The sequence below is a fragment of the Alcanivorax sp. MD8A genome, from assembly GCF_002888555.1.
In the GTDB taxonomy this organism is placed as follows: domain Bacteria; phylum Pseudomonadota; class Gammaproteobacteria; order Pseudomonadales; family Alcanivoracaceae; genus Alcanivorax.
In genome coordinates, this window is record NZ_AQOQ01000008.1 from 1 (window position 1) to 114,871 (window position 114,871).

A 114,871-nucleotide genomic window follows, 5' to 3' on the forward strand; every position below is an offset into this window, starting at 1 on the left:
TGTTAACTGTTAACTGTTAACTGTTAACTATTAACTGCCTTAATCCGTTTTCCAGCGCGTAAACATCTTCTTCACCAGGAAGGGGGTGAGTTTCAGCGAGGCGCTGAGCCACTGGGCAATGCCGCTGGGGAAGACAAACTGCATGGCGTTCTTGAGGCCGTTATAGGTGGCTTGATCGAAGGGATACCAGAAGATATTCCGTTTGGAGGGAAGGATATCCCAGTTGACCACTTTGGCCTGGGTCATCTCTTCCAGCCCTTCGGGGCCGTGGGTGCGGCCGATGCCGGACTGTTTGCCGCCGCCCCAGGGGGTTTCGGACAGGCCATGGGTATAGAGATGATCGTTGACGGTGGTGACCCCGGATTCCAGGCGGGCGGCAATGGCGCGGCCGCGCTTGTTGTCCCGGGTCCAGACGGAGGAGGTCAGTGCAAGGTGGGAATCATTGGCCTTGCGAATGGCTTCCTCTTCATTGGCCACGCGCTGAACTGCAATGACCGGGCCAAAGGTTTCATCGCAGACGGTCAGCATGTCATCAGTGACCTGGGTCAGCAGGGTGGCCGGGAAGAAGTAGCCGTTTTCCACATCGCCGACGGGGCGAGACTGGGCTTCGATTCGGGCCCCCTTGGCGAGAGCATCCTCCACGTGCTGTTGCACGGTACGCAGTTGACCTGCGGTGGTCAGACTACCGATATCCACGTCAAAGCCCTTGCAGCCAACGCCGTGACGCAGCTGTCGGGTCTTGCGGGCCATCAGCTCCACGAAGGCGTCGTAGACCGCGTCTACCACATAGATACGCTCAACGCCGCCACAGCTTTGCCCGGCATTCTGATACCCGCCCCAGGCGGCGCCGTTGGTGGCGCGCTCAAGATCGGCATCTTCCAGCACGATCATGGGATCGTTACCGCCCAGCTCCAGTGACACCGGGGTCAGGGTTTGTGCAGCCTGGGCCATCAGGGTCTTGCCGGCCGGGACACTGCCGGTAAAGAACAGTTTGTTGATCCCGTTCTCGAAGAATCCGGTGGCGACTTTTGAACCGGACCCCACCACGTGGGTGAACAGGCCTTCCGGCAGTTCACCGGCAGCGACGATCTGTTCGATAGCCCGGCCAACCGCCGGCGTGGCGGCTGCCACTTTGAGGATAATGGCGTTACCTGCCATCAGCCCCATGACGATTTCGCCAAAGGGAATGGACAGCGGATAGTTCCAGGGACTGATAATGCCAACCACACCCAGTGGCAGGCGCAACATTTCCGTTCGCTTGTTGAAGAACAGCAAGCTTCCCGGAGCCCGGCGGGAGGCTTTCAGGTGCTTTTCTGCGTTGCGTGCATACCAGTTACAGGCAAGGGCGCAGGGCAGGACTTCTGTGGCCAGGGCGTCGGTCAGGGTCTTGCCGTTGCTCTCACTGACAGTACGGGCCAGATCATCGGCCCGGTCGACAATGTAGCTGCGCATCATCTGGATATGCCGGGCTCGTTCCTTGAACGACTTGGCGGACCAGATCGCCTGGGCTTCGCGGGCACGGGCAATGATGTCTGGCAGGCGTGTCAGGTCGGTTTCGTTAAGCTCGGCCACGGCTTTACCGGTGGCGGGATTGGTATCAACCACAACACCGGGTTGCAGGGTTTCCTGAATGGTCATGGGGTGGGCTCTCTATCATGCGAAGTGCGGACTTCGCCGGGCTGAAAACGGAATCCAAGTACCTTTAGGGAAACACAGAGTAGACAGTGTGGCTAGGGCTGTATGGGCCGTTCTGTCAGGTCTCCGGGGACAATGTCCGGGTCGGTGACGCCTTCTTTCAGGCGTGTGGCCATGCGCTGGAAGGTAAGATCAATGCGCTCGAGAGCGCCGGTGATCTGCAGTTTCTGGGTGTGATTCACTCCGGCCCCTTGCAGGGCTCGCAACAGTTCAGCAGAGCGATTCAAAAACTGGCTGTCGGTCTTGCCCTGGGCGCAAAGTTGATAACCATGGGCCAGCGCATCCTGCCATTGCCCGGCGCACTCACGGACCCTGGGTGAGCTGTTTTCATGCAGGTGACTGTGGATCCAGAGTGATACCTGGCCCAGGTTCAGGCCGGTGAGCCCAAGGTCCGTGAAGTGTCGCCGGGTTTCCGGCAGGGCCTTGTCGCACACGGTCAGCCAGCGCAGGCGGTCGGCCATACGGGCGTTGAACCAGTCCTCCTGTTGCGCACGGGGGCCTTCGGTCACTCGCCTGAGATCATTGGCCGTATGACGAATCAAGCGCCTGCGCAGCCCGGCGCCGTTGGGGGGTGTGATCAGACGGAACATGAGAAACGCGATAAAAATGCCAGCGGTGATGGCCAGCCCGTTGCTGGCGACTCTGGCCACATCAAAATCCATGTCATTACCCGGCTGGACCAGAATGATGTAGGGCGTACAAAAGCCCAGACCGTAGGCGAGCGTTTCTTTCTTGCTGATTGCCAGCAGTGCGACAAACAGGGGGGCTGCCAGCACCATCAAAAGCAGTGGAAAGCTGCCGTTGGCCATGGCCAGTAGCGGCAGGGCGAAAAACAGGCTGATAGGGGTGGCCAGTACCGAGGTGAGGGTTGCCCGCTTGAGTACCAGGTCCGGCTCGGGTAACCGGGCAAACAGAATGGTGAACATCACCGGCATGACCATCAGCATGATCGCCATGGGGCTGGCGGTGCCCACCCAGAGCCCGGCAGCAATCAAAAACACCAGCGCGCTGCGCAGGCCAACGGCGGCGGCCACTTGCCAGTCGCGATAGGGTTTCAATGACGGTGGGCGCAGTTGCATCTCGCGGCTGTGGTACAGGGCACGGTTGGCTTCCAGTGCCAGGATCAGGTCGCTGGTCAGGTTCAGGGCGACCAGATAGAAACGCCGTTGCAGAGCGGGGACCGTGCTGCGTTGCGCTTTACGGGCTGTGCGAAGGGTATGGCGAAGCTGCTGGGCTTCTTCCATGGCTTGCTCGGCGGAGCGGGTTTCTCGCATGCGCAGGAACGACTGCCGCAGTTGTGTCAGGACATCACGGATTTCATCGGTGAGCAGGTCGTCATGATTGCGCATCAGGCGGCCGATCACGCGAATGCGGGCAATCAGGGACAGGGTCTTGTGACACACCATGGTTGCCGCCCTTGCTCGCCCCGGGCCCTGGCTGCCTTCATAGAAAACGGCGGAGCTGTCATCACTCAGGGCAAAGATTTCCTGCAGCAAGCTGTCCACTTGCTGGTGGCGGGTGGCGTGGGTGCCGGCAGGATTAAGCTCCAGCTCCAGATAGGCCAGCGTCTGGTTGAGGGCATTGCGGGCATGATTGCGTAGCAGGCCCGCCACATGGGCTGGCCAGAACAGATTACTGACCAGGGTGGCGCAGGTGGCGCCGAGGATGATCTCGCTGACACGGGCGGTGGCGACATGAAAGATACCAATACTGCTGGTGGCGTGGGGATTGGCTATGGAGATCACCACAATCAGTGTGGCGGTGATGCCGGCCATGGCGAAGCCGTAGATGAAATTGGCCTGACGTAGCCAGGCGGATGCGCCGGCGTTGAGACCGATCCACAGCATCAGACAGACAATGGCCAGCAGAGGGTAGGGCAGTAACCAGGCCAGAATCATCAGCCCGACGGCCCCGCCGACCAGTGTGCCGCCGATCTGGCACAGGCCTTTTTCAATCACCAGTCCGGTTTCCGGCCGAATTTGCAGAAAGACGGCAGAAATCAGAGCCCAGTAGGGGCGTTCCAGTTGCATCAGCATGGCCAGCCACAGGGCCAGTGCCATGGCGAGAATGCCCTTGAGAGCAAACAGCAGTGATTGCCGGTCTGGCGTCAGGATTGTCGCCAGTCGGGAATCAAGGGTCATCGTGTAGTCGCACGGTGGCCGTCATACCTGCAGCGATCAGCAGGTCATCGGGGACCGATTCAAGCTCGATATGGACGGGAATTCGCTGTGCCAGTCGTACCCAGTTAAAGGTTTGTTGTACCTGTGGCAGCAGTTGCTGATCGGTACGGGTGTTGGCATTGGCGATAGCCTGCCCGACGCTGGTGACCTTGCCGTTAAGGGCGTGGGCACCATTCATGAGCACTACGGTGGCAGATTGACCTACATGCACCAGCGGCAGCTTGGTTTCTTCGAAATAGCCGGTCACGTAGAAGCTGTTCTCGCGGACCATGGACAGCACGGGCTCGCCCTGTTTCACAAAGTTGCCTTCCTGAAGCGCCAGATTGGCCACCGTACCGTCGGCAGGAGCGCTGATGCGGGTGCGCTCCAGATTGAGTTTTGCACTCTCCAGTTCGGCTTCGGCCATGGCCATGTTGGCCGCCGCTTGCTGCAGGGCCAGTTGCGTTTGTTCCTGGTCGTTTTGTGTGGCTTGTTCATGTCGCTTCTGCGCGAGCTGGTAACTGGCTTGCTGATAGGCAAGGCGGGCCTCGGCCTGGGAGAGGGCAGCCAGGTAACGTCGGTCGTCGATGCGAAATAGCGGGTCGCCCTTGCGTACTTGCTGGTTGTCGCCCACGGATAGCTCAGCGACCCAGCCCGAAACGTCGGGAGACAGCGTAATGATTTCTGCCCGGACTTTACCGTCCCGGGTCCAGGGGGCATACAGGTAGTAATTCCACACCCAGTTGCCAGCAAGCAGGGCGATGATCACGGCGATGACAGTGATGAGTATGCGTAGACGTTGAGACATCAGCATCTGTGTCCTTAACTCAGCAGGCGCACTGACAGCGCCAGGTAACAGACAAACAGTGACAAATACAGCCAGGCGGCTTTCCAGATTTGTTGGTGCCAGCCGAGCAAGCGCAGTACCCACCAGGTCAGGGCCGTCAGCAATAAGCCAAGCAGTACGAATAACACCATGGGGCTGACCAGCAGGCCTCCCACGGGTATTTCATGCAGCCACATTGTTGTCCCCGGTGATCGATGTTTCACCCATGGTAGCGGATAAAGCGGGGCCGCTGTAGGCGCCCCCGCCGGTATGCGGATGTGTGCGGGTAGCTCGCTATCGGGATCGCGTGCAGGCAAGTTCTCACAGAGGCCAGGTTTCCACTGCCGATCACCTCAAACTGTCGGAGCCAGCCTGCGGGTGATGGGCTTCGAACGGGCGGTGTTGCGTCAGGCGCCGCCCATCAAATTCCCCAGCAACCGGGTATAGATTGCCGTGAGGGTATCCAGTTCGCTGATGCTGGTGTGCTCATCGACCTTGTGGATGGTGGCATTGATGGGGCCGAGTTCTACGACCTGGCTACCTGTGGGTGCGATAAAGCGCCCGTCGCTGGTACCGCCAGCGGTAGACAGTTCGGTTTCTTTGCCGGTGACGTCGCGGATGGCCGTGACGGTGGCATCCACCAGTGCGCCCCGATCGGTAAGGAACGGCTGGCCTGAAAGCGTCCAGGTCAGATCGTAGTCCAGACCATGCTTGTCCAGGATGGCCTCGGTGCGCTCACGAAGGATGGCGTCAGTCAGTTCGGTGGAAAAGCGGAAGTTGAAGATCACTTCGCAGGTACCGGGAATCACATTGGTGGCCCCGGTTCCGGCGTTGATGTTGGAGATCTGGAAACTGGTGGCTGGGAAAAAGTCATTACCCTTGTCCCATTCCGCGGCGGCCAGCTCCGCGAGAGCCGGCGCTGCATCGTGGACCGGGTTGCGTGCCAGATGTGGGTAAGCCACGTGCCCCTGGATTCCTTTGACGATCAGCCGGGCGCCCAGTGAACCCCGGCGGCCGTTCTTGATGACATCCCCCACGGTATTCGTTGAGGAAGGTTCGCCTACCAGGCAGTAGTCGATGTGTTCGTTACGTGCCTGCAGGGTTTCCACCACCTTGACCGTACCGTTGACGGAAGGGCCTTCTTCGTCAGCGGTGATCAGTAGGGCCAGGCTACCTGTGTGATTGGGGTTGGCCGCCACAAAGTCTTCAATGGCCACCATCATGGCGGCAATGGAGCCCTTCATGTCCGCTGTACCGCGCCCGTAGAGCAAGTCGCCTTCCTCGGTCGGGGTGAATGGATCGTATTTCCAGGCGGAGACATCTCCGGTCGGAACCACGTCGGTATGCCCGGCAAAGGCAAACACCGGCGCTTGTGTACCCCGGCGAGCCCACAAGTTGCGGACTTCCTCAAACCACAGGGTTTCGCATTCGAAGCCCAGCGCTTCGAGTTTCTCAATCATCCAGTCCTGACAGCCTTCATCTTCCGGGGTGACGGAGGCGCGACGGATGAGTTCCTTGGTGTAGTCGAGGGTGCGGGACATTAAATTCAGCTCCAGGCCCCAAGCCACAAGCTACAAGCCGGCAAACCCGGAAGGTCTGCTCGTGGCTTGTGACTCGTCGCTTGTCGCTGTTTTAGTTGTGCTTGTGCAGTTCGTCGTTCAGTGCGATGGCGCTTTTGTTGGTGAGGCACTGAACGGCACCGCTGATGGTGTCGCGGCGGAACAGCAGGTCGGACTTCCCGGCCAGATCACGGGCCTTGACGGTGTCGACCAGCTCGCCTTTGTCATCCATCAGTTGGACCTTTGAACCGGCAGTGATGTACAGGCCTGCCTCGACAGTGCAGCGGTCGCCGAGGGGGATGCCGGTGCCCGCATTGGCACCGAGCAGACAGCCTTCACCCAGGGAGATAATGATATTGCCGCCACCGGACAGGGTGCCCATGGTGGAGGCGCCGCCACCGATGTCGGAGCCCTTGCCTACAAATACACCGGCAGAGATTCGGCCTTCGATCATGCCGGGGCCTTCGGTGCCCGCGTTAAAGTTGATGAAACCTTCGTGCATGATGGTGGTGCCTTCGCCAACGTAGGCGCCCAGGCGAACCCGGGAGGTGTCGGCAATACGCACGCCAGCAGGGACCACGTAGTCCGTCATTTTCGGGAATTTGTCCACGCTGTTCACTTCCAGTACCTTGCCATTGAGGCGGGCCATCAGCTGGCGCTCCTGCAGCTCTTCCAGGTCTACCGCACCTTCGTTGGTCCAGGCCACGTTAGGCAGCAGTGGGAACATGCCGGCCAGGTTGACGCCGTGGGGCTTCACCAGACGGTGAGAGATCAAATGCAGCTTGAGGTAGGCTTCCGGGGTGGTGGCCGGCTCGGCATCCGTTTCCAGCACAGTCAGCACCACGGGGCGATCGCTTTCCTGGAACGCTACTGCATAGCTGGCTTCGTGCTCGAAGCCCGCCTCACGCCACTCGCGGGCAATGTGCTGGACCTGACGGTGGGTCAGTTCAATGGCGGCGTTGCCACCCTGGTAGTCCAGCTCTTCACGAATCACCTCTACCAGCTTGGCGTCCGGGTGCAGCGCCGGGTCTGGATAGTAGACTTCCAGCCAGTTGTCGTTACGGTTCTTGGTGCCGCAGCCCAGGGCGATAGCGAAATAGTTGCTCATGATGTCCTCTCATTTCTACGTCGGACGTCCGACGTTTATTTCAAAGTCTGTTGCCACTCGTCGGCATTGAAGCCGGCGGTGATGAAACTGTCGTTTTGCAGAAGCGGGCGTTTGATGACGGACGGGTTCTCCAAGGCCACGGTCACCGCTTTTTCCGTGTTCATTGTGGCCTTGATTCCATCATCGAGTTTGCGCCAGGTGGTGCCGCGCTTGTTGATCACGGTCTCCCAGCCCAGCGCTTCCAGCCATTCACGCAGGCGGTGCTCAGGAACGCCTTCTTTCTTGTAGTCGTGAAAATGGTAGGCAACCTCGTTGTCATCCAGCCATTTCATGGCTTTCTTCATGGTATCGCAGTTCTTGATGCCGAAGATGGTCAGTTCCATGTTCTTTCCTTGTTTGAGCTACAAGCCTCAAGCTGCAAGCCTCAACACGATATGTGCCGCAGTGAGCTTGAGTATTATCGCCGCGTTTCGCTGCAGTGAATGTGCGCGGAGAGGGCGTTAGGGGATCCCGCTGCCTTTAAGCGCGTTGCAGCTTGAAGCTTGAAACTCACAATGTATCCAGCAATGCCTTGATGCGTTTAGCACCCTCGATGCATTCTTCCAGCGGTGCCACCAGTGCCATTCTTATCCGCTTTTCCCCCGGGTTCTTGCCATTGACGGTGCGGGACAGGTAGCGGCCGGGAAGCACGGTGACGTTTTGTTCTGCCTGTAGCCGTTTGGCGAAATCCTCATCGCTGATAGGCGTTTTGGGCCACAGATAAAAGCCGGCCGCCGGGGCGCTAACCTTAAGGGGGCCACCGAGAATGTCCAGCACGGCATCGAATTTTTCCCGGTAGAGGGCGCGGTTTTGCTCAACATGGGCTTCGTCATTCCAGGCGGCAATACTGGCCAGCTGGTGATGAATCGGCATGGCGCAGCCGTGGTAGGTCCGATAGCGGAGAAAGCGCTTGAGCACTTCGCTGTCGCCGGCCGCAAAGCCCGAGCGCAGCCCCGGGAGGTTGGAGCGTTTGGACAGGGAATGAAAGACCACGCAGCGGCGGTAGTCGTGACGGCCCATTTCTGCACAGGCTTCCAGCAGCCCGGTGGGCGGCTTGTCACGGTAGATTTCCGAGTAACACTCATCCGAGGCGATCACAAAATCGTATTTGTCCGCCAGCTGTATCAGTGCTTTCAGTTGTGCCTTGCTGAGGGTCGCCCCGGTTGGGTTACCCGGCGTGCAGATAAACAGCAGCTGGGTTCGGGTCCAGGTGTCTTCGCTGACGGCATCAAAGTCAGGCTGCATACCCGTGCTGTCGGTGCACGGCAGGTACATGGGTTCGCCGCCAGCCAGCAGGGTGGCACCTTCGTAAATCTGATAGAACGGATTGGGCATCAGCACCAGCGGCTGCCGCTGGCGGTCGATCACTGCCTGAGTGAAGGCAAACAGTGCTTCCCGGGTGCCGTTCACCGGTAGCACCTGGCTGGCGGCATCCACTTGCTTCAGATGAAAGCGACGGGTTAGCCATTGGCCAATGGCTTCACTCAGCTCGGGAATGCCAGCGGTAGTGGGGTAGTTCGAGAGCCTGTGTGTGTTGTCCTTGAGGACTTGCTGCACAAAATCCGGCGAAGGGTGTTTCGGCTCTCCAATGGAAAGTGCAATCGGGCTCTTGTCAGAGGCAGGCAGGCCGCTGAACAGCGTTTTCAGTTTTTCAAACGGGTAGGGGTGCAACCGTTCAAGATCTGGATTCATGGTTTACTGTTTTCCGTTGTTCTTGTCGTCGAGCTCGCGGGTCAGGGCTTCCTGAAGTTCCAGGCAAAGCGCCGGGTCAGATACCGGTTCACCGTCGAGATCGGTAATAAAGAAGACGTCTTCCGCCCGTTCGCCGAGGGTGGCAATGCGGGCATTTTGCACCAACAGTTCGAAACGCATGAAAATGCGGCCGATGTGGGCGAGCAGACCGGGGCGGTCCAGGGTATGAATGTCCACGGCGGTGCGGTCGTTGACGATGTCGTTGCTGATGAGTACCTGGGTGGGGACATCAAAATGCTTGTTGCGGCGAGGCATCCGCCGGCTGACGGTACTGGCGAAGCGCTCCGGGTATTTCAGGGTTTCCGTCAGCGTCTTGCGAATCTGTTCGATACGGGCCCAGTCTTCGCCGATGGGCGTGCCGTGCTCATCCAGAACGATATAGGTATCCAGACTGAAACCGTCGGCACTGGTGATAATGCGGGCATCCATGATGGTCAGCCCAAGGGAATCGAGCGCATTCACCGTGGCACTAAACAGGTTGCGGGTGTCGGGGGTGTAAATAAAGATCTGTGAGCCACCTGCCAGCACGCTCTGGCTGGATTCGCGGATCAACACCAGCGGGTCGTTGGGGTCATCCCGGTCCAGCAGTGCTTCGGTGTGCCAGGCGATATCCCGTGGCGTTTCACGCAGAAAATATTCGTCACCGATGTTGGCCCACAGGGTTTCGATTTCCGCTGCATCATGATCCTGACCGGTCAGTAGTCGCATGGCCACATCGCGGGTTTCGTCAATCCAGTCCTGCTTCTCTACCGGGTTATTCAGGCCCCGCCGCAGTGCGCGCTTGGTTTCGGTGTACAGCTGACGGAGCAGCGAGGCGCGCCAGGAATTCCAGAGCGTCGGGTTGGTGGCATTGATATCTGCCACGGTAAGCACGTAGAGATAATCCAGATGCACCAGATCGCCCACCTTGCGGGCGAATTCGTAGACCACGTCCGGGTCGGAAATGTCCTTGCGTTGTGCCGTCACACTCATCATCAGGTGGCTTTTGACCAGCCAGGCCACCAGCTTGCCGTCCCAGGCACTCAGGCCATGGCGCTGGCAGAAGTCGATGGCATCCACCGCGCCGAGTTCAGAGTGGTCGCCACCGCGGCCCTTGGCAATGTCATGATACAGGCCTGCTGCGTAAAGCAGCTCCGGCTTGGGCAGTCGGTAGAACACTTCGCTGGCCAGCGGAAATTCGTCGCGCAGGTCCTCATAGCGCAACCGGCGCATATTTTTGATCACCAGCAGGGTGTGCGCATCGACCGTATAAATATGGAACAGGTCGTATTGCATCATGCCGATGATGCCGCCGAATTCCGGCAGGTATTTGCCGAGAATGCCGTAGCGTTTCATGCGCCGAAGTTGTGAAAACAGGGCATGAGGGCTTCGCAGAAGCTGCATGAACAAACCGGTATTGACCGGATTGTTGCGGAATGCCTCGTCAATCTGTCGCCGGTTGTAGATCAGGGCCCGAACAGTGGACGCCCGGATACCTTTCAGGTCCGGGTTTTGAGCCATCAGGACAAAGGTTTCGAGCAGGGCCGAGGGGCTCTTTTCGAAGACGTCGTCACTGGTGATTTCCAGGTAATCGTTACGGACCTGAAAACGACGGTTCAGGGGGCGGACCTTTTCGGGGTCGTCGCAGCGCAGGATCACCTCATCGAAAAGCTGCAGCAGCATTTCGTTGAGCACCGACATGGCCAGCGCCACGCGATAAAAGCCTTTCATGAAATGTTCGACGGCCAGATTGGCGCTGGAATCTTCATGGCCCAGGCGGTCGGCGAGCTGGCGTTGGTGATCGAACAGCAGGCGGTTTTCACTTCGCCCGGTCAGGACGTGTAGCTGCCAGCGAACTTCCCAGAGGTAGTCCAGGCATTTGCGCAGCACGGCGTATTCTTCCTTGGTCAGGAACCCGGCATCGACCAGGGCTTCAAGGCTGTCTGCATTGAAATGACGTTTGGCGACCCAGGCAATCATCTGTATGTCGCGCAGGCCTCCCGGGGCATTCTTGAGATCCGGCTCCAGATTGTATTCGGTGTCATTGAAGCGCTTGTGGCGGGCAACCTGCTCCTCCCACTTGGCGGCAAAGAAGGCGGCGGAGTCCCACATGTGCTCCGGGCCGGTTCGCACTTCCAGTTGCTCGCGCAGACGGTCTTCCCCGGCCAGGGTGCGGGCTTCCATGATATTGGTGGCTACAGTGATGTCGTCACGAGCCAGATCCACGCATTCGTCCAGGGTGCGCACCGCATGGCCAATTTCAAGGCCGATATCCCACAGGAAAGCGACAAAACGTTCCAGGCAGTCACACACAGACTGTTCGGGGGTGTCTGCGAGTAACACCAGCAGGTCTACATCGGAGCAGGGGTGTAACTCTCCACGGCCGTAGCCGCCAACGGCAACGAGGGCTACATCGTCGCGCTGCGCCAGCCCGAACAGGGCCCAGGCGCCCACCATGACCTGATCCACCAGTTGGGAGCGGGCATGCACCAGATCGGTAATGTCGGCGACCTCAAAGGCCTGATTGAGTCGCTCCTGACCTTGTTCCAGATACTGGCGGGCATATTGGCCGGGCTGGGCGCTTTCCTGCAGGGCGTCCAGTAGTTGTTGCTGGGTCAGTGCCGGTGAAAGCTGCATGGAGATCCTGTGTGGTTGGGCTGGCGGGCAGCGGTACTGTGTAAATGCAGGTACCGTGCCGCTCGCCAGCTGCAGGCGTCAGTAAAGGTCGTTTTCTTCGTTGCGGGCGGTCAGCACCTGGTAACCGTCGGCAGTGACGGCGATGGTGTGTTCCCACTGGGCGGAGAGCTTGCGGTCCTTGGTGACCACCGTCCAGCCATCGGGCAACAGTTTGTTGGCGGCCTTGCCGGCGTTGATCATGGGTTCAATGGTAAAGACCATGCCTTCTTGCAGTTCCAGCCCGGTATCGGGCTTGCCGTAATGCAATACCTGGGGTTCCTCATGGAAGCCTTCGCCAATGCCGTGGCCACAGTACTCGCGAACCACCGAGAAACGCTCGCCTTCAGCCATCTTCTGGATTCGGTGCCCGATATCGCCCAGCCGCACGCCCGGCTTGACCATGCGAATGCCCGCCATCATGCATTCACGGGTAGTGTCGACCAGTCGGCGCGCCAGCACGGAGGGCTCGCCGACAAAGAACATCTTGGACGTGTCGCCATGCCAGCCATCTTTGATGACGGTGACATCAATATTGATGATATCGCCGCTTTTCAGGGCCTTGCGGTCGTTGGGGATGCCGTGGCAGACCACGTGGTTGACCGAGGTACAAATGGACTTGGGAAAACCCCGGTAACCCAGGCAGGCAGGGATGGCATGCTGCTTGTTGACGATATGGTCATGGCAGATGCGGTCCAGTTCCTCGGTGGTGACCCCCGGTTTGACGTGCTCGCCGATCATTTCAAGGACTTCAGCGGCCAGCTTGCCCGCTTCGCGCATTTTGGCGATCTGTTCGGGGGTTTTGATGACGACATTCATGAGACTTGGAGAAACTCCTGCGTTTTCAGTGTGTTGGGCAGTTTGCGGTGGGGCGCCTTCAGGCCCCAATGGCGCCTTTGGCGTTGCCTGACCGGGGCGGCTGTGGTATAAAGCGCGCGCTTTCCTGCACCAGCGGTAACGGTCACGCATTGTAACCGCCGGAATCAGGGAAGGAAATCACACATGCCCCGACACATAGCCCTGGGTGCCTGAAATTTCCCTATGGAAGCAACAGGTTGGGTTTATGCGGGGGCGTGGAGGCCTAACCCAAAGTGGAGTATTAACAATGTCCAGCGTAACTATGCGCGATATGCTGAAGGCCGGTGTGCACTTCGGCCACCAGACCCGTTACTGGAACCCGAAGATGAACACCTACATCTTTGGCGCCCGTAACAAGATTCACATCATCAATCTGGAAAAGACCCTGCCTCTGTTCAACGACGCCATGTCGTTCCTGAACAAGCTGGCTGCCAGCAACAACAAGATTCTGTTCGTAGGCACCAAGCGTGCCGCGCAGAAGGCGGTTCGTGAAGAAGCCCTTCGTGCCGGTATGCCCTACGTCGATCACCGTTGGTTGGGCGGCATGCTCACCAACTGGAAAACCATTCGTCAGTCCATCAAGCGTTATCGTGACCTGGAAGCACAATCCCAGGACGGTACCTTTGACAAGCTGACCAAAAAAGAAGCGCTGATGCGCAAGCGTGAGATGGACAAGCTCGAGCGTTCCATCGGCGGTATCAAGGACATGGGCGGTCTGCCCGATGCCCTGTTCGTGATCGACGTTGATCACGAAGACATCGCGCTGCAGGAAGCCCGCAAACTGGGTATTCCGGTTGTTGCCGTTGTCGATACCAACTCCAACCCGGATGGCGTTGATTACGTGATCCCGGGTAACGATGACGCCATCCGCGCCATCCAGCTGTACGTGAAAGCGGCAGCTGACACCATTCTGGAAGGCAAGCAGTACGCCCAGACCCAGGGTGGCGGTGAAAGCGAATTCGTCGAGGTAGAAGACGAAGCTGAAGGCGAAAAAGCCGAAGGCTGATCTGTCCGGGCAGGCGCGAGCCTGCCCGTCTTACCGAAACTAACAGGTTTGAGAGGATAATCATGGCTGCTGTAACTGCTGCAATGGTTAAAGAGCTTCGCGAGCGTACCGGTCTTGGCATGATGGAGTGCAAGAAGGCGCTGGTAGAAGCCGATGGCGATATCGAGCTGGCCATCGAAGAGATGCGCAAATCCGGCCAGGCCAAAGCGGCCAAGAAAGCCGGTCGTACCGCTGCCGAAGGCGCGGTTGTTGTTGCTACCAGCGATGACAACAAGACTGCCGTAATGGTAGAGATCAACTCCGAAACCGATTTCGTTGCCCGTGACGACAACTTCCTTGGCTTTGCCAACAAGGTGGCTGCGGCTGCCCTGGCTGCCGGTGAAACCGATGCGGCCAAGATCGCTGAGCTGAAGCTGGAAGATGGCGCGACTGTCGAAGAGACTCGTCAGGCGCTGGTTCAGAAAATCGGTGAAAACATCCAGGTTCGTCGTGCTGCCAAGCTGCAGGCCGAAGGCGCTATTGGTGCCTACGTTCACGGCGGCAAAATCGGCGTTCTGGTTTCCCTGAACGGTGGTGACGCCGAGCTGGGTAAAGATGTTGCCATGCACGTGGCTGCGGTTAACCCGATGGTGGTTAGCGGCGATCAGGTACCGGCTGAGGTTCTCGAGAAAGAGAAAGAAATCATCCGTGCCCAGCCTGACATGGAAGGCAAGCCGGCTGAGATCGTCGAGAAAATGCTGGGCGGTCGTATCAACAAGTTCCTGAAGGAAGTGAGCCTGCTGGATCAGCCCTTCGTTAAGGATCCGAATACCTCTGTTGGTGCCCTGGTGAAGGGTGCTGGTGCCGAAATCGCCGCGTTTGAGCGTCTAGTGGTGGGTGAAGGTATCGAGAAAGAAGAAGTCGATTTCGCTGCTGAGGTTCAGGCTGCGGCCAAGGGCTGAGGTTAGCGTCATTCGATGCTGAAAACGCCTTGCTGGATTACCAGCAGGGCGTTTTTTTCGCCTGTCGGCCGGGTGCGGGCAGGGGAAATGAGGAAAGTGCTTGCAACCACCGTGCTTGGCGGTAGCCTGCTAGCAGGGTGGAAAACGAGGCCGGTAACGGCAGTCACATTTGGATGATGGCGGGTTTTCATGAGTGGCGGAGAGTTAGAAATGCCGACAAACAAGGAGCGCTCGCCGCGCTACAACCGTATTTTGCTGAAGCTTAGCGGTGAAGCGCTGGCGGGAGAAGAAGGATTCGGGATTGACCCGAAGGTGCTGGACGCGATTTCGCTGGAAATCGGCCAGCTGGTTGGCATTGGTGTGCAGGTTGGCCTGGTGGTCGGTGGTGGCAACCTGTTCCGCGGCGCGGCCTTGCAGAGTGCGGGCCTGGACCGGGTGGCCGGTGATCATATGGGGATGCTGGCCACCGTAATGAACGGCCTGGCCCTGCGTGATGCGCTTGAACGCTCGAACATCCGCACCCGCCTGATGTCCGCGATCCCCATGAGCGGGGTGGTGGAGCACTACGACCACCGCAACGCAAACCGCCACCTCAAAAATGGTGAAGTGGTGATTTTCTGTGCGGGTACGGGCAATCCGTTTTTCACAACTGACTCAGCGGCTTGCCTGCGCGGCATCGAAATCAATGCCGATGTAGTGCTTAAGGCGACCAAGGTAGATGGCGTCTATAATGATGATCCGGCCAAGAACCCGGATGCGGTCAAATATGACGTATTGACCTACGACGAAGTGCTGGATAAAAAACTGGGCGTCATGGATCTCACGGCCATTTGCCTGTGTCGTGACCACTCCATGCCGCTGCGTGTGTTTGACATGAACAAGAAGGGTGCCTTGCTCAATCTGATGCTGGGCGAGAACGAAGGCACCCTGGTAGAAGCTGCGGAATAAGCAGCACCTGTACAGAAGGTGAGGAACTACGGTGATTGACGATATTCGCAAAGATGCGGAATCCCGCATGAAGAAGAGCCTGGACGCCCTGGATACGGCCATGAAGCGTATCCGTACCGGCCGTGCGCACCCCAGTCTGCTGGATAACATTACGGTGGATTACTACGGTGCCGAAACCCCGCTGAAGCAGCTGGGCAACATTTCCGTGGAAGAAGGGCGTACCTTGACCGTGTCGCCGTTCGACAAGACGCTGATCCCGCAGATCGAGAAAGCCATCATGGTGTCGGATCTGGGGCTTAACCCGTCCACGTCCGGCGATCTGATCCGGCTGCCGCTGCCGCCGTTGACCGAGGAAACCCGCCGGGATCTCGTGAAAGTGGTTCGCGCAGAAGCGGAGCAGGCACGAGTCTCCATCCGTAACATCCGCCGTGATGCCAACAGCGACCTGAAAGAGCTGCTCAAAGAGAAGGAAATCTCTGAAGATGAGCAGCGTCGTGGCGAAGAGCAGATTCAACAGCTCACCGACAAGATGGTGGCGGAAGTCGAGAAAGTCCTGAAAGAGAAAGAAGAAGAATTGATGACCGTTTGAGTCATGGGTTCAGATAACCGTTGTACCTGCGGGCTGCGTGTCAGCCCGCTTTTATTTTTGGATGCAGTATGGCCAGTGACCAGCCCCAATCCGGCGCGCCAGATATCGATTCGCATCAGGGCGTGATTCCCCGTCATGTGGCCATCATCATGGATGGCAATAACCGCTGGGCTCGCAAACGCGGCCTGCCGGGTGAAGAGGGGCACCGGGCCGGTGAGCAGGCGGTACAAACCATTATCCGCCAGGCGGCAACCCGGGGTGTTGAGGCCCTGACACTGTTTGCGTTCAGCTCGGAGAACTGGCGTCGCCCCCAGGCCGAGGTGAATCATCTCATGGCCCTGTTCCTGAAGGCGTTGGGTGGCCGGGTGGACGAGCTGCACGGCAATGACGTGCGGATTCGTTTTATCGGCGATCGAAGTGCTTTTTCCGGGGACCTTCAGGCCGGGATGCGTGAGGCCGAAGAGAAAACCGCAACCAATCAGCGCATGACGGTATGCATTGCTGTCAATTACGGCGGGCAGTGGGACATTACCCAGGCGGCCCGGCAGCTGGCCTCACAGGTTGCGGCTGGTGAGCTACAGCCTGAGGCGATTACGGATGAGCTGTTGGGCTCCCATATTTCCATGGCGGACCTGCCGCTTCCTGATTTGCTGATCCGCACGGGTGGTGACCAGCGCATCAGCAACTTTCTGCTTTGGCAACTGGCCTATAGTGAGCTGTGTTTTTCACCGCTGTTGTGGCCTGATTTCGATGCGCAAGCCTTTGACGCCGCACTGCAGGATTATGCCGGCCGTCAGCGCCGTTTTGGCCGCTCCGGTGAGGAAGTGGCCAGCCTGAAAGGAGAACAATAATGCTCAAACAGCGGGTGATCACCGCGCTGGTGTTGCTGCCCATCGTACTGGGCGCGGTCTTCGGTCTCGACCGGCTTCCCTTTGCTATTGTCGCCGGGCTTTTCTTTGCGGTTGCGGGCTGGGAATGGTCTGCCCTGATGGGCAAGGTTGGACTGGTGTTTCGGTTACTGTGGACCGCTGTTCTGGTCCTTGCCATGGCGGCCGCTGAATTCTGGCAGCCAGCCTGGTTGCTGAATGCGATGCCGGTGTGGTGGGTATTGGCATTGGTGCTGGTGGTGGGGTACCCGGGCAATGCAGGGTTCTGGTATCGCCCCTGGCTGATGGCGCCTGTTGGCTTGCTGCTGCTGGTGCCCTCATGGGGCGCGGTTGTGCAACTTCAGGCCGCCGGCGCGCTAGGGTTGGCCGGGCCATATGCATTACTGTTTATTCTGCTATGGGTGTGGGCTGCGGATACTGGTGCCTACTTTGCTGGCCGGGCCATGGGCAAGCACAAGCTGGCGCCACTGGTGAGCCCGGGCAAGACCATTGAAGGCTTGATCGGTGGTGTGGCTCTGGCGTTGCTGGTTGTGGCCGGGGTGTTTGCGACAGGGCTGCTGGAGGCCAATCTGGTTCCCTTGATGGCGGTGGCGCTGATGACGGTGCTGGCGTCCGCTCTGGGTGACTTGTTTGAAAGCATGGTCAAGCGTCAGCGTGGTTTCAAGGATAGTGGCACCATTCTGCCTGGCCACGGAGGCATGCTCGACCGTATCGACAGTGTGACGGCGGCCATGCCCATCGCGCTTGCCGGATTTAACTGGTTCGGGCTGCCGGGAGGCAGTTTGTGACACAGCACATTACGGTGCTGGGTGCCACGGGCAGTATTGGCCAGCAGACGCTGGACGTGGTGGCCCGGCACCCTGACCGCTATCGTATTTTTGCCCTGACTGCGGCCACCCGCTGGCGGCGTTTGGCAGAACAATGTCTGGCCAGTGGCGCCCGTTATGCGGCCATGACAGACCCTGTAGCGGCAGAGCAGCTGCGGAACCATCTACAGGCAGTCGGGTCGGATACAGAGGTGCTGGCCGGCGAAGAAGCCCTGATGGCGCTTGCCGCTCATGAGCAGGCAGATACTGTTGTTGCTGCAATTGTTGGTGCAGCAGGGGTCAGGCCCACTCTTGCGGCGGTAGAGAAGGGCAAGCGGGTATTGCTGGCCAACAAGGAAGCCCTGGTGGTTACCGGTTCTCTCTTCATGGATGCGGTAAAGCGCCACGGCGCGACCCTGTTACCGCTGGACTCCGAGCACAACGCCATTTTTCAGTGCTTGCCGGAGGGCGGCGTGGATGGCGGGGTGGAGCGGTTGTTGCTGACCGCCTCTGGCGGGCCCTTTCGTACCTTTACGTCGCAGCAGCTGGCGCAAGTCACCCCGGCGATGGCGGTCAAGCATCCTAACTGGGATATGGGGCCGAAGATTTCGGTGGATTCCGCTACCCTGATGAACAAGGGGCTGGAGTTTATCGAGGCTTGCTGGCTGTTTGATGTCACGCCTGAACAGATTGAGGTGGTAGTGCACCCGCAAAGTGTGGTGCATTCCATGGTCGCTTACCGGGATGGGTCCGTGCTGGCGCAGATGGGGACACCCGATATGCGTACTCCCATTGCCTGTGGGTTGTCCTGGCCTGAGCGGGTGGAATCCGGGGCACAACGACTGGACTTTACCCGGCTCGCCGGGCTGGATTTTGAAGCGCCAGATACAGCGCGTTTCCCTTGCCTTTCACTGGCCCGGGCGGCCATGGAGAGCGGTGGCACGGCAACTGCCGTGTTGAATGCGGCCAACGAAGAAGCGGTGGCGGCCTTCCTGGCCGGCAAACTGGATTTTATGGGTATTCCCGCGGTGGTGGAGCAGGCGCTGGAGCGCCAGGCAGCACCCGTTTGCGGGGATGTGGATGCGGTGATGGAGATTGATCGTCAGGCCCGCGGGTTGGCGGGGCGATTGATTGAGGAGCGCGGATGCTGACGGTTCTGGCTTTTGTCGTCACCATCGTCATTATTGTGGCCTTCCATGAGTGGGGCCACTTTCTTGCCATGCGCGCCTTTGGTGTGCGCGTGCTGACCTTTTCTGTGGGTTTTGGCCCCAAGATCTTGCGTTTTACCGACAAGAAGGGCACCGAGTGGGTGATCAGTGCCATCCCGCTTGGGGGTTACGTAAAACCGTTGGATGCCCGGGAAGATGAAACCGCCGAGGGCGATGCCGGTGAGTTTTCTTCCAAGCCTGCCTGGCAACGCGTGATTACCTATGCGGCCGGGCCGGTGTTCAACTTTATTCTCGCGGTTTTGATCTATTGGGTGCTGTTGGCCAGTTACGGCCAGAGTGGCATGCGCGCGGTTGTCGGCCCGGTTGAGCCCGGCTCTGTCGCCGAGCAGGCCGGTTTTCAGCCGGGGGACACCATCGAGTCTGTGGGTGAGGTGTCGTTGCGCGGCTGGCAACCGTTCTACTACGAAATGATTCAGCATCTGGGCGAACCTGAGCCGCTGGCCGTGACGGTGACGACGGCGAAGGGGCAGAAACAGGTGCGTGAACTGGATATCTCACCCTGGACAGCGGACCTGGAAACGCCGCCGCTGGAAGCGCTGGGTATCCGCCAGGCGGTGTTGATAGGGGAGATCCTTGAAGACGGTGCAGCGGATCAGGCAGGCTTGCGCAGCGACGATCTTGTCCTTGCACTGCAAGGTGAGCCCGTCACGGGCTGGAAGCCCTGGCAGGAAACCATCATGGCCGCGCCTGGTGAGGCTCTGACCCTGCAAGTGCTGCGTGAGGGCCGGGCCGTCGCGCTGACGGTGGTGCCTCAGGCTGTGACCGAGCAGGGGCGGACCTTTGGCCGAATCGGTGTGGGTCCAGGCGGCATTTATCAGGAAGAGTTCAGCCTGTTAACGGCGATTCCCGGTTCCCTGGCCCGTTTTGGGGAGCAGGTGGATGTGGTCTGGGCAAGCCTGGTGAAATTGGTGACCGGCAAACTGTCTCTGGACAATATTGGCGGGCCGATCACCATTGCAGAAGTGGCCGGAGAGAGTGCGGCTTACGGCATGGCCAGTTTTCTGGCATTACTGGCTTATCTGAGCATTACTCTCGGTGTTATCAACCTGCTGCCGGTGCCGATGTTGGATGGTGGCTGGATTTTCTTTGGAATCATTGAAATGATTCGCGGTCGCAGTTTACCTGAGCGCTTTTTGCTGGCCGCTCAGGGTGTTGGGCTGACACTGGTGATTAGCTTCATGGTATTGGCGATCTACAACGACTTGGTGAAGCAGTTTTCATGAGATTTGGGGACTTCCTGATTCGTCTCTTTAAAGGGACGGTGGCAATGGCATGCCTACTGATGGCGCCATGGGTAAATGCGCAAGATCAATTGCCGTTTCGCGTACACGATATCCGGGTAGAGGGGCTACAGCGCCTGCCCGTGGAGCGTGTCTATTCCGAATTGCCGATTCAAGCGGGCGATACCGTCGACCGCGATGACGTGGTGAATGCGGTGCAGGCCCTGTTTGCCTCTGGCAATTTCGAAGATGTGCAGCTGGGGCGAGATGGTGATGATCTGGTAGTGGTGGTCGCCGAACGGCCCAGCATTGCCAAGATCGAGCTTTCTGGTAACAAGTCCATTGACGAAGAAAACCTTCGCAAGGGGCTCACCGAGGCCGGGCTTGCCGAAGGTGAGGTGTTTCAGCGCTCAACCCTGCAGGCCATTGCCGGCGAACTGGAGCGTCAATATGTGAGTCAGGGCCGCTATGGCGCTGACATCAAGACAGAATCCGTGGCACTGCCCCGTAACCGGGTTGCTCTCAAAATCGAGATTTATGAGGGTAAGGCGGCGCGAATTCGTGACATCAACATCGTTGGTAACCAGTTGTTTGATGATGAAGAGCTGCTCAAGGACTTTGAGCTGCATTCCACGGGCTTCTGGTCATTCATCAAGGGCGATGACAAATATTCCCGCGAGAAGCTGAGTGGGGATCTTGAACGTCTGTCTTCCTATTATCTCGACCGTGGTTACATCAACTTCTCGATTGAATCCACCCAGGTTTCCGTAACGCCTGACCGCCGTAGCGTGTTTATCACTGTCAACGTGGCAGAAGGCGAGCAGTACACGGTTAACGAAGTGAACCTGGCGGGCGATCTGGTGGTGGATGAGGACCAGTTGAAGCCGCTGATTATCGTCAAGAAGGGCCAGGTCTTCAGCCAGCAGTTGCTGACCTACACCAACGACCTGATCAAGCGCCGACTGGGTAACGAGGGGTATACCTTCGCCGAGGTGAAGGGCAGGGACCACAACCCGGACGATGAAAACCGTACCGTAGACGTGACCTTCTACGTGGACCCGGGCCGCAAGGTGTATGTCCGCCGGATCAACTTCTCTGGCAACGCGAAGACGGAAGATGAAGTTCTGCGTCGGGAGTTACGTCAGTTCGAGAAGGCGCCGGCGAATACCTCACTGGTGGATCTCTCCCGGCAACGGCTCCAGCGCCTTGGGTATTTCAGTGTAGTGCAAGCGGATACGCCGCGGGTGCCGAATTCAGATGATCTGGTCGATGTGGACTACCAGGTCGAAGAGCAACCCTCGGGCTCCATTGGCGCCAATGTGGGTTATTCCGATGCGTCCGGGTTTATCTTTGGCGCTAACGTTACCCAGAATAACTGGCGCGGTAGCGGTAACCGGGTCTCCTTTGCCCTGAGCCGTTCTGATATCCGTGATTCCTACAGCTTCTCGCATTACAACCCGTACTACACGCTGGATGGGGTAAGTCGGGGCTTCAGCCTGTTCTATTCTGAAATCGATTTTGATGAGACCACGGTGGCATCCTATGCCGCAGATCGTCTGGGGGGCTCGGTCACCTTTGGCTACCCGATCTCTGAATATTCCCGGTTGAGCTTTGGTGGCACCTACGAGCGCACTGATATCACCACCGGCGACTTCGTGGCGGTCGATATCTACAACTTCCTGATCAAGGAAGGCACCCAGTTCGACGAATACAAGTTCAATGCCTCGGTTTCGACCAGTACGCTGAACCGCGGGATTCTTCCCGACCGGGGCTGGTCCAGCACCCTTGGTCTGGAAGTGGCGGTGCCTGGCTCGGATTATGGCTTCTACCGGGTCAACTGGACCGGGCAAAAGTACTTCCCGATCAGCCAGAACTGGACCTTGCGGGCCCGTTCGGACATTGCCTACGGTGATGGCTATGGTGATGACGAAGTGCTGCCATTCTTCGAGAACTACTATTCGGGCGGCATCGGCTCGGTGCGTGGCTATGAGTCCCGCTCGCTGGGGCCCCGTTCAGAAGGGCTTAGCTACTTCCTGAATGGCACCACAGACCCGGACCCGGATCCGATCGGGGGTAACCTGCTGACGGAGGCCAGCCTTGAGCTGATTTTCCCAACGCCTTTTGCCCCGGAATCCCGTAGTGTGAGAACCTTCCTGTTCGTTGACGCGGGTAACGTGTTTGAAACCGAACGTGATGATATTTTTGCGGACTTCGAGCCGCAGGACATTCGTACTTCTGCCGGTATCGGCCTGAGCTGGCTGACGGCCATTGGTCCGTTGAGCTTTAACCTCGCCAAGGCGCTCAATGACCAGCCAGGCGACGACACAGAAGTATTCCAGTTTTCTTTGGGACAGACTTTCTAGGAGTTTAATAATGATGAAAAAATGCCTGATCGCTTTTGCCATGCTGCTACCCACTCTGGCGATTGCCGAAACCAGCATCGGTATTGTTTACCCGCTTAAAGCCTTGCAGGAAACGGCTCTGGTCAAGGAGCGCATGTCTGCCCTTGAGAGTGAGCTGGGTGCCGATGAAGAAAAGCTCAAGAAGCTTGGCAAGGAAGTGCAGGACCTGCGCAGCAAGCTGGAGAAGGAAGGCATGACCATGTCTGCTGACCAGCAGGAAGAGCTGCGCACCAAGGGCCAGCAGAAAATGATCGAGATCCAGTCCTTGCAGCGTAAGTTGCAGAGCCGTGCCCAGGCCACTGAGCGTGAAGTGATGGAAGAGATGGGGCCCAAGTTCCAGGAAGCCATTGAGCAGGTGGCCAAGAAGCAGAAGCTGGATCTGGTGCTGAATGCCCAGGCGGCAGTGTATGTCGGTGATGATGCGGTTGATGTGACCGACGCGGTTCGTGACCAACTGAACAAGATGAAATAATGCTGACTCTCGGCAAACTGGCTGAAGTACTGGGTGCCGAGCTGGTCGGAAATGCCGATCAGCCAGTGGATGGGCTGGGAACAATCCAGTCCGCCACGTCCACACAGCTGGCTTTTCTGGCGAACCCGCGTTACCGCAGTTTCATGGAGCAGACGGCTGCGGCGGCAGTGCTGATTACCGAAGATCAGAAAGCGTTCTGTCCGGTAGCAGCATTGATCGTCAAGGATCCTTACCTGTGTTTCGCCAAAGCCAGTGCCCTTTTTGACAACGCCCCAAATCCGGCCGCAGGCATTCATGGCTCTGCGGTGATTGATCCGTCTGCACGGGTGGATGCGTCCGCCAGCATTGGGCCCAACGTGGTCATCGATGCAGAGGTAACGATCGGGAAGGGGGCTATCGTGATGGCCAACACCGTTATTGGTGCCGGTTCCGTTATTGGCGAGCAGTGCCGAATCTGGCCAAATGTTACAATTTACCATGGTGTGACACTGGGTCCGCGCACTATCATACACGCCAATTGTGTACTTGGTGGCGACGGTTTCGGCTTTGCGTTCAATGGCGCTGGCTGGACCAAAATTCATCAGGTTGGCGGCGTGCGCATCGGTGCCGATGTGGAAATCGGCAGTGGTACCACGATCGATCGTGGCGCCATCGAGGATACCGTGATCGGTAATGGTGCGATTCTCGATAATCAGATTCAGGTCGCCCATAATGTGGTGATTGGCGAACATACCGCCCTGGCCGGCAAGGTAGGGATTGCCGGCTCATCGAAGATCGGCTCTTACTGCATGCTCGGTGGGGCTGTTGGCGTTTCTGGCCATATCGAAATTTGCGACAAGGTGCAGGTATTGGGCATGACGCTGGTGTCCAGTTCGATCACCCGGCCAGGCACCTATGGGTCTGCCTTGCCGGCAGATGAACAGACCCGTTATCGCAAGAATGTGGCCCGTTTCCGCAAGCTGGATGAACTTGCCCGCCGCGTACGCAAACTGGAACGCTTTAGCGACGATTAACGGCTGCCTAGGCAGCCTCTCTGTGTGGAACACATCATGATGATGGATATCCTTGAGGTCAGGGAATACCTGCCCCACCGTTACCCTTTTTTGCTGGTTGACCGGGTGCTGAATCTGGAGCCTGGCAAGCGCGTGGAAGCGATCAAGAATGTGACGATCAACGAGCCGTTCTTTAACGGGCACTTCCCCCATGAGCCGATCATGCCGGGTGTACTGATCATCGAGTCCATGGCTCAGGCCGCAGGTATCCTTGGCTTTGTCACGGAGAACAAGAAACCGGCGGATGGATTCAATTACCTGCTGGTAGGCACCGACAAGACGCGTTTCAAACGTCAGGTTCTGCCTGGTGACACCCTGCATCTGTTTGCCGAGCACGTTACGACCAAACGCAACATTCTGAAGTTTGTCTGCGAAGCCCAGGTGAATGGCAAGACGGTAGCCAGCACCGAAATGCTGGTTGCTGAACACCGTACCTGATCGCCGGTTCCTGCCGTTAAACTAACGGTCGGTTCGAGCCGCCCAGTAACGTATACTTGGCTGACTAACCCTCAAGAACAAGTGAAACCATAATGATTCATCCGACCGCGATTATTGATCCGGCCGCGGAGCTTGCAGAGGATGTGCAGGTCGGCCCGTATTCCATTATCGGCCCTGATGTCACCATCGGGGCCGGTACCGTTATTGCCTCCCATGTGGTGATCAAGGGACCGACCACCATTGGCAAGAACAACCACATCTTTCAGTTTGCTTCTGTCGGGGAAGATTGCCAGGACAAGAAATACAAGGGTGAGCCTACCCGCCTGGAAATCGGCGATGACAACATCATCCGTGAATCGGTGACGATCCACCGAGGCACCATTCAGGATAATTCCCTGACCAAAATCGGCAGCCGCAACCTGTTGATGGCGTATGTGCACGTGGCCCATGACTGCATCGTGGGCGACGATTGTATTTTTGCCAACAATGCTTCCATCGCGGGTCACGCCCAGGTGGGCAATGGCGTTATCCTCGGCGGCATGACGGGCGTGCACCAGTTCTGCAAGATCGGCTCTTACGCCATGACCTCTGGCTGTTCGCTGGTGCTCAAGGATATTCCTGCGTACATCATGGTGTCAGGCAACCCTGCCTCCGCCCGTAGCATGAATTTTGAAGGCATGAAGCGCCGTGGCTGGTCCAAAGAGGTGATCGCCACCCTGCGACAGGCGTACAAGTTGCTGTACCGTCAGGGGCTGACTCTGGAGCAGGCCCTGACCGAGCTGGAAGCGCTGCCATCTTCCAGTGAGCTGCAAATCCTGATCGATTCCCTCAAGGCTTCGGAACGCGGCATCACTCGCTGATATGGGCCAGCGCATGGATGCTCCGTTGATTGCCCTGATCGCCGGAGAGGCCTCCGGCGATATTCTGGGCGCTGGCCTGATGCAGTCCCTGCAGGCTCGTTATCCTGGTGCCCGCTTTATCGGTGTGGGTGGTCAGGAGATGGCGGCGGCAGGTCTCGACAGCCTGTTCCCCATGGAAAAGCTCTCGGTGATGGGTATCACCGAGGTGCTCTCCCACCTTCCCGAGCTGCTCCGTCTGCGCAAGCAGCTGGTCAGATTTCTGCTGCGCGAAAAGCCTGATGTGGTCATTGGGATTGATTCCCCTGACTTTACCTTACCCATTGCCCGGCGCCTGCATGACCGGGGGCTCAAGACGGTTCACTATGTGAGCCCTTCGGTTTGGGCCTGGCGGCAAGGCCGCATCAAGGGCATTAAAAAGAGTATCGACCTGATGCTCTGTCTGCTGCCATTTGAAGCGCGTTTCTACGAAGAACACCAGGTGCCTGTGGCATTTGTAGGGCACCCCTTGGCGGATCGAGTACCACTGGAAACCGACTCTGCGGCGGCTCGTCGTCAACTCGGCCTGGAGGCGGATGCGACCACGGTGGCAGTGCTGCCCGGCAGCCGGGGCGGAGAAGTCGGTCAGCTGATGCCTGCATTCCTCGACGCCATGGTGGTGCTGAATCGTCAGAGACCGGCGCTGCAATTTGTAGTGCCCGCAGCCAATGCGGCGCGCAGGGAACAGATCGAAGCGTTGCTTGCTGGCCATCCCGGGTTACCGGCCACAGTGATTGATGGCGAGAGCCGAACGGTGATGGCCGCGGCGGATGTGATCCTGATGGCATCCGGGACGGCAACCCTGGAAGGCTTGCTTGTCGGCAAACCCATGGTCGTGGGGTATCGGGTTGGAGCGGTAACTTTTGCCATTGCCAGCCGACTGGTGAAAAGCGAATTTGTGTCGCTGCCAAACCTGCTGTGCCGTGAAGAGATGGTCCCGGAACTGATACAGGACGGGTTGACCACGGATGCCATCGTGGCGTCGGTTGAACACTGGCTGGATAATCCTGACAAGGCGAGGGCGCTGATATCGCGCTTCCAGGCGGTTCATCAGCAATTACGTGGTGGGGCCAGTGAAAAGGCGGCCAAGGCCGTTAGCGCCTTGCTGGAGCGTACGCCGTGAACCCCTTTGCTGAATACGCACAGGATGACCCTTTTATCCCATCGCGTTTCCAATGGCAGCCGGGAATGCGGGTCGCGGGTGTCGATGAAGTCGGCAGGGGGCCACTGGTTGGTGCGGTGGTGACCGCGGCGGTCATTCTGGATCCCGCCCAGCCCATTCAGGGTCTGGCGGATTCAAAAAAACTGACTGAAAAGAAGCGCTTGCAGCTGGAATCTGAGATCAAATCGAAGGCGCTGTGTTGGGCGTTGGGGCGAGCTGAACCGGCAGAAATTGATCAGATCAATATCCTGCATGCCACCATGCTGGCCATGCAACGGGCCGTGGCGGCGCTCCCCCTTGACGTCGGCGCAGTGCTGGTGGACGGTAACCGGGTTCCGGATTTCGGCTGCCCGGCGGAGGCAGTGGTAAGAGGGGATGGGCGTGTCCCTGCGATTTCAGCCGCGTCCATTCTGGCCAAGGTGGCCCGGGACCGGGAGATGCAGCAACTCCACGAACAGTATCCCCAGTACGGATTCGATCGCCACAAGGGTTACCCCACCAAGGTGCACCTTGCCGCCCTGAACGAACATGGCGCCCTGGCCGAGCATCGACGCTCCTTTGGCCCGGTGTCTGCCGCTATTGCACAAGGGAAGTTGTTTTGAGCGAACCGCGTTTTGTCCATTTGCGCCTGCACACCGATTATTCCCTGCTGGATGGGGTGGTGCGCGTCAAGGAGTTGATCAAGGCCTGTGGTAGCCAGTCCATGCCGGCTGTGGCAGTGACGGATGATTCCAACCTGTTTGCGTTGATCAAATTCTACAAGGCAGCCATGGGAGCCGGTGTCAAACCGATCATGGGGGCGGATCTGTGGGTTGAGAGCACCCATCTTGAAGAGCCCGCCTACCTGTCCTTTCTTGCCCTGAACGAAGCGGGATACCAGAACCTGACCTTGCTGATCAGTCGCGCCTGGCAGACCAACCAGGATCGGGGACGAGCCCTGGTCAAGGCGGAGTGGCTGGCCGAGCTCAGCGAAGGCCTGATTGTTCTTTCTGCTGCCAGTCAGGGCGAAATCGGCCAGTTGCTGCTGGCAGAGAAAAATGATCTTGCTGCCCAGCAGGCCAGCTGGCTGGCGTCCCTGTTTGGTGACCGTTTTTATCTGGAGGTTCAGCGAACCTCCCGCCCTGGTGATGAAGACTGTCTCCATGCCACGGTAGCGCTGGCCGGCCAGCTGGGGATTCCCGTAGTGGCCACCAACGATGTGCGGTTTATCCGCCGTGAGGATTTCGAGGCTCATGAAGCCCGGGTCTGTATCCACGATGGCAATACTCTTGATGACCCACGCAGACCGAAGAAGTATTCGGAAGAGCAGTACCTGAAATCCGAAGAGGAAATGCTGGCGTTGTTCTCGGACTTGCCCGAGGCACTGGAAAACTCCGTAGAGATTGCCCGGCGTTGTACCCTCGATATCCGCTTGGGCGAAAACTTCCTGCCGGACTTTCCGATTCCTGATGGCATGACCATCGAGCAGTACTTCGAGCAGGTGTCCCGGGAAGGGCTCGAAGCGCGCTTGAAGGTGCTGCTGGATGAGACTGATCCGGAATATGCCAGCAAGCGCAAGGAATACGATGACCGCCTCAAGTTCGAGCTGGATATCATCAATCAGATGGGGTTTCCGGGTTACTTCCTCATCGTTGCCGACTTTATCCAGTGGGGTAAGGACAACGAAGTCCCGGTCGGGCCTGGGCGGGGCTCCGGTGCGGGCTCGCTGGTGGCCTATGCCCTGAATATTACCGATCTCGATCCCATTGGTTACGACCTGCTCTTCGAACGATTCCTGAACCCGGAACGGGTCTCCATGCCTGACTTCGATGTGGATTTCTGCATGGAGAAGCGGGATCGGGTCATCAATTACGTGGCCGACAAATACGGCCGTGATGCGGTGAGCCAGATCATTACCTTTGGCACCATGGCAGCCAAGGCGGTGGTGCGCGATGTGGCACGGGTACAAGGCAAGCCCTACGGCCTTGCGGACCGGCTCTCCAAGATGATCCCCGGCATTCCGGGCATGACCCTGGCCAAGGCGCTGGAACAGGAAGAAACCCTGCGGGAGTTTCTCGAAAGCGATGAGAATTCCGATAAGGACTCTGCCAACGAAATCTGGGAGATGGCCCGTAAGCTGGAAGGGCTGACCCGTAACGTGGGCAAGCATGCGGGGGGCGTGGTGATTGCCCCCGGCAAGCTCACTGACTTCGCACCGTTGTACTGTGAAGAAGATGGCACCAATCTGGTGACCCAGTACGACAAGGATGATGTGGAAGCGGCCGGGCTGGTGAAGTTCGACTTCCTGGGTCTGAAGACCCTGACGATCATCGACTGGGCCGTGAAGGCCGCCAATGTGAAGCGTCAGCGGGAAGGGCAGGACGATCTGGTCATCGATCATATCCCGCTGGACGATAGTGGCAGCTTTGACCTGCTCAAGCGTGGTGATACCACGGCGGTCTTCCAGCTTGAAAGTCAGGGTATGAAAGAGCTGATCAAGAAGCTCAAGCCTGACGTATTTGAAGACATTATCGCTCTGGTGGCCCTGTATCGACCGGGCCCACTGGAATCGGGGATGGTGGACAACTTTGTTAACCGTAAGCATGGCCGTGAGCCGTTGGCTTACCCGGACCCTCAATACCAACACGAGTGGCTTGAGCCGATCCTGAAACCCTCCTACGGGGTGATCCTGTATCAGGAGCAGGTGATGCAGATTGCCCAGGTGCTGGCCGGCTATACCCTCGGGGGCGCCGACATGCTGCGCCGCGCCATGGGCAAGAAGAAACCGGAAGAGATGGCCAAACAGCGGGCCATTTTCGAGGAAGGGGCCAAAGGGCAGGGTGTGGACCCGACCCTGGCGATGAAGATCTTCGATCTGGTGGAAAAATTCGCCGGCTACGGTTTTAACAAATCCCACTCGGCGGCCTATGCGTTGGTGGCCTACCAGACGGCCTGGCTGAAGGTGCACTATCCTGCGGAATTCATGGCCGCCACCATCTCTGCGGATATGCAGAACACCGACAAGGTGGTGACCTTCATCGATGAGTGTAAGACCATGGGGCTCAAGGTGTTGCCGCCGGATGTGAACTCCTGTGGTTACCGCTTCACGGTGAACCCGGAGGGCGACATCGTGTATGGCCTTGGTGCCATCAAGGGCTTGGGTGAAGGCCCTATTGATGCCATCGTTGCCGCACGGGATGACGGTAAGGGGGAATTCAGGGACCTGTTCGATTTCTGCCGTCGTATCGACCTGAAGAAAATCAATCGCCGCTCGCTGGAGGCCATGGTGCGTGCCGGTGTGCTGGACAAACTGGGCCCTTCGTCAGCGGAAGACGGCGACAGCTTCCATGATCGTGCGTCCATCCTTGCCACTCTGCCAGATGCGATTGCTGCGGCAGATCAGGACGCGCGCAATGAAGCGGCCGGGATGATCGACATGTTTGGGGCGGTGGACGAAAGCCCGGCTACCGCAGTCGAGTGGAAGCTGGCCCGCAACTGGAACGATGACACCCGACTCAACGGCGAGCGAGATACCCTGGGACTGTTACTGACAGGCCACCCCATCGATCAGTACGAAACGGAAGTGCGGCAGTTTGTCTCTGCGCGTCTGAATTCGTTGCAGCCTACGGCCAAAGGCGAGGCGGCCATGGTTGCCGGCCTGGTGGTCGCATTAAGGATTACCCGCAGCAAGCGCAGCGGCGAGCGGATGGCTTTCGTCACGCTGGATGATAAAACCGGGCGGGTAGAGGTCTCTGTCTTTGGCAAGACCTTTGCTCAATTTGGCGATCTTGTGCAGAAAGATGCCCTGCTGATTTTCAAGGGCGGGGTACGCAGCGATGAATACACCGGCGGCTTCAATCTGGTTGCTGACGAAGTCATGGATATGCGTCAGGCCCGGGAAGCGTTTGCCCGCCGCCTGCGCGTGGCGGTACCGGTAACAGAGGAAACCCCCAACCGGCTGCAGCAAACCCTGTCTCCGTATCAGGGGGGCAGCACCCCGGTCCTGCTGGATCTGGACCATCCGGTGGCGGCGGCCAGTTTCTGGCTGGGTGATGATTGGAAAATCAGCCCCCATGATTCCCTGGTAGAAGAGCTGCGGCTGCAATTCGGGGATCAGGCGGTTCGGGTGGAGTATTGAGGGGCTCGCCACACTTCACGCGACAACGAAGGACTAATCACCGAACAATGCCTGAGAGGGCATGGTGACCTCATGACTCCTGGGGGCACTGAGGGCGAAGAAAGCGGATATTGTCCGTGTTGCATGCTGCTTCTCCTGTTGAAACAGTTTGCAACCTTCGTCCCGCGACCACGTCTCGACCTTTTTGGCCGGTTGCCGCTACACTTGTGCAGGCTGAAAGGTGTCGGAGCCAGGGAAACAGGCTGCGGCAGTACCCATTTATGATACAGGCTCGACTATGAACCCGAATTTCCTCGAATTTGAACAACCTATCGCAGACCTGGAAGCGAAAATCGAGGAATTGCGGCTGGTGGGCAGCGGCAGTGAGGTCAACATCTCTGAAGAGGTGGCCAAACTCCAGGAAAAGAGCATCACGCTGACGGAATCCATTTTCCGCAACTTGTCGTCCTGGCAGATTTCACAGATCTCCCGTCATCCCCGCCGTCCCTACATGCTCGATTACGTCAAGCGGGTGTTTGGCGAATTTGATGAGCTGCATGGCGACCGGGCCTTCGCGGACGATCCGGCGATCGTGGGCGGCATCACGCGTCTGAATGATCAGCCCGTCATGGTGATCGGTCACCAGAAAGGGCGCGAGGTAAAGGAAAAGGTCCGCCGTAACTTTGGCATGCCCAAGCCGGAGGGTTACCGCAAGGCCCTGCGGCTGATGGAAATGGCCGAGCGTTTCCGCATGCCGATCCTGACGTTCATTGATACCCCGGGTGCGTTCCCGGGGATTGATGCCGAAGAGCGCGGCCAGTCCGAAGCCATTGCCCGTAACCTGCGAGTCATGTCGCAGCTGAAAACCCCGATTATTGCCACGGTGATTGGTGAGGGGGGCTCCGGTGGTGCGCTGGCCATTGGCGTCTGCGACCATCTGCAGATGCTGGAATTCTCTACCTATTCGGTGATTTCGCCGGAAGGTTGTGCCTCTATCCTGTGGCGCAGCGCCGACAAGGCTCCGGAAGCGGCGGAAGCCATGGGCCTGACTGCTGGGCGACTGCACGAGCTGGGCATTGTGGATGAAGTGATCAAGGAACCGTTGGGCGGTGCCCACCGCGATCACGACATGGCTGCCGAAAGCATTCGCAAGTCACTGGTGCGCCAGCTGGAAACCCTGGGCAGCATGGACACGGATGCGCTGGTCGAGCGCCGCTATGATCGCCTGATGAGCTACGGTAATTTCACCAGTGAGTCCGCTGACGAATAATCATGAATGACCAGGCCGCGTTCTGCCGTCATTTGGCAGAGCAGGCACCTCCCGGGCCTTTGCTGCTGGCTCTCAGCGGCGGGCTCGATTCCTCCCTTCTTCTTCATCTTCTGGTCCAGGCCGGGCTTGCCCCGCGTCTGGCGGTAGTGCATGTCGACCACCAGTTACAGGACCAAAGTGGCGATTGGGCCCGATTCTGCCAACGGCAGGTCGAGGAGTACGGCGTTCCCTTTGCGCTCGCCCAGGTTTGTGTCGACCCCGCAGAAGGACTGGAGGCCGGGGCGCGAGATGCCCGTTACGGGGCGCTGTTGCCGATGGCCTCGGCGCGGCAGGCGACGTTGGTCACTGCTCATCATCGTGATGATCAGGCAGAGACCCTGCTGTTCCGATTGCTGCGAGGAGCCGGGGTGCAGGGCCTCTCTGCCATGCGGGAGCGAAGCGGGCGAGAGGGCGTGCCCCTGTGGCGCCCCTTGCTGGCCATCGGTCGCCCGACACTGGAGAGCTGGGCTGAAGAGAGTGGCATTCAGTGGCAGGAGGATCCCAGTAATGGTGATCAACACCATCGACGCAATTACCTGCGACACCGTATCGTGCCCGCGTTACGTGAACGCTGGCCCGGGGCGGATGCCACCCTGTCACGCACGGCTGAACACATGGCTGAAGCGGCAGAACTCCTGGAAGAAGTGGCAAAAGCGGATGCTGTGGAGGCGGGCGTACAGGGCGCAGTTTTTCCCCTGGAAGGGCTGGCGGCGCTGACAACAGCGCGACAGCGTAACCTGTTGCGCTGGTGGTTGGTCGGCCTGGGCGCTGGCGCTCCCAGTGCGGCGGTGCTGGAACAAATACGGCTATTGCAGGCCGCGCTGGAGGATAGTCAGGGCAAGGTAGAATGGGGTGACAACGCCTTGCGGCTATATCGTGGTGCCTTGTATTTCGGGCATCGCTCTCACTTTGCGCCCTGGCAGGGTGAGGCGGTCTGGCACGAGGGGGCACTGCCGCCGGATATCCCCAACTGGCAGTGGTCGAAAGAACAGAGCCATCACGCCATTGCCGTACTGCGCCCGCCAGGCGATCTGACGGTTCAGCCACTCTTGGGGGCGATGACATTGCGCCGCAACGGCATGCATCAACAGATCAAGGAGCTGTGGAGAGCGGCTGGTGTACCGCCATGGCAACGGCGCCAATGGCCTTTGCTGTGCCGTGACGGGGCGGTCTTGAGCGTGCCGGGCTGCGGCCTGGCTGATGGTCTGTCTGTTGAGCAGGCGCAGCGGTGGTTTCTGACTCCGGCGACCCCCTGAGTCCTGGGGCCTACAACTCCGATCTGCTTTGGCTGACACCCTCTCGAGCGCTGTGCGTATCGCATCCGATGGAGTGTCCTGCCACACTCTGTTGCTCAATTCTGGCGCCTTCCATGGATATAACGATGCATGACCCCCAATCGCTGTTGCAGCGCCCCTTTGGTCTTCAGGCCTTTCGCCCCGGACAGCAGGAGGTGATTCAGGCATTGCTCGCGGGCCGGTCTGCGCTGGCGGTATTTCCCACCGGGGGCGGCAAGAGTCTCTGTTACCAGTTACCCGCCCTGATGCTGGAGGGCGTGACTCTGGTGGTGTCGCCGCTGATCGCGCTGATGAAAGATCAGGTGGATCAACTCAATGCTCTGGGTATTGCTGCGGCGCGGCTGGATTCCAGTGTCGATGCGGAACAGTTACAGGCGATTTATCAGGGGTTGGAGAGCGGCGATATCAAGCTTTTATATGTGGCACCAGAGCGACTCGCCAACGAGCGTTTTCTGGCCCGGCTGCGCAGCATGAATATCAGCATGATGGCGGTGGATGAAGCCCATTGCGTGTCGGAATGGGGGCATAACTTTCGGCCGGACTACCTGAAGCTGGCGCAGCTGGCGACGACGCTTCAGGTGGGGAGGGTGCTGGCCCTGACTGCCACTGCGACCCCTCAGGTGGCAGAGCAGATTCGAGACAGCTTTGCCATCGCGCCAGAAGATCATGTCCAGACCGGGTTCTTTCGCTCCAATCTCTTACTCGAGTTGAGGCCGACGCCTGCTGCTGATCGAGACAAGGCTCTACTCGATGCACTGAGGGCACGGGGGGAGGAGCCTTCCATTGTTTATGTGACCTTGCAGAAAACCGCCGAGAAGGTGGCAGCGTTTCTGGAGAGTCAGGGGCTGGTGGCAAAAGCGTATCATGCCGGGCTAAAAGATGAGGACCGCCATGGGGTGCAGGAAGCTTTCATGGCGGGGGCCCTCAATATCGTTGTGGCAACGATTGCGTTCGGGATGGGCATCGACAAGGCCGATATCCGGGGTATCTATCACTACAACCTGCCCAAGTCGCTGGAAAACTATATGCAGGAAATTGGCCGGGCTGGCCGTGATGGCAAGCCTTCGCGATGCCTGCTGCTGGCCAGCTCCGACGACCTGACGGTGCTGGAAAATTTCAGTTATGGCGATACCCCTGACCCGCAGGCTCTGGATGGGCTGATTCGTTGGCTGCTGCAACAACCCGACCGTTTTGATTTGTCTGTGCATGAGCTGTCTTGGCAATTCGATGTGCGCCCGCTGGTGATCAATACCTTGCTGACCTATCTGGAGCTTGAGGGTGTGATTCGGGCAACGGCGCCGTTTTACACGGAATACAAGGTGGGCTTTCAGGTGCCCCAGGATCAGATTTTGGCGAGTTTCAATGAACAGCGAGCGACTTTTCTTGAGCAGCTATTTGCCACTGGAAAACAGGGGCGAACCTGGTTAACGCTGACGCCCGCAGATGCATCCCGGCGTCTGGCGGCTGATCGCACGCGTATTCTCAACGCGCTGGGGTATCTGGAGCAGCAAGGAATGGTTGAGCTGCGGGTTGCCGGTGTGCGTCAGGGTTACCGCATGATGGACAAACCTGCATCACCGGATGCCCTGGTCGCCCGTATGAATAGTCAATTTGTATCGAGAGAAGAGCGGGATATCCAACGGCTGCACCGGGTTTGTCAGTGGGTCTCGGGTTCAGGGTGCTACCAGCAATCCCTGGTCCGTTACTTCGGTGAGGCGTTGGCGGCGCCCTGTGGACAATGTAGCGGGTGTCAGGGCCTGGCAGTGATGTTGCCCAAGCGGCTTCCCGGACAGCCAGACGGCAGCGTGATACAGGCGCTGCAGGCCGAAGGCCATGAGGCGCTGCGTTCTGCACGCCAGCAGGCCCGTTTCCTGTGTGGTATTACCAGCCCCCGCGCCAGTCGTGCCCGGTTGGCGCGGCATCCTGCCTTTGGGGCCCTGGTGGATACGCCTTTCTCCGAGGTGTTGGAGCGCTGCGGCTGACCCCGCTGCGGCCTGAGTTTCGGGCTGCTGGCCGGCTGGTATCCTGGGTGGGAGGATTTATTGTCCCGTCAGGCAGATTCCTGATTGAGGCCGCAGGGCGGTTCTGTTAATATTTTCTCCCGTCCTGATGTAGCGCAAGCCCCTGAATTTTCAGGTGTTCATTCACCATTTGCGTCGCTGGCCAATCCGTACCAAGAAGAGCCCTTGCCCGTTGCTGAACGTGCAGGGTGTTTTTTTTATTGGGCCAGCACACACTTGCTGAAGGCGTTACCAACCCACTATTCACTGGTGAGTGCATGTCTCGTTTCATCTTTGTCACAGGCGGCGTGGTGTCATCTCTGGGCAAGGGGATTACCTCCGCGTCCCTGGCCACCCTGCTGGAAGCTCGTGGTCTTAACGTCACCCTGATCAAAATGGATCCCTACATCAATGTGGATCCGGGCACTATGAGCCCCTATCAGCATGGTGAGGTGTTCGTGACCGAGGACGGTGCCGAAACCGACCTGGATCTGGGGCACTACGAGCGTTTTATCCGGACTCGCCTGAGCCGTCGTAACAGTTTCACCACTGGGCGTGTCTATCAGGACGTGCTGGACAAGGAGCGCCGTGGCGAATACCTGGGAGCCACCGTGCAGGTGATCCCGCACATCACTGACGAGATCAAGCTCAAGATTCGTGAAGGGGCAGGGGATGCCGATGTGGCCATCGTGGAAATCGGTGGCACCGCCGGGGATATTGAATCCCTGCCTTTCCTGGAAGCGGCACGTCAGATGCGTGTCGAGCTGGGTTCGAGCCATTCCCTGCTGGTGCATCTTACCCTGGTGCCGTACATCGCCACCGCCGGGGAGATCAAGACCAAACCCACCCAGCACTCGGTGAAAGAGCTGCGCTCCATTGGCCTGCAGCCAGACATCCTGGTGTGTCGTGCCGACGACCCGATCCCGCAGAGCGCCCGCGAGAAGATCGCCCTGTTCACCAATGTGGAAGCGCGGGCCGTGATCTCCTCTCCGGACTGCAAGACGATCTATCAGGTCCCCCGTGGCATGCACGAGCAGGGCCTGGATGCCATCGTGGTCGACAAATTCGGCCTGGATCTGCCTGAGCCGGATTTGGGCGAGTGGGATCGTGTGGTTGAGGCTCAGCTCAACCCTGAGCAGGAAGTCACCATCGGCATGGTGGGCAAGTACATCGAGTTGGTGGATGCCTACAAGTCTCTTAACGAAGCGCTGACCCACGCCGGTATCAGCAACCGTGCCAAGGTCAATATCCTGTATCTGGATGCAGAAGATATTGAACGTGATGGCCCTGGTGTGCTGGAAAGTCTGGATGCCATTCTGGTGCCCGGTGGCTTCGGTGACCGGGGTACGGAGGGCAAGATTGCCGCGATCCGTTATGCCCGTGAAAACAAGGTGCCGTATCTGGGAATCTGTCTTGGCATGCAATTGGCCGTCATCGAATACGCTCGCCATGTGGCGGGTATCGAAAAGGCGCATTCTTCCGAGCTGAACCCGGCAACACCAGATCCGGTGGTTGGTCTGATTACCGAGTGGACCACTGAAGATGGTCACAAGGAACAGCGTTCAGCCGATTCCGATTTGGGCGGTACCATGCGTCTTGGTGGCCAGGAATGTGTTCTTGTGGCGGGTAGTCGTGCGGCGGATTGTTATGGCACGACTGAGATCGTCGAGCGCCATCGCCACCGCTATGAGGTCAACAATAATTACTTGCCCCAACTGGAGGCCGCAGGTCTCAAAATTGTTGGTCGTTCCCATGACGGAGAGTTGGTAGAAGTCATCGAAGTGGCAGATCACCCCTGGTTCGTGGCGTGTCAGTTCCACCCCGAGTTTACTTCCACGCCCCGTGATGGGCATGGACTGTTCAAGGGCTATGTGGCTGCGGCCCTGGCCAATAAAGTCGCTCACAAGGAGACGTGATCAGTGAGTCAGCAGAAAACCATCAAACTGGATGGACTGGAATTCGCCAACGACAAGCCTATGGCGTTGTTCGGTGGCATGAATGTACTGGAATCACGAGACATGGCCATGCAAGTGGCCGAAGCCTATGCGGAAGTAACCAGCAAACTGAATATTCCCTGGGTATTCAAGGCCAGTTTTGACAAGGCCAACCGTTCGTCTCTGAATTCCTATCGTGGCCCCGGTATGGAAGAAGGGTTGAAGATCTTCGAGGAAGTGAAAAAGACCTTCAACTGCCCGGTCATCACCGACGTGCATGAGCCCTACCAGGCGGCACCGGTGGCGGAAGTGGCCGACATTATCCAGCTGCCAGCCTTTCTCGCACGGCAAACAGATCTGGTGGTTGCCATGGCGAAAACCAATGCCATCATCAACATCAAGAAGCCGCAGTTCCTGGCCCCCCATGAAATGGGGCATATCCTCCACAAGTGTGAAGATGCCGGTAACGATCAGCTGATCCTCTGCGAGCGCGGTTCCAGTTTTGGGTATAACAATCTGGTCGTGGACATGCTTGGCTTCGGAATAATGAAACAATTCGAGTATCCGATCTTTTTCGATGTGACCCATGCCCTGCAAAAACCCGGGGGGCGTGCTGACAGTGCGGATGGCCGCCGGGCCCAGGTGGCCGAACTGGGTCGTGCCGGCATCAGTCAGGGCATTGCAGGCTTGTTCCTTGAAGCGCACCCTGACCCGGATAACGCCAAATGCGATGGCCCTTGCGCCCTGCGTCTGGATCGTCTGGAGCCATTCCTGGCCCAGATGCAAACCCTGGATAATACCGTCAAGGCCCTGCCTGCCTTCGATAACAACTGAGTTAAGAGAGACTGATCGTCATGTCCAAGATCGTTGACATCAAAGCCCGCGAAATCCTTGATTCCCGCGGCAACCCGACCATTGAAGCCGATGTAATCCTTGAGTCTGGTGCCAGCGGCAGTGCCTGTGCCCCCAGCGGTGCTTCCACCGGCTCCCGTGAAGCACTTGAACTGCGTGATGGCGACAAGAGTCGTTATCTGGGCAAGGGTGTTACCAAGGCGGTTGGCAACGTGAATTCCGAAATTCGCGAGCTGCTGATCGGCAAGGAAGCGTCTGACCAGAAAGGTATTGACCAGGCCATGATCGATGCCGATGGCACCGAGAACAAAGGCAAGCTGGGCGCCAACGCTATTCTGGCCGTCTCTCTGGCAGTGGCCAAGGCCGCGGCAGCGGATCAGGGCAAGCCGTTGTACGAGTACATTTCCGACCTGCAGGACGATGACAACGAATATTCCCTGCCGGTACCGATGATGAACATCATCAACGGTGGTGAGCACGCCGACAACAACGTGGATATCCAGGAATTCATGGTGCAGCCGGTGGGAGCCTCCACGGTGGCAGAAGCGATCCGTTACGGCGCAGAAATCTTCCATGCCCTGAAAGGGGTACTGAAGAAGCGTGGTCTGAACACCGCCGTGGGCGATGAAGGCGGCTTTGCCCCCGACCTGCCCAGCAACGAAGCGGCGCTGGAAGCCATCATGGAAGCCATCGAGATCGCGGGCTACAAGGCGGGTGAAGACGTTACCCTGGCTCTGGACTGCGCCTCCAGCGAATTCTACAAGGACGGCAAATACGTGCTGGCCGGCGAAGGCCGCAGCATGACCTCTGCGGAGTTTGCGGATTACCTGGCCGAACTGTGTGACCGTTACCCGATCATCTCTATCGAAGACGGTATGGACGAGTCTGACTGGGAAGGTTGGAAGATCCTGACCGAGAAGCTGGGCAACAAGGTGCAGCTGGTTGGTGATGATCTGTTTGTGACCAACACCAAGATCCTCAAGAAGGGCATCGATGAAGGGGTGGCCAACTCCATCCTGATCAAGTTCAACCAGATCGGCTCTCTGACCGAGACTCTGGAAGCCATCAAGATGGCCAAGGATGCGGGTTATACCGCCGTGATTTCCCACCGTAGTGGTGAAACCGCAGACAGCACTATTGCCGACCTGGCGGTGGCGACTGCCGCTGGTCAGATCAAGACCGGTTCCCTGTGCCGTTCCGATCGTGTGGCCAAGTACAACCGCCTGATCCGCATCGAGCAGGAACTGGGCCGTGTTGCCTATCATGGCCGTAAAGAGTTCAAGTTCCTCGGTTAATTGACCATGCCAGGCACCCGGGCCAGCAACGCACAGACCAGCGGCACCAGCAAGCGGGAGGCATTCAAACTGTCTCCCGCGCGGCAGGTGGCTCTGGCGTTGCTGGCCCTAGTGTTTTTGGGGTTGCAGGCGCGGCTGTGGTTTGGTGAGGGCAGTCTCCGCCATGTGGCCATGCTGGAGAAAGATGTCGCCACCCTGAAACGGGCCAATGCCAAGTTGGTAGAACGAAACCGCCTGATGGCCGCCGACGTCAACGATCTCAAGCAAGGCACGGAAGCGGTGGAAGAAATCGCCCGCAAGGATCTGGGTATGATCCGCGACGGTGAAACCTTTTTCCTGATTCTTGAACAACCTCGGGGCAGCGAGTGAATCCTGTTATCCGTGGCCCTGTCTATGCCGTCGTGCCCGCTGCAGGCGTGGGCGAGCGCATGAAGGCGGGCATTCCCAAGCAGTACCTTACGTTGGCCGGCAAGACACTTGCCGAGCATACCCTGGGGCGTTTGTTGTCGTTTTCTCCCATCGACAGCGTCATCGTATCGGTGTCCTCCCAGGACCCCTGGTGGCCGACCTTGCCGGTCGCCTCTCACCGTCGGGTTTCAACCGTTGCAGGGGGTAAGACCCGTGCCGAGTCGGTGCGGAACGGGGTGGCTCAGGCGCTAATGGATGGGGGCGAAGAGGCTTGGGTACTGGTGCATGACATGGCCCGTCCCCTGGTGCGCCTTTCCGATATTCAGGCGCTGATGGAGCAATGTGACGAACAGGGGGCGATTCTGGCCTTGCCGGTGGTGGATACCATCAAGCAGTCTGGAGATGGCCTGCACATTGATTCTACCGTGGATCGCGAGCGGATCTGGCGAGCGCTGACTCCACAGCTGTTTCCTGCTGCCCGGCTTTATGAGGCCTTGAGCGCTGACCTGGACGGGGTCACGGATGAGGCCTCAGCCATCGAGCGCCAGGGCGGCCGGCCGCGACTGGTGGCGGGGCAGAGTGACAATATCAAGATCACCGTGCCCGAAGATTTGCCGCTTGCCCGTTTCTATCTTGCCCGTCAGTTTGAAACCGGAGAACAGTAGTGGCATTGCGAATAGGTCAGGGTTTTGATGTTCATGCCTTTGAGCCAGGTGACCATGTCATGCTGTGCGGGCTTGCTATCCCCCATGATCAGGGGCTGAAAGCCCATTCGGATGGGGATGTGGCCCTCCATGCCCTTTCTGATGCCTTGTTGGGGGCATTGGCCCTGGGGGATATTGGTCACTACTTCCCCGATACGGATCCGCAATGGAAAGGTGCCGATTCTGCCACGCTGCTAAAGGCGATCTATGCGGACCTCCTCAAGGCAGGCTGGCAGCTCGGTAATGCCGACCTGACCATCATCTGCCAGGCCCCGAAGCTGGCGCCGCACATTACCCCCATGCGCCAGCGCATTGCTGACATTCTCGACTGCACTATCGATCAGGTTTCCGTAAAGGCAACCACCACCGAAAAGCTGGGCTTCACCGGTCGCAAGGAAGGCATCGCCGTACAGGCGGCGGTGCTGATCGAGTCCCGGTGAGCCTTCCCTGTGCCCATGGCGGCCCTGTTGCCGAGGCTACGCTGAAGGCAATCCCGGCAGATTTTCAGGTCTTTGAGGTCATGCATGTCCAGCCGGAGGGTGACGGCGAGCACCTGTGGCTGCATATCGAGAAAACCGGCTGGAATACGGAAGATGTGGCCATGTGGTTGGCGAAATCCGCAGGCGTCCATCGCCTGTCGGTGGGCTACAGTGGCTTGAAGGACAAGCATGCGATTACCCGCCAGTGGTTCAGCCTGCATCTTCCTGGCAAGGCAGACCCGGCGTTCAGCTGGCCAGAGGGGCTGCGTTTGTGTGATTCCGCCCGACATCGCCGCAAGCTCAATCGGGGCACCCATCGGGCCAACGCTTTCGTGATCAGGGCCACGAGATTCTCGGGGGAACGGGCGGCCGTTGAGCAGCGGCTGCAGGACATCATGGCGGCAGGGGTCCCTAATTACTTTGGCGAGCAGCGCTTCGGCCGTGGGGCGGGCAATCTGGTACGTGGCAGTGAATGGCTGAGTGGCGGAGAAGCGCCACGCAAGAAGTCCTTGCGCGGCCTTTGGCTGTCTGCGGTTCGCAGTGACCTGTTTAACCAGGTGCTCGCTGAGCGGGTGACACGTGGCGTGTGGAATCAGGTGCTAGAAGGGGATCTGTTGCAACCGGAAGGTAGCCGGGGACTGTTCCGTGCCGACGAGGACAGTGATGCGGGGCGCCGTGTTGCCGACGCAGAGGTGCATCCTACCGCCCCTTTGCCGGGCGTGCCGGGCATGGCATCATCTGGCCCTTGTCGCGATCTTGAACAGCAGGTGTTAGCGCCCTTCGAGTCGGTGATTGAGGGGTTGTGTCGCGAAGGCGTGGAGGAAGCACGCCGGGCGACACGGTTGCCGGTACGGGATTTGCAATGGTCCTGGCGGCAGGAAAGGGAAGGGGAAGACTGCCTGGAGTTGGCCTTTGTGCTACCCACAGGCGCTTTTGCTACGACAGTCATGGCAGAGTTGATCCGCTCACCGGATCCGACTGCATAGAAACGAAGTACAGCATGGATATCCAACTTAGCGGCATCGGTATGACCTCTGCACGGACCCGGGATCGTCTGGTGCAGCGGCTTCGGGATGCCGGTATTCAGGATGAACGAATTCTGGATACCATTCGCAATACACCCCGCCATCTTTTTATCGAAGAAGCCCTGGCACACCAGGCTTATGACGATACAGCCCTGCCCATTGGTCACGGGCAAACCATTTCCCAGCCCTGGGTCGTCGCACGGATGACCGAGTTGTTGATGGCCGGTGATCGACGTCGCAAAATTCTCGAAATCGGTACCGGTTGCGGATACCAGACTGCGGTTCTGGCACCGTATTGTGATGAACTTTATTCCGTTGAGCGTATCCGACCCTTACAGGATCAGGCACGCAAGCGCTTGTTACGACTGGGGCTTGCCAAGGTACAGCTTAAGCACGCCGATGGGGGCTTCGGCTGGAAAAGCGAGGCCCCGTTTGATGGCATTCTGGCGGCCTGTGCACGTGCCGATATCCCCCAGGAGTTACTCGATCAACTGGCCGACGGCGGTCGTTTGGTCATGCCGGTCGGGGATGATCGCAAGCAGATTCTGACTGTCGTGGATCGTGACGGCGACGAGTTCCATAGCCAGTCACTGGATGCGGTGCGTTTTGTCCCCTTCCAGCGTGGTGTGATGCGGTAAAAAAGCTGCAAGCTACAAGTTTCGAGCTGCAAGGCGCGGTCTGGCTTATTGAATGTTGAAACGCCGTGCCCGCGTTCATTCGCTGGGGCGCGGCTGTAAGGCTCAAAGAACCACAAACAGTGATTCGCGTTGTGGCTTGCAGCTTGAAGCTTGCCCCTCCAGGGCTTGAGAACAACAAATTCGAAATCACACTGAGGAGCTTGGTGTGATGCATGAGGCTGATAATGATTCGACCCGGTATTTTCTTTCGTGGCATGGCCATGGGTGCCGCCGATGTGGTGCCCGGCGTTTCCGGTGGCACGCTGGCGCTGATCACCGGCATCTACGAAGAGCTGATCAATACTCTGGGGGGGATCACTCCTCGTCTGTTGGGAGTGTGGCGGCGGGAAGGCTTCGTGGCAGCCTGGCAGCAGGGGAATTTCACGTTTTTGCTGACGCTGCTGGCCGGCATCTTTACCAGCATTGCCTTGTTGGCACGGGTCATTACCTGGTTGCTTGAAGCGCACCCTGTTCCTGTATGGGCGTTTTTCAGCGGCTTGATCGTTGCCAGTATCTTCCTGGTGTTGTACCCGCTAACGCAACGTGGCCCTGTTCAGATTGCGGCCTTTTGTGCCGGGACGGCCATTGCGGTTCTGATTGCGCTTGCACCGGGGGTATCGGCCGATGGCGCTGGCGCTACCGTGTTCTTCTTCAGCGGTATGTTGGCGATCTGCGCCATGATTCTGCCCGGCATTTCCGGCAGTTTTATCCTTCTTTTACTGGGCATGTACCAGCCGGTCCTTGAAGCTGTAAAAAATGGGCAGTGGGCGTTGCTGGCTGCGTTCCTTGTCGGGTGTGGTCTGGGCTTGTTGAGTTTTGTCCATGTGCTCAAATGGACTCTGCAGCGCTTCCATGACACCGTGATGGCGTTGTTGGCGGGTTTTATGGCTGGCTCCCTGGTAAAGCTGTGGCCGTGGCGGGTCGCGGATGCCACCGGTTTGAACGACCAGTGGTTCAGCCCGGCGGGTTATGCGGCAGCGACCGGTGAAGACGCCCGGCTGCTGTTATCGTTGTGTACCGCAGTGATCGCGATCATTCTGGTCGCATTACTGCACCGGCTGGCACCGCTGCACAATGCGGATTCCCGTTGGCAATAGAGGACATCTTCCCGAACTGATGCGTGGTATTGCGGCAATCCTGTTTCTGGTCCTGATGAGCGGCTGCAGCGCGAAGAATTTTGCGCCTGTGGTCGATATCTATGGGCAGGATGCCAGGCAGCGCAAGGTCACTTCCGGGACTCACCATGTGCGTGAAGGTGAGACCCTGTATTCCATTGCCTGGCGCTATGGTTGGGATTATCGGGAGCTGGCCAAGGCCAACCGCATCCCGGCGCCCTATACCATTTATCCGGGGCAGCGTATTTCATTGGCGCTGGCGTCATCGTCAGCAACGGCCCCGGTGACGTCGAGCAAACCGTCATCAACCAGCAAGCCCGCACCGGCTGCCAAGCCTTCTCCGGCGGTCAAACCCGCCCCGAAACCGTCATCGACGGCTTCCCCGACGCCGTCTTCATCACCAGTGGCTGGCCCGGTTACCTGGCGCTGGCCAGCCAGCGGCAGTGTCGTCGAGCGGTTTTCCAATGCCAGCTCCGGTCGAAAGGGCATTGCCATTTCAGGACGCCATAACAGTCCGGTGGTTGCCGCCGCCGATGGGCGTGTTGTTTACCGGGGCAGTGGCCTGACCGGTTATGGCAATCTGCTGATTATCAAACACAGTGAGCGCTGGTTGAGTGCCTATGCGCACAACGACAAGATGCTGGTGAAGGAAGGCGATACGGTAAAAGCTGGACAGCAGGTGGCGACCATGGGCTCCAGTGGGACTTTCCGTACCCAGTTGCATTTCGAAATCCGCAAGGACGGCAAGCCGGTGGATCCCATGCAGTATCTTCCAAAACAATAACCCGACCCGAGTCCAAGGAAATGGCCAAGGATACTCCCCGCGAGCACCGCTTGTTGCATATGGCCGCGGCTGCCTCGGTGCTGACCGCACTGATGTTGATTGCTGCGAAAACGCTGGCCTGGTTGTTGACGGGTTCGGTGAGTCTACTGGCCTCGCTGGTGGACTCTGTCATGGACTCGCTGGCGTCCCTGATCAATTTCTTTGCGATCCGCTATTCCCTGGTGCCTGCAGATGACGAACACCGTTTCGGTCATGGCAAAGCGGAAGCGCTGGCTGGGCTGGGGCAAGCGGTGTTCATCGCGGCATCGTCGCTGTTTCTGATTCATCAATCAGTACTCAAACTTCTTGAACCTTCCCCGATAGAACAAAGCGGCGTTGGCATTGCGGTGATGGTGTTCTCCATTGTGCTGACATTCGGGCTTCTGTTGATCCAGAAATATGTGGTCCGCGAGACGGGCTCTACGGCGATTGAGGCAGATTCGCTGCACTATCTGTCAGACTTGGCGGTCAATGTGGGGATCATTGCGGTGCTGGCCCTGAGTCAGCTTGGCTGGTTGTGGCTGGACGGATCGGTTGGGCTTGTAATCGCGATTTTCATCCTGTTCAGCGCATGGCGTATCGCCTGGGATGCCTGCCAGTTATTGCTGGATCGGGAAATGCCCGATGATGTCCGCACCCGGATTGCTGCCATTGTGTCCTCTCATCCGCAGGCATTGGGATTTCACGACTTGCGTACCCGGCAGTCCGGTCGAACCAGTTTTATTCAGCTGCACGTGGACCTGGATGAAACCCTGACCCTGAGGCAGGCCCATACGCTGGTTTGCCAGATTCAGGACGATATCGTCAGTGCGTTTCCGAATGCTGATGTGATTATCCACCAGGACCCTGTCGCCGTAGGGGATCGGGTGCCTGTGGATGGGGACTGATCCACAGCAGTAGACACGCACTGTGCGAATGTTGTGCTGTGCGGTCAACTCGCAGTGTCAGGTAAACATATTGTATTCAAGTGGGCTTTTCTTTAGCTTGGCCGGAATGCTGTCAGCTCGGGAAATGCCATGAACAGTCACCTTCAGTCACGCCGAATTTCTGCCGTCTGGCAGCAGGGAATGGCCCGCCGCCGTTTTCTGAAACTCGGTCTTTTCGGGGTTGCAGGTGTGGCTGCCGTGGCGGCGGGTGGCTTTGCGCTACTGCGCCGCTCTCCCCTGGACGACCAGCCAGTCCCCCCGTGGGCCACCGGCTTGTCCGCTGCCGAATTTCATCTGTTCGACCGTGCTCGGCAGGCCTTGCTGCCGGTGATTGGCACCGCCCTTGTTCACAGCGATAAGGTACCGGTAGTGCAGAACGTTCAACGGACCCTCAGCTATCTTGATCCTGTAACCCGCAAGGAACTGGGCACCGGCCTGGGACTTTTCGATAACGCGGCGGTGTTCAGTCATGGCTGTCGTTTTGTGGATCTTGACGACGCTCAGGCCTGTGAATTTTTCGACCGTTGGGGGGAGGGCAGTGTCATTCAGCGAACTCTGGCGACGGTCATCAAACAGCTGGTTTACAGCGCCTACTGGCAGGAGGAGCCCACTTGGACGCCGGTTGAGTTCGATGGCCCGGTGAGTGACCGCTGGGGGCTGCCTTATCTGGGCAATGCGCCTATGCCTGAGTCACCCAGCATGGCCTCAACGGTGTCTGAGGGGGATAACGTATGAGTGAAGTGAAGTGGCAGGCCTCGGGCCTGAAGGTCCACGAAGCCAGCGACGTGACGGAATCGCATCTTGAGTTACAGGCCGATGTGGTGGTGGTGGGCTCGGGTGCCGGGGGGGCGGTGGCCGCCTATGAGCTGGCACGTAAAGGCAAGAAGGTCATTGTGCTGGAAGCGGGCCCCTACGTGCCCTCACAGGACTTTACTGAAAAATTCACCAACAGCCTGGAAACCCTTTACCAAGACCATGGTGGTCAGACCAATAGCAGCGGTGACTTGCTGGTGCTGCAGGGCGCCTGTGTGGGCGGCTCTACGGTGGTGAATGGTTGCGTATGCTTTCGCACGCCGGATTTCATCCTGGAGGACTGGCAGCGGGACTTCGGGCTCGATGAGCTGACGCAGGACGAACTGGCGCCTTATTTCGATGAGGTCGAGAAGAATCTGTCGGTGCACGACAACGGCCCCCACGAGATAGCCCGCCATGGCTGGTTGATCCGTGCCGGCGCGAACAAGCTTGGCTGGTCGGTCAAACCGTTGAAACGCAATATTCGCGAGTGTGGCCTGACGGGGCATTGCCTGTCTGGCTGCAAGACAGAGCGCAAACAATCGATGCTGGTCACCTATCTCCCGTGGGCGGTTGCCCATGGTGCGAAGATCTATGCCGATACCCGGGTCGAACGCATTCTGGCGGAAGGGGGCGAGGCGACGGGAGTGGAGGCGGTCATTACCCGTCATGATGGCAGTCAGGCTGCCACCTTGCGGGTGACGGCACCGCGCGTGGTACTGGCGGCGGGGGCTGTGCAGTCACCGATCCTGCTGCTCAAGAGCGGGCTGGCCAACCGTTCCGACATGGTAGGGCGCAATTTTGCCTGCCACCCGTCCTTGCTGGTCGCTGCCCGTTATCCAGAACCTGTCCACCCCTGGCGTGGGGCCTTGCTCGGGGTCTATGTGGATGAGTTTGAGCACCCCGATAAGGGGGGCTTTGTCCTGGAGGATGGTGGTTTCGGGCTGGTGGAAATGTCGATGCTGGCCGAGCCGGGCAGTGGGGCGCCATTCATGGATTACATGGCCAATGCAAAATATCTGGCCGGCTTGGTTACCCTGATTCATGATCACAATGTTGGCCGTATCGAATGGGATGGCGAGAAAAAGAAAATCGACTACCAACTCAGTGACATGGACTTTCCGTCCATGCAGCGTGCCATTAAGGCCGCGGCGCGCCTGCATCTGGCATCCGGAGCCACGGAAGTCTATGTGCCGGCCAGCGACAAACGTGTGATCCGTAATGAGGGCGATATCGACAGGGAAGTAGGTGGGCTCGAAAACCTGCCACAGCACCTGAGAATGGTGAGTTACCACCCGCAGGGGACCTGCCGGATGGGGGCAGACCCTGAGCAGAGCGTGGTCAAGGCCAACGGTGAGACCCATGACGTGAAGGGGCTGTACGTGGCCGATGCCAGCCTGCTGCCGACCTCGATCATCGTCAATCCCCAGATTACGGTATACGCCCTGGCTACCCGGATTGCCCGTCATATGGCCTGATACCTCAAGGCCGGACCCAAATGACCTGCTGTGTTGGCGGTAGCGTCATTGCGGGCTTTGGCGTTTGTTACGGTTTGTTATAGACTCTGAATCTGTTACCGCTCCACCAATAACAACAAGGGCCCGGATGATGGCCTGCCCAGGAGAGGGTGTTGATGAAGAACAATAACCGTGCGCCTTTGCCCGGCTATCTGGCCGGTCTGGAGCCACTCAGCCGTCGCGGTTTTCTGCGCACTTCAGTGCTTGCCGGTGCGGCCCTGTCCAGTGGCTGTTCCAGCCTGTTTGGCCGCCGTGAGGCGCCTGAAACCCTCCAGTACCATAGCCTTACCCCGGATGAAGTCGAGGTGATTACCCGCCTCACGGAAGTCATGCTTCCCGCCGAGAGCTATGGGCTGCCGTCCAGCACGACGGTGGTTCCCACGGTCGAAAACATCGACATGATGGCCCAGCGCCTACCCAAGCAGACCCGGGACCTGATGGGACTGGGCATCTGGGTGTTCAACAATCGGCCCATGGTCAGCTTCAAGTTCAGCAAATTCACTTCTCTGTCGGACGAAAAAGCCCTGGCATACGTCGATGCAATGCAGGAAGGCACCTTTTTTGAGCGTGGTTTGATGACCACCCTCAAGGCGCTGGTGGCGTTGAACTACTGGCGTGATGAGCGCACTTGGCCTGGCCTGGAGTATCACGGCCCGGTAACCGAGATGTGGGGTGTTCGTCGATTGGGCAATGCGCCCTTGCCGCGAGCCTGAGAGGGGGAATTATGGCTTTTGTACGCGTTCCAAGGGATGGGGTTCCCGTTACCCAGGCGAAAGATGTGGCACTGGATGCCAGCCTCGGTAAACAGTTCACCCTGAAAACGGATGTGGTGGTGGTGGGCTCAGGTGCCGCTGGCTCCATGGTGGCCTACGAAATGGCCAAAGCCGGCCGGGATGTGCTGGTGCTGGAGTCTGGCCGTTATTACCCCAGCTCCCAGTTTACCGAGCACCTTGGCGATACCATGACCAAGATCTACCAGGATCAGGTGGGGCAGGTAAATACCACGGCAGACATCATCTTTGTGCAGGGTGCCTGTGTAGGCGGCTCCACGGTCGTGGGCGCTTGCGTAATGGAAGAGCCCGGCGACAAGGTACTGGATGGCTGGGCGGAGAAATACGGCCTTGAAAACCTGTCTGCGAAAAACTTTCGGTCTTATCTCGATACGATAGCGGATCAGCTGCAGATTCATACCAACGAAGCCCATGAGATCAACGCCTGTGCCCACAAGGTGATTCAGGGCTGCGAGAAAATGAAGTTTTCCTGGAAGCCAGCCCAGCGCAACGTGAAACAGTGCGCGCTGACAGGGCATTGCCTGGCGGGCTGTCCCTCCGACCGCAAGATGAGCTCACTGGTTACCCATCTGCCCTGGGCGGCAGCCTACGGCGCCAGGATTTTCTCCGATACCGAAGTGGTACGGGTGCGCATGCTGGATGGCCGTGCCCGCGGGGTCGAGGCCCGTATTACCGATCCTGATAGTGGTGCGCAAGTGGCGACCATGAATGTGGATGCCGACATGGTTGTGCTGGCTGCCGGGGCGATTCATACCCCCCTGATTTTGCAGCGCAGTCAGGTGAAGGACCGCAGTGGTCAGCTTGGCCGTAACCTGGCGATTCAGCCGTTTACCCAGGTACTGGGCAAGTTCAAGGAGCCTCTGTACGGGTTCCGTGGTGCCCTGGTTGGGGTGCAGGTCGATGAATTTACCCACACTGATGGCTATACCATTTTCTCCGGTCTTGCCGAGCCTGAGTCCTTGTTGGCACAGGGAGACATGAAAGCAGGCAAGGCGCACATGGAGTTCATGAAAGACTACAAGTACTACGCTGGCGTGAATGCCTTTAGCCGCGATTTGGGGCAAGGGTACGTGCAATGGGACGGTGACGCTTACACCGGTGACAAGACCATTCACTGGAACCCCAGCCGCGAAGAGTTCGAAAATATGAAGGCATCAGCGACGCTGGCTGCCCGCATTTTCTTCTCTGGTGGTGCCGAGAAAGTCTTTTTGCCAACCTTCCAGAGTCTGGAAGCCAATTCGGTCTTCGAACTGGACGCCAAGATGGATGAGGTGGATTACGGCATCAAGGGTCTGTACACCTTCCGTAGTAACAGCTTCAGTCCCCATGGCACCTGTCGTATGGGCGCAGACCCCTATCAGTCAGTGGTGTCCCCCACGGGCGAGTTGCATGACACGCCGGGGCTGTTTGTGGCGGACTCCAGTCTGATTCCAGAGTCGATCAGTGCACCGATCCAGTGGACGGTTCAGGCTTTGGCGAAATACGTAAGTGACCAGATCAACGACAATGCCGCCAATTATTTTATTGGCTGACGGATCTGGGTTCTTTGTCTGGAAAAAGCGAACCTTGGGGTTCGCTTTTTTTTGCTTCATCACGGGTTAGGGGGAAGCTGGCTGTCCGGCGTCCGACCCGATCAACACGCTTACCCCTAACCCGCGATCCTCTTCTCTCCCTCCACCAACCCGTAGGAGCGTCGCTGGCGGCGCGATACCCAGCGATATTACTTACCCCATAAGGTATTGAGGAAAAGACGGTTTAACCGCTGTGTGTTCTGCGATCTCAGTGATGATTCTCTTTGCGGATGTCCAAAACTGAACGGGGTTGGGCATGCCTGTGACACCAGCGTCACCATTCTCTGAAATGACGTGATCCGCCGCCATGGTGGCGACATTTGCCCCGTAGGGCTGTGCTAGCATATGGCATCCATCTTTCAGGGAGTTATGCGTCATGATGGGCTTCGAATTCGCCACAACACACCGGGTACTTGTAGAGGCTGGTGCGGCAGGCCGTTTGCCACAACTGTGTGCCGAGAAAGGTGCATCCCGCGTGCTGCTGGTGACCGATCCCGGTATCCGCAGCACGCCATTGCTAGGCCCGGTAGAAGAGAGCTTTGCCAGGGCGGGCATGCCGCTGTTCATCTACGATGAGGTGAGTGCTGACCCGGCTGATCGCATCGTGCTGGATGCTACAGACTGCGCGCGGGATAATGGCGCCGATCTGGTGATCGGCTTTGGCGGTGGTTCGTCCATGGACGTGGCCAAGCTGGTGGCCCTGTTAGCTCACCCGGATGCCACCCAGTCGCTGGCAGACATTTACGGCGTGGGATTGGCGACAGGCCCACGGCTTCCCTTGTTTCAGGTGCCAACCACTGCTGGCACGGGCTCTGAGGTCACGCCGGTAGCCATCGTTACCACTGGAGAAACCACCAAGGCTGGGGTCGTTGCTCCCTCGCTGCTTCCGGATCTGGCAGTACTGGATGCGGAGCTGACGCTCGGCCTGCCGCCGCATGTGACCGCTGCCACCGGTGTGGATGCCATGGTGCATGCCATTGAGGCCTACACCAGTGCCCACAAAAAGAATCCCTATTCCGATATGCTGGCACGGGAAGCCCTGCGCTTGCTCGGCGCCAATCTGGTTACCGCCGTGAAAGATGGCAGTAATCTCCCTGCCCGTGAAGCATGCCTTCTGGGTGCCATGATGGCAGGGCAGGCCTTTGCCAATGCGCCGGTGGCGGCAGTGCATGCACTGGCCTATCCGCTGGGCGGACATTTCCATATTCCCCACGGCTTGAGCAATTCCCTGGTGTTGCCAGAGGTACTCAAATTCAACGCCGTGACTGCGGCGCCTTTATACGCAGAGCTGGCGCCAATTCTCAGTGATCGGCCATTTGCCGATCATGAAGACGGGGCAGGGGTGCTGATTGCTGCGCTGGAATCGTTGATTGCAGCGGTCGGGCTGCCGGTTCGGCTACGTGATGCCGGGGTCACCGAAGAGAGTCTGGAAACCTTGGCCTCCGACGCCATGCTGCAGCAACGTTTGCTGGTCAATAATCCTCGCGAAGTCACCGAGGCAGATGCCCTCGCTATCTACAAGGCAGTCTATTAATGACAGACAAGCAGTCACGTCCGGCCCGAGAAGAATATGGCTATCTGTGTCCGGTGGATTCCCGCTGGAGCGATAACGATATTTATGGACACATTAACAATGTGGTGTATTACAGCTATTTTGATTCCACCATCAACCGCTATCTGATCGATGAAGGCGGGCTGGATATTCACCAAGGCGAGCATATCGCTTACGTGGTGAGCTCCGGCTGTGATTACCTGGAGGCGGCCGCCTACCCGGAACCGTTGGTGGTGGGGATGAAAGTGGACAAACTGGGCAACAGTTCTGTGCGCTACGGATTGGCTCTGTTTGGCAACGAAGGCGTGGCAAAGGCCACCGGTTTTGTGGTTCACGTGTTTGTAAACCGTGAGAGCGGCAGGCCGGTGCCAATTCCCGGACCGTTACGCGATGCGCTGGCGGCCTTGAGCTGAATCAGCCGGGTTGATTGAATCCAAACAAAAACGCCCTGCATTGCAGGGCGTTTTTGTTTTCATGAAAGCAGGATCAGTTGGGGAAGAAGTTGAGCTTGTAGTCTCCCTTCCAGACCTCCACATTCATGGCGCCGAAGTCCATGCCTTTGGCGACCAGCAGGATACGACGCTCAAGCTTGTCGTCATTCAGCTGGCTGGACTTGATTTTCACATCGGTAACTTCACCGCTGGGCGCAATCACGAGGTGGAGTACCACGGTACCTTGCAGGGCAGGGTTGCTACGCAGGGCGCGCTGGTACTGGCTGTTGAATTTGCCCGCATAACGGTCAAACACACGGCGCAGCTGCTCCTGGGTACGTCGGCTCTTGCCATCGCTGCCCTTGCGGGTAGTGCTAGCCGCCTGGCCGGATTCAGCAATCTTGCTGTCGACCTGGGCGCCACCACCCACGGTGCCAGAAGACAGAGTGCCACCACCGCCACCACCACTGGAGGCCTTGGCGACCGCGACGCCCCCTGAACCGCTGCCGGCACGTTTACCAATCAGGTCACGCTCGGCCTTCGCCTCGCTGCTGCCTCCGGTCCGCAAGTCGGATCCAGCGGTGACCAGCGGGCCGATGTCATCCAGCCCGGCAAGGGAGTCTCCGAGATCTTCTTCCAGCTTGGCACGGGCGGTTTCCCTGGCCTGCTCACGCTGTTGTGGCGTGGGGTCAGGTTTGGGCTCCGGCTTCGGCTCAGGTTTGGGCTCGGGTTTCGGCTCTTCCGGCTTCGGTTCATCCGGTTTTTCTTCTGGCTCCGGTTCGGGCTCAGGCTCTGGTTCAGGGGGTGGTGGTTCCTTTTTCTTTTCCATCACCAGCTGGGCAAGCCGCTCCGGAATTTTCTGCTGTTCGCGGCGATCCGGTTTCTCGATGGTGACAGATTCCACCAGAATCATCAGGAACAGGGCCAGAATCAACAGGACCAGTACGATGCCGTAAAGGCGCCGGTTTTCCCCCTCTTGCTTGTCCCAGGGCAGGGTGCCATCAATGAGGATGCGCAGCATGTTCTTGTTATTCTGCGTCATTCATCATCCTCCTCTGCCACTTTCAGTACAGCGAAGGCCACCTTGGTATAGGGGGTTTCCATACAGCTACGCATCAACTTCTTGATCACGGCGTAGGGGACTTCTCGGTCGGCCAGAATCATGACTTCCCGTTCTTCGTCGGCAGTGCCGCCCAGGCTTTGTGATGCGCGGAAGTTGAGCTCGTCAACGAGCGCTTGCACTGTGCGTTCTTGCTGGGCTTTCACTGTTTCTGTATCGGCAATTCGCTGGCCCTCGACGATCACATCGTTGGGGCTCACCTGAATGGTCAACACTTCACTGGGCAACTCCTGGGCAATGGACTCCGGTAGCTGGATATCCTTGTTGTCCGGGAGCTTGGCTGCGTTGTTGTTGTTCACCAGCAGGAAGATCAGCAAGATGGTGAAAATATCCATCAACGAGGTCAGGTTCAGTGTGGCCACTGCCTTGTGTTTGCCATGATGGCGAGCCATACGGCGGGCGCGGGCAGATTTCTTCACGCGTCACCTCCTTGCTGGCCAGCCTTGTCGGCGGGAGCTGAACCAATGCTGATGCTTGGGAACAGTTCCTTCTTGATGGTTTGCCCGTTCATTTTTTCGTTGTACAGCCGCACTGCATCCATGGTGTGGATCATCACCTCGTAGGGCGTGTCATCCTCACAGAGCAGGGTAATGGCCGTCTCGGACGGGAATTTTTTCTTCAGCTGTACCAGATAGTCGTGCAGGCCGGACGCATCATGGTCTTCGCCCTTGTTTTGCACGATTTTCAGTACGGCACTGCTCTTGCGGTCTACCACTTCATAGCGGTCACCGTAGATCAGCACTTCCAGTACCAGCTTGTCTTTGTCGTCGTCTTCCGAGGGAGTACTGCTGTCATTCACCGCGGGCAGGTCGAGCTGCAGGATGGAAACCTGCGCGAAGACCGCGTTGATCAGCAGAAAAGGAATCAGCACTACCATCAGGTTCAAAAAGGCAGTGATGTTCAGTTCCACCTCGGTGTCGTGCGAACGTCGTCTGCGAAATCGCATACCAGATCCTTACACCAGGTTGGCGAATACAGGAACTCGGCTTATTGGCCGTCGTTCTTGCGCTCTTGCTGGGCAGATACCTGGCGGAAGACGTTAACGAATTTCACCGAGGCCATTTCCATGCTGTCGACCAGCTTGCCGGTCATGGAGTTAATGAAGGCGAACGCCAGCAACATCGGGATCGCAGCGATCAGACCGAAGGCGGTGGTGTTCATGGCAACGGAAATGGACGCGGAGAGCAGGTCTGCCTTTTGCGCCGGATCGGCACTGGCGACGGCGGTAAAGGCGCTGATCAGACCAAGAATGGTACCCAGCAGGCCAAGCAGGGTAGCGATGTTGGCGAAAGTGGCGATATATGGGGTGCGGGTCTCCAGGCGTGGAATGATCTCCATTAGCCCTTCTTCCATGGCCAGCTCGATATCATCATGACGGCGTGCGGTTTTGGCACGCTCCAGGCCATAGCCGATGACCTTGGCCATACCGGTGTTGCTGCTGCTGACCACGTCCAGCGCCTGACGGAACTGACCCTTGGCAATCAATGGATAAACGTCTTTCCAGGTTTTCTGGTTCTTGGCCTTGGTGGCCTGAAGGTAAATGATACGTTCCAGAGACAGGGCAAGACCCAGTGCCAGCACGATCAGGATGGGATACATGAAAAAGCCACCATCCTGAATAAACTGGATAGAGGTTTCGATAATGCCAGAGTTCTGTGCGGCAGCAGTGGCAGTGGTGGGCATGGACTTCTCCTGCGGTGTTCCTTGGATGTGTTGTTGTAAATGGCGGACAGCAGTGTAGTCAGAATTATGGTGCTGTTGCCTTCCCCTAAAGGGCTAATATTTATCAGAAAAAAAGCTTGTCTGCATCTGGTAACTTTGACTGATCTGGTTCCTAGTCGAGGAACAGACCGTCATTGTCAGGTTCCTGGGTCAGAAGTTGGTGGTATTCGATCTCACGCATGAGCACTTCCTGATCCAGAGGCTCAAGAACCCGATTGAGCAAACTGGAGGTTGGGTCTTTCTTTTCCAGTTTCACTTCACGGTCCTTCCAGGGCACAACGTTCAACACGGTGGGGGCTTCCTGTGTGCCGATCACGTTGGTGGAGGCACCCTGGTCGGTGGCATCTGCAGCGTGGGCGGGCAGGGCAGCAAACGTTGTCAGGGCAACAAGCGCTGCCACACCCGCCTTGCTGGCGATCCTGGAGCATGCTGCAAGACCGGATGCGGTGGATGCGCTGGACAGTGCAGAGGCTGGAATGATCCGTTTCATCAGTTCACATCTCCATTATGTTGGCCCGCGCCATTACCGGCGACGGGCTGAGTGGCGGGGGCGTCCGGTGCCCGGTTCTGCAAATCCACAATCCAGTTCGCCACATTGGTGTCCGGTTGTTTTTGCAGCTCCTGGTAAGCCTGGAAATGTGTCAGGGCAAGATTCAGGTCCTGCAGGTACAGCTCGCCAAGAACCGCCAGATTGAAATGGGCACGGGCATACTTGGGATCGAGCGCCAGGGCGCGTTGATAATGCATTCGTGAGTCATCAAACTTGCCTTGTTCGCGCAAGGCCAGCCCCAGGCCGTTGTGGCAGTAGGGGTTGGAATCATTCACGGTCAGGCAGTCACGGAAGGCCTTGTCTGCCTTTCCCCAATCTTCCTGTTGCATGTAAATCAACGCCACGTTCAGTCTTGGGCCAGACAATTGTGGGTAACGCTCTGCCAGTGACTGGAACATGACCAGCGCCTGTTGATCATTGCCTGCCATTCGGGTCTGCAGGGCGCGTGCATATTCCCCCATGGCTTGCTGAGCCACCTTTTCGACTTTTGGGTCGTGGGGGACCGGGGGGATGTGTACTGCATCGCTGTCCGAGGCGGCGCCACCGGCTTTCTGCCCTTCATATTTGCTGGTATGTCCCTGGGCCGTTTCGCCGTCCAGACCACCACCGGTAGTTGCACAGCCAGACAGCAACAAGGCAACGGTCAGACCCGACGCCGCCAGCAATGACCTGCCGTGATCAGTAAATAATGTCCACATGGCTCTCAACCTGTTCAAACTTCGCGTAACGGCCAGGGATCAGCTCGGCGAGGGCGCCAAAGCTTTTCTTCACCCACTGGTCGTAAATCTTGTCGGTTACCAGATCCGCATTGGCAATCAGGATATCGATGGCCTGATCCTCGTAAGGCAGGGCCTTGTCTTCCAGCAGCATGGTGTATTCTTCGAGTTCAAGCTCGTCCAGGCCGTTGGGGCGTTCGGAATCGATCAGATCCTTGGCCAGTACCCGATACATTTCGCCGATCTTGTAGTTGGCGGCGGTGGCATACTCAGCGACACCAATGTCAGCCACTGCCTGATAATCCGCCAGGGCGGTTTTCATGACGCCGGTCTTGGCGGCCAGCGAGGTTTTCAGCGGTTGCTCCAGCTTGATGCTGTTGAACTTCTGGAAGTTTGGTTCCGCCAGCGTAAAGCTGGCATAGGCCGCAAGCCAGGCAACACGGTCGGTGGCGTTGCCGCCAGCTTCCCGGTAGCTGGTCACCAGCTGCCTCAGCCAATAGGTTTCCCGCTCGCTGTTCCCGGTTTTTCGATTCAGCTCAACCAGTCGGAACTGGGCCTCAGAGCGGAAGTCGTAGGGTTCCGGCCACTCTTGAAGATACTGTTTGTAGAGGGCGATGGATGCTTCCGGTTGGTTGGCACGGTCTTGCATCTCTGCGGCTTTCCACAGGGCCTGGCGAGATAGCTCTGCGTTTTCTGCCTTGTAGTTGGATGCGATCAGTGCCAGCTCACCTGCAGCGGCGGTGTAATTACCCTGTTGCTCGTAAGCCACAGCCAATTTGTCCGGAATGGTTTCGGTCAGCGCATCGCCTGGGTAGCGCTGACGGAACGCTTCCAGCACCGGGATTGCATCGGCACTTCGGCCCTGAGCGATGAACACAGTGGCAGCATCGAACTCTGCGTTCTTGCGGACTGCGGCTTCAGGCACGGTCTGGCCGACCCGCAGGAAAGTGGCTGCCGCCAGATCCATATCGCCAGCCTGCTGCGCCTGTTCGGCCTGACGATAGATGCTGATCGCCAGTTTTTCACGGTATTGGGCGCGGTTTTCCGGTGTCAATTCCAGTGCCAGCAACTTTCCGTAGGCCAGTTCTGCAACCTTGTAGTTGGCCAAGTCAAATTCGCCGTTGGCTATGGTGGCCCAGCCATATATCAAGTGAGCATTGGAGGGCGCCGGCTGGCGGCTGACGAGAATGCCTGCGGTTTTGACGGCGCCCTCAACATCACCCAGTGCCAATTGGTCTTCGGCCGTGTTCTGCAGGACGTTGGGGACCTCCGGGTGCTGCGGGAAGCTTTGCCCAAACTTTTGAGAGCTGGCAATTTTCTGTTGACGCCATTGCGCCTTTTCTTCTTCCTGTAGCTGCTCGCTTGAGAGTATCTGTTGATATGCGATCAGGGCGGAGAAGGCGGCATTGCCAGACTCGGCATATTCGGGGTAACCGTACGCTGTGCGTTCAAACTCGGTGATGGCTGCGGGGTACTGGTTGGCAGCGTAGAGCACGTCGGCATAGCGATGATTCACGTCGCCCTGATTGGCGCTGACGGGCGGGGTGTCCAGGTACTGTTTGTACCATTGCGCCGGTGCCAGGTAGGCATCGGGTTTGCCGGCTTTCTGGGCCAGTACATGGTGGTATTGCGCCAGATCGAGAATGTGGCCTTTCAGCAAATCAACATACTGTTGGCGAATGTCCGGGTGGCGGTTCCAGTAGTCGCTGGTGATGCCATAGTGCTGAACGTATTTTTCCTTGGCTGGCAGGACCAGAGTGGGGAAGCCCCCTTTCTGGTAAGAATCGATCTGCAGGCTGGAAAATTCAGGAGCCAGCTCGGAATCGGGATAGGCATTCACGTACATGTCGAAGGTTTCCGCGGCATCACGGAAGCGCTCCTGATTCAGGTATACCTGACCCAGCGTACGATAGATCTCCGGCTCGTAATCCCGGCTGCCGTTGCGAGCAAACCATTTGCGTACAGATTCGGCACCGTCCTGGTTGCTGAACGCCAGGCTGACGACTCGCTGGGTGTCCTTGAACAGCTTGCCTTCCATGCTGGTGTCATCATCAAGCGCCGCGTGGCCATTCAGGTTGTCCAGCAAGGTGAAGAAGCTGTTTTGGGCTTCCTTGTAGTCGCCGAGCTTGTAATGGCTCCAGCCGTTTTTGTAGAGGGCCTGGTTATAGAATTCGTTGTTTTTGCCACGACGGATAACGTCGGCATACGCCTTTTCCGCGTATTCGAAATCGCCTTCAGAGAACAGCAACTCACCACGACGGAACTGGGACTCCAGAGCCCACTCACTGTTAGGGTACTGACTCACGAGGGCGTCCAGGCTTTCGCGAGCCTTGTCCAGATCACCGTCCATCGCGTAAGCCTTGGAGAGCAGGTAATACGCTTCGGCACGCTGATTCGGATCGTTGGTGCTGTTCAGAAGCTCCTGGTAGAGCGAAATGGCAGTGCTGTAGTCAACATTTTCATCAGGTACAGACGGCGCAACACTGCCGGCAACATCCAGGAGCGCGAGTTTTCGCTCAGTGTCGTCAGTGGTTTCTACCTGATTCATGGTGTTGTCGTAGAGCATTTGGTCGACTTGTTGCTCAAGGCGTTCGTCTTCTTCCTGGGCAGCATAGAGGTCTTGCTCGGTAGCGGAAGACAAAGCAAGGTCGGCCATGCGACGCAGGGTTTTGGCGCGCCGTTCAGGGTCGTCGAACAGTTCCGCGGCCTGGCGATAACTGTCCAGCGCGTCCTGGGTGGTGGCGTTATCCAGTTGTTGTTCTTCGATGACAATGTCGGTGCTTTCAAGGTCGCCCAGCGTGGTGCCGCCGAAGCGAGCCTGTTGCTCGAGCGTTCCGTTGGTGGGCGCGCTGGCACAACCGCTGAGAGTAATAATGGCAGCAGCGAGACCGTGTAGACGGAAACGGTTCACGATGAAGTCCTCTGATTCTTGTCGCCTGAGACGGAGGTATCCTGAATACGAGCGATGGATAGATGCGCCTCGGCAAGCTGGTCAGCCAGCTTTTTCTGGTTGCTTTTAAGTAGCTCCAGGGCATCGTTCTGCATGCTTTTTTCCAGTGCCTCAAGCGTTTTTATCGTTTCTACACGGATCCGTTCGATCCGTTGGCTTTGTGACGCCAGTCGTGTCCCCAGATCGTCCCGGGTACGCAGGGTGGCATCCCTGATTTGCTGTTTGACCGCGGCAATGCGCTCAGCAAGAACCCGATTTTCATCCTGGAGTGTGGCAGCATCTTGAATCTGTTTTTCGCGCTGTTCTACCGACTGGTGGGCAATATCCCACAATAAAAGACCCCTGACGCGGCGTAGTCGTAGTGCGTTCTGGTGACTGGAGCCCGGGATCGTGCCGAATTTCCGGGCCAACCCGTCTACCTTGTTCCACATGATCGCCTGTTCCGGATTAGCTACGTCTTCAGGGGCGCTCATATCAACAAAGTTGGGGATGTTGTTTGCCAGACGGTCCGTGGCAAGGGTGAGCTGCTCCTGGCGACGAATCTGTTCGGAAACGGACTGGCGCACGTGAGGCAGGTATTTGTTAAGGCTGGCTTGTTGAATCGTGTAGCTTTCCTGCATGGCGGGCAATGAACGCTGCCAATGCTCGACCATGCTCTTGATCTGGTGAATCTGCCGATAGTGCTCGAAGCGCTGTGAGAAGGCGTTGCTGGAAAACAGCTTGTAAAGATAGGACAGCTCGCCACCGGCAGCCATGTCATCGGTGTTGGCGGGAAGAAAGCCGGTTTCGTTCACATCTTCGGGCAGCAGATTTTCGGCCCAGCCACTTTCCTGAATACGGTTGATGGCTCGCTGGATGTCTTTCAGGGACTCACGGTACTGACTGGCTGCATACTGATAGCCTGCCAGTGCCTGGGGCATACCGCCGAGCTCTTCATAAGCCCGCGGCGCCAGCATCAGGGCCTCTTGCACAGAGGGGTGATTGCTGTTGCGTCGCACGGCTTCCAGCCACAACGGCAGGGCGCGTTTTATGTCGCCGGCACGGTAGTTGGCCAGTCCGAGAGCGAGCAGGGCATCTTCAGAGAAGGGCCCATCACTGCGAACCTGGCGCAGATCGCTACGGGCACTTTCCAGATTCCCGTTGCGAATTTCGGTCAATCCGGCTGCCAGTGCTGCCCGGTCGCGCAGGGCCAGTGCCTGATCAGAATTGCCGCCGGCCTTGAGCAAGGATTTCAGCAGCTGCAGGCCATCGTCTGCGTGGCCTGCACGAATCATGGCGACACCCATGTTATAGGTGGCGTAGCGGCCTTCATCCGTGTCGACGGGGACGGTGTTCAGGTAGTCCATGGCGCCAATAAAGTCTTGCTCTGCCATTAAAATATTGGCGAGCATCAGCCGGCGACGGGCTTCGTCAGCGGCTTCCAGTCCCTTGACGTTATCACCATCCAGAATCATGGCGGCTTCTTCCAGATTCCCTTCGCGATAATGCAGTGCCGCCTTGTGCAGCCAGGTCTGGGCGCGGGTCCGGCTGAGAATGTCTTTCTTGAGCAAACGGTTGAAGATGACTTCGGCGTTGCCGGGCAGGCCGTACGTCACGTAGAGATCGCCCAGTAGCAGTTCGGCGTAATCGGTGTCTTCGTTAAACAGTTCCTGATGCTGATTGACCAGCAACTTGTTGATGGCGTCGAAGTTGGCATGCCGGTAGAAATCAAACATGACTTCACCGAAAGCCAGGTAGCGGTGCTCTTCTACGCCAAGGGGAATGGGCCCCATGTCGATGTCATCAAAGAACTCGACTTTGGCAGCGTGAGACGACGCGCCGGCAGTAATGCACACTGCCAGCAGACAAGGGCGAAAAAGTCGCGGGATCATTGCTGATTCCACTCACGGAATTCAAATTTGTGCTGCTGCTTGTTGAGGTCGTCGACTACCTGCATTTCCACCATCTTGCGACCAGCCCCCTTGGTGAAGGTATAGGTGGTGGTTTTCTGATAGTCCTTGCCGAGCGGATCATAGCCGGTGATGGTCGCTTCGAGCACGTGACGGCCACTGGCCAGATTGCCGGTGTAGAGACGTTGAATGCCACCTTTGGTCAGGGATTCGAATTCCTGATCGGTATAGAAGTGGTAGCCGACATGATCACCGTCAATGGTGAGGTTGATGTCCACCAGCCGAATAGGCGTACCCACATCCACGGAGACAAAAATGTTGGTTTGTGGAGAGGCGTAAATCAGCTCCCTTTCCAGCAGGGTCAGGTCCCGGTTAAGGTCCAGCGCTTCGTTTTTGAGCTGGCGGATTTGCTCGGACAGGCCGTCATCATTATTGGCCACGGCAACGGAAGACAGAGCCAGAACCAGGGCGCCGCAAAAAGGCAGAAATGCTTTCATGGGATAGCTATCGCTTCATTTGTTGTTATTCGCCGGTATTTCTTCGGCATCTATGCCGATAGTTGTAATCAGAAGAATGGCTTAAATCAAGGACGAACGTCGGTCATTATTGGCCTTCAGGCACTTTTCAGTGGCTTCTATTGTCAAGGAGAGCCTCGTGTTTGATACGAAAATGCCATTATTTGCGGGCAGCTTGCTGGAAAAAGCCCTGAAAGAGCGCTTTTTTGATAAGAAATGGCGGTTCTGGCCCGCGTCAGGTGGTGATACCGCGTTAAGCGGTGTTCTTCAGAGTGAGCAGCGACGCCTGTTTGCCAAGTTCCATCCTGAAGGCTCCTTGTTGCAGGCTGAGGCCTGCGGATTGACCCAGCTGGGGAGGTGGGTGGATGTTCCTGACGTTATCGCCTGTGTGGAGGTTGAAGCGGGGGCCGTGCTGTTGCTGAGTTTCCGGCAACTGCGATCACTGGAAGGACAGGTGCAATGGCATCAGGCCGGTGAGCATTTGGCGAATCTGCATGCCTGCCGAAGTGAGTGGTACGGTGCGATGCAGGACAACTATGTCGGAGGGAGCGCGCAGTCCAATGCTTCCATGGCCTGCTGGCCTGACTTTTTTCGTGAACAGAGACTTGCCCCTCAATTAACGCGGGCTCGTCGGCGCGGACTCGATGGCATGGCGACACGCTACGTGGAGCAAGTCATGGGCCAGCTCGAACACTGGCTACCGGCTGCGCCTGCCGCCAGCTTGCTGCATGGTGACCTCTGGCAGGGGAACCTGGCCTGGGGGGAGCGGGGGCCGGTGTTCTTCGATCCAGCCTGTTATTATGGCGACCCTCAGGTGGATCTCGCGATGCTAAACCTGTTTGGGCGTGCCCCTGCCGCGTTTTATCACGGGTATCAGGGTAGGTTGCCAGATACGAAGCAGCAGCGTCCCTGGCCAGTCTATGACCTTTATCACTGGCTTAATCATTTCAATCTGTTTGGCGACAGCTATGCCGGTCAGGTGCGGCGCACCGCATTGGGTCTGCTGGATGCCTCTGGAGACACATGAAGATCATTGCTGATGCCAATATGCCTGGCCTTGAGGCCTTTGAGGCTCTGGGGCAGGTAGAGCGCCACGAGGGCCGCCGTTTACAGCGCGAACAACTGTTGGATGCAAAGGTGCTGCTGGTGCGTTCTGTTACCCATGTGGACCACGCATTGTTGGCCGGTACCCCGGTGCGGTTTGTCGGCTCGGCTACCATCGGTACGGATCACATTGATCAGCGCTGGCTGGCGTCTCAGGGGATTGCCTTTGCCCACGCTCCCGGTTGTAACGCCCGGGCGGTGGCAGAATATGTGCTTCAGGCTGTCTTGCTGTTGTGCCAGCAGCGTCAGTGCAGTCCGGTAGGCCTCACTGCGGGCGTTGTGGGTATGGGTAACGTTGGTGCGCGAGTCGCGGACTGGCTGACCGCCCTGGGCATGCGGGTGCGTGTCTGCGACCCCCCGTTGCAGCGCCAAGGGGTAGCGGGGCTGGAAGCGATAGATGCACTGCTGGACTGCGACGTGCTGACACTGCATGTTCCGCTGACCGAGGAGGGCGAGGACGCCACTCATCACCTGTTGGACAGTGCAAGGCTGGCGGCGCTGGGGGCAGACCAGATGCTGATCAACACCTGCCGGGGACCGGTGATTGATAATCAGGCACTACTGGGCTTGCTGGCGACAGGAAAAGGGCCGTTGACGATTCTGGATGTCTGGGAAAGTGAACCGGTTGTGCCCGAGGCGCTGTATCAACAGGTGGCATTTGGATCACCGCATATTGCGGGCTACAGTCTGGAAGGCAAGTTGAAGGGCACAGAGATGCTCCACGATGCCTTGTGTGACTGGCTGAAAACGGCGCGGGCCCCGGCGAGCCGGGAAAAAGCCAAACCGGTACTGGAGCAGTCTGTCAGCTGTGAGAGTGATGTGCTGGCGTTGCTGCACGGAGCCTACATGATCGAAGCGGATCACAAGCGGTTGGGTGAGAGCCTTCGGGAGTCGGATCCGGCAGCGGCCTTCGACCGGTTACGCAAACATTATCCCGTCCGCCACGAATTGCATCATTGGCAACATGAGGGCAGGGTGGCCGCCCAGTGGCAGCCGATCATGGCGCGCTTGTTTGCGTCTTCTTGAGGTTGTCGGTGGCGGGATAGTGGCCGAGATGCTCAAGGCTCTTGCAGGCCTGCTGGATCATGGTTTCAGTGATGGGCACTTCGTAGCCGTCCTCATCAATGATAGCGGCGCCGTTGAAGGTGCCTTCGGGGTGTTGGCTGTGCAGGTTCATGGCTGAGCCCCTGGTGCAGATTGACTTTAAATGTATACCCGGCAGCATGCTGCCAGCAACGCCATTTTTCTATCGGGATATGACCCTTTTATGAAGGTAGAGCAAGGTCTTTGTCTGGGAGTACTGGTAAACCCCTATGCCGGACTGGGTGGCAGTGTTGCCCTGAAAGGGAGTGATGGCATAGCGACCCGTGAGGAAGCGCTGCGCCGGGGCGCGATTGCCCAGGCGCCAGCCCGCATGGCGAGGGCCTTGTTAGCGTTGCAGGGGGTAAAAGGACTGCGTGTGGTGACCTGGGCAGATGACATGGGTGAGCGCAGCTGCCAGGACGCCGGAATCGACTGTGAGGTTGTTGGTCAGTCGGGGATGCCAAGCTCACCGGAGGATACCCGCAACGCGGCGATGGCCCTGGAGCAGGCGGGAGCAGAGCTGATCTTGTTCGCCGGCGGTGATGGCACCGCACGGGACCTGGTGGATGCGATAGGCGAGCGTTTACCGGTACTGGGTGTCCCTGCTGGCTGCAAGATGCATTCGGCGGTGTATGCCATCAATCCGGAGGCCGCGGGGGCGCTGCTGGCCGAGCTGGCAGCCGGAGAGCTGGTGGCTCTGCAGGCGGCAGAAGTGCGCGATATCGATGAAGAGGCCTTCCGTGAGGGGGTGGTTCGCGCCCGTCATTATGGCGAATTACAGGTGCCTGCTGAGGCAAGGTATTTGCAGCAGGTCAAATGCGGGGGGCGTGAAGTGGAAGACCTGGTGGTGACCGAGGCTGCCGCTTGGGTGGCCGATTCACTTGAGGATGATACCTGGTACCTGATGGGATCGGGGTCTACGGTGGCAGTGGTCATGGAGCAGCTGGGGCTGGAGAACACCTTGCTGGGTGTGGATGCCGTTTATAACCATCAGGTCGTCAAGGCGGATGCAAGTGCCAGTGAATTGATTGCCTTGATCGGAGACCAGCCTGCCAAAGCGGTCATCACCGTGATTGGCGGGCAGGGCCACCTGTTCGGGCGGGGGAATCAACAGTTCACCCCGGCGCTGATCCGCCGTCTTGGCAAGGACAATTTCCAGATTCTGGCCACACGGACCAAACTGAAGACGCTGGACGGGCGACCGCTGGTGGTCGACACAGGCGATGCCCGGCTGGACAAGGCATTGTGCGGTTTGTGGCCAGTGACAACCGGTTACGAAGATCTGATCCTTTATCGGGTCGGTACGGATGCCACCCTTGAGGGAGAGCCTCCTCAGGAGTGAATCAGCTCCGGCATGGGAGCCACCTTGCCGCTGCCCGGGAAAACCCCGTTATCCAGTGTCTTTCTGTCCAGTTTGAGGTGTTGCGCCAGTACCCCCTTGAAAACCCCCCTCAGGTCGTTGGCCGGCAGCAGGTCACGATCATCCTGAAGTGCGGCCAGACCGGGCCATTTACCATGCATTTTGCCGCCATTGATGGCGCCTCCTGCAAGCATTACCGCACTGCCGGTGCCATGATCGGTTCCCTGGGTGCCGTTGATTGCGACCGTGCGGCCAAATTCGGTGGTCACAATAATGGCTGTGTGCTTCCAGCTGGCCCCCAGACTTTTTTTGACCGCTTTGATTCCGTTGTCGAGTTGGCGAAGCTTGTTTTTCAGCACGGCATTCTGATTGGCGTGGGTATCCCAGCCGTTATCCTGAACCATGGCAATATTCGGTCCATCCTGGCGCGAGAGAAATCGCCCGGCGGCTTCCATGACCACGGGAAGCTGATTGATATTTTTTCCTTCGTTCGGTGCGATTTGCTGCGCGTTGAGCGCCTTCTCGTAGGCATCCGACAGCATCGGATCAGCCTGGTAGGCGTCCGCCAGCAGGCTGGCAAGCTCTTCCGGGGAAGATTTGCCGGGTGTGGGTGACCAGGTCATGAACGGGGCCTCGCCGCGGGCTATTAATGGTACTGAGCTGCTGATGGCAAGACCCCGGCTGTCTTCGAGGGCGGCGACGGCACGGTTTAACCAGCCGGTATCCAACCCGGTGGGGCTGTCGGTGCCATTTTCCAGGCAGTCCTGTGCATCGAAATGGGAGCGGCCGTGATAGGGAAGAGCGCAGGCATGAACAGCGGCGAACTCCTTGTCACGGTATAACGAATGGCAAAAAGCCAGAGAGGGGTGAAGCGCAAAAGTGTCGTCCAGTTGCAGCGGGCTGTCTTCACGACGGGATGGGGGGCCGAGGTCAAGGCTGCCGCGACGCGATGAGAACTGACTGTCGCCATAGGGCGGAATAGCTGAAAGCCCATCCAGTGCCCCTCGAAGTACCACAACAACCAGTCTGGGGGCCTGTGTCTGATGCGCTTTTGTCAGAGCTACGCCAGGCCACAGGGTCAGGCTGGCGGTCCCGGCGAGGAGGGAAAGAAACTGTCGGCGCTCCATTATCCTATCTCCACTGAAATTCCGGGCTCGCCAGCACAAGTGCAGTTGCCTGGCGGCGATTGCTGGCTTCGCTGATCGCCACTGCAGTGGCATCTCCCAGGCTCGGCCCGAGGGTGTCTCTGGCCAGTTCCATGGCGTCACGTTCACGGGGCAAGCGAGAGCTGTAACGTTGAGCGATGAACAGCCGCTTCCAGATCGCATCAGCACCGATCCATTGGCTGGCAGTATCTGGCCAACCCGCGGGCGATCCGGGCCGAAAGGCGTCCTGTCCCATCAGGTGCATTTCCCTCCGCCAGCGCCCCGTTTGTTTGGCAATAGGGCGGGTATCCAGACCTCGGTGAATGGCGATCAGGTACTCGTCGGGTCGGCGGAACTTTCGGGTATCGGTCTGCCAGGCCAGATCGGATTTGAAGAGCGCCTGATAGACCGCCTTGAGGTCTCCATCGCTCTTCTGATAGATCCTCGACAGGGTGTGGACCAGTTCTGCTGGTGGAGTATCACTGACAAAGTGCCGACACAGCTTTTCACTGATAAAACGCCCGGTATTGGGGTCTTTCGCGAGTCGTGCGAGCATCGCTTCACCTTGTGCTACTCCTTTCTGGGCAAAATGTTCACCGAGGAACTGGCGCGCGCCAGGCTCGTGGTAACCGATGGCAAAACGGCTGCCATGGGTGCCCATGGGGGTGCCTTTGCGTGCGGCGATCCATGGACGCCATCCGGTGATGCCTTGTGCGAGCGCAATGATATCGTCTTGATCGTATCCGCCATCGCTGCTGAGGGTGTGGAGCTCGAGGATTTCCCGTGCCAAATTTTCGTTGATATCGTTCTTTCGTCCCCCGGCTTTCTGCCGGGCACGCCGCATGGCAACCGGGGAGTCAGGCCCGGTGGATTGCTGGTTGTCCAGATAAAGAAGCATGGCGGGATGTTGCTCCGCCGCAATCAGCAGGGATCCAAAGTCAGCCAGCATACCTTCTCGCAAGACCTCCCTTTCCAGGGTGCCGGCCATGAGTTGAAGGGGGCGTTTTTCATTGGAGAGGGCAAAGTGATTGCTCCAGAACATCACTAACCGTTCCGCAACGGGGTTCTGGGTATCGCACTGCAGGGTGGCTCGCAGGTTGATTTCTGCAAGCATGTTGTCACGAAACCGTTCACCGAATTTTAGCGGCTGATCTGCCATGTCGTTGCTATCGCCAGCGGATTTAACCTGTTCCCGCCATTCGACCATCTGTTTTTGGTAGTCAAGGCTACTGGGCAATGCTGCAAGAGCATCGCTGGGCAGGGGGGGCGTTTCAAGCTGGGCAAGCACCCAGTCCCTGGGAGCATGGGCGATGTCTTTCAGCTCACCCGGTCGGGCGCCAAGACCAAACCGGTTGGCTGCAATCAGGGCAAGATCCAGTTGCCGTGACATCCTTTACTCCTGTGGGGACGCTGCAGATTTGGAGTGTTGACCCATGGTGAGGGTTCCCGAAAAAGAAAAAAGCCCGGTGGAGCCGGGCTTTCGTTTGTCAGACGTGGCGTCGCTCCTGCAGCGCGCGAATCCGGTCGTCCAGCGGTGGGTGGGACGAAAACATGGCCTTCAGGCCCTGCTTGAATCCGGAATTGATGCCGAAGGCCACCAGGGTGTCGGGCATCTGGTTTGGTACCTCGGATTCGGCTTTCAGTCGCTGAAGCGCAGCGATCATGCTGTTTCGGTCCGCCAGTTCAGCACCCGCCTCATCGGCGCGGTACTCTCGGAAACGGGAGAACCACATGACAATGGCGCTGGCAGCAATACCAAAGATAATTTCTGCGATGAATACCACGATGTAGTAACCGAAGCCCAGCCCGCCGGAGCCATCATCGCGGCGCAGGAAGCTGTCCACGACCGACCCGACCACACGGGCGGCAAAGATCACGAAGGTGTTGACCACCCCCTGGATCAGACTCAGGGTAACCATGTCGCCGTTGGCCACGTGCCCAATCTCGTGCGCCAGTACGGCGCGGACTTCTTCGGGGCGGAAACGGTGCATCAGCCCCTGGGATACCGCCACCAGGGCGTCATTGCGGTTCCAGCCGGTGGCAAAGGCATTGGATTGCTGGGCAGGGAAGATGCCAACCTCCGGCATTTTGATTCCGGCCTTGTCGGAAAGCTCCTTCACGGTATCCAGTAACCAGCGCTCTGCCTGGTTGTCGGGCTGCTCGATGATCTTGACCCGTGCGGACCATTTGGCCATGGGCTTGGAGATAAACAGCGAAATCAGGGAGCCGGCAAAACCGAACACGGCACTGAAGATCAGCAAACTGCCCAGGTCCAGCCCGCCGCCGCTCTGCGCGAAATACGTGTTCACCCCGAGCAGGCTCAGGGTAATGCTGGCGACTACGATCACCGCCAGGTTGGTCAGCAGATAAAGCGCAATGCGCATCATCGTCGTGGTTCTCCGTCAATGTAGGGGGGTAAAACTCTCAATGGGGGCGGGGCGTCCTGATACAAGGTATGCGATACTTCGCACCCCCTGTTTATGCGACTGAAATGACCCCCAATGCCTGTCTCTCTCTCTGACCTGCTTGTTTCATATCTGGTTCCATCGTCCCAGCCGAAAATCCGTTATTTCCATGGCCGCGGGAAAACCGTACCAGAACTGGAATGGCTGACGGTGGATTGCTTTGCCCCGGTGCTGGTGGCTACCGTGTTTCGGGAGCAGGACGAGACGTTTCTTGGCGAACTGCGAGATATGCTGCGAACGGTGATGGTCTCTCTGGCGTGCACATCCGTTGTGATACAGCACCGCTACGATGGCAAGGCCGACAACGAGCTCGTCTGTGGTGAATTGCCCGAGCTGCCAGTGGCAGAAGAAGATGGCCTGCGCTACAAGCTGGATTTTCAGCGTGGCCAGAATCTGGGTTTTTTTGCCGACATGGCCGAAGGGCGTCGCTGGATTCGGGGGCGGGCAGAAGGCAAGAAAGTACTGAACCTGTTTAGCTTTACCTGCAGTTTCTCTGTGGCGGCCTTGGCGGGTGGGGCCGAGTCGGTGGTCAATATCGACCTCTCAGATGCGGCTCTGACGCTGGGCAAGCAGAACCACGCGCTCAATGGGTTCCAGGATGCCAGAGTGCATTACCTGCCACACAACATCTTCCGTAGCTGGAAAAAGCTTCACAGCCTGGGCCGCTACGACATTATCGTGATCGACCCGCCCAGCGCCCAGAAGGGTAGCTTCATGGTGGAGAAGGACTATCCGAAAGTCCTTCGTAAGCTGCACAAATTGCTGGCCCATGATGCCGAGATTCTGGCGTGTGTGAATGCGCCCTGGCTCGATTATGCCTGGTTGGAGAACTGCGTTGCAGAGAATCTGCCTGGCGCTGAGCGCATTGCACGGCTACCCGGCACGGCAGGATTCGACGAAGCCGAAGAGCCGGCACTGAAAACCTTGCATTATCGCTATCGTCGGCCGGTGGAGCTGGATCAAGCCTGATCTGCGTTGGGTGAAGGTCAAGCACGGTAAAATACCCAGTTTCGAAGCAAGCTGGCTATAGCAATCTTCGCGATTCGTGCTAAAGCAGGGAGGGTGCGTCGGCCGGTAAGTTGGGTATCAGATCACTGAATTCTTCTGCCTGTACCGGGCTTGGTTGTCTTGACAGCAGGTAACGAACGACCGCAGTGGTGCGCACTGAATCCTGGCTGCGTATTGCCCGCAGGAATTGTTCGGCCAGGGTGGCGCGCTCATGCTGCACGGTGGCAGGCAGTTGCGGGTCGGTAGAGTCAAAACGCAGCTCACTCAGCGCGGTGAGCAGCACAAAAGCCTTGTTGGTCAACACCGCCTGCTCAAGCCCCTCTTCAAAGATGGTGGCTTGATAGCGCAGGTAACCTTCCTCCGCCAGCCACAGCATCGCCCCAAGGCAGGCCATATGCCGGGCGCTGTGCAGGCCCACATCATCGACTTCCGTCGGGCCGATGACATCTTCCACATACAGCGCGCCGGGGCGAGGGAAGGTCATGTAGGCCTGCATCAGTATGCGGGCCACATCATGGCTGAAATCGTCGATGTGCAGATGAGACATAAAGGCAGCTAACAGTTAACAGTGAATAGTTAACAGCGATAAACGCTATTTTTTTCGTACCCGATCCAGATACCGGGCAATGCGCCCGATGGAATCTTCGAGATCATCCACTCGTGGCAGGAATACCACGCGGAAGTGATCGGGATCCGGCCAGTTGAAGGCGGTGCCTTGCACGATCAGCACTTTCTCTTCGCGAAGCAGATCCAGTGCGAAGGCTTCATCGTCCTGGAACGGGAAGACTTTCGGGTCCAGTTTCGGGAACAGGTACAAAGCGGATTTTGGTTTCACGCAGCTGACCCCGGGGATAGATTCCAGCATGTCCCAGGCCAGATCCCGTTGGCGACCGAGTCTGCCGGTGGGCAGTACCAAATCATTGATGCTCTGGTAACCCCCGAGGGCCGTCTGGATGGCGTGCTGGCTGGGGACGTTGGCACACAGCCGCATGCTGGCCAGCATATCCAGGCCTTCGATATAGCTTTCGGCGCGGTGTTTGGCGCCGGAAATGACCATCCAGCCGGCACGAAAGCCCGCAGCACGGTAATTCTTGGACAACCCATTGAAGGTGATGAACAGCAGGTCATCGGCCATGGAAGCAATGGAGGTGTGTTCTTCACCGTCGTACAGGATCTTGTCGTAGATCTCGTCGGCGAACACGATCAGGTTGTTTTCGCGGGCAATCTGCAGCAGTTCCTGCAGCATGGCCGGCTCGTAGTTGGCCCCGGTCGGGTTGTTGGGGTTGATGATGACCAGAGCCTTGGTGTTCTTGTTTACCTTGGCACGAATATCTTCCAGAGACGGTTGCCAGTCCTGTTGCTCGTCGCACAGGTAGTGCACCGGGGTGCCGCCGGACAGACGGACAGAGGCCGTCCACAGTGGGTAGTCAGGGGCGGGCAGCAGAACCTCGTCACCGCTGTTCAGGAGTGCCTGCATGGCCATGACGATCAGTTCGGAGACCCCATTGCCGATGATCACATCATCAACGGTAACCCCTTCGATGCCCTTGGTCTGGGTGTATTGCATGACGGCTTTGCGCGCCGGGAACAGGCCTTTGGAATGGCAGTAGCCAGTGGACTCGGGCAGGTTGCTGATCACGTCCTGAAGCAGCTCTTCGGGGGCTTCGAAACCGAACGGGGCAGGGTTGCCGATGTTCAGTTTGATCACACGGTGCCCTTCGTCTTCAAGGCGATGCGCTTCACGCAGCACCGGGCCGCGGATGTCATAACATACGCCTTTGAGCTTGTCGGATTTGTTGACGTGATAACTGTCGATGGTCATGCCGGTCCTGTTTGTCTGTGTCGGCGTTGGTCGGCCGTGAAATAAGAAGCGCCCAGGGTTCTGTTGCGCAAGGGATCAATTCTACAATGTCGCTTCGCCAAGCACCAAAACGAAATACGGAGAAGAGCGTGACCCCATTCAAGGATTTGCTGGCCCTGGCCGTTAACCGTAAAGGCAGCCTGAAGGCGGTGCAAAGCCAGCTCCCTGAGGTAGCTGATCAGGCCACTCTGCGTAGCCGTGATGACGCCTGGTATTTGTCTGCCATGACCCGACGGGTGTTCCGCGCCGGGCTCAAACATTCTCTGGTCGATAATAAATGGCCCGCATTTGAAGAGGCCTTTTTTGGGTTTGACCCCGAAAAACTGGTGCTTATGCCCGACCCCATGCTGGACGAGCGCATGCAGGATACGCGGTTGATCCGGCACTGGGGCAAGATGAAAGCGATCCGCCACAATGCCCAGTTCGTCATCGATCTGGCCCAGGAATATGGCAGCGTAGGGGAGTGGTTGGCGGTCTGGCCCACGGATGACACGGTAGGCATGTGGCAGTTGCTCAAAAAGCGCGGCAAGCAACTGGGCGGCAATTCCGGAGCGGCCTTTCTGCGCATGGTCGGGCGGGATACCTGGTACCCCACCGACGATGTGGTGGCGGTGCTGAAAGCCCATAACATTCTCGATAAGGCGCCGGCCAGTCAGCGAGATCAGCGGGCGGCTCAGGCGGCCTTCAATATCTGGCAGGCAGAAAGTGGCTGGCCCCAGGCTCACATCAGCAAGGTGCTGGCGTTTACGGTGGGTTGATGCCCCGCAGGCGCGTCTTGATGCGGGCGGGTGCTTTAATGATAATGACTCGCCTTTCTAACTGTGAATCAGGTTCAATATGACCCATACACACTCCCCGGGGCGCCTTTTCCTCGTCCTGGCCGCTTTAGTGTCACTGTCACTCCCTGCCTTTGCCTCAAACCAGACCGCGCTTGTCCAGCTGGTCGAGTACGTTGGGGCCGATTACATCAATGCCGTTGTCGATGGCCAGGTGGTCAGCGAAGAAGAATATGCCGAAATGGCGGAGTTCACCGAGCTGCTGGCAGAGGGGGTAGCGACGCTTCCGGATGCTGATGGCAAAGCCGCGCTTCAGCAGCAGGCGGATGCTCTGCAGCAGGCGGTGACGGACAAGGCTGCTGAGCCGCAGATCAAGGCGCTGGCGCAATCTATCCGTGGCACCCTGGTGTCGGTCTACGGTATCCCCGTATCCCCTAAAGCCGCGCCGGACCTCGCCCGCGCGGCAACACTGTATCAGACGCACTGCGCGGCCTGTCATGGGGCGCAGGGCAAGGGCGATGGCCCTGCGGGTGCCGCCCTTGAGCCTGCCCCCACGGACTTCACCGAGGTCGCCCGTTATAACGGCCGCTCGTTACTGGGTCTGCACACCACCATCACCCAGGGGGTGGAAGGGACCGGTATGGCGGCCTACGGCGACGCGCTTGGCGACGACGATCGTTGGGCGCTGGCGTTTTACGTGGGCAGCAAGGCGGTGACTGAGTCGGTGGCTTCTGAGGGGCGTGCGGCGTTCAACAACGTGCCGGGGATGAAGGCGTCGCTGAATCTGGACACCCTGGTGGCGCAGGCGCCGGAGGATGTGCTCAAGGCGCAGGGCGAGAAAGCCTATGCCGCGCTGGGTTATTTGCGCAGCGAGCCGTCTGCGTTGTTCAACAAGAACCGCTTTATCGCCCTGAGCCATGACAAGCTTGCCGCGGCGGACAAGGCTTATACGGCGGGGGACCAGGCTGGTGCCAAAGCCGCAGCCCTGTCCGCTTATCTGGATGGCTTCGAAATGATTGAGCAGCAGCTGGCGGCGGTCGATGCTGCTCTGATGCGACGTGCAGAAGGCCAGTTTATGGCCGTACGTGAAGCCATCGACCGCGAGCGTGATGCCAGTGAGGTCAGTGAAAAAGTGTCCGCTGCCCAGCAAGGACTGGCGCAAGCGGCTGAGGCCTTGTCCGGCGATGGGTTGAGTCCGGCGGCGACCCTGTCGGCCAGTTTCTTTATCCTGTTCCGGGAAGGGCTGGAAGCCTTGCTGGTAGTGGTAGCCTTGCTCACCTTTACCCGTAAGGCCAATGCCGTACGGGCGACCCGTTATATTCATCTGGGTTGGATGCTGGCCCTGGTGGCCGGGGGTGTGACCTGGTACGTGGCCAATACGTTGATTACTTTCAGCGGTGCCTCGCGTGAACTGACGGAAGGGCTGGCGGGCGTCGTGGCCGCCTTTATCCTGTTCTATGTCGGTTTCTGGATGCACAGCAACAGTCATAGCCAGAAATGGCTGGGCTATATCCGCGACAAGGTGGACTCGGCGCTGGGTAGCGGCACGGTCTGGGTACTGGCGTTTGTCTCGTTTATTTCTGTGTACCGGGAAATTTTCGAGACGATCCTGTTTTACCAGGCGCTTTGGAGCCAGGTGACGTCTGTCACGCAGCCCTACCTTTTCTACGGTATTGCGGCTGCCGTCGTGGCGTTGGCCGTGGTCTGCCTGCTGTTCTTCCGCATCGGCATGAAGTTGCCGCTGAGCCTGTTCTTCCGGGTGACCAGTATTGTGCTGCTGGTGCTGTCGGTGATTCTGCTGGGCAACGGGATTGCAGCCCTTCAGGAAGCGGGCTTGATCAGCGCCTTCTATCTGGGTGTGCCCACCATAGAGTGGTTGGGCATTTATCCGACGGTGCAAGGGGTGGCCGCACAGGCCGTCGCCATCCTGCTGGCACTTGTGCTGTGGTGGAGAAGCCGCACGACAGGCTGACGGCGGATAAGGGCTCCATAAGGAGCCCTTTTTATGACTGTCGCACAGAGGTGCGCACAGATGTCCGAGTTTTCACCGTGGCCTTGATCAGCAATAATCCTGTCTCTTGCGGGTGAGTCCCACCCTGTCTTACAACGTCGTGTGCGACATTCAGACGCCTTTACCCTATGACACTACCGCATATCAGTTTTCTTGGAATCGGTCTGATGGGGACGCCCATGGTCTCCCGGCTTCTGGCTGCCGGTTTCCCCATGACGATCTGGAACCGCAGCCGTGATAAAGCGCAACCGTTTCAGGATCGCGCGCGGGTGGCAGACAGCCCCGCCGACGCCGTGGCTGACGCAGATGTGATTATCACCATGCTGGAGAATGGTTCAGTAGTCGATCAGGTGCTGTATCACAGTGGCGCCATTGCCGGCCTGCGTCAGGGAGCGCTGGTGGTCGATATGAGTTCGGTGGAGCCGGGTACGGCTCGACGGCATGCGGCACGGGTGGAAGAGCAGGGTGGCCAGTATCTGGATGCACCGGTGTCCGGGGGCACCCGCGGTGCAGAAGCGGGTACCCTTTCCATCATGGCGGGGGGCGCGGATGAGGCGTTCGTACAGGCGGCTGACATCTTTCACCCCATGGGAAAGGTGACCCACATTGGTCCGGTGGGCAGTGGCCAGCTCGCCAAACTGGCCAATCAGGCCATTGTCGGGATTACCATTGGGGCGGTGTCCGAAGCCCTGCTGTTGGCTGCAAAAGGCGGTGCCAGACCGGACAAGGTGCGAGAGGCATTGATGGGCGGATTTGCGGGCAGCAAGATTCTCGAGCAACACGGCGAGCGGATGCTGCAGCGTAACTTTGAGCCTGGGGCTCCCGCCCGTATCCAGCTCAAGGATCTTCGCATGATCCTGGATGAAGCCCGTGCCGAAGGATTGAGCTTGCCTCTGACTCAGCGTGTATTCGAGGAATACCGCGCGCTGTTGGCCAGTGGGCACGGTGAAGTGGACCACAGTGGCCTGTTGCTGGAACTGGAGCGTCTCAATGGCGTCCGACTGGTTGAACCCGCCGCCGACAAGGATTCCTGATGCCCCGTTTCGCTGCCAACCTGAGCATGCTGTATACCGAGCTGCCGTTTCTGGATCGCTTTCAGGCTGCGGCCGAGGCGGGTTTCGGCGGTGTGGAATACCTGTTTCCGTACCCTTGGGACATTGCTGAACTGCAGGCAAGGTTGGCCGATCATGGTCTGAGCCAGGTGTTGTTTAACCTGCCACCGGGGGACTGGGAGCAGGGTGAGCGAGGCATCGCCTGCCTGCCCGATCGGGTGGAGGAGTTTCGTGAAGGGGTTTTTCAGGCGCTGGAGTATGCCCGCGGATTAGACTGCCTACAGATCAATTGTCTGGCGGGGCTGCGTCCGGACTCGCTTGCGCTGGAGATCGCCTTCGATACCCTGGTTGATAATCTGCGTTTTGCGGCGGACCTGCTGGCCGCAGACGGGCGAACCCTGATGGTCGAAGCCATCAATAGTCGGGTGGATATGCCCGGTTTTTTGCTGGACCGGTCTGCCACCGCGCTGGCGGCGATCGAAGCGGCCGGGCGAGACAACATTCGTTTGCAGTATGACATCTATCATATGCAGATCATGGAAGGTGATCTTTGCCGTTCCCTTTCCCGACTTTGTCCCCATATAGGACATATCCAGTTTGCGGATAATCCGGGGCGCCATGAACCCGGTACGGGAGAAATCCATTTCCAACAGGTATTTGCGCATATCGACAGCCTGGATTACCAGGGGTGGGTCAGTGCCGAATACCGGCCACAAACGGATACCAGCAGCAGTCTTGGCTGGTTTCATTCACTGAAGTAACGGATTAACCATGCAATTCAATTGGGGCGGCAAGATTATTCTCGGTCTGCTGGGCATGCTGGTGGGTGGCCCCATCGGTCTGGGGATTGGTCTGCTGATTGGGCATATGCTCGATAAGGGGGCCGAACAGGTCCGGACCTTTAACCCTTTCCGCCCGTATGGACCGGGTGAGCAGCAAGCGGTGCAAAAAGCCCTGTTCGATACCGTGTTTTCGATCATGGGGCATCTTGCCAAGGCCGACGGCAGAGTGAGCGAGGATGAAATTGCCCAGGCTCGTGCGGTGATGGACCGCATGCAGCTTGACGAGGAACAGCGCAAGCAAGCCATTGCGTTGTTTAACCGTGGCAAGGAAGCCGATTTCCCCTTGCAGGACACGGTTGCACAATTTGCCCATGCGGTCCGGTTTCGCAAGCAACTGATTTTGGTCTTGCTGGAAGTGCTGCTGCAAATTGCCCTTGCTGACGGCACCTTGCACGAGGAAGAGGAGGCGGTCTTGCTACGGGTGGCAGAGGGGTTGGGCGTGCCGCCCCAGCAGTTCCGTCAGATTCTGAACATGCTGTTGGCACAGGCGCAATTCTCCGGTGCCCGGCCGGGTGGTCAAGGCGGGCAACAATACGGCCCGGGGCCGTCGCGGCCATCGCTCGCTCAGGCCTATCAGGTGCTGGGGGTGGATGAATCGGCGTCTAATCCCGAGATCAAGAAGGCCTACCGTAAATTGATGAGCCAGCACCATCCGGACAAGATGGCCGCCCGAGGTGTACCGGAAGAAATGATCCGCATGGCCACGGAAAAAACCGCAGAGATCAGTAAGGCCTACGAGATGATCAAGGAAAGCCGGGGTTTCAAATAACGCGATCCCGACGGGAGTGCCCGTGAGGGCTCTCCCCATTGATCTTCACCCCTGATGCTTTCCCTTGAGCCTCAATAGCTGGCGCTGGTGAGTCGGTCCACTTTCGGGATGGACCAGCCACTGCTGACCAGCTCACTTTCGCCGGTCCACCACCGATTCAGCAAACGCGTTGCCAGATCCGCCCGGGCCCGGCCACGCAGCCGTTGTTGTGCTTCCTGGAAAGCGGGCTGGTAGCGCAATCGTTCCGGCAGATTGCGGGTAATGTCCATCAGCCGCTGAAGCTGGCGTTGGTGCTGCCGGTGTCGGTCCAGATTGCGTTGTGGCAGTTGGCAGGCCTGCTGCCAGTGCCCGGGCAATTGATACGCCGCGTGGGGGTAATACGCGCCATAGGGGGTTCTGCCCGGATAGCCCTGCTCCCGGAGTAGTGCATCCAGAACCTGTTGTCGCCGAGGCGAGAGAGAGACGGGCCTGGCCAGTCTGTGCTGCCACCAGCGGCGCCAGCGATGCCAGTCTGCGGGAAGGGCCTGTTGAGGAATTCCCATGACCTGGGCAAGTAGCATCGCTTCTTCGAAGAGCCGCTCCTGCAGCGCACTGTTGATCGGTTCAATGACGCTCTGGTGAACCGTCATACAAGAGTCGACCCAGGCGCTCAGTGCGTAAACCAGAGTGTCACTGTCATCCACATCAAATAGCGTCTTGTTGCGAGCCTTCTGGCTGTTCAATGTCACCAACGCCTGGTCCAGATTGCCGAATACGACCTTTAGTAAAAACACCTGAGTGTGCTGGATGCGTTGTACTGCATCATGGTGGCTGGGCATCAGCTGCGACAGCCTGCTGTTGGCGAGAGCCAGTAGCAGCGTGCGCCCCTGGGCAAGCGCAGTCAGGTTCTCACGCAGCAGTTGCCAGATAACAGAGCCAGGGCCGAATAATCCGGCATCAGGATGAGAGCAGCGGTCTGCCGCCTGTTCAAGGCCGGTCTGGATATGTTGACGAGTCAACAGATTTGGTAAAGCCATGATGGACGCCTCCCTGTGTCGTCACTGGACTACCACCCACCTTAGGTGACAACGTAGTACCCTCGAACATTCGATGGTAAGGGCAGGCAGGATTGAATCTAATCAGTCATTGTGGTGATTTGGCAGGGCTGCCTGAAAAGTATGCGGATAGTGGCGTAGTGTCGGTATTCGCAATGACGGAATGTCGCAAAGGAGAAAGGTTCATGTTGGGCGAAAATCATAGCATCCACCACGAATTTCCTGACTTTCACGACCGTATTGATGCCCTCTCGAAAACCGACCCGGACTTTCTTTCGCGGGTACATGAGCATGACAAACTCGACAAGCAGATCCGGGGCCTGGAAATGCGTGAAAGCCCGCTTTCCGATCAGGAAATGGAGCGCCTCAAACAGAATCGTCTGCATCTTAAAGACCTGATCTATCAGCGCCTTACTCAGGGAAGTTAACCGCAACTCTAAACAGGGTATTTCCACTGCGGCCTGTTCAGAACAGCTGTTGGTGTTACCTCATGAATTCTGTTGTCCGAAATGGTCATCAGACGTTCAGCCCAGCCAGGCACTCAGTGCCTGGTAGGGCAGAGAAGGCAGGCTCTACTGCATTTGCAGGGAGGCGCTGGTAGCCGTGATGGTTTGTTGGGCGTATTTGCCGGGTGGAAGGCCGTTGCTGTCCTTGCTGTAGAACAAGCGGGTGACGAAATAGAATTCTTGCCCGAAGGGAATATCGGTCAGTGAAAAGCCTACGTTGGGAAGCTGCCCGGGGAAGCGCTCGGGTTCGTTGACAAGATTTGCGTCGTCCTGATAAAGCAGCCTGACAGGGGTGTTGAAGCCTTTCACAAACGCCAGCTGTGCCAGCAGATCGAAGCCACGACCGGTACCAAACCAGATCCAGTTGTCGCCGGCCAGTGGCATGGTCAGCATGGTTTTTTCGGATTCCGACAGTGTCCCATCGGTGATCGCCACATGGTTACCGGTCCAACTGGTGACCAGCTTGCTGCCGTAGAGCCCGTTGCCATCCAGGGAAATATCCAGGGCAGGGCGCTCCAGTACCGTGTCAGCAATGCCGGGCAGAGTAAAGCGGCTATGGATTTCCACTTGCTGTGGCATGATCAAAAAATAGTTGTGTATCTTCAGCACGGGTACCCGTGCGACCTTCACCGAGGTGGACGCATACACCATTGCCGCCAGTGGGCCATTGATGATCTGTTTGACCTTGGGATCCAGATTATTGTTGTTCAGGGTGACGCGGTTGTTCTCGCCAAAGACGCCGGCACTTAAACGCAGTTTCAGCGTGTCGAGAATACTTTGTCGCTGGCCGTTTTCCCCCTCGAAGCCGCGAAAATAGAAGTTGTTCCATTTGAACAGGTTGTTGTCTGCCATGGTCAGAGCGAAATCCGTGCTCTTGATCGTCATGGTGGACGGATCAAACTGGATGTATCGATCGGTGTTCTGTAGATAGGCATTTTTGACCAGATAGAAAAGACGGGTCTGCTCGCCATGGGTGACGGCAAGTTGGGCAACGACGCTTTCGGTGGTCTGCCCAGACAGGGAGGGGCCACCATCTTCAAAACGTAGCAGTAGACGGTCTTCGGCGTCGATGCGCCTGGGGTCACCAATTCGGTCAGTGCTGCCGTCTTCCTCAAAGAACGGATACCCCTGTTCTGACCATTCCACCCACTGGTGAGGAACGGGGGCGAGGCGTCCTTCTTTCATGGCAAAGAACGAGTACAGGCCGTTCTGCTTGCCAAGCAGCTGGGGAAAGTCCTTGCCGGTGAGGGTCACCACCTGAGCCTGCAGGGCGAGGGGAAAGGCCAGAAGCAGCAAGAAAAGTGTGAACAATCTATTGTTGTTATTCATTGCCGTGTCACAGTAAAACCACAATGCCTCCCATCATGCGCGTTTCGTGATGGCCGTCAATGACCCTGGCAACGAACGGTGCGTCGGTGGGGTGTATGCGGTCAGGCCAACTCTGGCCTGCCGGAGAAGTGTTCCAGTGCCTGTGGGTTGGCTAGTGCATTGCGGTTGGTGACAGGGCGGCCGTGGATGACCTCCCGCACGGCCAGCTCCACGATCTTGCCGCTGACGGTGCGCGGAATTTCCGGCACCGTGAGGATCACCGCAGGGACATGACGCGGGCTGGCGCCTTCACGAATGGCTTGACGAATCTGTTGCTGAAGGGCGTCGGTAAGCGATTCTCCCTCTGCCAGGACCACAAACAACACCACGCGCACATCGCCTTGCCATTCCTGGCCCACTACGATGGCTTCGCGAATGGCACCGAGGGTTTCCACCTGCCGGTAAATTTCTGCGGTGCCGATACGCACTCCGCCGGGGTTAAGCACCGCATCCGAACGGCCATGGATAATCAGACCGTCGTTGCCATCGTGCGGCACCCGTTGGGCATAGTCTCCGTGGGCCCAGAGATTGTCGAAGCGGGCAAAGTAGGCGTTGTGGAAGCGTGTTCCATCCGGGTCATTCCAGAACTGCACCGGGCAGGAAGGGAAGGGCTGGCGGCACACCAGTTCCCCTTTGCGGTCGCTCAGGGCTTGCCCGCTGTCATCAAGCACGCACACATCCATCCCCAGCCCCAGGCATTGCAGTTCACCGCGATAGACGGGCACCAACGGGTTGCCGAGCGCGAAGCAGGAAATGATGTCAGTACCACCGGAGATCGAACTGACCAACAGATCCGGTTTGACCTGCTGATAGAGGAAATCATAACTCTCGTGAAGCAGGGGCGAGCCGGTGGAGAACAGGGTGCGCAGCTCATTGAGCTGATGGGATTCTCTGGGGACCAGCCCGGATTTTTCCACCGCCTGAATGAATTTTGCGCTGGTGCCGAAATGGGTAATGCGCTCGTTGTCGATCAGGTCAAACAGGCGTGCGGTGGAGGGGTAGGCGGGGTTGCCATCGTATAGCACCAGCGTTGCGCCGGTGTGCAGGCCGCAAATCAGCCAGTTCCACATCATCCAGCCACAGGTAGTGAAATAGAACAGGGTGTCATCACGGCCCACATCGCCGTGCAGTTGCAGTTCCTTGGTTTGCTGCAGCAAGGTGCCGCCGGCACCGTGAACGATGCACTTGGGCTGTCCGGTGGTGCCGGACGAGTAGAGAATGAACAGGGGGTGGTTGAACGGTAAGCGCTGAAATTCCGGGGCGGGTGCCGCTGCGTCGAGCCATGCTTGCCAGATCAGCGCCTTCTGCACCCGGCTGCTGCTGCCTTTGCCGGGCACCACCACCAGCAGTTCCGGGCTGAGTGCGCTATGCAGTTCGTGGATGCGGGGTTCCAGATCAATCCATTTACCATTGTAGTGGTAACCGTCACAGGCAATCAGAACCCGGGGTTCGATCTGGCCAAACCGGTCCAGCACCCCGGATACGCCGAAATCCGGGGAGCACGATGACCAGACCGCGCCGATCCAGGCGGCACCGAGGGCGGCCACCACGGTTTCGATACGGTTCGGCATGAAGCCCGCCACCCGGTCACCGGGCTGAACGCCTGCCGCCTGCAGTTGCGCGGCCACCTGGCCTGCGGCAACCCGTAGCTGGGCATAACTGATCACCTGACGGGTACCGTCTTCGAGCTCGCTGACCAGGGCCGGGTGAGCGTCGTTACGCTGTAGCAGGTTTTCGGCGTAGTTCAGGGTGGCTTGCGGGAACCAGCGACAGTCCTGAAAACGCGCTGCGGGTTCGAGCACGGTGCTGCCCGGTTCGCCGATGATGCCGCAGTGATCCCAGACCTGTCGCCAGAAGGTTTCCGGGTGTTGCACCGACCAGCCATGCAAGGCCCGGTAATCGGGGAGGGGCTCGCCACTGATCTCTCTGGCCTGCTGCCAGAAATGGCTCAGCTGGCTGTGTTGTTCGGCGCGTCCTGGTTGCCAGAGTGGTGCGGACATGGGGGTGTCTCCGTTGGGTTTCAGCGGGCGGAATCCGCCTCGAATTCGACCAGTAGGGTGCCTTCGCTGACGCTGTCGCCTGCACTCACCGGGAAATGCTGCACGGTGCCGGCTTCGGTGGCTCGTAGTGTGTGTTCCATTTTCATGGCTTCCAGCGTAATCACGGCATCGCCGGGTGCCACCGTAGCGCCAGCCTCAACATGCAGGGCCACGATGGTACCGCTCATGGGGGCGACAAAGCCGCCGGCGGCATCCTGTGCGGCGTTGTCGAGGGACGGGTTGAGGGTAACCGTGTAAGCCTGTCCCCCCACAAACAGTCGTACGGTGCGCGTTGAGGTCTGTAAATGGAAATAGCCGCACAGCGATTGCTGGCCCCAGCGCAGGCGAAAGGCGCTGTCGTTCACGGTGAGCTGCACCTGGCCGGTGTGTACTTCGGCACTGGCTTCTCCGTTATTTTCACGCACCATCACAGGATGCTGGTCCACCTGGCAGGCGGTGACGCGCACGCGCTGCCCCTGCGGGCGCCAGCCCTGCAGTGATTCCCAGGGGTGATCACTGGCAGTGGCAGGCAGTGCCGCCAGTCGGCTGGCGGCCACGGCCAGCAATGCAGGCTCGCAGGCATCAGTTTCGAGTAAGTGCGGGCGATGCTCCAGCAGGCGGGTGTCCAGCTCGGCAAGGGCAAAGGCCTCATCCGCCAGCACCCGTCGCAGGAAGGGTGCGTTGTGATGAATCCCTTGCAGTTCGAGCCGATTCAGGGCGTTGATCAGTTTTTGCCGGGCGGCCTGGCGATCCTCTCCATAACAGATCAGCTTGGCGATCATCGGGTCGTAGAATTCTTCGACCCGGTCCCCCTGTTCGTACCCGGCATCGACGCGGGCCAGTTCGTGGGGCCAACGCAGGTGACTGAGCAGGCCGGAAGAGGGCAGAAAACCCTGTTCCGGGTTTTCTGCGTACAGGCGAACTTCCATGGCATGGCCATGACGCTGAATCTGCTGTTGTGCCTTGGGCAGCGGCTCCCCTGCGGCGACCGCCAGTTGCCAGGCCACCAGGTCTTCTCCGGTGATCATTTCGGTGACAGGGTGTTCCACCTGCAGGCGGGTGTTCATTTCCATGAAATAAAACTGGCCATCAGGAGCGTATAAAAACTCCACCGTGCCGGCGCCACGGTAATCAATGGCCAGGGCGGCCTGAACGGCAGCGTTGCCGAACGCCTGGCGGGTCTGTTCATCCAGACCCGGTGCCGGGGCTTCCTCAATGACCTTCTGGTGGCGACGCTGCACCGAGCAATCGCGCTCGAACAGGTGTACCGCATTGCCGTAATTGTCTGCGAAAACCTGCACTTCCACATGGCGGGCGGTGGGCAGGTAACGCTCCAGCAGCACGCGATCATCGCCGAAAGCACTGCGGGCTTCACGGCGAGCCGCGGCCAGGGATTCGGCAAACGCGTTGGCGCTGTTCACCACCCGCATGCCCTTGCCGCCGCCGCCGGCCACGGCCTTGATCAGCAGCGGAAAGCCGACACTGTCACTGGCGGCCAGTAGCGTCTCGTCACTGGCGCCGTCTTCATCGAAACCGGGCAGTACCGGGACACCGCTGTCGGCCATGAGCTGACGTGCAGCAGCCTTGTCACCCATCACTTCAATGGCGCGGGCGTTAGGGCCGACAAAAATGATGCCCGCCTGCTCACAGGCGGCCGCCAGCTCGGTATTCTCAGACAGAAAGCCGTAGCCGGGATGAATGGCATCCGCGCCAGTCTCCTTCGCTGCGGTGATAATCTTGTGGATCACCAGATAGCTTTCTCGCGCCGCTGCCGGGCCAAGGCATACGGCCTGATCCGCCTCACGGACATGGGGCAGGGTCGCATCCACATCGGAGTACACTGCCACGGTGGCAATGCCTTGTTGCCGACAGGTGCGGATGATGCGACGGGCAATTTCCCCGCGGTTGGCGATCAGCAGTTTTTTTATCGTTGCCATGGTTATGCCTATTTGCGGTTGCAGGCGCGTTGCTGGCGGCGCGATTCCCGGCGTGGGTTGGTCGCGCCGCCAGTGACGCTCCTACGGAAAAGTGGGTTACATCCAGTTTGGTGAGCGTTTTTCCAGAAAAGCGCTCAGACCTTCCTGCCCTTCAGCGCTGGTACGCAGGCGGGCGATACGGGCGGCGGTGTCTTCCAGCATGGCTTCATCGATGGCGCCGTCATTGACCCGCGCGATCAGATCCCGGCAGGCGATCTGGGCCGCCGGACCGCCGCTGAGCAGCGCTTCGACCAGACGCCCAACGGCGCTGTCGAGTTCGGCTTCCGCAACCACCTCATGGGCAATGCCCAGTGCCTGTGCCCGGTCCGCCGGGATGACTTCGGCGGTCATGAAATAACGATTGGCCTGACGCGCACCGATGGCACGCACCACATAGGGGCTGATCACCGCAGGGATAATGCCGAGTTTGACTTCGCTCAGGCAGAAACGGGCGTTGTCTGCCGCCACGGCCATGTCGGCGGCACAGATCAATCCCAGGGCACCGCCAAAGGCGGCGCCCTGAACCCGGGCGACCACCGGTTTCGGGCACTGATCTATCGCCTGCATCAGCCTGGCAAGTTTCAGGGCATCGTCACGGTTCTGCTGCTCATCGAGCTGCCCCATGGCCCGCATCCAGTTGAGATCGGCCCCGGCGGAAAAATGCTTGCCCGCTGCCTGCAATACCACCACCCGAATCTCGGTGTCACCGCCAACGTTCTCAAACGCTTGGGTCAGTGACGCAATGATGGTGTCATCGAACGCGTTTCTTTTGTCAGGATTGTCCAGCGTAATGCGAGCAACCCTGCCTTCGATTTGTGTGCTAACGCTCATGTTTTGCTCCAGGGGTTAAGCGTCTGACGTCCGACGCAAAATCACATCCTGAACACGCCGTAACGCGTGTCCTCGATGGGGGCATTGAGGCTGGCAGAGATGGCCATGCCCAGGACGTCGCGGGTATCCGCCGGGTCGATGACGCCGTCATCCCAGAGCCGGGCACTGGCATACCAGGGCTGGGCCATCTGTTCGTACTGCTCGGTCATGTCGGACTGGAACTGACGGGCTTCGTCCTCGCTCCATTGCTGGCCTTTCTTTTTCATGGAAGCCTGCTTCACCTGGGTGAGCACGCTGGCGGCCTGTTCGCCACCCATGACGGAGATACGGGCGTTGGGCCACATGAACATAAAGCGAGGGTCATAGGCGCGCCCACACATGCCGTAGTTCCCGGCGCCAAAACTGCCACCAGTGATCACGGTAAATTTCGGCACGGTGGCACAGGCCACGGCATTGACCATTTTGGCCCCGTGTTTGGCGATCCCCTCTGACTCGTATTTCTTGCCGACCATGAAGCCGGTGATGTTCTGCAGGAACAGCAGAGGGATCTTTCGCTGGTTGCACAGTTCAATAAAGTGCGCGCCTTTCTGGGCCGATTCGGAATAGAGCACCCCGTCATTGGCGAGAATGCCCACCGGATAACCATGGATATGGGCGAAGCCGCACACCAGCGTGGTGCCATAGCGGGCCTTGAATTCATCCAGCTCAGAGCCATCGACGATGCGGGCGATCAGTTCCCGTGCCGGCATGGGCTGACGGGTGGTGGTGGGGATGACGCCATACAGCTCGTCGCTGGCATAAGCGGGGGGTAATACGGCGCGACGCTTGACCTGGTCCGGCTTGTGCCAGTTGAGGTGGGCGATGCAATTACGCGCCAGCGCCAAGGCATGGGGCTCGTCTTCGGCCAGATGGTCTGCCACCCCGGATTGCTCACAGTGCAGGTTGGCGCCACCCAGGGCTTCTGCGCTAACCACTTCGCCGGTAGCGGCCTTCACCAAGGGGGGGCCGGCCAGGAAGATCGTGGCTTGCTCTTTCACCATGATCACTTCGTCGGCCATGGCGGGTACGTAGGCGCCGCCAGCCGTACAGGAGCCGAGCACAACACTGATTTGCGGAATGCCACGGGCCGACATGTTGGCCATATTGAAGAAGATGCGGCCAAAGTGCTCCCGGTCCGGGAACACTTCATCCTGGCGGGGCAAGTTGGCGCCACCGGAATCCACCAGATAGACACAGGGCAGACGGTTTTCCGCTGCGATGCTCTGGGCACGCAGATGTTTCTTCACCGTGAGCGGGTAGTAGCTGCCGCCTTTAACCGTGGGGTCGTTGGCCACGATCATGCATTCCACGCCCTGGATCCGGCCAATGCCGCCCACACAGCCCGCCGCAGGGACGTCTTCGCCATAGACGCCATCGGCGGCCAGAGCGCCAATTTCCAGAAACGGGGAGCCCGGGTCCAGCAAGCGGTCGATGCGCTCGCGCACCGGTAACTTGCCCCGTTCGCGCAAGCGTTGCTCCGCCGCTTCACCGCCCCCGTGGGCAATGTGGGCCAGCTTGTCCTGAAGCTGCTGACGCAAGCCCAGGTTGTGCTCCCGGTTCGCCTGGAATTCCGGACTGGTCGGGTTGATCTGACTGTTAATCTTGGGCATGAATTCCTCGCTTGCAGGCTTCACGCTGGCACGCTCCACGCGGGAGGCGGCGTGCAAGCGTGGTGCGTGCGGCGTGTTAGCGTGTTTCGTTAAATAGCTCGCGGCCGATGAGCATGCGGCGGATTTCGCTGGTGCCGGCGCCGATCTCGTAGAGCTTGGCGTCACGCAGCAGGCGGCCGGTGGGGTACTCATTGATGTAGCCGTTGCCGCCAAGGGTCTGGATGGCTTCCAGGGCCATCTGGGTGGCGTTCTCGGCGCAGTAAAGGATGACGCCGGCGGCATCCTTGCGGTTGGTTTCGCCCCGGTCGCAGGCCTTGGCCACGTTATAGAGGTAGCTGCGGCTGGCGTTGAGCGTCACGTACATGTCGGCAAGCTTGCCCTGCATCAGCTGGAATTCACCGATGGCCTGACCGAACTGTTTGCGTTCGTGTACGTAGGGCACTACCACATCCATGCACGCTTGCATGATGCCGGTACAGCCACCGGACAGTACGGTGCGCTCGTAATCCAGGCCGCTCATCAGCACTTTCACGCCTTCATTTTCCTTGCCGAGGATGTTTTCGGCGGGTACCTGACAATCTTCGAAGACCAGTTCGCAGGTGTTGGAGCCGCGCATGCCCAGCTTGTCGAGTTTCTGGGCACGGGAGAATCCGGGGTAATCCCGCTCGACGATGAATGCAGTGATGCCTTTGGGGCCTGCGCTGGTGTCGGTCTTGGCGTAGATCACATAGGTGTGGGCATCGGGGCCATTGGTGATCCACATCTTGTTGCCGTTGAGGAGGTAATGGTCGCCTTTCTTGTCCGCACGCAGGCCCATGCTCACCACGTCAGAGCCCGCACCGGGCTCGCTCATGGCCAGGGCGCCGATCTGATCGCCACTGACCAGGCCGGGGAGGTACCTGGCTTTCTGGGCGTCGGTGCCGTTCAGGTAGATCTGGTTAACACACAGGTTGGAATGCGCGCCGTAGGACAGGCCAATGGAGGCCGATGCCCGGGAGATTTCCTCCATCACCAGGGTGTGGGCCAGATACCCCATGTTGGCGCCGCCGTATTCCTCGCTGACGGTAACCCCGAGCACACCCAGGTCACCCAGCTTCTTCCACATGGCCAGCGGGAACTGGTTGCTCTGATCCACCTCGGCTGCAATGGGCGCGATTTCCTTCTGGGCGAACTGGCGAACGCTGTCGCGCAGGGCCACCAGGGTTTCGTCCAGATCAAAATTGAAGCTGCTGTTGAACATGGCCTAACTCTCCAAATCATTCATGGCGTCAATGCAGCGTTGCTCCACGTCGTCGAGCTCCTGCTGCATGGCCTGGATATCGTGTAATTGTTGTTCCAGTTGTGCCCGGCGCTGGTGAATTTTTTCCTGCAGGGCAAGCAGCTGGTGGCGGTTGTCGCCCTGGGGCTGGTACATGCCGATCAGCTCCTTCGACTCCGCCAGGGAGAACCCCAGTCGCTTGCCCCGCAGGATCAGTTTCAGGGTGACCCGGTCGGCGGGGGAGTAGATGCGTGTCTGTCCCCGACGAGACGGGCTGACCAGCCCCTGGTCCTCGTAAAAGCGGATGGTGCGGGTGGTGACATCGAACTCCCGCGCCAACTCACCAATGCTGTAGGTCTTCTTTTTGTCCATGGGGCGAGAGTAGGGGAAGTTTACGTTAACGTAAAGCTGGTTTTTGGCCTCTTTGACCGTGACAGTGTGTATACCGCCGAATAGACTTCACCCGTCAGAAAAAGGGGAAGGTAATGAAAGACGCTTGGAGTCGCTGGGTGGTTGCACACCCGGTGTGGGTGTTGCTGGGATGTCTGGTGTTGACCATGGGGATGGCTACCGGGCTCAAGGAATTCACCAACAATAATGATCCGCGGATCTTCTTCACCGAAGACAACCCGGATTTCAAACGGTTTGTGTCACTGGAAGACAGCTTTACCGCCAATGAGGTGGTGCTGTTTGTGGTCCACCCCAAAGACGACAACCTGTTCACCCCGGAGGCGCTGTCAGCCGTTGAGGCGTTGACCGAGGACGCCTGGCTGCTTCCCCATGCCACCCGTGTCGATTCCCTGGCCAACTTTCAGCATACGGAAGTGGAGGGCGATGATCTTTTCGTGGCCCCGTTGGTGGAGTATGCCGATACGCTTTCCGCCGAGGAGCTGGAACGCATTCGTGATATTGCTCTCAATGAACCGTCCTTACTAGGTCGCTTGGTCTCTGATAAAGGCCATGTCGCCGGGATTGCTGCCACGGTGACCATGGGTGAGGGCAAGACCGAAGCGCCTGAAATTACCCAGGCCGCCCGCGAGATGGCCCAGGAATACAGCCAGCGGTATCCGGATATCGAGTTCATGGTCACCGGCACGGTGATTTTCAATCAGGCGTCTGCCGAGGCCACCGAGCAGTCCATGGGATCCACCTTGCCGCTGGCGTTTGTGATCATGCTGGTGTGCCTGTGGTTGATTCTTCGCAGTGTCATGTTTGTGGTGGTGACGGTGTTCGTCATCAGCTTTTCGATCCTGTCGGCCATGGGTGTGGCCATGTGGTTGGGTATCGAATTTTCCCCCATTGTGGGCATGGCACCGGCCATGATTCTGACGTTGGCGGTGGCGGATTCCGTGCACATTCTGGCGAGTTACCGTCATGAACGACTGGAGGGCAAAGCCAAGGCCCCCAGTATTGTCGAGAGCCTGCGCATCAATATGCAGCCGGTCTGGCTGACCAGCCTGACCACGGCCATCGGCTTTGCCATTCTGAACTTTTCCGAGTCACAGCCATTCCGTGCGCTGGGCAATGTGGTACTGATCGGGGTGTTGCTGGCCTTCCTGTTCTCGGTGGTCTTGCTGCCTGCGCTGGTGATGTTGCTTCCCCACAAAATCGAGCCGGGCAAGCAACGGGATTTTGCGCCGCTGATGGGGAGCCTGGCGCAGCATTTGAGCCGTCGCTACCGGCCCTGGCTATTGGGGATGTCTGTGGTGGTGGTTGTGCTGATGGGCTGTATCGGTCTGAACCGGATCAATGACGTCTTCAATGAATACTTCGATGAAACGTTCGAGGTAAGGCGGGTCAACGACTTTGCCATGCGTGAACTGACCGGCATGCACCGTATCGACTACGCGATTCCGGCGGCTGACGCCGGTGGGGCCATGGAGCCTGAATTTCTTCAGCAGCTGGACGCGCTGGTCAACTGGCTGGAAGAGCAGGAGCATGTGGTCTATGCCACGTCCTATACCAATGTGATCAAACGCCTTAACCGGGATATGCACGGAGGAGACCCCGCCTATTACCGGATTCCGGACTCCCGTGAGCTGATCTCGCAGTACACTCTGCTGTACGAGCTGTCGTTACCGCAGGGGCTGGGCCTCGAAGATCAGCTGGATATCGGCAAATCCCAGGCCCGCCTTGTGGTCATGCTGGAAAACATCGGCTCCCATCCGGTACTGGAATTCAACCAGAAAGTGGAAGACTGGATGGCGGCGAACTGGCCGGATTACATGCAGACCAAGGGGACGGGCATGGATGTGCTGTTTGGGCATGTCACCATGCGGAATATTCAGAGCATGTTGTCCGGTGCCCTGATCGCGCTGATCAGTGTCTCGGTGTTGCTGATCATCGCCTTGCGTTCATTCCGCTATGGTCTTCTGTCGTTGATTCCCAATCTGTTGCCAGCGGGGATGGCGTTTGGTTTGTGGGGCCTGATCAATGGTGAGATTGGTCTGGCGGTGTCTGTGGTGGCCTGCATGACACTGGGGATCGTGGTGGACGATACGGTCCATTTCCTCAGCAAGTACGTCAGAGCCAAGCGAGAACTGGGTCTCGACACTGGCAAGGCAGTGGAATATGCCTTCCGCACGGTCGGGGTGGCACTGGTGGCGACCTCCGTGGTGCTGGTGGCGAACTTTGCAGTGATCGGCACCAGCCACTTCTATCCCAATGCCAGCATGGGGCTGCTGTCGGCGATCACGATCGCCATGGCATTGATTGTGGACTTTTTCTTTTTTGTACCTTTGCTGGTCGCTTTCGACAAGCGCCGCAAGGCTGCGGGCTAGCCAGCCCGCAGCAGCAGTGCTAACGTAGCGCCACACGGCTTATGACGGCGTCTACGGAACACTCACGGTGACGTACAAGAAAGACAGAAAAGTACTCAAACGGGTCGATTACGGGGCCGCCAGAAATTCCCTGATGGGAGTGCTGGCGGCCCTTCTGGTTTTTGCCCTGGTCTTTGCCTGGGGGCAGGTATACCAGAGTTTTGAGCTGGAAGCGCTGATCGCGGGCGGTGCGGTACTGGTGGTCACGGCCTATCGACTCTGGCTGCTGGCCCGGTTTGATGCCCTCTACGGGGCAGGTCCTGCCCGCTGGCGCAAGCTGTTTGGCATTGGCCTGGCGTTGCACGCGCTGCTATGGGGGATCATTCCTGCCTGGTTGGCGTGGCGGATTGGTACCGGCTTCAATTTCTTTGCGGTGCTGTTGTACAACGTAGGGGTAACCACGGCACTGGGCAGCTCGTGGATGGCGGGCCTGCGTGTCCGGCAAGCCTATATCGTGCTCATGTTCGTGCCGACGCTGCTCACCCTGTTCGTATCGGGTAGCCTGCACGACTGGGTGCTGGCGGTGCTGATCGGCAGCTATGCGTTCTATCTCTTCCGTTTGTACCGTGGCCAGTATGAGACCTTCTGGCATGCCATGACCCGTGAGCGTCGCGGGGGGCGCCCCTCAGCGGAGGGGCAGTTACCACAGCGCTCGAACACCGACATTCAGCTCAGTCTCGTCTATCGACTTGCCCACGAGCTGCGCACGCCGATGAATTCCCTGATGGGGATGATGTCGTTGCTGGAAGATACCCGCCTTAACGATGAACAAAAAGACTATCTTCAAGTGGCAGGGCGCAGTGGCAAGCTGCTGCTTTCGCTGATTGATGATGTTCTGGATTACTCGCGAATCCTGACCCGCAGGGTCACCCTCAACCCGGAATTCTTCGATTTCCGCGCGGCTATCGAGCAGGCCCTCGAAGCGTTTGGCCCCATGGCGCAGTCCACCGGACTGGAGCTGACCTGTGTGATTGATCGTATGTTGCCCAAACGCATCCGTGGTGATCGCGAGCGATTGATGCAGGTGCTCAACAACCTCTTCAGTAATGCCATCAAATTCAGTGACAAGGGTGAGATTCGCCTGGATGTGGATTTCACTGTGGAAGGGGAAAGTGCTGGGGTGTTGCGGGTGCGAGTGAGCGACCAGGGCACCGGCATGAGCCAGGACACGCTCCGCCACCTTTTTCAGGACCATTTCATCGAAGATGGTCAGGACCTGTATAGCTCAAGCCATACCGGATTCGGCCTGCTGGTCTGCAAGGGGCTGATTGATGCCATGGGGGGCACTATTGGTGCTGAAAGTGTGCTTGAGGAAGGCTCCACCTTCTGGTTTACCGTTCCCGTGCAGGTACAGCCGGATATGCGTGAGTCGCAAAGCCTGATTCGGGCGCTCAATGGCGCCCAGGGCGTGATTGTGGGCGCCGCCACTGGCACGGTTGCGTGTATGCAGGAAGAGCTTGAGGCCCTGGATTGTCAGTGCTCTTCTGCCATGGGGTACGATCATGCGCTGCAGGCGTTGCGAGCAGGCCACCGGGAGCAGAGTGATTTTGACTTGTTGTTTGTCGACACCTGCTCACGGCCGGAATTGGCCTTGAATCTGTGTCGCAACGTGCTGGAAGACCCCAGCCTGCGGCCGGTAAAACTGGTGTTGCTTGCCACCATCGAAGAGCGTGGGTTGCCGGCCATACAGAAGCTTATCGACAAGCATGATTTGGTCGTGCTGGTGCGTCCGTTGCATCGCAGCAGCCTGCGCCTGGCCCTGTCCCGGCTGGTGGGGCTGCAGCGTCATCAGCCCGTGCAGGACGCCCGAACCGAAACACCGGAAGAGCGTCAGCGTCGCAAGCGTTTCCGTTTGCTGCTGGTGGAAGATAACGAAGTGAATCAGTTGGTGACCCGGGGCATGCTGAGCAAACTCGGTTACCAGGTGAAAACCGTCAGCAACGGGGAAACCGGACTGGCGTTGATGGAACAGGAACCCTTTGATCTGGTGCTCATGGATTGCATGATGCCGGAGATGGATGGTTTTGAAGTGACGCGGCTGTTGCGCGAACTTGAAGAGCGCGAAGCCCGTGATCGCACGCCGGTAGTCGCGATCACTGCCAACACGGCAGAAGGGGTACAGGCCCGCTGCCTTGCGGCAGGCATGGATGACTTTTTGGCCAAACCCGTGCACCTGGATGCGCTGGAAACGGTATTGCGACGCTGGCTCCCTGAAGAGCCACTGCGGGATGGGGACGAAGAATGACAAGAAAGGCCCTGCTACTGGGAGCAACAGGACTGGTGGGCAATGCCTGCCTCGAAAGCCTGTTGGCCAGTAATGAATATGATCTGGTGAGAGTGTTATCACGGCGCGAGCTCGATCTTGAACATCCCAAGCTTGACTGCCGCGTTGTCGATCTCGATGACATGGAAGCCTGCGCCGAGCAGTTCCAGGTCGACGACGTTTTCTGCTGTCTGGGCACAACCATGAAGAAGGCCGGCTCCCGGCAGGCTTTCCGCCATGTGGACCATGACCTGGTACTGCTTGCCGGCAAGCTGGCCTTGCGGGCACGGGTACAGCGTTTTCTGGTGGTGTCGGCGATTAACGCCAATGCGCGGTCCCCGTTTTTCTACTCACGGGTAAAAGGGCAGGTGGAGCGTGGCCTGAAAGAGCTTGGACTGCCCTTGCTGGCGATCTTCCAGCCCTCGCTGCTGCGTGGCGAGCGGAAGGATAAACGCCCGGCAGAAGACTGGGGTAACCTGCTAAATCGGGTTGTTGAGCCCCTGACCCGCTGGACCGATGCCCACTGGCTGCCGGTGGATGGCAGCAAGGTCGCCGACGCGATGGTCGGCATGGCCATCGACGGGCCCGACACGGGGCTCTACACATTGCGCTATCGGGATTTTCTGGTCTATGCCGGAAAGTTCCGCCAGCAACGGGAGGCGAGCCAGTAATTGGCGCGCGATCAAATCTGTTTTAAGGAGTCAGCATGAGCTTTGTGACCTGTGATCTGTGTGATGAGAACGCCGACATCGTGTCAGTGGTAACCGGTTTTAACTGGTTCAGTTTTGGTGGGCGCAGCGCATTTGGCGGTGAGATTGTCACCGTGAAATGCTTTGAGGATAACAGTCAGGTCAAAGCGCATCTTGGCACGGATGGCAAAGGTAAAGTGCTGGTCGTCGATGGCGGTGGCAGTCTTCGCAATGCACTGATTGGCGACATGATTGCCGAGAACGCGGTCAAGAATGGCTGGGAAGGTGTCATTATCTATGGCGCGTGCCGAGATGTGGATGCACTGGCAAAGCTGGATCTCGGGGTGGTCACGCTGGGCTGTGTGCCGATCAAGTCGGTGCGTCGCGATGAAGGGCAGCTGAATATCGATATCACCTTTGGCGGTGTCACCTTCCGTCCGGGGGAATACGTGTACGCGGACAACAACGGGATTATTACGGCGCCTAAATCGCTGGTCTGACTTTCAGACCCCGCCGGATGGCTTTGCGGCTATCCGGCGAGGCGTTCAACCGGGCAGTCGCGCAGGGCGAAGCCCGAAGCTCTCGAGTGACTGCATGTCACGCAAATACAGCATCAGGCCGGCTTCTGCTTCAAGCCGACTGTCATAGGGCCCTTCGACCGTGTTTTCCCGGGTGCTGAAGTACCAGTTGGGCCCCTGGCTGAAGAAACGGTCACTACGGAACCAGGTCCGGCTGGCGGCATCGTCTTTTCGATAGTCCATATCTTGCTCCTCTCACGGTCAATGCTCACCGAAATTAGCACTACATGAAATTGCATCACCATCACCGCTTATCCAAACTATCCGTATGGCTAATTAGTGCTGATACTGTGTAGGTGAAAGGTGCTAGTTGCCTTCTGCGGAGATAGGCGGAGGCGGAGAGAGGCTTTTGCTGTTGTCCCGTATCACGAACCCGGATTTGATCCCTGTTTTTGTACCGGCAATCTGCTATAAAAAGCGAAAGGAAACGACAACGGGCCAAGCCCGGGAATACACAGGGAACGTCCATGCTCAAGTCTATTCAGGTGGCCGATTACATGAGCCGCCGCGTCATTACCGTTTCGCCTCAGCAAACTGTCCATGAAGCGATCGCTGTTTTACTGGAACACCGCATCTCCGGCGCACCGGTGGTGGATGAAAATGGCGCATTAGTCGGTATGTTTTCTGAGTCCGACTGCCTCAAGGGGGCATTGGAAGCGAGTTATCACGGCACGGAAATCGGTCCCGTTAGTGACTATATGACGGTGGACCTGCAAACCGTTACCGGCAAGACATCTATTCTGGATGCGGCTGAAATCTTTCTGGCAGACCATCGCCGCCGTTTACCGGTGGTAGAAGATGGCAAGCTGATTGGCCAGATCAGTCGTCATGATCTGTTGCGGGCGATGGATGATTTTGCCCGCAATACGCATTGATTTCTGGACCATGGATCTTCGTGATGGAGATCCTTTATCAACCCAAGGGGGAGCACCATGAACCAGCCTTATCAGGCACCTAACGCAGATGTTGCTGTGACCAGCAACGAGACCTACCAACCCAAATTTCTATCGCTGTCCGGGCGTATTGGCCGGATGCGGTATTTTGTGTATGCCACCGGCCTGACTTTCCTGTTCTACGGGGTGATCGGCATTGCGGCTGCCATCCTGATCCCTGGTCTGGCATCAGGCGGGGAGGCCGCCGCTGGCGTCGGCGCAATGATTTTGGGCCTGATTGCCATCGTCGGTATGATCGCGGTAATGGTGTTTGCCTGGGGCTTTATGGTGCGTCGCCTGAACGACATCAATGCCTCCGGATGGCTGAGCCTGTTGATGCTGCTTCCGTTGGTGAATTTTGTGCTGGCGTTGATCCTGATTTTCAAAAAGGGAACGGAAGGCGGCAACAACTATGGTGCTGCGCCAGCGGATAACAGTGGCGCAGTGAAAGCGTTGTTTGCCGTGTTACTGGTCTTGATGATTGGCTATTTTGCGGTGGTCATGCCCATGTCAATTGCCGCGTACAATGACTACTTGCAGCAAGCCCAGTCAGCGCAGTTTGAGTATCCGGATTACTAGCATGTGTGGCGAGCGGCCGCTTCTGAAGAGCGGCTTGCAGGCCAGGCATAAGTAATCAGTAACAAAAAAGGGGCTCCGAAGAGCCCCTTTTTGTTGAGCGCCTGTGCCTTACGGCAGCAGGTGGGAAACGGCGTCGCGTTCTTCAGCCAGTTCCTGCTCGGTCGCCTGCATGCGGCTGCGGGAGAAGTCGTTGACTTCCAGGCCCTGAACGATAGTCCAGTCGCCATCCTTGCAGGTGCAGGGGTAGGAGTAGATCAGGCCTTCCTGGATACCGTAGGAACCATCGCTGTAGATACCCATGGAAACCCAGTCACCTTCTGCAGTGCCCAGCGCCCAGGAACGCATGTGGTCCACAGCGGCGTTGGCGGCGGAAGCGGCAGAGGACGCGCCACGCGCCTTGATGATGGCGGCGCCACGCTGCTGTACTTCCGGAATGTAGGTGCCTTCGTACCAGTCCTGTTCTACCTGGTCTACCGCTACCTTGCCGTCCACTTCGCAGTGGTGCAGGTCGGGGTACTGGGTAGAGGAGTGGTTGCCCCAGATGGTCATCTTCTTGATGTCGTTGACGGTTTTGCCCAGTTTGGTGGCCAGTTGCGCCATGCCACGGTTGTGGTCCAGACGGGTCATGGCAGTAAACTGACGCGGGTTGATGTCCGGCGCGTTGCGCTGGGCGATCAGGGCGTTGGTGTTAGCCGGGTTGCCGACAACCAGGACCTTGATGTCCTTGCTGGCGTTATCGTTGATGGCTTTACCTTGAGCAGAGAAGATTGCTGCGTTAGCTTCCAGCAGGTCTTTACGCTCCATGCCCGGACCGCGCGGACGAGCACCAACCAGCAGCGCGTAGTCAGCGTCCTTGAACGCCACGTTGGCGTCGTCGGTGCCTTCGATACCGGCAACCAGCGGGAAGGCGCAGTCTTCCAGCTCCATGATGACGCCCTTCAGGGCTTCCAGAGCAGGGGTGATTTCGAGCAGTTGCAGAATGACTGGCTGATCTTTGCCGAGCATGTCGCCAGAGGCGATGCGGAACAGCAGAGAGTAGCTGATTTGGCCAGCGGCGCCGGTGACGGCTACGCGAACAGGTGCTTTCATGAACAATCTCCTAGCTTTAATTCGGGAGAACTTAGTGGCTGAAACCGTAGGAACCTCTGAGCAATGTCGTGTGCATGACATGGGTCAGGGGTCCCGGACGGCGCGCATTATAAAGGAGGCGGCGACTAATCGCACGACCTCACCGGGAGGAATATGACGAACTGGGATGTGATTGTGGTCGGGGCCGGTCAGGCGGGCTGTGCCGCAGCCTGGGATCTGGCCGCTGCGGGCTGGCGGGTGCTGGTGCTGTCCCGTGAGGCTGGCGCCGGAAAGCCCTGTGCCGGGGGGCTGACAGAAAAGACACTGCGGCGGTTGCGCTTTTCCATTGCCCCGGTGGTGCGTGAAACCATCGATACACTATACGTGAGCCGCTATCCGGCGGCCGACAAGCCCTTGCAGGCCCCGGGCCGGTTCTGCGTGATGACGGAGCGTGCAGAGTTGGACCTCTATTGTCTGGATCAGGCGAAAGCGCAGGGCGCCAATTTCATCCAGACCCGCGGGCTGGCCTCAATCAGGCAGGATCACGACGGTCTGACGGTGTCCACCCGTGAGGGAGACCGCTATCAGGCCCGCTGGCTGGTGGCCGCGGATGGTGCCAACAGTGCGGTGCGTCGGCTGTTGGGTGAGCGACACTTTCTGGGTGCCATGGCCATTGAAGGGCATGTCCGCCGTGACGATCTGGATGAATACCCGGGTATGACTCTGGATTTCGATGCGATTCGTGGGGGATACGGCTGGCTGTTCCCGAAAGGTGATCACGTCAATGTGGGGCTGTATGTCTGGCAGCACGGGATCGCCGCACCGGATCGTGCGGCGCTGGATAACTATTGCCTGCAACGGCTGGGAACCGCGCCTTACAAGGTCTCCGGTTACCCGCTAGGGACCTGGTTACCCCGGGTGCGCCTGATGCAGGGACGGGTATTGTTTGCTGGCGATGCGGCGGGCTGTACCGAGCCGCTGATGGGCGAGGGGATCTACGGGGCTGTGCTCAGTGGTCAAATGGCAGCTGAAGCGCTGTTGTCAGAGCAGCCGGGACGGTATCCGCAACTGATGGAGGACTGGCGTGATGAGCTGAAGAAGGTGGAAAGCCTGTCGCGGTTGTTTTACCGACTCTCTCCGGTCTCCATACCGCTTTTGCAGCACTGGATTGGCGAGACTCTGGTGGAGGGATTTTCGCAGGGGCTTACCCTGGGGCAATGCAAGCGCCGTTGGCGTGGAGCCCCCCTGCCAGGAGCCTCCTAACCCTGGTCCCGATAATGGACAGGCGTTACCCCAAACCAGCGCTTGAAGGCACGATTGAAAGCACTCTGCTCCGAATAACCAAGGTCCAGAGCGATCTGGTTCACGGAGCGTTCGCTGTGCAGTAGCCAGTCACAGGCAAGACGCCGACGCTCGTCTTCCAACAGGGAGGAGAAGTCGGTGTTCTCTGCCCGCAGCTGCCGACGCAGTGTCCAGGGCTTGACGCCCAATTGGTCCGCGATGGGTTCCAGCTGGGGTACCCCTTGTTGCAACCGGTTCTGGATTTCCAGTCGAACCTGATCGAGCAGATTTTCCCTGGCGTGGTATTGGGTGACGGCCCGCTGCATGCGTGAGCGCGCGACCTTGTGGACATCCGGGTCGGCGTCCCGAAGCGGCAGGTCAAGCAGTTCGGGGCTTAACACGATGGCATTTTCCGGCTGCTCAAATGCTACCTCACACTGGAAAATGCGCTCGTACTCTTTTTCTGGTCCCTGCGCCGCGTGGTGAAAATGGACCCGCTCGGGATTGTAGCTCTGCCCGAGGATCCAGCGGCCAAAGGTGATAGCCGCCGCGAAGTTGGCATCAATACGGGCGGGAAAAGTCGGGAGTGTGGTCATGTCACTGTCCCAGATCAGCCAGAGGTCCTTGCCGCGCCATTCAAAACGCAATTGGGCATATTCCGTGGTGACCTGCATGAAGGGAATCATCAGCTCTATGGCATCGCCCAGGGTGGCGCTGGACATACTGGCATAGCCCAGCTCGCCCATGAACCGGGGGCGAATACCTTCTCCCATGTGAAGTCCGAACAGCGGATCTTCACTGCCTGCAAGGGCCAGCCGCAACAGCTGATCTTCCACTGTCATGCTGATGCGGGATTGGGGGTTTTCCAGATCGTCGTTACTGATGCCCAGATCGACCAGCGCGCCACTGAGGTCGGTGCCGGCACGCAGGGCGGCATCCAGCAGAAATTCCAGCCAGAAAGGGGCAACGGTGCGATGTTGAAGCAGGGAAACAGCGCTGGCGGACGACATAGGCTCGCGAATTGTTGTTTTCGAGCCCTGTAGATAACGAGAGGTGGCCGGGCAAGTCAACTCCGTAGCCGATTAAACGGCGGGATATTGTGCAGAATCGGTGATATTGGCGCAGTAGCGCGGGAAAATTGTGCAATGAAAGGACATCAGCCGGTGGGCCGGTAGAACGGTGGAGCGCTGAGGGGGGAGTTGATGACCCTGGAGGGCGGGAGCGGCAAGCCGCTCCCGTACAGCCTGATGACGGTGCTGGCGTCTTACTTCGCGTCCTTCGCCAGCCTGTTCACCTTGCGGGTGAGGGTAGCCATCTTCTTGTTCAGGGCTTCCACTTCGTCACGGGTAGGCAGGCCGAGTGCCTGGGCGACACGGGCACGGACCTGATCCAGTTGGGTCGGCTCCGCTTTGGTGCTTTTTTTCGCGCCGGTTTTGGCCTGTGCCTTCTGACGCTTCTCACCGGTTTTTACCAGGGAATCGAACAGCTCGGTGCTGCTGGCTTCGGCACGGCTGATGGCGCCGCGCACGGCAGTATTGATTTTGTCGAAAGCATCTTTGGCTTCGGCGCTGACTTGCTCATAGCGTTCGTTGAACTGGGCAATAACGGTATTGCTCATGGGGGGATCTCTCCTTAGATAAAGGTGCATGACTCCAGTTTGGTTGCCCCCTGTTCAAGGGCGAGAGCAGTGTAAGTCAGGTTTATGTCCGTCGGATTAATGTTGTCTAACAATAAAACAGCGGTTATGGCGCAGAAATGACCTACTCATGGGTAGGTTTTTTGCTAGTCTGCTCCCTTGCTTGATCAACAGGGCTGACACGCGGCCCAACCAGAGAAGTGTGAAGGAGCGATTGCATGCCAGCCATTACCCGACAGGGCCGCTATGAAGGCCTCGCTTCATCCGGGGTGATTGAATACCGGGGGATTCCCTTTGCCCAGGCGCCCGTCGGGGAGCGCCGTTTCAAGGCTCCCCAGCCGCTACCTGCAGGTGATAACACGGTGATGGCCAATCGTTATCCCACCGCGTCCCTGCAAGTGGACAATCCCATGATGGGGGTCAAGGGATCCGGTGAGGATTGTTTGTACCTGAACATCTGGCAGCCTGACGGCGAGGGGCCGTTCCCCGTCATGGTGTGGTTCCATGGTGGGGGCTATCTGTCAGGCTCTATTTCACAGCCGCTCTACAACGGTGCGGCGCTGGCCAAAAGTCAGGGCGTGGTGGTGGTGAATGCGGCCTACCGGCTCGGCGCCATGGGCTTTGGCGATTTTGCGGCGGTAGCGCCGGAGCTGGGGGCCGATTCCAATCTGGGATTGCGTGATCAGGTCGCTGCACTGGAATGGGTGCAGGAAAATATTGCGGCCTTTGGCGGAGACCCGGAACAGGTCACAGTGTTCGGCGAATCTGCCGGGGGCTTCAGTGTTTGTACGCTACTGGCGTGCCCGGCAGCGGCTTCCTTGTTTCACGGGGCTATCGTTCAGTCGGGTGCTGCGGATTTCGTGTTGTCTCGCGACGAAGCCCGCAAGGTCACGGATGCGTTTCTGGCTGCCTTGCCCGGGGGCGGTTCTGCCGCAGATAAACTCAGCGCAGCGCAGCCGGAGCAGTGGCTGAAAGCCCAGAATGCCTCCATCAAGGTTCTGGTGGATCGGGGCTTACGCACGACAACCCCGCAGTTCGCCATGAATTTTCTGCCGGTCCTGGACGATGACCTGCTGCCAAGCATCCCCATCGACGCTATCGCGGCGGGAGCGGCCCGAGACAAGCGGCTGATGGCAGGAGTGTGCCTTGAGGAGTATTTGTTCTTCCAGTACGCGGGCCTGTTAGCGGGGACAACCACCATGGATGCCCTGCGCGAGATCGATAACAGTGAAATCCTGCGGCGTTTCGAGCGTGGCTTGCCCGGTAATGGGCAGCGAGCCTTCGAGTATTACCAGAATGCGGTGACTCCCGACCCGCGCCGCAGCAATCTCGACTGGCTGGCAGCGATGGAGTCCGATCGCTTGTTCCGTGTACCCACGGTTCGGCTTCTGGACGCCCAGTCCCGCCATAATGCCCAATGCTGGGCGTTCCAGTTCACCTGGCCCAGCGAGCCCTTTGGCATGCCGATGGGGGCCTGCCATGTCATGGATATCCCGTTTGTCTTCGGGGTCACGGATACCCCGGCGGGTCTTTATTTTACCGGCGGTGGTGACGAAGCCCGCGCCCTGTCGGACCAGGTCCAGGCGGCCTGGGGCCGGTTTGCTCGTGGCGATGCACCGGGTTGGTCGGCCTGGCAGGGGGAGCGCACTGCTATCCAGTTTGGCCCCGGTGAGTCGCGAGCCCGTCTCTTGGATGCAGAGGCAGAGGCTTTGTGGGCGGATATTATTCCGTCACCGGCTGACCACTGACGTTTTTCCGCTTCCAGGAAAAGGCGTAGAATACGCGCCCCGCGCCGGTGATCCGGGCGGGGCGCTGTTATTTTGCGACGTTGAGTACTGGTCTGAGAGCGGGAGATGTCCATGAGTGTAGCAACATTGATCGAGCGCAAGGTCTTCGATGCCGTGCCTGTGGCACATTTCGAGCTCGAGAATGAAAGCCACAAACACAGCGTGCCGCCTAACTCGGAAACCCACTTCAAACTGGTTCTGGTCAGCGAGTCTTTTACCGGCATGATGCCGGTGCGTCGTCACCAGTTGCTGTACAAGGTGCTTGCAGACGAGCTGGCTGGGCCGGTCCACGCTCTGGCCCTGCACACCTTCACGGTTGAGGAATGGACGGCAAGGGGGGGAGAGGTGACCCAGTCCCCTGATTGCCTGGGTGGCAGCAAGCATGATCCGGAGTTCAAGGCGTGAGTCAGCATAAAGAAGAAAGAGCAGACAGCATTGTCGTGGCGGCGCTCTACAAGTTTGTTCGTCTGGACGATCACCCGCAGCTGCGTGAGCCACTGCTGGCATTGATGCTGGAGCAAGATGTGCGTGGCACGCTGTTGCTGGCCCATGAAGGGATCAACGGCACCATTGCCGGTCCGCGTACCGGAATCAATACGGTGCTGGACTGGCTGCGCAAGGATCCCCGCCTGGAGGATCTGGAGCATAAGGAATCGTTTCATGACGAGCATCCTTTCCTGCGCACCAAGGTGAAACTCAAGAAAGAAATTGTCACCATGGGCGTTGAAGGGATTGACCCTAACCGGGTGGTCGGGACCTACCTGAGCCCTGAAGAGTGGAATGAGGTCATCAGCGATCCGGACACCCTCCTGATCGACACGCGCAATGATTACGAGGTTGAGGTCGGCACCTTCAAAGGGGCAATCAACCCGGAAACCAAAACGTTCCGGGAATTTCCGGATTACGTGAAAAACACCCTGGACCCGCAAAAGCACAAGAAAGTGGCCATGTTCTGCACCGGGGGGATTCGCTGTGAAAAATCCACCGCTTACCTGAAAGAGCAGGGCTTTGAAGAGGTCTATCATCTCAAGGGCGGCATCCTGAAGTATCTCGAAGAGATGCCCCGGGAAGACTCTCTCTGGGAGGGTGACTGTTTCGTGTTTGATGAGCGGGTAACGGTGGACCATGATCTGAACCCGGGAGATTTCGACCAGTGTCACGCCTGCCGCCGGCCCATCAGTGATGCGGACAAGCTGTCCGATCAGTTTCAGTTGGGTGTGTCATGCCCGAAGTGTTTTGACGAATCCACCGCGGAGCAAAAGCGCCGCTTTGCCGAACGCCAGAAACAGATCGAACTTGCCCACCGTCGCGGCCAACAGCACCGGGGCATGAACCCGCGAGAAGCGGACACTCCCGGTGGCTCCGGGAACCGCAGCGAGGGACACGACTGATCGCCCGTCAGCGACATGGTACTGGGGGAAATATTCAGGCTAGACTGTTTCCGTTGTGAACTTTCGGTTCCGTTTTATGCGTTACCTTTTGCTGCTCTCCCTGTTTTTACTCCCGCTGATGGCGAACGCGGATAGCGTTCGCGTGGCGGTCGCGGCCAATTTCGCGTCTCCCTTGCGCACCCTGGTCGCGCTGTACCAGCGCAGTTATCCCCAGGCAGATATCCAGTTGACGGTGGCGTCCACCGGTAAACTTGCTGCCCAGATTCGTCAGGGGGCGCCCTACGATATCTTTCTTGCCGCCGACAATCGTCGCCCCCTGGAGCTTGCCCGCGAAGGCTGGTTGAAGCCTGAAACAGTACGCACCTATGCCCAGGGTGTGCTGGTAGTGTGGACACCGCGCCCTGGCGTACCGATTACACCGCAATCCCTGCGCCAGGGAAGCCTGCACACGGTTGCACTGGCCAATGCCAGAACGGCGCCCTACGGTCAGGCTGCGCAAGCGGTGTTGTCAGCCTTGCAGGTGCCGAAATCGGTGACGTTGGTACGCGCTGAAAATGTCGGGCAAAGCTATCACTTCGCCCATAGCGGAGCGGCGGCTGCGGCATTTGTGGCACTCAGTCAGGTTCTGGGGCAGGGCGGCAGCCAATGGCGGGTTCCGACGTCACTGTATCCCCCGATTCTGCAACAGGGCGGGCTGCTGAACGATACGCCTGGCGCGTCGCAGTTCTATGACTTTCTGTTTTCTGCAGCTGCGCAGCAGCAGATTGAGGCCTCTGGCTACCGGGTGATGCATGCTCAGTGATGGTGACTGGTTGGCACTCTGGGTCGGTATCAAGCTGGCCCTGGTAACCACCGCGATCCTGTTGTTGCTGTGTACGCCGCTGGCCTGGTGGCTGGCTCGCCGGCGTGTGCCCGGCGCGGCATTGCTGGAGGCCATTTTTGCCTTGCCTCTGGTGTTGCCGCCGTCGGTATTAGGTTTTTACCTGCTGATTGTCCTGGGGCCGCAAGGGCCAGGGGGATGGCTGGCACAGCTGGCCGGCATGCGCTCGCTTGCGTTCAGTTTCCCCGGTCTGGTGATCGGTTCTGTGGTGTATTCGCTTCCCTTTGTGTTGCAACCCCTGAAGAACGCCTTTGTGGCACTGGATCAGCGGCAGCTGGACATGGCGGCGGTCGCCGGGGCGCGGCCACTGGATCGGTTCGTCAGTCTGGTATTGCCTCAAGCCAGGCCCGGTTATGCCAGTGCTGCCATGCTGGGCTTTGCTCATACCCTGGGGGAATTCGGGGTGGTGCTGATGATTGGCGGCAGTCTCGCGGGGCAAACCCGGGTGGCATCCGTCGCGCTTTATGAGCACGTTGAGGCGGGGGATTACGCCAGCGCCCATCGATTGGCGGCGGTATTGATGGTGATCTCGGTGGTGTTGCTGTGGGCGTTGTTTCGCTGGCAACGCCGGGCCGGCGCCCAGGCCCGAGGCAGAGGGGACTGGCTGTGACACTGGAATTCGACATTCACGGCCGGGTTGGCGACTTTCGGTTACGTGCCAGCGGCGTGTTGCCCGGCAGGGGGGTCACCGTCCTGTTTGGTCCTTCTGGTACGGGCAAAAGTTCGTTGTTGCAGATGTTGGCTGGACTCCTGCCCTGCGAGGGGCATGTACGTTTTGATGGCCATTCCTGGCAGAGCCGTCATGCCGCCTTGCCCGTCTGGCAGCGACCGCTGGGGATGCTGCAACAGCAGCCCGCGCTGTTTTCGCATCTGACCGTGGCAGGCAATCTGGAGTATGTGCGCAAGCGACGTGGCGGCGGGGTCGATGTACCGGCGATTGTCCGGGAAGTGCGCATTGAGGGTTTGCTCCATCGCCGCGTTCAGGGGCTTTCTGGCGGTGAGGCCCAGCGGGTTGCACTGGCCCGTGCCCTGGTTGGGGATCCCGCCTTGCTGTTGCTGGACGAACCCCTGTCAGCGGTGGATTTGCCCCATCGGGAGTCCCTGCTGCAACGAATCGCGACGATTGCCCGCCGCATCCCCGTTCTCTATGTCACCCACAGCCTTGATGAGCTGTTATATCTTGCGGACCAGGTCTGGCTGATGGACAACGGTCTGCTGCAGGATCAGGGACCCGTGCACCAGGCACTGGCGAGCCTGGATGGCCCTCTGGCCACACGCAGCGACGCCTGTGCACTGCTCAATGGGGTGATGGGTGGATTTGATGAGGAGGATCATTTGCAGGCGGTGAAAACCGGCCAGCATGTGTTCTGGTTGCCTGCCGCCCAGTCTCGCGCAACGGGAGAACCGGTTCGCCTGCGCATCGCGGCACGGGACGTTAGCCTGACCCGTTCTGTGCCGGAGGGTTCCAGTATTCTGAATATCTTGCCGGTCACCGTTGTCGCGGTGACCCCCTGCGGGCCGGGTCAGCATGTGGTGCGTTTGCAACTGGATGAACACATTGTACTGGCGAGAATTTCATCGCGTTCATTACGGGAGCTGGCGATCCAGTCCGGCCAGCGCCTGTATGCCCAAATCAAGGCAGTGGCACTGGCGTAAGCGGTGACGTTAGTGGATCACTCAGCAGCATGAGGGTGCTGGCACCCCGCCTGATGCCGCCAGTCCTCGGCCAGCCCAAAGCGCAACTCGCCAGTGGTAATGGTGCTGGTGCCGGAAAAGAAGAACATGATCACCGTGATCAGTTGCAGGCTCAGTATGACTCCCGGCGTCCACAGCCCGGCAAACCCGGCTGCCAGACTGGGCGCAAGATCCGCATGGGCTGGCAGCACTATACTGATGATCACGCCATAGAGTGCGGCCAGCATGGCCATACATTGGTAGGCCGAAAACAGTTTGCTGCCACCGCGATAATCGGCCCGCAAGGTCTCGGAGTACACCCGCCACAATTGGCTGCCGACCAGCGACAGGGCAAACGCCAGTGCAAACAGCCCATGGAAGAACAGTGACATGCAAATCAGGGCGAGGCTGGTGTAGACCACGCAGGTGACAGCCTGAATCGGGATAACGGGCACCGCTTCCATCTCACCTGCGAAGGCAATTTTCTTGGTCTTGCCGATAAACACATGGTTGAGGGTGGCGAACATCCGTTGTGCCCAACGGGGAGCTTTGCCGAGCGCCTGACCATAGCAGCAGCCAAAGCTGATACAGGCAAGACGGCCGATACCTTCCCCGACCACATAGGCAATGGACATGGCTGCCAGCATGGGCAGGGCAGGTAATGGGGTTTCCCACCAGCGTTGGCTAAGTGTGTCAGCCAGCCACAGGAACAACGGAGCAATCAATATACCTACAAAGCTGGCTCCGCCCACGGTGAAGCCGTGGCGGTTCTTTTCAACGATGGTGGCAATGATCTTGGCCGCGGGCAGACAGATCACCAATACCCCGGCAGTCAGGGCCAGCGCGGTCAGTAGCGACACTCCAGCGGCGGAGGTGAGCAGGATAAAACAGGCGACGCCACACCCTCCCGCCAGTCCGGTGAAGAGTCCATAGAAGGTCAGGTTTAACCCCTGCCAGGCACCGTCATGGCGTTTCTTGAGGGGAAGAGAGGCCACAAATTGCCAGCGCTCCTCCGGCAAGTGCCGAAACAGGAAACGAAAAGCCAGGGCAAGAAACAGGGCAACACCGAGCAGGAATCCGTCTGCAGCTGTCATCGTCAGTCTCCATCACGATTTCTGCACAGCGTGAGGGCCTGGCGGTGCAGGGCCGTGACAATGAGGTGACGTTTGGATGAAACCCCAGACACAAGGGACAAGGGGTTATCGAGGGACGCCTTAGTCGCGGTTGCGAAGAAAGCTTTCTGCAGCCTGCACGATCAGTTCGGTCACTGAGCGATCTTCCATCAGGGCCTGCATCTTGAGGCGCTTGTGCAAGTCGGCAGGGATATCAGCAGTAAGGCGACGGTAACCTTCGCGTACTGCACCCTGTCGGGGACGGGCTGAGGGCTTACGGTTTTGGGCGGAAGCGCTAGAGGGAGTGGCAGCACGGCGTTTACGCGGGCGTTGCTGTTCTTCAATACTGACGAAATCAATCTGTTCCATGGGCTGTGCCGGCACCGGTAAAAACAGCGCGAAGGGTACTGGAAAGCCCCTGAAATAGACAGGATTGACAGCAGATTTTATAGTGCAAAATCATGATTAAAAAAACGAAGTTGGCACTCAGCGACTGAATAAGCAGGGACGGCGCCAATTTCACCATTTGGGTTGGGGAGAACATGGAAAAAGTTGACGTGCTGGTCATCGGCAGTGGTTTCGGTGGCGCAGTAATGGCTTGCCGTATGGCAGAGAAGGGAAGCAAGGTTCTGGTACTGGAAAGAGGCCGTCGCTGGCTGGCGTCGGAATATCCGTCGGTCACTCAGCGCGATTGGTTCTGGGACGAAGACGAACCGGAAAAACAGAACGGTTGGATCGACTTCCGTTATTTTGGTGACATGAGTGTAGCCATGGGCGCCGGTGTGGGAGGTGGCTCACTGATCTATGCCAACGTCAGTATCGAGGCAAAGCCGCAAGCATTCGATCACGGCTGGCCGGAAGCCATTGACTACGCGACCCTGAAGCCGCACTACGACACTACCGGGGTGATGCTCAACGTACAGACCCTGCCTGAAAACCAGTGGACGCCGCGCACGCATTTGATGAAAGAGGCCGCTGAGGCAACCGGGGCCGGTGAACGGTTTATGGTTGTGCCCCAGGCGATCACCTTTAATCCCGACTGGTCCAGTGATCTTGATGATGCCTATGATGCGCGGCACAGCAAGCAGTGGACCAATGATCAGGGCAAACAGCAGGGGACCTGCACCCATTGCGGTAACTGCGATTTGGGCTGCCCGGTGCAGGCCAAGAACACCCTGGATCTGAATTATCTGGCAGCGGCTGAGAGTGCCGGAGCCGAGATTCGCCCGCTTCATCATGTGCGGACGATTCGCCCGTTGACTGGCGGCGGCTATGAAGTCCGCGCGCGAGATCTGGATGGCCAGTGTTGGCGTGTGTTCCGGGCAGAAAAAGTCATCGTGGCAGCCGGGTCTGTGGGATCGACGGAATTGCTGTTGCGCAACCGGGATCAGTACAAGACCCTGCCAAAACTCAGCCGGGCATTGGGGCATCAATGGTCTTGCAATGGTGACTTCGCCACCGCAGCAACCTACAAGGGCCGGTCGATTTCTCCGACCCGGGGACCGACAATCTCTTCAGCCATTGATTATCTCGATGGCAGTGACGGTGGGGCCCGGTATTTTGTCGAAGACGGCGGCATCCCTGATGTGATGGGCAGCATGCTGGACCGACTGGGCAAGGACCCGCGTTTCCGCGGTACCCGGCTTGGTAAGGCCATGCTGAAATACGGGCAAAGCAGTGACCCGTTTTCGGAAATGATGCCCTGGTTCGGGCAAGCCATGGATGATCCGGGCGGCCGCTTTTATCTTGGCCGTCGCTGGTACTGGCCCTGGAAACGAAACCATTTGAAACTCAACTGGGATTACCGTAAGGCAGAAAAGGCCGTCAATGGTTTGTCCGAGCGTCATCTCGCGCTGACTGCTGCCACGGGTGGGGATCCGTCAACACCCCCCAACTGGACCCTGTTCAAGGATCTGATCACTCCGCACCCGCTGGGCGGCTGCAATATGGCCGATAGTGTTGATAGCGGGGTGGTGAATCATCGCGGGGAGGTGTTCAATTATCCCAATCTGTTTGTGATCGACGGCGCAATGGTACCGCGGGCCCTGGGGTTGAACCCGTCTCGAACCATTGCGGCACTGGCGGAATACGCTGCCAGTGAGATGCACTAATTAAGAAGGATTTGGTTATGAGCGATGCCCGTTTCAACGTGGTGTTTTCCGGCCAACTGGTTCGTGGTGCGGACCCGGCCACAGTGAAAGCCAATCTTGGCCGGGTGTTCAAGATGGATGCCGCCCGGGTTGAAAAGCTGTTTTCCGGCCAACCCATGGTGCTGAAGAAAGAGGCGGATCAGGCCACCGCCATGAAATTTCGGGCGGTGTTGAAGCAGGCGGGGGCGGAGTGCGAACTTAAGCCTTCTGCCCCTGCGGCGTCGCCGACATCACCGCCACCAGTCGAACAGGCAGGAAACGGCGCGGCGAAAACGACCGCGTCCAACGCACCCGCTGTAGACGCAGATCAAGAGAGTGGAGAGTTGGAAACCGTTGGCACGATCCGCACTGGTGGGACAGGTTTCTCCGGGGCTTTTACGGTGGCCGATGTGGGGGCTGACATGGACAACAGCGATCACCAGCCGCCACCGGATGCACCGGATGTCAGTCACTTGAGCATGGCAGCTGCAGGTGAAGATCTTGGCCAGAAAAAGGATCAGAGAGCAGAGGTCAAACCGGATATCAGCCATCTCTCTCTGAAGGACGACTAGTTGAGGTGGCACCTAGCGATCAACGGCGGTCTCAACCATTGGTTGTAGCTGCCTGAAACCCCTCGCTGCCTTCCGCAGTGCCGCCCAATTGCTCCAGTAACTGCCGACGACTCTTCAATGCGGGGTACACCGGGCTGTTTTCCGAAACACTGATCATGAGTTGGTCCAGCAGCTGCCTGGCACCGGCAATATCCCGCTGGCGGATCAATTTGCTCAGTTGAGCGAAGGCTTCGTTATCATTTTCCAGTGCTTCCAGTTCAGCAAGCTGGTCGGGATTGTTGGTGCGTTCCCGGGCCAGTTTGATCGCGCGCCGTGCGCCGCTGGTGTCTCCCAGCTCCAGTAATTCTTCAATGGCCGTATAGTTTTCCTGCAGGTCTACAGGTGAGTCGTTATGGCGCTTGGGAGGCGAGGGAGGGGCGACGGCAGTCACCTCTACAGTCGTTGTTTGGCTCGCTACAGGCTCGCCAGCGCTATCCGCATCGACCAGATCCAGGGTCCATTGCCCCAGTTGGCAGCCGGACTCGGTGGTGACAGCAACCTGCCATTGGCCGCCGGCTTCCACGGCCAGGTTGGCAAAGCTCTTGGAAGACCAGGTTCGCCAGAAATCTGAACCGATGCTCAGGCTGACGTCGGCCACCCGTTCATTGTTGTAGCTCCAGCGGTGGTGAAGTTCGCTGCCCTTGCCATCGGTAACTGCGGTATAAAAAAGCAACTCTTCCAGACTGACCGGGGCCTGGGTCAGTTCACTGACGGGTTGGCGGTCTTCCACTGCTGCGGTGAAGGTCGCGGCTGTCAGGATGGGGCAGGCCTCGTCGCTGCTTTGCGCCGTTTCGGCAGACCCGAGCACAGGGGCCACAATGGCTGCCGCTACTGTCAAAGATCGCCAATATCGCGCCGTGAAATATCGCACCGTCTATCCCCCTGATCATCACCGGTGCCCTGACTCCCTGGGCCCTGTGAGTAAAATTTCGTAGTTGTTGTTCAGCCTCTAGAGTAGTGGCTGGGTGATGGCACGGCGTGGAACTGGATCACGCCAACAGGGCTTTGGGACGGAAAATCGTGCCGTTAATCGGAATCGTCGTTTTCGGGGCCGTGGAATACCAGAAACAGCTCTTCCAGCAGGTCAGGGATACTGAGTGCCATCTGTCGAACCAGCTGTGTGTTATTCCAGATATCGTCCAGCGCTTCATCTTCATCGAGGCCGGAGATCAGTACAAAGGGCAGGAGCATTTCTGCCATGGTGGACTCGTCGTCCTGATACCAGGCGCCTTCATCGGCGAAAACGCCCGTCATGAAACCGGCGCACCAGCTGGCCAGATCCTGGCCATCTTCTTCCTGGTAAGGATCCAGAAGGCAGGGCAGGTTGATGGGCTCGCCACTGGTGAGCTGTGACTCCAGCCGTTGGCACAGGTCATCAAGTGCGGTTTTAACGGTCTCGGGTACGTCCAGCTCCAGAAGCTCGGCGTAATTGATGTCCTCAAATGCTGGCCCCACAGCAAGTGCGCACAGCAGGCCGTGCACTTCAGTCCAGGTAGGAGCGTCTTCGCCAAGGCTCTGGAAGTGTTTGCGAACAGTGTTCTTGAGGCTGGGATTGGTTATGTCTGACATGGGCCCTCCAAGGTCAGCAAGGATAGCGGCACAGGCGTGTGCAGGAAACCGCAAATTGCTCAAGGTGCATTCTGTGAGCACGACGGGAAGTGTGGCGAGGCTTGGTGTCAGATTACGGCGCCAAGCGTCGGATCCGTTTTCCTGTCAGCCATTGCGCTACGAACCTTATTCCTGGGCCAAGATAATTCGGTTTCGGCCAGCCGCCTTGGCGTCGTAAAGGGCGGTATCCGCCCGATGGGTAAAGGACTCAGCGGATTCGCCACTGTGATAGGCCGCAAGCCCGGCAGAAAATGACGTCTTGATGGCGTCGGAAAAGCCGAAATCCTGGTCGCTAAAGCGTTCACGCAGGCGCTCCAGGGCGGCCATGCACGCTTGCCGGGAGGCATGGGGGAACAGCACAACAAATTCTTCCCCGCCGTAACGTGCCAGCAGGTCTGAGCGCCGTAACCCCTGACTGGCCAGTTCGCTGAAGCGGCAAAGTACCTCATCCCCAGCGGCATGGCCGTATTGGTCATTAACCTGCTTGAAGTGATCCAGGTCGATAATGGCGAGATGCAAGGGGCTGGCGTTTCGGTCTGCGAGGGACATCTCTTCTTCCAGTCGCTCAAGGAAGTGCCGACGGTTGTACAGGCCGGTAAGCTCGTCACGGATGGCGATTGCCGACAGCCGTTCATGCGCTTCCCGCAAGCTTTCACGCTGATCCCTGACCCGGGTCTGGAGATTATGAATATAGCCGCCCACATAGATGAACCAGCACAGGCCAAGCGCGAGAATAATCCAGTGCCCGATCAGGTAGGAAAACACCACGGAATGTGGGCTGGTGACTAATTCGTACACGAGCAGGGCGGTGAAACAGGTCAGGGTAAAAAGCGCCATCAGCATCAGGCCTCGGCGGTCCAGTGCGAAGACTCCGAAGGTCATGACCATGAAATAGATACTGAGCATGGCACCGCGCAGCTCTCGGGAGTAATACAGAATGGCGGTGGTGGCCAGGATGCCGGTGGCCATCTGCAGGAAGGTGAGGCTGGGATCCCTCAGTCGTTCGCTGAAGCCGCTGCGGATCATGAGATAGAAGAGGGCGTTGATCCCGTAGAGCCAGCCAAAGATCAGGGCGTGGGGGGTGCCAGGCTCAAAAGCGCTCAGTTGAACACCGAGGAAGGTGCCCACCCAGAGCAACAGATAGGAATACAGCGCCATAAACTGGCGGCGCAACCGGATGGCCCGCTCCGGCGGATCGCTGGGAATCAAGGTAAACACGAAGCCACAAAATCCTTGTGAAGAGTGTTGTTTTATTTTTCGACAACTTTACCGTTTTTATCGTCCGAGGTCACAGTCCTTGTCATTGTTCACCGTAGACAATCGCTGGCAGACTGTGGACATCAAACAAACGTTTGATTGCTGACGATAATCACTATGAGGTTCGGTATGGATTCAGCTCCGTTCGATCTAACACTCACTGAAGAGCAACGTATTACCCGCGAGAACATGCTCCGCTTTGCGCGTGACACGCTGTCACCTGCGGCCAGGGCTGCCGATGATGCCGCCTGTCCTGACGCTGCCCTGGTGGCAGGCATTCAGGAATTCGGTCTGGCGTTGATGCCCATTCCCGAAGCGCTGGGCGGGGTCGGTATGCCGCGTTCCCCGCTTTCCAATGCGTTGGCGTGTGAGGACCTTGGGCAGGGCGACATGTCCCATACCCTTGCTGCCCTGCAGACCATGGGGGTGGTGAATGTGCTGGTCGAAGGGGGCAGCGAGGAACAGCAGGAGCGCCTGTTGCCAGGGCTGGCCAGCGGTGAAGCGGGCCAGGCCGCCGTTGCACTGACCGAGCCCCGGGCAACCTTCGAGCCTACGGAGTTGGCCACCCAGGCAGTGAGTGCAGGTGGTGAGTATCGTCTAAGTGGCACCAAGAGCCTGATCCCCATGGGGGAGGCGTGCGGATTGTTTGTGGTTGTGGCTGCCACAGAGTCGGGCCCGGCCGGTTTTCTGGTGTCCAGCGATCTTCCCGGGGTCAGCGTCAAGGCCGAGCCGGCCATGGGGCTTCGCAGTGCCGCACTGGCCACTCTGGAGCTGCAGGATGTGGCGGTCAGCGAGGCAGACAGGCTCCCGGGCTTTGATCTGCCGCGCCTGCAGGCGTTGTCATGGATCGGGCAGTGTGCCTTGGCGGTGGGGTGCTGCCAGGCGGTGCTGGATTACAGCATCCCCTATGTGAAAGAACGCAAGGCATTTGGCGAGCCCATCGCCTGGCGTCAGTCAGTGGCGTTCATGGTGGCGGACATCGGTATCGAACTGGAAGGCATGCGCTTGTTGATGTTGCGGGCGGCCAGCCGGGCGGAGCAGGGGTTGTCGTTCTATCGCGAGGCCTACCTGGCCCAGCTGCAATGCATGGAGAAAGCCATGCAGATCGGCACCAACGGTATTCAACTGTTCGGCGGAGCCGGCTTCGTCCGCGATTACCCGTTGGAAATGTGGTACCGCAACCTGCGCAGCATTGCCGTGCTGCACGGCAGCCTCGTCGTATAAGGAGACCGACATGATCAATCTCGAACTTCCGCAAAAATTGACCCAGGTACAGCAAATGGCCCAGCAGCTGGCCAGTGGTGTCTTCCGACCGATCTCCCGCAAGTACGACGCCATTGAGCATTGCGATACCCCGGAAGAGCTCAAGCCGGTGGCGCAGATGATGGCCGCCATGAGTGGCGGCGGCAAAAAAGGCGGTGGCAGTGGCTCCGATGGCATTAAAAACGGGGCCAACATGATGGGGATCATGGGCGTTGAGGCCATGTGTTGGGGGGACGTGGGCTTGATGCTGTCTATCCCCGGAAGTGGTCTGGGTAACGCGGCGATCTCGGCGGTGGGCACGACGGAGCAGAAGCAGCAGTACGGCAAACTCTACTGTGCCATGGCGATCACCGAGCCGGGGGCCGGGTCCGATTCCGCGGCTATCAGCACCACGGCCGTGCGTGACGGCGATGAGTGGATCCTGAATGGCGAAAAGATCTATTGCACGGGCGGGCAGCGTTGCGATGCCGTGGTGGTGTGGGCAACCCTGGACAAGGCGTTGGGCAAGGCGGCGATCAAGTCATTCATTGTGCCCCGTGATAACCCGGGCATGAGTTTGGTGCGGGTGGAAGACAAGATGGGCCTGCGGGTCTCGGATACGGCGGCATTATCGCTCAACGATTGCCGGATCCCGGTGGACCATGTGCTGGGCTCAGCGGAGATCGCCGACACCGAAGAGGCGCGCAAAAAAGCCTTTGGTGGGGTCATGCAGACCTTCGATAACACCCGTCCCCAGGTGGCCGCCATGGCATTGGGGGTTGCCCGTGCTGCACTGGAAATCACTCGTGAAATCTATGAAAAAGAGCAGGTTAGCGCTGATTTCTCGAAACTGCCTTATAACTCCACGGCCCGCGAACTGGAGCTGTATCGGCTGGAGGCGGATCTAGAGGCAGCACGACTGATGACCCTGAAAGCGGCCTGGATGGCCGACAACGGTCAGCCCAATTCGAAGGAAGCCTCCATGTGCAAGGCCAAGGCAGGGCGCATGGGCAATGAGGTGACCCTCAAATGCGTGGCGCTGTGTGGTGAGCTTGGATATTCCGAGCGCACCCTGCTGGAAAAGCTGGCCCGTGACTCCAAGATCATCGACATCTTCGAAGGCACCCAGCAAATCCAGCAACTTATCGTGGCGCGGCATCTGCTGGGGTTGTCGTCCAAGGAGCTGAAATAGCTGGCCTCGAACGGGCTTCGCTTGCCGGGTGGGAAAACCGGTTCGTCAGACGTCTGAAGTCGGACGTCTGACGCGAAAGACAGACAACCCGTTGCCCCAAGCTCGCGGACCCTGCAGAGGTACCTTGGCGAGTTGGGTTGGGGCGTCAGACGTCAGACGTCTGACCAGACTGGCCACATAAGCGTCCCTGAAATCCGCGAAGAACCTTTGGTTTTCCCTCCGATCCCATTACCCTCTGCGGTATTCATATTCTGGG

Annotated in this window: 105 protein-coding genes; 63 read left to right on the plus strand and 42 right to left on the minus strand. The window is 58.5% G+C overall.

Annotation, left to right across the window (positions count from 1 at the left end):
• Positions 1–39: 39 nt before the first annotated feature.
• The 10 genes from A15D_RS05730 to map form a co-directional block, all read right to left on the minus strand.
• Positions 40–1,638, minus strand: a complete 1,599-nt coding sequence (locus A15D_RS05730) for an aldehyde dehydrogenase family protein (RefSeq protein WP_102791153.1) — start codon at positions 1,636–1,638, stop codon at positions 40–42.
• Between the two features lie 92 nt (positions 1,639–1,730).
• Positions 1,731–3,836 carry an FUSC family protein gene (locus A15D_RS05735; RefSeq protein WP_102791154.1) on the minus strand — a complete coding sequence of 702 codons (2,106 nt, stop codon included), beginning with the start codon at positions 3,834–3,836 and terminating at the stop codon, positions 1,731–1,733.
• Positions 3,826–4,662, minus strand: coding sequence for an HlyD family secretion protein (locus A15D_RS05740; RefSeq protein ID WP_031225970.1), 837 nt, complete (start codon positions 4,660–4,662; stop codon positions 3,826–3,828). The genes A15D_RS05735 and A15D_RS05740 overlap by 11 nt, the downstream gene beginning before the upstream one ends.
• A gap of 14 nt (positions 4,663–4,676) precedes the next feature.
• The gene (locus tag A15D_RS05745; protein ID WP_022984258.1) at positions 4,677–4,877 is read right to left on the minus strand and encodes a DUF1656 domain-containing protein; all 201 of its coding nucleotides are present in this window, start codon (positions 4,875–4,877) and stop codon (positions 4,677–4,679) included.
• Positions 4,878–5,087: 210 nt separating this feature from the next.
• Positions 5,088–6,221, minus strand: a complete 1,134-nt coding sequence (gene dapE / locus A15D_RS05750; RefSeq protein WP_102791155.1) for a succinyl-diaminopimelate desuccinylase — start codon at positions 6,219–6,221, stop codon at positions 5,088–5,090.
• A gap of 91 nt (positions 6,222–6,312) precedes the next feature.
• A complete protein-coding gene (gene dapD, locus A15D_RS05755; RefSeq protein WP_022984260.1) occupies positions 6,313–7,347 on the minus strand; it encodes a 2,3,4,5-tetrahydropyridine-2,6-dicarboxylate N-succinyltransferase in 1,035 nt (344 codons plus the stop codon).
• Between the two features lie 35 nt (positions 7,348–7,382).
• Complete coding sequence (locus A15D_RS05760; protein ID WP_102791156.1) at positions 7,383–7,730, minus strand: ArsC family reductase; 348 nt, start codon at positions 7,728–7,730, stop codon at positions 7,383–7,385.
• 166 nt (positions 7,731–7,896) lie between these two features.
• Complete coding sequence (gene dapC / locus A15D_RS05765) at positions 7,897–9,078, minus strand: succinyldiaminopimelate transaminase (RefSeq protein ID WP_102791157.1); 1,182 nt, start codon at positions 9,076–9,078, stop codon at positions 7,897–7,899.
• 3 nt (positions 9,079–9,081) lie between these two features.
• Positions 9,082–11,754 (minus strand): [protein-PII] uridylyltransferase, encoded by a 2,673-nt coding sequence (locus A15D_RS05770; RefSeq protein WP_102791158.1) that lies wholly within the window; start codon positions 11,752–11,754, stop codon positions 9,082–9,084.
• A gap of 78 nt (positions 11,755–11,832) precedes the next feature.
• A complete protein-coding gene (gene map, locus A15D_RS05775) occupies positions 11,833–12,609 on the minus strand; it encodes a type I methionyl aminopeptidase (RefSeq protein WP_022984264.1) in 777 nt (258 codons plus the stop codon).
• 286 nt (positions 12,610–12,895) lie between these two features.
• On the opposite strand from map, the gene rpsB reads away from it, so the two are divergent.
• From rpsB to A15D_RS05960, 36 genes are all read left to right on the plus strand, one after another.
• Positions 12,896–13,654 carry a 30S ribosomal protein S2 gene (gene rpsB, locus A15D_RS05780; RefSeq protein ID WP_022984265.1) on the plus strand — a complete coding sequence of 253 codons (759 nt, stop codon included), beginning with the start codon at positions 12,896–12,898 and terminating at the stop codon, positions 13,652–13,654.
• Positions 13,655–13,716: 62 nt separating this feature from the next.
• Positions 13,717–14,595, plus strand: a complete 879-nt coding sequence (gene tsf, locus A15D_RS05785) for a translation elongation factor Ts (protein ID WP_031225973.1) — start codon at positions 13,717–13,719, stop codon at positions 14,593–14,595.
• Positions 14,596–14,805: 210 nt separating this feature from the next.
• Complete coding sequence (pyrH, locus tag A15D_RS05790; protein WP_199175796.1) at positions 14,806–15,543, plus strand: UMP kinase; 738 nt, start codon at positions 14,806–14,808, stop codon at positions 15,541–15,543.
• 31 nt (positions 15,544–15,574) lie between these two features.
• Positions 15,575–16,132: a ribosome recycling factor gene (gene frr, locus A15D_RS05795; protein WP_022984268.1), complete on the plus strand. Its 558-nt coding sequence runs from the start codon at positions 15,575–15,577 to the stop codon at positions 16,130–16,132.
• A gap of 68 nt (positions 16,133–16,200) precedes the next feature.
• Positions 16,201–16,983: a polyprenyl diphosphate synthase gene (gene uppS / locus A15D_RS05800; RefSeq protein ID WP_102791160.1), complete on the plus strand. Its 783-nt coding sequence runs from the start codon at positions 16,201–16,203 to the stop codon at positions 16,981–16,983.
• Positions 16,983–17,807: a phosphatidate cytidylyltransferase gene (locus A15D_RS05805; protein ID WP_102791161.1), complete on the plus strand. Its 825-nt coding sequence runs from the start codon at positions 16,983–16,985 to the stop codon at positions 17,805–17,807. Before uppS ends, A15D_RS05805 begins: the two co-directional genes overlap by 1 nt.
• Positions 17,804–18,976 carry a 1-deoxy-D-xylulose-5-phosphate reductoisomerase gene (ispC, locus tag A15D_RS05810; protein ID WP_102791162.1) on the plus strand — a complete coding sequence of 391 codons (1,173 nt, stop codon included), beginning with the start codon at positions 17,804–17,806 and terminating at the stop codon, positions 18,974–18,976. The genes A15D_RS05805 and ispC overlap by 4 nt, the downstream gene beginning before the upstream one ends.
• The gene (rseP, locus tag A15D_RS05815) at positions 18,970–20,277 is read left to right on the plus strand and encodes an RIP metalloprotease RseP (protein ID WP_102791163.1); all 1,308 of its coding nucleotides are present in this window, start codon (positions 18,970–18,972) and stop codon (positions 20,275–20,277) included. The genes ispC and rseP overlap by 7 nt, the downstream gene beginning before the upstream one ends.
• A complete protein-coding gene (bamA, locus tag A15D_RS05820) occupies positions 20,274–22,637 on the plus strand; it encodes an outer membrane protein assembly factor BamA (protein WP_102791164.1) in 2,364 nt (787 codons plus the stop codon). Before rseP ends, bamA begins: the two co-directional genes overlap by 4 nt.
• Before the next feature lie 10 nt (positions 22,638–22,647).
• Positions 22,648–23,148: an OmpH family outer membrane protein gene (locus A15D_RS05825; RefSeq protein WP_102791165.1), complete on the plus strand. Its 501-nt coding sequence runs from the start codon at positions 22,648–22,650 to the stop codon at positions 23,146–23,148.
• Complete coding sequence (gene lpxD, locus A15D_RS05830; protein WP_102791166.1) at positions 23,148–24,161, plus strand: UDP-3-O-(3-hydroxymyristoyl)glucosamine N-acyltransferase; 1,014 nt, start codon at positions 23,148–23,150, stop codon at positions 24,159–24,161. Before A15D_RS05825 ends, lpxD begins: the two co-directional genes overlap by 1 nt.
• A 39-nt stretch (positions 24,162–24,200) precedes the next feature.
• Complete coding sequence (gene fabZ, locus A15D_RS05835; protein ID WP_102791237.1) at positions 24,201–24,638, plus strand: 3-hydroxyacyl-ACP dehydratase FabZ; 438 nt, start codon at positions 24,201–24,203, stop codon at positions 24,636–24,638.
• Positions 24,639–24,730: 92 nt separating this feature from the next.
• A complete protein-coding gene (gene lpxA / locus A15D_RS05840) occupies positions 24,731–25,498 on the plus strand; it encodes an acyl-ACP--UDP-N-acetylglucosamine O-acyltransferase (RefSeq protein ID WP_102791167.1) in 768 nt (255 codons plus the stop codon).
• A 1-nt stretch (position 25,499) separates the two neighbouring features.
• Positions 25,500–26,657 carry a lipid-A-disaccharide synthase gene (gene lpxB, locus A15D_RS05845; RefSeq protein ID WP_102791168.1) on the plus strand — a complete coding sequence of 386 codons (1,158 nt, stop codon included), beginning with the start codon at positions 25,500–25,502 and terminating at the stop codon, positions 26,655–26,657.
• A complete protein-coding gene (rnhB, locus tag A15D_RS05850) occupies positions 26,654–27,298 on the plus strand; it encodes a ribonuclease HII (RefSeq protein ID WP_369825823.1) in 645 nt (214 codons plus the stop codon). Before lpxB ends, rnhB begins: the two co-directional genes overlap by 4 nt.
• On the plus strand, positions 27,295–30,813 hold the full coding sequence (dnaE, locus tag A15D_RS05855) for a DNA polymerase III subunit alpha (RefSeq protein WP_102791169.1): 3,519 nt from the start codon (positions 27,295–27,297) through the stop codon (positions 30,811–30,813). Before rnhB ends, dnaE begins: the two co-directional genes overlap by 4 nt.
• A gap of 277 nt (positions 30,814–31,090) precedes the next feature.
• Positions 31,091–32,062, plus strand: coding sequence for an acetyl-CoA carboxylase carboxyltransferase subunit alpha (locus A15D_RS05860; protein ID WP_102791170.1), 972 nt, complete (start codon positions 31,091–31,093; stop codon positions 32,060–32,062).
• A gap of 2 nt (positions 32,063–32,064) precedes the next feature.
• Positions 32,065–33,357: a tRNA lysidine(34) synthetase TilS gene (tilS, locus tag A15D_RS05865; protein ID WP_102791171.1), complete on the plus strand. Its 1,293-nt coding sequence runs from the start codon at positions 32,065–32,067 to the stop codon at positions 33,355–33,357.
• Positions 33,358–33,482: 125 nt separating this feature from the next.
• The gene (locus tag A15D_RS05870) at positions 33,483–35,378 is read left to right on the plus strand and encodes an ATP-dependent DNA helicase RecQ (protein WP_199175798.1); all 1,896 of its coding nucleotides are present in this window, start codon (positions 33,483–33,485) and stop codon (positions 35,376–35,378) included.
• A gap of 296 nt (positions 35,379–35,674) precedes the next feature.
• On the plus strand, positions 35,675–37,312 hold the full coding sequence (locus tag A15D_RS05875) for a CTP synthase (RefSeq protein WP_102791173.1): 1,638 nt from the start codon (positions 35,675–35,677) through the stop codon (positions 37,310–37,312).
• A gap of 3 nt (positions 37,313–37,315) precedes the next feature.
• Complete coding sequence (kdsA, locus tag A15D_RS05880) at positions 37,316–38,164, plus strand: 3-deoxy-8-phosphooctulonate synthase (protein WP_102791174.1); 849 nt, start codon at positions 37,316–37,318, stop codon at positions 38,162–38,164.
• A gap of 20 nt (positions 38,165–38,184) precedes the next feature.
• Positions 38,185–39,477, plus strand: a complete 1,293-nt coding sequence (gene eno, locus A15D_RS05885) for a phosphopyruvate hydratase (protein ID WP_102791175.1) — start codon at positions 38,185–38,187, stop codon at positions 39,475–39,477.
• A 6-nt stretch (positions 39,478–39,483) separates the two neighbouring features.
• On the plus strand, positions 39,484–39,846 hold the full coding sequence (locus tag A15D_RS05890) for a septum formation initiator family protein (protein ID WP_022984287.1): 363 nt from the start codon (positions 39,484–39,486) through the stop codon (positions 39,844–39,846).
• Entirely contained in the window at positions 39,843–40,550 is a 708-nt protein-coding gene (gene ispD / locus A15D_RS05895; protein WP_199175800.1) for a 2-C-methyl-D-erythritol 4-phosphate cytidylyltransferase, read from the plus strand. Before A15D_RS05890 ends, ispD begins: the two co-directional genes overlap by 4 nt.
• Before the next feature lie 5 nt (positions 40,551–40,555).
• Positions 40,556–41,029, plus strand: coding sequence for a 2-C-methyl-D-erythritol 2,4-cyclodiphosphate synthase (gene ispF / locus A15D_RS05900; RefSeq protein WP_102791240.1), 474 nt, complete (start codon positions 40,556–40,558; stop codon positions 41,027–41,029).
• On the plus strand, positions 41,026–42,054 hold the full coding sequence (gene truD / locus A15D_RS05905; protein WP_102791176.1) for a tRNA pseudouridine(13) synthase TruD: 1,029 nt from the start codon (positions 41,026–41,028) through the stop codon (positions 42,052–42,054). Before ispF ends, truD begins: the two co-directional genes overlap by 4 nt.
• Before the next feature lie 14 nt (positions 42,055–42,068).
• On the plus strand, positions 42,069–42,731 hold the full coding sequence (locus tag A15D_RS05910) for a protein-L-isoaspartate(D-aspartate) O-methyltransferase (RefSeq protein ID WP_102791177.1): 663 nt from the start codon (positions 42,069–42,071) through the stop codon (positions 42,729–42,731).
• A 212-nt stretch (positions 42,732–42,943) separates the two neighbouring features.
• A complete protein-coding gene (locus tag A15D_RS05915; protein ID WP_233192109.1) occupies positions 42,944–43,867 on the plus strand; it encodes a DUF368 domain-containing protein in 924 nt (307 codons plus the stop codon).
• A gap of 19 nt (positions 43,868–43,886) precedes the next feature.
• Positions 43,887–44,669, plus strand: a complete 783-nt coding sequence (locus A15D_RS05920; protein ID WP_102791179.1) for a peptidoglycan DD-metalloendopeptidase family protein — start codon at positions 43,887–43,889, stop codon at positions 44,667–44,669.
• Between the two features lie 20 nt (positions 44,670–44,689).
• Positions 44,690–45,595 (plus strand): cation diffusion facilitator family transporter, encoded by a 906-nt coding sequence (locus A15D_RS05925; RefSeq protein ID WP_102791180.1) that lies wholly within the window; start codon positions 44,690–44,692, stop codon positions 45,593–45,595.
• Between the two features lie 129 nt (positions 45,596–45,724).
• A complete protein-coding gene (locus tag A15D_RS05930) occupies positions 45,725–46,369 on the plus strand; it encodes a hypothetical protein (protein WP_102791181.1) in 645 nt (214 codons plus the stop codon).
• Complete coding sequence (locus tag A15D_RS05935) at positions 46,366–47,904, plus strand: GMC family oxidoreductase (protein ID WP_102791182.1); 1,539 nt, start codon at positions 46,366–46,368, stop codon at positions 47,902–47,904. Before A15D_RS05930 ends, A15D_RS05935 begins: the two co-directional genes overlap by 4 nt.
• 155 nt (positions 47,905–48,059) lie before the next feature.
• Positions 48,060–48,656, plus strand: coding sequence for a gluconate 2-dehydrogenase subunit 3 family protein (locus tag A15D_RS05940; RefSeq protein ID WP_102791183.1), 597 nt, complete (start codon positions 48,060–48,062; stop codon positions 48,654–48,656).
• A gap of 11 nt (positions 48,657–48,667) precedes the next feature.
• Positions 48,668–50,266, plus strand: a complete 1,599-nt coding sequence (locus A15D_RS05945) for an FAD-dependent oxidoreductase (RefSeq protein WP_102791184.1) — start codon at positions 48,668–48,670, stop codon at positions 50,264–50,266.
• A gap of 415 nt (positions 50,267–50,681) precedes the next feature.
• Entirely contained in the window at positions 50,682–51,839 is a 1,158-nt protein-coding gene (locus A15D_RS05955) for an iron-containing alcohol dehydrogenase (RefSeq protein ID WP_102791186.1), read from the plus strand.
• Positions 51,839–52,270, plus strand: coding sequence for a thioesterase family protein (locus tag A15D_RS05960; RefSeq protein ID WP_102791187.1), 432 nt, complete (start codon positions 51,839–51,841; stop codon positions 52,268–52,270). Before A15D_RS05955 ends, A15D_RS05960 begins: the two co-directional genes overlap by 1 nt.
• A gap of 73 nt (positions 52,271–52,343) precedes the next feature.
• Here A15D_RS05960 and A15D_RS17165 read toward each other — a convergent pair whose 3' ends face one another.
• The 9 genes from A15D_RS17165 to A15D_RS06010 all read right to left on the minus strand — a co-directional run bounded on the left by A15D_RS17165 (position 52,344) and on the right by A15D_RS06010 (position 61,732).
• On the minus strand, positions 52,344–53,330 hold the full coding sequence (locus tag A15D_RS17165) for an AgmX/PglI C-terminal domain-containing protein (RefSeq protein ID WP_146026855.1): 987 nt from the start codon (positions 53,328–53,330) through the stop codon (positions 52,344–52,346).
• The gene (locus tag A15D_RS05975) at positions 53,327–53,827 is read right to left on the minus strand and encodes a biopolymer transporter ExbD (RefSeq protein ID WP_102791190.1); all 501 of its coding nucleotides are present in this window, start codon (positions 53,825–53,827) and stop codon (positions 53,327–53,329) included. The genes A15D_RS17165 and A15D_RS05975 overlap by 4 nt, the downstream gene beginning before the upstream one ends.
• Entirely contained in the window at positions 53,824–54,354 is a 531-nt protein-coding gene (locus A15D_RS05980; protein ID WP_102791191.1) for a biopolymer transporter ExbD, read from the minus strand. The genes A15D_RS05975 and A15D_RS05980 overlap by 4 nt, the downstream gene beginning before the upstream one ends.
• Before the next feature lie 41 nt (positions 54,355–54,395).
• Positions 54,396–55,091: a MotA/TolQ/ExbB proton channel family protein gene (locus A15D_RS05985; protein WP_102791192.1), complete on the minus strand. Its 696-nt coding sequence runs from the start codon at positions 55,089–55,091 to the stop codon at positions 54,396–54,398.
• A gap of 151 nt (positions 55,092–55,242) precedes the next feature.
• Positions 55,243–55,620, minus strand: coding sequence for a hypothetical protein (locus tag A15D_RS05990; RefSeq protein WP_233192111.1), 378 nt, complete (start codon positions 55,618–55,620; stop codon positions 55,243–55,245).
• Positions 55,620–56,378 (minus strand): tetratricopeptide repeat protein, encoded by a 759-nt coding sequence (locus tag A15D_RS05995; RefSeq protein ID WP_102791193.1) that lies wholly within the window; start codon positions 56,376–56,378, stop codon positions 55,620–55,622. The genes A15D_RS05990 and A15D_RS05995 overlap by 1 nt, the downstream gene beginning before the upstream one ends.
• Entirely contained in the window at positions 56,359–59,307 is a 2,949-nt protein-coding gene (locus tag A15D_RS06000; RefSeq protein ID WP_233192112.1) for a tetratricopeptide repeat protein, read from the minus strand. The genes A15D_RS05995 and A15D_RS06000 overlap by 20 nt, the downstream gene beginning before the upstream one ends.
• Positions 59,304–61,217, minus strand: a complete 1,914-nt coding sequence (locus A15D_RS06005) for a lipopolysaccharide assembly protein LapB (protein ID WP_102791194.1) — start codon at positions 61,215–61,217, stop codon at positions 59,304–59,306. The genes A15D_RS06000 and A15D_RS06005 overlap by 4 nt, the downstream gene beginning before the upstream one ends.
• Positions 61,214–61,732 (minus strand): hypothetical protein, encoded by a 519-nt coding sequence (locus A15D_RS06010; protein ID WP_199175802.1) that lies wholly within the window; start codon positions 61,730–61,732, stop codon positions 61,214–61,216. The genes A15D_RS06005 and A15D_RS06010 overlap by 4 nt, the downstream gene beginning before the upstream one ends.
• Before the next feature lie 157 nt (positions 61,733–61,889).
• Between A15D_RS06010 and A15D_RS06015 the strand changes: the two genes are divergently transcribed.
• Both A15D_RS06015 and A15D_RS06020 read left to right on the plus strand, forming a co-directional pair.
• Positions 61,890–62,777, plus strand: a complete 888-nt coding sequence (locus A15D_RS06015; protein ID WP_233192113.1) for a fructosamine kinase family protein — start codon at positions 61,890–61,892, stop codon at positions 62,775–62,777.
• Positions 62,774–63,880 (plus strand): 4-phosphoerythronate dehydrogenase, encoded by a 1,107-nt coding sequence (locus tag A15D_RS06020; RefSeq protein WP_102791195.1) that lies wholly within the window; start codon positions 62,774–62,776, stop codon positions 63,878–63,880. The genes A15D_RS06015 and A15D_RS06020 overlap by 4 nt, the downstream gene beginning before the upstream one ends.
• Here A15D_RS06020 and A15D_RS06025 read toward each other — a convergent pair.
• On the minus strand, positions 63,852–64,031 hold the full coding sequence (locus A15D_RS06025) for a PA1571 family protein (RefSeq protein ID WP_102791196.1): 180 nt from the start codon (positions 64,029–64,031) through the stop codon (positions 63,852–63,854). The genes A15D_RS06020 and A15D_RS06025 overlap by 29 nt on opposite strands.
• A gap of 90 nt (positions 64,032–64,121) precedes the next feature.
• Here A15D_RS06025 and A15D_RS06030 point away from each other — a divergent pair, with 90 nt between their 5' ends.
• Positions 64,122–65,279 carry an ATP-NAD kinase family protein gene (locus A15D_RS06030; protein ID WP_102791245.1) on the plus strand — a complete coding sequence of 386 codons (1,158 nt, stop codon included), beginning with the start codon at positions 64,122–64,124 and terminating at the stop codon, positions 65,277–65,279.
• On the opposite strand, the gene A15D_RS06035 is transcribed toward A15D_RS06030, so the two are convergent.
• From A15D_RS06035 to htpX, 3 genes are all read right to left on the minus strand, one after another.
• Positions 65,270–66,424 carry a DUF1501 domain-containing protein gene (locus A15D_RS06035; protein WP_102791197.1) on the minus strand — a complete coding sequence of 385 codons (1,155 nt, stop codon included), beginning with the start codon at positions 66,422–66,424 and terminating at the stop codon, positions 65,270–65,272. The genes A15D_RS06030 and A15D_RS06035 overlap by 10 nt on opposite strands.
• Positions 66,425–66,428: 4 nt before the next feature.
• Entirely contained in the window at positions 66,429–67,832 is a 1,404-nt protein-coding gene (locus A15D_RS06040) for a DUF1800 family protein (RefSeq protein WP_102791198.1), read from the minus strand.
• A 97-nt stretch (positions 67,833–67,929) separates the two neighbouring features.
• The gene (htpX, locus tag A15D_RS06045; RefSeq protein WP_102791199.1) at positions 67,930–68,829 is read right to left on the minus strand and encodes a protease HtpX; all 900 of its coding nucleotides are present in this window, start codon (positions 68,827–68,829) and stop codon (positions 67,930–67,932) included.
• 114 nt (positions 68,830–68,943) lie between these two features.
• Here htpX and A15D_RS06050 point away from each other — a divergent pair, with 114 nt between their 5' ends.
• Positions 68,944–69,876 (plus strand): class I SAM-dependent methyltransferase, encoded by a 933-nt coding sequence (locus A15D_RS06050; RefSeq protein ID WP_102791200.1) that lies wholly within the window; start codon positions 68,944–68,946, stop codon positions 69,874–69,876.
• 79 nt (positions 69,877–69,955) lie between these two features.
• On the opposite strand, the gene A15D_RS06055 is transcribed toward A15D_RS06050, so the two are convergent.
• Both A15D_RS06055 and A15D_RS06060 read right to left on the minus strand, forming a co-directional pair.
• Positions 69,956–70,462 carry a hypothetical protein gene (locus tag A15D_RS06055; protein ID WP_022984315.1) on the minus strand — a complete coding sequence of 169 codons (507 nt, stop codon included), beginning with the start codon at positions 70,460–70,462 and terminating at the stop codon, positions 69,956–69,958.
• A 45-nt stretch (positions 70,463–70,507) separates the two neighbouring features.
• Positions 70,508–71,737, minus strand: coding sequence for a pyridoxal phosphate-dependent aminotransferase (locus A15D_RS06060; RefSeq protein ID WP_022984316.1), 1,230 nt, complete (start codon positions 71,735–71,737; stop codon positions 70,508–70,510).
• A 128-nt stretch (positions 71,738–71,865) separates the two neighbouring features.
• On the opposite strand from A15D_RS06060, the gene A15D_RS06065 reads away from it, so the two are divergent.
• The 5 genes from A15D_RS06065 (at position 71,866) to djlA (ending at position 77,226) form a co-directional block, all read left to right on the plus strand.
• Positions 71,866–72,534 (plus strand): DNA-3-methyladenine glycosylase I, encoded by a 669-nt coding sequence (locus tag A15D_RS06065; RefSeq protein WP_102791201.1) that lies wholly within the window; start codon positions 71,866–71,868, stop codon positions 72,532–72,534.
• 130 nt (positions 72,535–72,664) lie between these two features.
• Positions 72,665–74,524, plus strand: coding sequence for a cytochrome c/FTR1 family iron permease (locus tag A15D_RS06070; RefSeq protein ID WP_233192116.1), 1,860 nt, complete (start codon positions 72,665–72,667; stop codon positions 74,522–74,524).
• 167 nt (positions 74,525–74,691) lie between these two features.
• A complete protein-coding gene (locus tag A15D_RS06075; protein ID WP_102791203.1) occupies positions 74,692–75,597 on the plus strand; it encodes an NAD(P)-dependent oxidoreductase in 906 nt (301 codons plus the stop codon).
• The gene (gene hyi / locus A15D_RS06080) at positions 75,597–76,376 is read left to right on the plus strand and encodes a hydroxypyruvate isomerase (protein ID WP_102791204.1); all 780 of its coding nucleotides are present in this window, start codon (positions 75,597–75,599) and stop codon (positions 76,374–76,376) included. The genes A15D_RS06075 and hyi overlap by 1 nt, the downstream gene beginning before the upstream one ends.
• A 10-nt stretch (positions 76,377–76,386) precedes the next feature.
• Positions 76,387–77,226 carry a co-chaperone DjlA gene (gene djlA, locus A15D_RS06085; protein ID WP_102791205.1) on the plus strand — a complete coding sequence of 280 codons (840 nt, stop codon included), beginning with the start codon at positions 76,387–76,389 and terminating at the stop codon, positions 77,224–77,226.
• Between the two features lie 71 nt (positions 77,227–77,297).
• Here the strand turns inward: djlA and A15D_RS06090 are convergent, their stop codons facing one another.
• Positions 77,298–78,242, minus strand: coding sequence for an oxygenase MpaB family protein (locus A15D_RS06090; RefSeq protein WP_102791206.1), 945 nt, complete (start codon positions 78,240–78,242; stop codon positions 77,298–77,300).
• Between the two features lie 203 nt (positions 78,243–78,445).
• Here A15D_RS06090 and A15D_RS06095 point away from each other — a divergent pair, with 203 nt between their 5' ends.
• Complete coding sequence (locus A15D_RS06095; RefSeq protein WP_022984323.1) at positions 78,446–78,688, plus strand: YdcH family protein; 243 nt, start codon at positions 78,446–78,448, stop codon at positions 78,686–78,688.
• A gap of 144 nt (positions 78,689–78,832) precedes the next feature.
• Here the strand turns inward: A15D_RS06095 and A15D_RS06100 are convergent, their stop codons facing one another.
• From A15D_RS06100 to A15D_RS06130, 7 genes are all read right to left on the minus strand, one after another.
• Positions 78,833–80,095, minus strand: coding sequence for a hypothetical protein (locus tag A15D_RS06100; protein ID WP_102791207.1), 1,263 nt, complete (start codon positions 80,093–80,095; stop codon positions 78,833–78,835).
• Positions 80,096–80,196: 101 nt separating this feature from the next.
• Positions 80,197–82,134 (minus strand): acetoacetate--CoA ligase, encoded by a 1,938-nt coding sequence (locus A15D_RS06105; RefSeq protein WP_102791208.1) that lies wholly within the window; start codon positions 82,132–82,134, stop codon positions 80,197–80,199.
• Positions 82,135–82,154: 20 nt separating this feature from the next.
• On the minus strand, positions 82,155–84,110 hold the full coding sequence (locus A15D_RS06110) for a biotin carboxylase N-terminal domain-containing protein (protein WP_102791209.1): 1,956 nt from the start codon (positions 84,108–84,110) through the stop codon (positions 82,155–82,157).
• A 96-nt stretch (positions 84,111–84,206) separates the two neighbouring features.
• Complete coding sequence (locus A15D_RS06115) at positions 84,207–84,980, minus strand: enoyl-CoA hydratase/isomerase family protein (RefSeq protein WP_102791210.1); 774 nt, start codon at positions 84,978–84,980, stop codon at positions 84,207–84,209.
• Positions 84,981–85,021: 41 nt separating this feature from the next.
• Positions 85,022–86,629, minus strand: coding sequence for a carboxyl transferase domain-containing protein (locus A15D_RS06120; RefSeq protein WP_102791246.1), 1,608 nt, complete (start codon positions 86,627–86,629; stop codon positions 85,022–85,024).
• Between the two features lie 76 nt (positions 86,630–86,705).
• Entirely contained in the window at positions 86,706–87,869 is a 1,164-nt protein-coding gene (locus tag A15D_RS06125; RefSeq protein WP_022984329.1) for an isovaleryl-CoA dehydrogenase, read from the minus strand.
• A 3-nt stretch (positions 87,870–87,872) separates the two neighbouring features.
• Positions 87,873–88,259 (minus strand): MerR family DNA-binding transcriptional regulator, encoded by a 387-nt coding sequence (locus A15D_RS06130; RefSeq protein WP_022984330.1) that lies wholly within the window; start codon positions 88,257–88,259, stop codon positions 87,873–87,875.
• Positions 88,260–88,339: 80 nt separating this feature from the next.
• On the opposite strand from A15D_RS06130, the gene A15D_RS06135 reads away from it, so the two are divergent.
• The 4 genes from A15D_RS06135 to rraA all read left to right on the plus strand — a co-directional run bounded on the left by A15D_RS06135 (position 88,340) and on the right by rraA (position 94,158).
• A complete protein-coding gene (locus A15D_RS06135) occupies positions 88,340–90,667 on the plus strand; it encodes an MMPL family transporter (RefSeq protein WP_326929255.1) in 2,328 nt (775 codons plus the stop codon).
• 67 nt (positions 90,668–90,734) lie between these two features.
• Positions 90,735–92,951 carry a response regulator gene (locus A15D_RS06140; RefSeq protein WP_233192118.1) on the plus strand — a complete coding sequence of 739 codons (2,217 nt, stop codon included), beginning with the start codon at positions 90,735–90,737 and terminating at the stop codon, positions 92,949–92,951.
• On the plus strand, positions 92,948–93,640 hold the full coding sequence (locus tag A15D_RS06145) for an NAD(P)H-binding protein (RefSeq protein WP_102791211.1): 693 nt from the start codon (positions 92,948–92,950) through the stop codon (positions 93,638–93,640). The genes A15D_RS06140 and A15D_RS06145 overlap by 4 nt, the downstream gene beginning before the upstream one ends.
• A gap of 35 nt (positions 93,641–93,675) precedes the next feature.
• Positions 93,676–94,158, plus strand: coding sequence for a ribonuclease E activity regulator RraA (gene rraA, locus A15D_RS06150; protein WP_102791212.1), 483 nt, complete (start codon positions 93,676–93,678; stop codon positions 94,156–94,158).
• A 45-nt stretch (positions 94,159–94,203) separates the two neighbouring features.
• Here rraA and A15D_RS06155 read toward each other — a convergent pair whose 3' ends face one another.
• Positions 94,204–94,419, minus strand: coding sequence for a DUF6316 family protein (locus tag A15D_RS06155; protein ID WP_102791213.1), 216 nt, complete (start codon positions 94,417–94,419; stop codon positions 94,204–94,206).
• A gap of 284 nt (positions 94,420–94,703) precedes the next feature.
• Between A15D_RS06155 and A15D_RS06160 the strand changes: the two genes are divergently transcribed.
• Complete coding sequence (locus A15D_RS06160) at positions 94,704–95,111, plus strand: CBS domain-containing protein (protein ID WP_102791214.1); 408 nt, start codon at positions 94,704–94,706, stop codon at positions 95,109–95,111.
• 57 nt (positions 95,112–95,168) lie between these two features.
• Positions 95,169–95,747, plus strand: coding sequence for a DUF805 domain-containing protein (locus tag A15D_RS06165; RefSeq protein WP_102791215.1), 579 nt, complete (start codon positions 95,169–95,171; stop codon positions 95,745–95,747).
• A 108-nt stretch (positions 95,748–95,855) separates the two neighbouring features.
• Here A15D_RS06165 and A15D_RS06170 read toward each other — a convergent pair whose 3' ends face one another.
• Positions 95,856–96,836, minus strand: coding sequence for a malate dehydrogenase (locus A15D_RS06170; protein WP_022984338.1), 981 nt, complete (start codon positions 96,834–96,836; stop codon positions 95,856–95,858).
• A 153-nt stretch (positions 96,837–96,989) separates the two neighbouring features.
• Between A15D_RS06170 and A15D_RS06175 the strand changes: the two genes are divergently transcribed.
• On the plus strand, positions 96,990–98,078 hold the full coding sequence (locus A15D_RS06175; RefSeq protein ID WP_102791216.1) for an NAD(P)/FAD-dependent oxidoreductase: 1,089 nt from the start codon (positions 96,990–96,992) through the stop codon (positions 98,076–98,078).
• Here the strand turns inward: A15D_RS06175 and A15D_RS06180 are convergent.
• Positions 98,075–99,106 (minus strand): AraC family transcriptional regulator, encoded by a 1,032-nt coding sequence (locus A15D_RS06180; RefSeq protein WP_102791217.1) that lies wholly within the window; start codon positions 99,104–99,106, stop codon positions 98,075–98,077. The genes A15D_RS06175 and A15D_RS06180 overlap by 4 nt on opposite strands.
• Before the next feature lie 254 nt (positions 99,107–99,360).
• Positions 99,361–99,714, minus strand: a complete 354-nt coding sequence (locus A15D_RS06185; RefSeq protein ID WP_102791218.1) for a poly(hydroxyalkanoate) granule-associated protein — start codon at positions 99,712–99,714, stop codon at positions 99,361–99,363.
• A 236-nt stretch (positions 99,715–99,950) separates the two neighbouring features.
• On the opposite strand from A15D_RS06185, the gene A15D_RS06190 reads away from it, so the two are divergent.
• From A15D_RS06190 to modC, 6 genes are all read left to right on the plus strand, one after another.
• A complete protein-coding gene (locus tag A15D_RS06190) occupies positions 99,951–101,480 on the plus strand; it encodes a carboxylesterase/lipase family protein (RefSeq protein ID WP_102791219.1) in 1,530 nt (509 codons plus the stop codon).
• A gap of 111 nt (positions 101,481–101,591) precedes the next feature.
• Positions 101,592–101,924, plus strand: coding sequence for a BolA family transcriptional regulator (locus tag A15D_RS06195; protein WP_022984343.1), 333 nt, complete (start codon positions 101,592–101,594; stop codon positions 101,922–101,924).
• Positions 101,921–102,910, plus strand: a complete 990-nt coding sequence (locus tag A15D_RS06200; protein ID WP_102791220.1) for a rhodanese-related sulfurtransferase — start codon at positions 101,921–101,923, stop codon at positions 102,908–102,910. Before A15D_RS06195 ends, A15D_RS06200 begins: the two co-directional genes overlap by 4 nt.
• Positions 102,911–102,986: 76 nt before the next feature.
• Positions 102,987–103,712, plus strand: a complete 726-nt coding sequence (modA, locus tag A15D_RS06205; protein WP_102791248.1) for a molybdate ABC transporter substrate-binding protein — start codon at positions 102,987–102,989, stop codon at positions 103,710–103,712.
• Positions 103,702–104,400, plus strand: coding sequence for a molybdate ABC transporter permease subunit (gene modB, locus A15D_RS06210; RefSeq protein WP_102791221.1), 699 nt, complete (start codon positions 103,702–103,704; stop codon positions 104,398–104,400). Before modA ends, modB begins: the two co-directional genes overlap by 11 nt.
• Complete coding sequence (gene modC / locus A15D_RS06215) at positions 104,397–105,446, plus strand: molybdenum ABC transporter ATP-binding protein (protein WP_102791222.1); 1,050 nt, start codon at positions 104,397–104,399, stop codon at positions 105,444–105,446. The genes modB and modC overlap by 4 nt, the downstream gene beginning before the upstream one ends.
• Before the next feature lie 17 nt (positions 105,447–105,463).
• Here modC and A15D_RS06220 read toward each other — a convergent pair whose 3' ends face one another.
• Together A15D_RS06220 and A15D_RS06225 are read right to left on the minus strand one after the other, a co-directional pair.
• Positions 105,464–106,558 (minus strand): prolipoprotein diacylglyceryl transferase family protein, encoded by a 1,095-nt coding sequence (locus A15D_RS06220; RefSeq protein ID WP_022984348.1) that lies wholly within the window; start codon positions 106,556–106,558, stop codon positions 105,464–105,466.
• A gap of 120 nt (positions 106,559–106,678) precedes the next feature.
• The gene (locus A15D_RS06225) at positions 106,679–106,945 is read right to left on the minus strand and encodes a hypothetical protein (RefSeq protein WP_102791223.1); all 267 of its coding nucleotides are present in this window, start codon (positions 106,943–106,945) and stop codon (positions 106,679–106,681) included.
• Positions 106,946–107,118: 173 nt separating this feature from the next.
• On the opposite strand from A15D_RS06225, the gene A15D_RS06230 reads away from it, so the two are divergent.
• Together A15D_RS06230 and A15D_RS06235 are read left to right on the plus strand one after the other, a co-directional pair.
• On the plus strand, positions 107,119–108,687 hold the full coding sequence (locus A15D_RS06230; RefSeq protein ID WP_102791224.1) for a GMC oxidoreductase: 1,569 nt from the start codon (positions 107,119–107,121) through the stop codon (positions 108,685–108,687).
• 17 nt (positions 108,688–108,704) lie between these two features.
• The gene (locus A15D_RS06235) at positions 108,705–109,277 is read left to right on the plus strand and encodes a hypothetical protein (protein WP_102791225.1); all 573 of its coding nucleotides are present in this window, start codon (positions 108,705–108,707) and stop codon (positions 109,275–109,277) included.
• A gap of 31 nt (positions 109,278–109,308) precedes the next feature.
• On the opposite strand, the gene A15D_RS06240 is transcribed toward A15D_RS06235, so the two are convergent.
• The 3 genes from A15D_RS06240 to A15D_RS06250 form a co-directional block, all read right to left on the minus strand.
• Positions 109,309–110,133: a DUF2914 domain-containing protein gene (locus A15D_RS06240; protein WP_158245784.1), complete on the minus strand. Its 825-nt coding sequence runs from the start codon at positions 110,131–110,133 to the stop codon at positions 109,309–109,311.
• A 209-nt stretch (positions 110,134–110,342) separates the two neighbouring features.
• On the minus strand, positions 110,343–110,885 hold the full coding sequence (locus A15D_RS06245) for a YecA family protein (RefSeq protein ID WP_102791227.1): 543 nt from the start codon (positions 110,883–110,885) through the stop codon (positions 110,343–110,345).
• Between the two features lie 165 nt (positions 110,886–111,050).
• Positions 111,051–112,142, minus strand: coding sequence for a diguanylate cyclase (locus A15D_RS06250; RefSeq protein WP_233192120.1), 1,092 nt, complete (start codon positions 112,140–112,142; stop codon positions 111,051–111,053).
• Positions 112,143–112,310: 168 nt separating this feature from the next.
• On the opposite strand from A15D_RS06250, the gene A15D_RS06255 reads away from it, so the two are divergent.
• Both A15D_RS06255 and A15D_RS06260 read left to right on the plus strand, forming a co-directional pair.
• Complete coding sequence (locus A15D_RS06255; protein ID WP_102791228.1) at positions 112,311–113,405, plus strand: acyl-CoA dehydrogenase family protein; 1,095 nt, start codon at positions 112,311–112,313, stop codon at positions 113,403–113,405.
• 10 nt (positions 113,406–113,415) lie between these two features.
• Positions 113,416–114,615, plus strand: coding sequence for an acyl-CoA dehydrogenase family protein (locus tag A15D_RS06260; RefSeq protein WP_102791229.1), 1,200 nt, complete (start codon positions 113,416–113,418; stop codon positions 114,613–114,615).
• Positions 114,616–114,871: the final 256 nt, after the last annotated feature.

Bases quoted from the DNA above. Each gene is read 5' to 3' on its own strand.
- A15D_RS05730 (WP_102791153.1), bottom strand. From the start codon at position 1,638: ATGACCATTCAGGAAACCCTGCAACCCGGTGTTGTGGTTGATACCAAT.
- A15D_RS05735 (WP_102791154.1), bottom strand. From the start codon at position 3,836: ATGACCCTTGATTCCCGACTGGCGACAATCCTGACGCCAGACCGGCAA.
- A15D_RS05740 (WP_031225970.1), bottom strand. From the start codon at position 4,662: ATGTCTCAACGTCTACGCATACTCATCACTGTCATCGCCGTGATCATC.
- A15D_RS05745 (WP_022984258.1), bottom strand. From the start codon at position 4,877: ATGTGGCTGCATGAAATACCCGTGGGAGGCCTGCTGGTCAGCCCCATG.
- dapE (WP_102791155.1), bottom strand. From the start codon at position 6,221: ATGTCCCGCACCCTCGACTACACCAAGGAACTCATCCGTCGCGCCTCC.
- dapD (WP_022984260.1), bottom strand. From the start codon at position 7,347: ATGAGCAACTATTTCGCTATCGCCCTGGGCTGCGGCACCAAGAACCGT.
- A15D_RS05760 (WP_102791156.1), bottom strand. From the start codon at position 7,730: ATGGAACTGACCATCTTCGGCATCAAGAACTGCGATACCATGAAGAAA.
- dapC (WP_102791157.1), bottom strand. From the start codon at position 9,078: ATGAATCCAGATCTTGAACGGTTGCACCCCTACCCGTTTGAAAAACTG.
- A15D_RS05770 (WP_102791158.1), bottom strand. From the start codon at position 11,754: ATGCAGCTTTCACCGGCACTGACCCAGCAACAACTACTGGACGCCCTG.
- map (WP_022984264.1), bottom strand. From the start codon at position 12,609: ATGAATGTCGTCATCAAAACCCCCGAACAGATCGCCAAAATGCGCGAA.
- rpsB (WP_022984265.1), top strand. From the start codon at position 12,896: ATGTCCAGCGTAACTATGCGCGATATGCTGAAGGCCGGTGTGCACTTC.
- tsf (WP_031225973.1), top strand. From the start codon at position 13,717: ATGGCTGCTGTAACTGCTGCAATGGTTAAAGAGCTTCGCGAGCGTACC.
- pyrH (WP_199175796.1), top strand. From the start codon at position 14,806: ATGCCGACAAACAAGGAGCGCTCGCCGCGCTACAACCGTATTTTGCTG.
- uppS (WP_102791160.1), top strand. From the start codon at position 16,201: ATGGCCAGTGACCAGCCCCAATCCGGCGCGCCAGATATCGATTCGCAT.
- A15D_RS05805 (WP_102791161.1), top strand. From the start codon at position 16,983: ATGCTCAAACAGCGGGTGATCACCGCGCTGGTGTTGCTGCCCATCGTA.
- rseP (WP_102791163.1), top strand. From the start codon at position 18,970: ATGCTGACGGTTCTGGCTTTTGTCGTCACCATCGTCATTATTGTGGCC.
- bamA (WP_102791164.1), top strand. From the start codon at position 20,274: ATGAGATTTGGGGACTTCCTGATTCGTCTCTTTAAAGGGACGGTGGCA.
- A15D_RS05825 (WP_102791165.1), top strand. From the start codon at position 22,648: ATGATGAAAAAATGCCTGATCGCTTTTGCCATGCTGCTACCCACTCTG.
- lpxD (WP_102791166.1), top strand. From the start codon at position 23,148: ATGCTGACTCTCGGCAAACTGGCTGAAGTACTGGGTGCCGAGCTGGTC.
- fabZ (WP_102791237.1), top strand. From the start codon at position 24,201: ATGATGGATATCCTTGAGGTCAGGGAATACCTGCCCCACCGTTACCCT.
- lpxA (WP_102791167.1), top strand. From the start codon at position 24,731: ATGATTCATCCGACCGCGATTATTGATCCGGCCGCGGAGCTTGCAGAG.
- lpxB (WP_102791168.1), top strand. From the start codon at position 25,500: ATGGGCCAGCGCATGGATGCTCCGTTGATTGCCCTGATCGCCGGAGAG.
- A15D_RS05860 (WP_102791170.1), top strand. From the start codon at position 31,091: ATGAACCCGAATTTCCTCGAATTTGAACAACCTATCGCAGACCTGGAA.
- tilS (WP_102791171.1), top strand. From the start codon at position 32,065: ATGAATGACCAGGCCGCGTTCTGCCGTCATTTGGCAGAGCAGGCACCT.
- A15D_RS05870 (WP_199175798.1), top strand. From the start codon at position 33,483: ATGCATGACCCCCAATCGCTGTTGCAGCGCCCCTTTGGTCTTCAGGCC.
- A15D_RS05875 (WP_102791173.1), top strand. From the start codon at position 35,675: ATGTCTCGTTTCATCTTTGTCACAGGCGGCGTGGTGTCATCTCTGGGC.
- eno (WP_102791175.1), top strand. From the start codon at position 38,185: ATGTCCAAGATCGTTGACATCAAAGCCCGCGAAATCCTTGATTCCCGC.
- A15D_RS05890 (WP_022984287.1), top strand. From the start codon at position 39,484: ATGCCAGGCACCCGGGCCAGCAACGCACAGACCAGCGGCACCAGCAAG.
- A15D_RS05910 (WP_102791177.1), top strand. From the start codon at position 42,069: ATGGATATCCAACTTAGCGGCATCGGTATGACCTCTGCACGGACCCGG.
- A15D_RS05915 (WP_233192109.1), top strand. From the start codon at position 42,944: ATGAGGCTGATAATGATTCGACCCGGTATTTTCTTTCGTGGCATGGCC.
- A15D_RS05920 (WP_102791179.1), top strand. From the start codon at position 43,887: ATGCGTGGTATTGCGGCAATCCTGTTTCTGGTCCTGATGAGCGGCTGC.
- A15D_RS05925 (WP_102791180.1), top strand. From the start codon at position 44,690: ATGGCCAAGGATACTCCCCGCGAGCACCGCTTGTTGCATATGGCCGCG.
- A15D_RS05930 (WP_102791181.1), top strand. From the start codon at position 45,725: ATGAACAGTCACCTTCAGTCACGCCGAATTTCTGCCGTCTGGCAGCAG.
- A15D_RS05935 (WP_102791182.1), top strand. From the start codon at position 46,366: ATGAGTGAAGTGAAGTGGCAGGCCTCGGGCCTGAAGGTCCACGAAGCC.
- A15D_RS05940 (WP_102791183.1), top strand. From the start codon at position 48,060: ATGAAGAACAATAACCGTGCGCCTTTGCCCGGCTATCTGGCCGGTCTG.
- A15D_RS05945 (WP_102791184.1), top strand. From the start codon at position 48,668: ATGGCTTTTGTACGCGTTCCAAGGGATGGGGTTCCCGTTACCCAGGCG.
- A15D_RS05955 (WP_102791186.1), top strand. From the start codon at position 50,682: ATGATGGGCTTCGAATTCGCCACAACACACCGGGTACTTGTAGAGGCT.
- A15D_RS05960 (WP_102791187.1), top strand. From the start codon at position 51,839: ATGACAGACAAGCAGTCACGTCCGGCCCGAGAAGAATATGGCTATCTG.
- A15D_RS17165 (WP_146026855.1), bottom strand. From the start codon at position 53,330: ATGACGCAGAATAACAAGAACATGCTGCGCATCCTCATTGATGGCACC.
- A15D_RS05980 (WP_102791191.1), bottom strand. From the start codon at position 54,354: ATGCGATTTCGCAGACGACGTTCGCACGACACCGAGGTGGAACTGAAC.
- A15D_RS05985 (WP_102791192.1), bottom strand. From the start codon at position 55,091: ATGCCCACCACTGCCACTGCTGCCGCACAGAACTCTGGCATTATCGAA.
- A15D_RS05990 (WP_233192111.1), bottom strand. From the start codon at position 55,620: ATGAAACGGATCATTCCAGCCTCTGCACTGTCCAGCGCATCCACCGCA.
- A15D_RS05995 (WP_102791193.1), bottom strand. From the start codon at position 56,378: ATGTGGACATTATTTACTGATCACGGCAGGTCATTGCTGGCGGCGTCG.
- A15D_RS06005 (WP_102791194.1), bottom strand. From the start codon at position 61,217: ATGATCCCGCGACTTTTTCGCCCTTGTCTGCTGGCAGTGTGCATTACT.
- A15D_RS06010 (WP_199175802.1), bottom strand. From the start codon at position 61,732: ATGAAAGCATTTCTGCCTTTTTGCGGCGCCCTGGTTCTGGCTCTGTCT.
- A15D_RS06020 (WP_102791195.1), top strand. From the start codon at position 62,774: ATGAAGATCATTGCTGATGCCAATATGCCTGGCCTTGAGGCCTTTGAG.
- A15D_RS06025 (WP_102791196.1), bottom strand. From the start codon at position 64,031: ATGAACCTGCACAGCCAACACCCCGAAGGCACCTTCAACGGCGCCGCT.
- A15D_RS06030 (WP_102791245.1), top strand. From the start codon at position 64,122: ATGAAGGTAGAGCAAGGTCTTTGTCTGGGAGTACTGGTAAACCCCTAT.
- A15D_RS06035 (WP_102791197.1), bottom strand. From the start codon at position 66,424: ATGGAGCGCCGACAGTTTCTTTCCCTCCTCGCCGGGACCGCCAGCCTG.
- A15D_RS06040 (WP_102791198.1), bottom strand. From the start codon at position 67,832: ATGTCACGGCAACTGGATCTTGCCCTGATTGCAGCCAACCGGTTTGGT.
- htpX (WP_102791199.1), bottom strand. From the start codon at position 68,829: ATGATGCGCATTGCGCTTTATCTGCTGACCAACCTGGCGGTGATCGTA.
- A15D_RS06050 (WP_102791200.1), top strand. From the start codon at position 68,944: ATGCCTGTCTCTCTCTCTGACCTGCTTGTTTCATATCTGGTTCCATCG.
- A15D_RS06055 (WP_022984315.1), bottom strand. From the start codon at position 70,462: ATGTCTCATCTGCACATCGACGATTTCAGCCATGATGTGGCCCGCATA.
- A15D_RS06060 (WP_022984316.1), bottom strand. From the start codon at position 71,737: ATGACCATCGACAGTTATCACGTCAACAAATCCGACAAGCTCAAAGGC.
- A15D_RS06075 (WP_102791203.1), top strand. From the start codon at position 74,692: ATGACACTACCGCATATCAGTTTTCTTGGAATCGGTCTGATGGGGACG.
- hyi (WP_102791204.1), top strand. From the start codon at position 75,597: ATGCCCCGTTTCGCTGCCAACCTGAGCATGCTGTATACCGAGCTGCCG.
- djlA (WP_102791205.1), top strand. From the start codon at position 76,387: ATGCAATTCAATTGGGGCGGCAAGATTATTCTCGGTCTGCTGGGCATG.
- A15D_RS06090 (WP_102791206.1), bottom strand. From the start codon at position 78,242: ATGGCTTTACCAAATCTGTTGACTCGTCAACATATCCAGACCGGCCTT.
- A15D_RS06095 (WP_022984323.1), top strand. From the start codon at position 78,446: ATGTTGGGCGAAAATCATAGCATCCACCACGAATTTCCTGACTTTCAC.
- A15D_RS06100 (WP_102791207.1), bottom strand. From the start codon at position 80,095: ATGAATAACAACAATAGATTGTTCACACTTTTCTTGCTGCTTCTGGCC.
- A15D_RS06105 (WP_102791208.1), bottom strand. From the start codon at position 82,134: ATGTCCGCACCACTCTGGCAACCAGGACGCGCCGAACAACACAGCCAG.
- A15D_RS06110 (WP_102791209.1), bottom strand. From the start codon at position 84,110: ATGGCAACGATAAAAAAACTGCTGATCGCCAACCGCGGGGAAATTGCC.
- A15D_RS06115 (WP_102791210.1), bottom strand. From the start codon at position 84,980: ATGAGCGTTAGCACACAAATCGAAGGCAGGGTTGCTCGCATTACGCTG.
- A15D_RS06120 (WP_102791246.1), bottom strand. From the start codon at position 86,629: ATGCCCAAGATTAACAGTCAGATCAACCCGACCAGTCCGGAATTCCAG.
- A15D_RS06125 (WP_022984329.1), bottom strand. From the start codon at position 87,869: ATGTTCAACAGCAGCTTCAATTTTGATCTGGACGAAACCCTGGTGGCC.
- A15D_RS06130 (WP_022984330.1), bottom strand. From the start codon at position 88,259: ATGGACAAAAAGAAGACCTACAGCATTGGTGAGTTGGCGCGGGAGTTC.
- A15D_RS06145 (WP_102791211.1), top strand. From the start codon at position 92,948: ATGACAAGAAAGGCCCTGCTACTGGGAGCAACAGGACTGGTGGGCAAT.
- rraA (WP_102791212.1), top strand. From the start codon at position 93,676: ATGAGCTTTGTGACCTGTGATCTGTGTGATGAGAACGCCGACATCGTG.
- A15D_RS06155 (WP_102791213.1), bottom strand. From the start codon at position 94,419: ATGGACTATCGAAAAGACGATGCCGCCAGCCGGACCTGGTTCCGTAGT.
- A15D_RS06160 (WP_102791214.1), top strand. From the start codon at position 94,704: ATGCTCAAGTCTATTCAGGTGGCCGATTACATGAGCCGCCGCGTCATT.
- A15D_RS06165 (WP_102791215.1), top strand. From the start codon at position 95,169: ATGAACCAGCCTTATCAGGCACCTAACGCAGATGTTGCTGTGACCAGC.
- A15D_RS06170 (WP_022984338.1), bottom strand. From the start codon at position 96,836: ATGAAAGCACCTGTTCGCGTAGCCGTCACCGGCGCCGCTGGCCAAATC.
- A15D_RS06175 (WP_102791216.1), top strand. From the start codon at position 96,990: ATGACGAACTGGGATGTGATTGTGGTCGGGGCCGGTCAGGCGGGCTGT.
- A15D_RS06180 (WP_102791217.1), bottom strand. From the start codon at position 99,106: ATGTCGTCCGCCAGCGCTGTTTCCCTGCTTCAACATCGCACCGTTGCC.
- A15D_RS06185 (WP_102791218.1), bottom strand. From the start codon at position 99,714: ATGAGCAATACCGTTATTGCCCAGTTCAACGAACGCTATGAGCAAGTC.
- A15D_RS06190 (WP_102791219.1), top strand. From the start codon at position 99,951: ATGCCAGCCATTACCCGACAGGGCCGCTATGAAGGCCTCGCTTCATCC.
- A15D_RS06195 (WP_022984343.1), top strand. From the start codon at position 101,592: ATGAGTGTAGCAACATTGATCGAGCGCAAGGTCTTCGATGCCGTGCCT.
- modA (WP_102791248.1), top strand. From the start codon at position 102,987: ATGCGTTACCTTTTGCTGCTCTCCCTGTTTTTACTCCCGCTGATGGCG.
- modB (WP_102791221.1), top strand. From the start codon at position 103,702: ATGCTCAGTGATGGTGACTGGTTGGCACTCTGGGTCGGTATCAAGCTG.
- A15D_RS06220 (WP_022984348.1), bottom strand. From the start codon at position 106,558: ATGACAGCTGCAGACGGATTCCTGCTCGGTGTTGCCCTGTTTCTTGCC.
- A15D_RS06225 (WP_102791223.1), bottom strand. From the start codon at position 106,945: ATGGAACAGATTGATTTCGTCAGTATTGAAGAACAGCAACGCCCGCGT.
- A15D_RS06230 (WP_102791224.1), top strand. From the start codon at position 107,119: ATGGAAAAAGTTGACGTGCTGGTCATCGGCAGTGGTTTCGGTGGCGCA.
- A15D_RS06235 (WP_102791225.1), top strand. From the start codon at position 108,705: ATGAGCGATGCCCGTTTCAACGTGGTGTTTTCCGGCCAACTGGTTCGT.
- A15D_RS06245 (WP_102791227.1), bottom strand. From the start codon at position 110,885: ATGTCAGACATAACCAATCCCAGCCTCAAGAACACTGTTCGCAAACAC.
- A15D_RS06255 (WP_102791228.1), top strand. From the start codon at position 112,311: ATGGATTCAGCTCCGTTCGATCTAACACTCACTGAAGAGCAACGTATT.
- A15D_RS06260 (WP_102791229.1), top strand. From the start codon at position 113,416: ATGATCAATCTCGAACTTCCGCAAAAATTGACCCAGGTACAGCAAATG.